The sequence below is a fragment of the Nocardioides sp. GCM10027114 genome, assembly GCF_042659625.1.
Taxonomy (GTDB): domain Bacteria; phylum Actinomycetota; class Actinomycetes; order Propionibacteriales; family Nocardioidaceae; genus Nocardioides.
Map to the genome: position 1 here is coordinate 221,544 of NZ_JBHSSS010000002.1, position 113,109 is coordinate 334,652.

Annotated in this window: 103 protein-coding genes, 1 tRNA gene and 1 riboswitch (2 of these 105 running past the window's edge); of the genes, 41 read left to right on the top strand and 63 right to left on the bottom strand. The window is 72.6% G+C overall.

What is annotated here, in order from left to right:
* Positions 1-6, top strand: the end of a protein-coding gene (locus tag ACFP2E_RS01610) for a DEAD/DEAH box helicase (protein ID WP_378521876.1). The gene continues 2,802 nt to the left of window position 1, outside the view; the window shows 6 of its 2,808 coding nt (coding positions 2,803-2,808); its start codon lies off the left edge, out of view; its stop codon occupies positions 4-6.
* A gap of 24 nt (positions 7-30) precedes the next feature.
* On the opposite strand, the gene ACFP2E_RS01615 is transcribed toward ACFP2E_RS01610, so the two are convergent.
* Positions 31-693 (bottom strand): SDR family oxidoreductase, encoded by a 663-nt coding sequence (locus tag ACFP2E_RS01615; RefSeq protein ID WP_378521877.1) that lies wholly within the window; start codon positions 691-693, stop codon positions 31-33.
* Between the two features lie 47 nt (positions 694-740).
* Positions 741-1,673: a 5'-3' exonuclease H3TH domain-containing protein gene (locus tag ACFP2E_RS01620; protein ID WP_378521878.1), complete on the bottom strand. Its 933-nt coding sequence runs from the start codon at positions 1,671-1,673 to the stop codon at positions 741-743.
* 42 nt (positions 1,674-1,715) lie between these two features.
* On the opposite strand from ACFP2E_RS01620, the gene ACFP2E_RS01625 reads away from it, so the two are divergent.
* From ACFP2E_RS01625 to ACFP2E_RS01635, 3 genes are all read left to right on the top strand, one after another.
* Positions 1,716-2,186, top strand: coding sequence for an Lrp/AsnC family transcriptional regulator (locus ACFP2E_RS01625; RefSeq protein WP_378521879.1), 471 nt, complete (start codon positions 1,716-1,718; stop codon positions 2,184-2,186).
* Between the two features lie 55 nt (positions 2,187-2,241).
* Complete coding sequence (locus tag ACFP2E_RS01630) at positions 2,242-4,599, top strand: neutral/alkaline non-lysosomal ceramidase N-terminal domain-containing protein (RefSeq protein ID WP_378521880.1); 2,358 nt, start codon at positions 2,242-2,244, stop codon at positions 4,597-4,599.
* Between the two features lie 211 nt (positions 4,600-4,810).
* Positions 4,811-5,749, top strand: coding sequence for a hypothetical protein (locus tag ACFP2E_RS01635; RefSeq protein WP_378521881.1), 939 nt, complete (start codon positions 4,811-4,813; stop codon positions 5,747-5,749).
* A 122-nt stretch (positions 5,750-5,871) separates the two neighbouring features.
* Here the strand turns inward: ACFP2E_RS01635 and ACFP2E_RS01640 are convergent, their stop codons facing one another.
* Positions 5,872-7,326 carry a KamA family radical SAM protein gene (locus tag ACFP2E_RS01640; protein ID WP_378521882.1) on the bottom strand — a complete coding sequence of 485 codons (1,455 nt, stop codon included), beginning with the start codon at positions 7,324-7,326 and terminating at the stop codon, positions 5,872-5,874.
* Between the two features lie 169 nt (positions 7,327-7,495).
* Here ACFP2E_RS01640 and ACFP2E_RS01645 point away from each other — a divergent pair, with 169 nt between their 5' ends.
* From ACFP2E_RS01645 to ACFP2E_RS01675, 7 genes are all read left to right on the top strand, one after another.
* Entirely contained in the window at positions 7,496-8,539 is a 1,044-nt protein-coding gene (locus tag ACFP2E_RS01645; RefSeq protein ID WP_378521883.1) for an L-erythro-3,5-diaminohexanoate dehydrogenase, read from the top strand.
* Complete coding sequence (locus tag ACFP2E_RS01650; protein ID WP_378521884.1) at positions 8,536-10,146, top strand: lysine 5,6-aminomutase subunit alpha; 1,611 nt, start codon at positions 8,536-8,538, stop codon at positions 10,144-10,146. The genes ACFP2E_RS01645 and ACFP2E_RS01650 overlap by 4 nt, the downstream gene beginning before the upstream one ends.
* On the top strand, positions 10,143-10,910 hold the full coding sequence (locus ACFP2E_RS01655; protein WP_378521885.1) for an OAM dimerization domain-containing protein: 768 nt from the start codon (positions 10,143-10,145) through the stop codon (positions 10,908-10,910). Before ACFP2E_RS01650 ends, ACFP2E_RS01655 begins: the two co-directional genes overlap by 4 nt.
* Positions 10,910-11,362, top strand: coding sequence for a hotdog domain-containing protein (locus ACFP2E_RS01660; protein ID WP_378521886.1), 453 nt, complete (start codon positions 10,910-10,912; stop codon positions 11,360-11,362). The genes ACFP2E_RS01655 and ACFP2E_RS01660 overlap by 1 nt, the downstream gene beginning before the upstream one ends.
* Before the next feature lie 401 nt (positions 11,363-11,763).
* Entirely contained in the window at positions 11,764-13,371 is a 1,608-nt protein-coding gene (lnt, locus tag ACFP2E_RS01665) for an apolipoprotein N-acyltransferase (RefSeq protein ID WP_378521887.1), read from the top strand.
* Complete coding sequence (locus ACFP2E_RS01670; protein ID WP_378521888.1) at positions 13,368-14,138, top strand: polyprenol monophosphomannose synthase; 771 nt, start codon at positions 13,368-13,370, stop codon at positions 14,136-14,138. The genes lnt and ACFP2E_RS01670 overlap by 4 nt, the downstream gene beginning before the upstream one ends.
* Complete coding sequence (locus ACFP2E_RS01675) at positions 14,135-14,635, top strand: FxsA family protein (RefSeq protein ID WP_378521889.1); 501 nt, start codon at positions 14,135-14,137, stop codon at positions 14,633-14,635. The genes ACFP2E_RS01670 and ACFP2E_RS01675 overlap by 4 nt, the downstream gene beginning before the upstream one ends.
* Positions 14,636-14,638: 3 nt before the next feature.
* On the opposite strand, the gene ACFP2E_RS01680 is transcribed toward ACFP2E_RS01675, so the two are convergent.
* The 3 genes from ACFP2E_RS01680 to ACFP2E_RS01690 all read right to left on the bottom strand — a co-directional run bounded on the left by ACFP2E_RS01680 (position 14,639) and on the right by ACFP2E_RS01690 (position 17,386).
* Positions 14,639-15,022 carry an RNA polymerase-binding protein RbpA gene (locus tag ACFP2E_RS01680; protein ID WP_378521890.1) on the bottom strand — a complete coding sequence of 128 codons (384 nt, stop codon included), beginning with the start codon at positions 15,020-15,022 and terminating at the stop codon, positions 14,639-14,641.
* A gap of 208 nt (positions 15,023-15,230) precedes the next feature.
* Positions 15,231-16,577 (bottom strand): MFS transporter, encoded by a 1,347-nt coding sequence (locus ACFP2E_RS01685; RefSeq protein ID WP_378521891.1) that lies wholly within the window; start codon positions 16,575-16,577, stop codon positions 15,231-15,233.
* Positions 16,574-17,386 (bottom strand): glycerophosphodiester phosphodiesterase, encoded by an 813-nt coding sequence (locus ACFP2E_RS01690; RefSeq protein ID WP_378521892.1) that lies wholly within the window; start codon positions 17,384-17,386, stop codon positions 16,574-16,576. Before ACFP2E_RS01690 ends, ACFP2E_RS01685 begins: the two co-directional genes overlap by 4 nt.
* A 71-nt stretch (positions 17,387-17,457) precedes the next feature.
* Here ACFP2E_RS01690 and ACFP2E_RS01695 point away from each other — a divergent pair, with 71 nt between their 5' ends.
* Positions 17,458-17,718, top strand: coding sequence for a zf-TFIIB domain-containing protein (locus ACFP2E_RS01695; protein ID WP_378521893.1), 261 nt, complete (start codon positions 17,458-17,460; stop codon positions 17,716-17,718).
* Between the two features lies 1 nt (position 17,719).
* Here the strand turns inward: ACFP2E_RS01695 and ACFP2E_RS01700 are convergent, their stop codons facing one another.
* A complete protein-coding gene (locus tag ACFP2E_RS01700) occupies positions 17,720-19,246 on the bottom strand; it encodes a helix-turn-helix domain-containing protein (RefSeq protein ID WP_378521894.1) in 1,527 nt (508 codons plus the stop codon).
* A gap of 113 nt (positions 19,247-19,359) precedes the next feature.
* Here ACFP2E_RS01700 and ACFP2E_RS01705 point away from each other — a divergent pair, with 113 nt between their 5' ends.
* From ACFP2E_RS01705 to ACFP2E_RS01720, 4 genes are all read left to right on the top strand, one after another.
* Positions 19,360-20,376, top strand: a complete 1,017-nt coding sequence (locus tag ACFP2E_RS01705) for a zinc-dependent alcohol dehydrogenase family protein (RefSeq protein WP_378521895.1) — start codon at positions 19,360-19,362, stop codon at positions 20,374-20,376.
* 473 nt (positions 20,377-20,849) lie between these two features.
* Positions 20,850-21,506: a TVP38/TMEM64 family protein gene (locus ACFP2E_RS01710; RefSeq protein ID WP_378521896.1), complete on the top strand. Its 657-nt coding sequence runs from the start codon at positions 20,850-20,852 to the stop codon at positions 21,504-21,506.
* A gap of 54 nt (positions 21,507-21,560) precedes the next feature.
* The gene (locus ACFP2E_RS01715) at positions 21,561-22,028 is read left to right on the top strand and encodes a pyridoxamine 5'-phosphate oxidase family protein (protein WP_378521897.1); all 468 of its coding nucleotides are present in this window, start codon (positions 21,561-21,563) and stop codon (positions 22,026-22,028) included.
* Positions 22,029-22,041: 13 nt separating this feature from the next.
* Complete coding sequence (locus ACFP2E_RS01720; RefSeq protein ID WP_378521898.1) at positions 22,042-24,405, top strand: ATP-binding cassette domain-containing protein; 2,364 nt, start codon at positions 22,042-22,044, stop codon at positions 24,403-24,405.
* On the opposite strand, the gene ACFP2E_RS01725 is transcribed toward ACFP2E_RS01720, so the two are convergent.
* Positions 24,389-24,982 (bottom strand): hypothetical protein, encoded by a 594-nt coding sequence (locus tag ACFP2E_RS01725; protein WP_378521899.1) that lies wholly within the window; start codon positions 24,980-24,982, stop codon positions 24,389-24,391. The genes ACFP2E_RS01720 and ACFP2E_RS01725 overlap by 17 nt on opposite strands.
* Before the next feature lie 41 nt (positions 24,983-25,023).
* Complete coding sequence (locus tag ACFP2E_RS01730; RefSeq protein WP_378521900.1) at positions 25,024-26,058, bottom strand: tyrosine-type recombinase/integrase; 1,035 nt, start codon at positions 26,056-26,058, stop codon at positions 25,024-25,026.
* A gap of 199 nt (positions 26,059-26,257) precedes the next feature.
* Here ACFP2E_RS01730 and ACFP2E_RS01735 point away from each other — a divergent pair, with 199 nt between their 5' ends.
* Entirely contained in the window at positions 26,258-26,470 is a 213-nt protein-coding gene (locus tag ACFP2E_RS01735; protein WP_378521901.1) for a hypothetical protein, read from the top strand.
* A 79-nt stretch (positions 26,471-26,549) separates the two neighbouring features.
* On the opposite strand, the gene ACFP2E_RS01740 is transcribed toward ACFP2E_RS01735, so the two are convergent.
* The gene (locus tag ACFP2E_RS01740; protein ID WP_378521902.1) at positions 26,550-28,250 is read right to left on the bottom strand and encodes a glycerol-3-phosphate dehydrogenase/oxidase; all 1,701 of its coding nucleotides are present in this window, start codon (positions 28,248-28,250) and stop codon (positions 26,550-26,552) included.
* 86 nt (positions 28,251-28,336) lie between these two features.
* Between ACFP2E_RS01740 and ACFP2E_RS01745 the strand changes: the two genes are divergently transcribed.
* The 3 genes from ACFP2E_RS01745 to ACFP2E_RS01755 all read left to right on the top strand — a co-directional run bounded on the left by ACFP2E_RS01745 (position 28,337) and on the right by ACFP2E_RS01755 (position 29,440).
* On the top strand, positions 28,337-28,546 hold the full coding sequence (locus ACFP2E_RS01745; RefSeq protein ID WP_378521903.1) for a hypothetical protein: 210 nt from the start codon (positions 28,337-28,339) through the stop codon (positions 28,544-28,546).
* Positions 28,547-28,664: 118 nt separating this feature from the next.
* Positions 28,665-28,961: a hypothetical protein gene (locus ACFP2E_RS01750; RefSeq protein ID WP_378521904.1), complete on the top strand. Its 297-nt coding sequence runs from the start codon at positions 28,665-28,667 to the stop codon at positions 28,959-28,961.
* Positions 28,958-29,440 (top strand): hypothetical protein, encoded by a 483-nt coding sequence (locus ACFP2E_RS01755; protein ID WP_378521905.1) that lies wholly within the window; start codon positions 28,958-28,960, stop codon positions 29,438-29,440. Before ACFP2E_RS01750 ends, ACFP2E_RS01755 begins: the two co-directional genes overlap by 4 nt.
* Positions 29,441-29,471: 31 nt before the next feature.
* Here the strand turns inward: ACFP2E_RS01755 and ACFP2E_RS01760 are convergent, their stop codons facing one another.
* The 3 genes from ACFP2E_RS01760 to ACFP2E_RS01770 all read right to left on the bottom strand — a co-directional run bounded on the left by ACFP2E_RS01760 (position 29,472) and on the right by ACFP2E_RS01770 (position 31,907).
* Positions 29,472-29,939, bottom strand: a complete 468-nt coding sequence (locus ACFP2E_RS01760; RefSeq protein ID WP_378521906.1) for a GNAT family N-acetyltransferase — start codon at positions 29,937-29,939, stop codon at positions 29,472-29,474.
* 45 nt (positions 29,940-29,984) lie between these two features.
* Positions 29,985-31,376, bottom strand: a complete 1,392-nt coding sequence (locus ACFP2E_RS01765) for an HNH endonuclease (protein WP_378521907.1) — start codon at positions 31,374-31,376, stop codon at positions 29,985-29,987.
* Between the two features lie 87 nt (positions 31,377-31,463).
* Entirely contained in the window at positions 31,464-31,907 is a 444-nt protein-coding gene (locus ACFP2E_RS01770; RefSeq protein WP_378521908.1) for a hypothetical protein, read from the bottom strand.
* A gap of 42 nt (positions 31,908-31,949) precedes the next feature.
* Here ACFP2E_RS01770 and ACFP2E_RS01775 point away from each other — a divergent pair, with 42 nt between their 5' ends.
* Entirely contained in the window at positions 31,950-33,011 is a 1,062-nt protein-coding gene (locus ACFP2E_RS01775) for an alanine racemase (protein WP_378521909.1), read from the top strand.
* A 23-nt stretch (positions 33,012-33,034) separates the two neighbouring features.
* Complete coding sequence (locus ACFP2E_RS01780; protein WP_378521910.1) at positions 33,035-33,718, top strand: peptidylprolyl isomerase; 684 nt, start codon at positions 33,035-33,037, stop codon at positions 33,716-33,718.
* A gap of 55 nt (positions 33,719-33,773) precedes the next feature.
* Here the strand turns inward: ACFP2E_RS01780 and ACFP2E_RS01785 are convergent, their stop codons facing one another.
* The 4 genes from ACFP2E_RS01785 to ACFP2E_RS01800 form a co-directional block, all read right to left on the bottom strand.
* Positions 33,774-34,250 carry an OsmC family protein gene (locus tag ACFP2E_RS01785; protein ID WP_378521911.1) on the bottom strand — a complete coding sequence of 159 codons (477 nt, stop codon included), beginning with the start codon at positions 34,248-34,250 and terminating at the stop codon, positions 33,774-33,776.
* Between the two features lie 78 nt (positions 34,251-34,328).
* The gene (locus ACFP2E_RS01790; protein ID WP_378521912.1) at positions 34,329-34,469 is read right to left on the bottom strand and encodes a hypothetical protein; all 141 of its coding nucleotides are present in this window, start codon (positions 34,467-34,469) and stop codon (positions 34,329-34,331) included.
* A 132-nt stretch (positions 34,470-34,601) separates the two neighbouring features.
* Positions 34,602-36,359, bottom strand: coding sequence for a SpoIVB peptidase S55 domain-containing protein (locus tag ACFP2E_RS01795; RefSeq protein WP_378521913.1), 1,758 nt, complete (start codon positions 36,357-36,359; stop codon positions 34,602-34,604).
* A gap of 208 nt (positions 36,360-36,567) precedes the next feature.
* Positions 36,568-38,319: a SpoIVB peptidase S55 domain-containing protein gene (locus ACFP2E_RS01800; RefSeq protein ID WP_378521914.1), complete on the bottom strand. Its 1,752-nt coding sequence runs from the start codon at positions 38,317-38,319 to the stop codon at positions 36,568-36,570.
* Positions 38,320-38,472: 153 nt separating this feature from the next.
* Here ACFP2E_RS01800 and pepN point away from each other — a divergent pair, with 153 nt between their 5' ends.
* The 5 genes from pepN (at position 38,473) to ACFP2E_RS01825 (ending at position 46,440) form a co-directional block, all read left to right on the top strand.
* A complete protein-coding gene (gene pepN, locus ACFP2E_RS01805) occupies positions 38,473-40,935 on the top strand; it encodes an aminopeptidase N (RefSeq protein WP_378521915.1) in 2,463 nt (820 codons plus the stop codon).
* Entirely contained in the window at positions 40,932-41,783 is an 852-nt protein-coding gene (locus ACFP2E_RS01810) for a formate dehydrogenase accessory sulfurtransferase FdhD (RefSeq protein WP_378521916.1), read from the top strand. Before pepN ends, ACFP2E_RS01810 begins: the two co-directional genes overlap by 4 nt.
* Positions 41,784-41,881: 98 nt before the next feature.
* Entirely contained in the window at positions 41,882-42,172 is a 291-nt protein-coding gene (locus ACFP2E_RS01815) for a Fe-S cluster assembly protein HesB (protein ID WP_378521917.1), read from the top strand.
* Between the two features lie 120 nt (positions 42,173-42,292).
* Positions 42,293-43,438: an exonuclease SbcCD subunit D gene (locus tag ACFP2E_RS01820; RefSeq protein ID WP_378521918.1), complete on the top strand. Its 1,146-nt coding sequence runs from the start codon at positions 42,293-42,295 to the stop codon at positions 43,436-43,438.
* 5 nt (positions 43,439-43,443) lie between these two features.
* Positions 43,444-46,440, top strand: a complete 2,997-nt coding sequence (locus ACFP2E_RS01825) for an AAA family ATPase (RefSeq protein WP_378539252.1) — start codon at positions 43,444-43,446, stop codon at positions 46,438-46,440.
* Between the two features lie 6 nt (positions 46,441-46,446).
* On the opposite strand, the gene ACFP2E_RS01830 is transcribed toward ACFP2E_RS01825, so the two are convergent.
* Positions 46,447-46,917 (bottom strand): hypothetical protein, encoded by a 471-nt coding sequence (locus ACFP2E_RS01830; RefSeq protein ID WP_378521921.1) that lies wholly within the window; start codon positions 46,915-46,917, stop codon positions 46,447-46,449.
* Positions 46,918-47,085: 168 nt separating this feature from the next.
* On the opposite strand from ACFP2E_RS01830, the gene ACFP2E_RS01835 reads away from it, so the two are divergent.
* On the top strand, positions 47,086-48,612 hold the full coding sequence (locus ACFP2E_RS01835) for a TldD/PmbA family protein (protein ID WP_378521922.1): 1,527 nt from the start codon (positions 47,086-47,088) through the stop codon (positions 48,610-48,612).
* Complete coding sequence (locus ACFP2E_RS01840; RefSeq protein WP_378521923.1) at positions 48,612-50,018, top strand: metallopeptidase TldD-related protein; 1,407 nt, start codon at positions 48,612-48,614, stop codon at positions 50,016-50,018. The genes ACFP2E_RS01835 and ACFP2E_RS01840 overlap by 1 nt, the downstream gene beginning before the upstream one ends.
* Positions 50,019-50,034: 16 nt before the next feature.
* Here the strand turns inward: ACFP2E_RS01840 and ACFP2E_RS01845 are convergent, their stop codons facing one another.
* The 14 genes from ACFP2E_RS01845 to ACFP2E_RS01910 all read right to left on the bottom strand — a co-directional run bounded on the left by ACFP2E_RS01845 (position 50,035) and on the right by ACFP2E_RS01910 (position 63,692).
* On the bottom strand, positions 50,035-50,970 hold the full coding sequence (locus ACFP2E_RS01845) for a CHAD domain-containing protein (RefSeq protein WP_378521924.1): 936 nt from the start codon (positions 50,968-50,970) through the stop codon (positions 50,035-50,037).
* Positions 50,960-52,291 carry a serine hydrolase domain-containing protein gene (locus ACFP2E_RS01850; protein WP_378521925.1) on the bottom strand — a complete coding sequence of 444 codons (1,332 nt, stop codon included), beginning with the start codon at positions 52,289-52,291 and terminating at the stop codon, positions 50,960-50,962. The genes ACFP2E_RS01845 and ACFP2E_RS01850 overlap by 11 nt, the downstream gene beginning before the upstream one ends.
* Positions 52,288-55,161, bottom strand: coding sequence for an aminomethyl-transferring glycine dehydrogenase (gcvP, locus tag ACFP2E_RS01855; RefSeq protein ID WP_378521926.1), 2,874 nt, complete (start codon positions 55,159-55,161; stop codon positions 52,288-52,290). Before gcvP ends, ACFP2E_RS01850 begins: the two co-directional genes overlap by 4 nt.
* 82 nt (positions 55,162-55,243) lie before the next feature.
* A riboswitch (glycine riboswitch) is annotated at positions 55,244-55,349 on the bottom strand.
* Between the two features lie 94 nt (positions 55,350-55,443).
* Entirely contained in the window at positions 55,444-56,043 is a 600-nt protein-coding gene (locus ACFP2E_RS01860; RefSeq protein WP_378521927.1) for a MerR family transcriptional regulator, read from the bottom strand.
* Positions 56,044-56,228: 185 nt separating this feature from the next.
* Complete coding sequence (locus tag ACFP2E_RS01865) at positions 56,229-56,678, bottom strand: bifunctional nuclease family protein (protein WP_378521928.1); 450 nt, start codon at positions 56,676-56,678, stop codon at positions 56,229-56,231.
* Between the two features lie 72 nt (positions 56,679-56,750).
* Positions 56,751-57,449 carry a MerR family transcriptional regulator gene (locus ACFP2E_RS01870; RefSeq protein WP_378521929.1) on the bottom strand — a complete coding sequence of 233 codons (699 nt, stop codon included), beginning with the start codon at positions 57,447-57,449 and terminating at the stop codon, positions 56,751-56,753.
* 34 nt (positions 57,450-57,483) lie between these two features.
* On the bottom strand, positions 57,484-57,999 hold the full coding sequence (locus tag ACFP2E_RS01875) for an FHA domain-containing protein (protein ID WP_378521930.1): 516 nt from the start codon (positions 57,997-57,999) through the stop codon (positions 57,484-57,486).
* Between the two features lie 128 nt (positions 58,000-58,127).
* Positions 58,128-58,514, bottom strand: coding sequence for a glycine cleavage system protein GcvH (gene gcvH / locus ACFP2E_RS01880; RefSeq protein WP_378521931.1), 387 nt, complete (start codon positions 58,512-58,514; stop codon positions 58,128-58,130).
* Positions 58,515-58,599: 85 nt separating this feature from the next.
* On the bottom strand, positions 58,600-59,361 hold the full coding sequence (locus tag ACFP2E_RS01885) for a DUF881 domain-containing protein (RefSeq protein ID WP_378521932.1): 762 nt from the start codon (positions 59,359-59,361) through the stop codon (positions 58,600-58,602).
* 4 nt (positions 59,362-59,365) lie between these two features.
* The gene (locus tag ACFP2E_RS01890; RefSeq protein ID WP_378521933.1) at positions 59,366-59,698 is read right to left on the bottom strand and encodes a small basic family protein; all 333 of its coding nucleotides are present in this window, start codon (positions 59,696-59,698) and stop codon (positions 59,366-59,368) included.
* Entirely contained in the window at positions 59,695-60,594 is a 900-nt protein-coding gene (locus ACFP2E_RS01895) for a DUF881 domain-containing protein (RefSeq protein WP_378521934.1), read from the bottom strand. The genes ACFP2E_RS01890 and ACFP2E_RS01895 overlap by 4 nt, the downstream gene beginning before the upstream one ends.
* Positions 60,587-61,225 carry a CDP-alcohol phosphatidyltransferase family protein gene (locus ACFP2E_RS01900; RefSeq protein ID WP_378539254.1) on the bottom strand — a complete coding sequence of 213 codons (639 nt, stop codon included), beginning with the start codon at positions 61,223-61,225 and terminating at the stop codon, positions 60,587-60,589. Before ACFP2E_RS01900 ends, ACFP2E_RS01895 begins: the two co-directional genes overlap by 8 nt.
* Before the next feature lie 53 nt (positions 61,226-61,278).
* Positions 61,279-62,328, bottom strand: coding sequence for a hemolysin family protein (locus tag ACFP2E_RS01905; RefSeq protein WP_378521936.1), 1,050 nt, complete (start codon positions 62,326-62,328; stop codon positions 61,279-61,281).
* Positions 62,325-63,692 (bottom strand): hemolysin family protein, encoded by a 1,368-nt coding sequence (locus tag ACFP2E_RS01910; RefSeq protein ID WP_378521937.1) that lies wholly within the window; start codon positions 63,690-63,692, stop codon positions 62,325-62,327. The genes ACFP2E_RS01905 and ACFP2E_RS01910 overlap by 4 nt, the downstream gene beginning before the upstream one ends.
* Before the next feature lie 258 nt (positions 63,693-63,950).
* On the opposite strand from ACFP2E_RS01910, the gene ACFP2E_RS01915 reads away from it, so the two are divergent.
* The gene (locus tag ACFP2E_RS01915; protein ID WP_378521938.1) at positions 63,951-65,408 is read left to right on the top strand and encodes a DUF1800 domain-containing protein; all 1,458 of its coding nucleotides are present in this window, start codon (positions 63,951-63,953) and stop codon (positions 65,406-65,408) included.
* 4 nt (positions 65,409-65,412) lie between these two features.
* Positions 65,413-66,678, top strand: a complete 1,266-nt coding sequence (locus ACFP2E_RS01920; RefSeq protein WP_378521939.1) for a DUF1501 domain-containing protein — start codon at positions 65,413-65,415, stop codon at positions 66,676-66,678.
* Positions 66,679-66,682: 4 nt separating this feature from the next.
* Here ACFP2E_RS01920 and ACFP2E_RS01925 read toward each other — a convergent pair whose 3' ends face one another.
* From ACFP2E_RS01925 to ACFP2E_RS01935, 3 genes are all read right to left on the bottom strand, one after another.
* Entirely contained in the window at positions 66,683-67,639 is a 957-nt protein-coding gene (locus ACFP2E_RS01925) for a hypothetical protein (protein WP_378521940.1), read from the bottom strand.
* 149 nt (positions 67,640-67,788) lie between these two features.
* Entirely contained in the window at positions 67,789-68,634 is an 846-nt protein-coding gene (locus ACFP2E_RS01930) for a hypothetical protein (protein ID WP_378521941.1), read from the bottom strand.
* A 2-nt stretch (positions 68,635-68,636) separates the two neighbouring features.
* Positions 68,637-68,957: a PepSY domain-containing protein gene (locus tag ACFP2E_RS01935; RefSeq protein WP_378521942.1), complete on the bottom strand. Its 321-nt coding sequence runs from the start codon at positions 68,955-68,957 to the stop codon at positions 68,637-68,639.
* A gap of 128 nt (positions 68,958-69,085) precedes the next feature.
* Between ACFP2E_RS01935 and ACFP2E_RS01940 the strand changes: the two genes are divergently transcribed.
* Together ACFP2E_RS01940 and ACFP2E_RS01945 are read left to right on the top strand one after the other, a co-directional pair.
* Complete coding sequence (locus ACFP2E_RS01940) at positions 69,086-69,766, top strand: response regulator transcription factor (RefSeq protein ID WP_378521943.1); 681 nt, start codon at positions 69,086-69,088, stop codon at positions 69,764-69,766.
* Positions 69,766-71,070, top strand: a complete 1,305-nt coding sequence (locus ACFP2E_RS01945) for an ATP-binding protein (protein ID WP_378522009.1) — start codon at positions 69,766-69,768, stop codon at positions 71,068-71,070. The genes ACFP2E_RS01940 and ACFP2E_RS01945 overlap by 1 nt, the downstream gene beginning before the upstream one ends.
* On the opposite strand, the gene ACFP2E_RS01950 is transcribed toward ACFP2E_RS01945, so the two are convergent.
* The gene (locus tag ACFP2E_RS01950; RefSeq protein ID WP_378521944.1) at positions 71,030-72,508 is read right to left on the bottom strand and encodes a glycosyltransferase; all 1,479 of its coding nucleotides are present in this window, start codon (positions 72,506-72,508) and stop codon (positions 71,030-71,032) included. The two genes, ACFP2E_RS01945 and ACFP2E_RS01950, sit on opposite strands and share 41 nt — an antisense overlap.
* A 149-nt stretch (positions 72,509-72,657) precedes the next feature.
* On the opposite strand from ACFP2E_RS01950, the gene ACFP2E_RS01955 reads away from it, so the two are divergent.
* Positions 72,658-73,563, top strand: a complete 906-nt coding sequence (locus ACFP2E_RS01955) for a patatin-like phospholipase family protein (RefSeq protein WP_378521945.1) — start codon at positions 72,658-72,660, stop codon at positions 73,561-73,563.
* 27 nt (positions 73,564-73,590) lie between these two features.
* Here ACFP2E_RS01955 and ACFP2E_RS01960 read toward each other — a convergent pair whose 3' ends face one another.
* On the bottom strand, positions 73,591-74,013 hold the full coding sequence (locus tag ACFP2E_RS01960; RefSeq protein WP_378521946.1) for a DUF1801 domain-containing protein: 423 nt from the start codon (positions 74,011-74,013) through the stop codon (positions 73,591-73,593).
* Between the two features lie 116 nt (positions 74,014-74,129).
* Between ACFP2E_RS01960 and ACFP2E_RS01965 the strand changes: the two genes are divergently transcribed.
* From ACFP2E_RS01965 to ACFP2E_RS01975, 3 genes are all read left to right on the top strand, one after another.
* Positions 74,130-74,546, top strand: a complete 417-nt coding sequence (locus ACFP2E_RS01965) for a nuclear transport factor 2 family protein (RefSeq protein ID WP_378521947.1) — start codon at positions 74,130-74,132, stop codon at positions 74,544-74,546.
* Between the two features lie 116 nt (positions 74,547-74,662).
* A complete protein-coding gene (locus ACFP2E_RS01970; RefSeq protein WP_378521948.1) occupies positions 74,663-74,812 on the top strand; it encodes a hypothetical protein in 150 nt (49 codons plus the stop codon).
* Positions 74,813-74,854: 42 nt separating this feature from the next.
* Positions 74,855-75,007, top strand: a complete 153-nt coding sequence (locus ACFP2E_RS01975; RefSeq protein WP_378521949.1) for a hypothetical protein — start codon at positions 74,855-74,857, stop codon at positions 75,005-75,007.
* 72 nt (positions 75,008-75,079) lie between these two features.
* Here ACFP2E_RS01975 and ACFP2E_RS01980 read toward each other — a convergent pair whose 3' ends face one another.
* Entirely contained in the window at positions 75,080-76,936 is a 1,857-nt protein-coding gene (locus ACFP2E_RS01980; protein ID WP_378521950.1) for a bifunctional metallophosphatase/5'-nucleotidase, read from the bottom strand.
* Between the two features lie 92 nt (positions 76,937-77,028).
* On the opposite strand from ACFP2E_RS01980, the gene ACFP2E_RS01985 reads away from it, so the two are divergent.
* On the top strand, positions 77,029-77,832 hold the full coding sequence (locus tag ACFP2E_RS01985; protein WP_378521951.1) for a YqjF family protein: 804 nt from the start codon (positions 77,029-77,031) through the stop codon (positions 77,830-77,832).
* An 8-nt stretch (positions 77,833-77,840) separates the two neighbouring features.
* Here the strand turns inward: ACFP2E_RS01985 and ACFP2E_RS01990 are convergent, their stop codons facing one another.
* Together ACFP2E_RS01990 and ACFP2E_RS01995 are read right to left on the bottom strand one after the other, a co-directional pair.
* A complete protein-coding gene (locus ACFP2E_RS01990; protein ID WP_378521952.1) occupies positions 77,841-78,242 on the bottom strand; it encodes a DUF302 domain-containing protein in 402 nt (133 codons plus the stop codon).
* Positions 78,243-78,354: 112 nt separating this feature from the next.
* On the bottom strand, positions 78,355-78,621 hold the full coding sequence (locus ACFP2E_RS01995; protein WP_378521953.1) for a hypothetical protein: 267 nt from the start codon (positions 78,619-78,621) through the stop codon (positions 78,355-78,357).
* Positions 78,622-78,957: 336 nt separating this feature from the next.
* On the opposite strand from ACFP2E_RS01995, the gene ACFP2E_RS02000 reads away from it, so the two are divergent.
* Together ACFP2E_RS02000 and ACFP2E_RS02005 are read left to right on the top strand one after the other, a co-directional pair.
* The gene (locus ACFP2E_RS02000; RefSeq protein WP_378521954.1) at positions 78,958-79,551 is read left to right on the top strand and encodes a hypothetical protein; all 594 of its coding nucleotides are present in this window, start codon (positions 78,958-78,960) and stop codon (positions 79,549-79,551) included.
* A 122-nt stretch (positions 79,552-79,673) separates the two neighbouring features.
* Complete coding sequence (locus ACFP2E_RS02005) at positions 79,674-80,675, top strand: NADP-dependent oxidoreductase (RefSeq protein WP_378521955.1); 1,002 nt, start codon at positions 79,674-79,676, stop codon at positions 80,673-80,675.
* Between the two features lie 37 nt (positions 80,676-80,712).
* Here the strand turns inward: ACFP2E_RS02005 and ACFP2E_RS02010 are convergent, their stop codons facing one another.
* Both ACFP2E_RS02010 and ACFP2E_RS02015 read right to left on the bottom strand, forming a co-directional pair.
* Positions 80,713-82,326 (bottom strand): cation:proton antiporter, encoded by a 1,614-nt coding sequence (locus ACFP2E_RS02010; RefSeq protein WP_378521956.1) that lies wholly within the window; start codon positions 82,324-82,326, stop codon positions 80,713-80,715.
* Between the two features lie 199 nt (positions 82,327-82,525).
* A complete protein-coding gene (locus tag ACFP2E_RS02015) occupies positions 82,526-86,695 on the bottom strand; it encodes a BTAD domain-containing putative transcriptional regulator (protein ID WP_378521957.1) in 4,170 nt (1,389 codons plus the stop codon).
* A 154-nt stretch (positions 86,696-86,849) separates the two neighbouring features.
* On the opposite strand from ACFP2E_RS02015, the gene ACFP2E_RS02020 reads away from it, so the two are divergent.
* The gene (locus ACFP2E_RS02020; RefSeq protein ID WP_378521958.1) at positions 86,850-87,155 is read left to right on the top strand and encodes a hypothetical protein; all 306 of its coding nucleotides are present in this window, start codon (positions 86,850-86,852) and stop codon (positions 87,153-87,155) included.
* Between the two features lie 61 nt (positions 87,156-87,216).
* Here ACFP2E_RS02020 and ACFP2E_RS02025 read toward each other — a convergent pair.
* The 21 genes from ACFP2E_RS02025 to ACFP2E_RS02125 all read right to left on the bottom strand — a co-directional run.
* A tRNA-Pro gene (locus ACFP2E_RS02025) sits at positions 87,217-87,290 on the bottom strand.
* 72 nt (positions 87,291-87,362) lie between these two features.
* Positions 87,363-89,144, bottom strand: coding sequence for an MFS transporter (locus tag ACFP2E_RS02030; protein WP_378521959.1), 1,782 nt, complete (start codon positions 89,142-89,144; stop codon positions 87,363-87,365).
* 102 nt (positions 89,145-89,246) lie between these two features.
* Complete coding sequence (gene der / locus ACFP2E_RS02035) at positions 89,247-90,641, bottom strand: ribosome biogenesis GTPase Der (protein WP_378521960.1); 1,395 nt, start codon at positions 90,639-90,641, stop codon at positions 89,247-89,249.
* Positions 90,638-91,429 (bottom strand): lysophospholipid acyltransferase family protein, encoded by a 792-nt coding sequence (locus tag ACFP2E_RS02040; RefSeq protein ID WP_378521961.1) that lies wholly within the window; start codon positions 91,427-91,429, stop codon positions 90,638-90,640. Before ACFP2E_RS02040 ends, der begins: the two co-directional genes overlap by 4 nt.
* Positions 91,426-92,103, bottom strand: coding sequence for a (d)CMP kinase (gene cmk / locus ACFP2E_RS02045; protein WP_378521962.1), 678 nt, complete (start codon positions 92,101-92,103; stop codon positions 91,426-91,428). Before cmk ends, ACFP2E_RS02040 begins: the two co-directional genes overlap by 4 nt.
* Before the next feature lie 45 nt (positions 92,104-92,148).
* A complete protein-coding gene (locus tag ACFP2E_RS02050; protein ID WP_378522010.1) occupies positions 92,149-93,210 on the bottom strand; it encodes a prephenate dehydrogenase in 1,062 nt (353 codons plus the stop codon).
* A 138-nt stretch (positions 93,211-93,348) separates the two neighbouring features.
* Positions 93,349-94,833 (bottom strand): alanine/glycine:cation symporter family protein, encoded by a 1,485-nt coding sequence (locus tag ACFP2E_RS02055; protein WP_378521963.1) that lies wholly within the window; start codon positions 94,831-94,833, stop codon positions 93,349-93,351.
* Positions 94,833-95,264: a universal stress protein gene (locus ACFP2E_RS02060; protein ID WP_378521964.1), complete on the bottom strand. Its 432-nt coding sequence runs from the start codon at positions 95,262-95,264 to the stop codon at positions 94,833-94,835. The genes ACFP2E_RS02055 and ACFP2E_RS02060 overlap by 1 nt, the downstream gene beginning before the upstream one ends.
* 124 nt (positions 95,265-95,388) lie before the next feature.
* Positions 95,389-96,153, bottom strand: coding sequence for a pseudouridine synthase (locus ACFP2E_RS02065; RefSeq protein ID WP_378521965.1), 765 nt, complete (start codon positions 96,151-96,153; stop codon positions 95,389-95,391).
* Positions 96,150-96,767: an SMC-Scp complex subunit ScpB gene (gene scpB, locus ACFP2E_RS02070; protein ID WP_378522011.1), complete on the bottom strand. Its 618-nt coding sequence runs from the start codon at positions 96,765-96,767 to the stop codon at positions 96,150-96,152. The genes ACFP2E_RS02065 and scpB overlap by 4 nt, the downstream gene beginning before the upstream one ends.
* Positions 96,768-96,826: 59 nt before the next feature.
* Positions 96,827-97,750, bottom strand: coding sequence for a segregation and condensation protein A (locus ACFP2E_RS02075; protein ID WP_378521966.1), 924 nt, complete (start codon positions 97,748-97,750; stop codon positions 96,827-96,829).
* A 2-nt stretch (positions 97,751-97,752) separates the two neighbouring features.
* Positions 97,753-98,106, bottom strand: coding sequence for a hypothetical protein (locus ACFP2E_RS02080; RefSeq protein ID WP_378521967.1), 354 nt, complete (start codon positions 98,104-98,106; stop codon positions 97,753-97,755).
* A gap of 2 nt (positions 98,107-98,108) precedes the next feature.
* The gene (locus tag ACFP2E_RS02085) at positions 98,109-99,161 is read right to left on the bottom strand and encodes a ParA family protein (RefSeq protein WP_378521968.1); all 1,053 of its coding nucleotides are present in this window, start codon (positions 99,159-99,161) and stop codon (positions 98,109-98,111) included.
* 225 nt (positions 99,162-99,386) lie between these two features.
* Complete coding sequence (locus ACFP2E_RS02090; protein WP_378521969.1) at positions 99,387-99,698, bottom strand: GNAT family N-acetyltransferase; 312 nt, start codon at positions 99,696-99,698, stop codon at positions 99,387-99,389.
* Between the two features lie 32 nt (positions 99,699-99,730).
* Positions 99,731-102,106, bottom strand: a complete 2,376-nt coding sequence (locus ACFP2E_RS02095; RefSeq protein ID WP_378521970.1) for a S8 family serine peptidase — start codon at positions 102,104-102,106, stop codon at positions 99,731-99,733.
* Positions 102,103-104,028, bottom strand: a complete 1,926-nt coding sequence (locus ACFP2E_RS02100) for a copper resistance protein CopC (RefSeq protein ID WP_378521971.1) — start codon at positions 104,026-104,028, stop codon at positions 102,103-102,105. Before ACFP2E_RS02100 ends, ACFP2E_RS02095 begins: the two co-directional genes overlap by 4 nt.
* A gap of 11 nt (positions 104,029-104,039) precedes the next feature.
* Positions 104,040-104,465 (bottom strand): hypothetical protein, encoded by a 426-nt coding sequence (locus ACFP2E_RS02105; RefSeq protein ID WP_378521972.1) that lies wholly within the window; start codon positions 104,463-104,465, stop codon positions 104,040-104,042.
* Positions 104,466-104,628: 163 nt separating this feature from the next.
* The gene (locus tag ACFP2E_RS02110) at positions 104,629-107,601 is read right to left on the bottom strand and encodes a multicopper oxidase domain-containing protein (protein WP_378521973.1); all 2,973 of its coding nucleotides are present in this window, start codon (positions 107,599-107,601) and stop codon (positions 104,629-104,631) included.
* 16 nt (positions 107,602-107,617) lie between these two features.
* Positions 107,618-108,910, bottom strand: a complete 1,293-nt coding sequence (locus tag ACFP2E_RS02115) for a multicopper oxidase domain-containing protein (protein WP_378521974.1) — start codon at positions 108,908-108,910, stop codon at positions 107,618-107,620.
* A gap of 1 nt (position 108,911) precedes the next feature.
* A complete protein-coding gene (locus ACFP2E_RS02120) occupies positions 108,912-110,294 on the bottom strand; it encodes a multicopper oxidase domain-containing protein (protein WP_378521975.1) in 1,383 nt (460 codons plus the stop codon).
* Between the two features lie 29 nt (positions 110,295-110,323).
* Positions 110,324-113,109 carry the 3' portion of an IPT/TIG domain-containing protein gene (locus ACFP2E_RS02125; protein WP_378521976.1) on the bottom strand. It continues 1,990 nt past the right edge of the window, so the window shows 2,786 of its 4,776 coding nt (coding positions 1,991-4,776); the start codon falls outside the window, past its right edge; the stop codon is at positions 110,324-110,326.

Sequence of the window (113,109 nt, forward strand, 5' to 3'; positions counted from 1 at the left end):
GACTGAGCTCCCAAGGGGCTCAGGACCAGCTCACGACCGGGCGGCGCGGGCCACCGCGTCGTCGACGGGCAGCTCGCCGGAGACGAGATTCCACTGGTGGCCGACGGAGGCCGGCGCCCCGATCACGGCGGCGACCGCGGCGGCCACGTCCTGCCGCGGCACCTCGGCGCGCGCCACGTCGTCACCGAGCGCGACGTGCCCGCTGCCCGGCTCGTCCGTGAGCCGGCCCGGCCGGAGGATCGTCCAGTCGAGCCCGCTCTCCCGCAGGGCGGCGTCGGCGTCTCGCTTGGCCTCGACGTAGGCCCGCCAGACCGGCTGGGTGTCCTCGGGCAGCGGCTCGTCGACGCCGATCGCCGAGACCTGCACGAAGCGGCTGATCCCCGCGGCGCGGGCTCCCTCGATCGACTTCAGGGCCCCCTCGAGGTCGACGGTGCGCTTGCGCTCGATGTTCCCGTCCGGGCCGCCCCCGGCGGCGAAGACCACGGCGTCGCAGCCCTCGAACGCCGCGGCGAAGTCGTCGACGCCCGCCGCCTCGATGTCGAGCAGCCGGGCCTCCACCCCCTCCGCCTGCAGCGACGCCTGCTGCTCGAGCCGCCGCACCAGCGCGACCGGCGTGTGGCCGGCCTGGCGCAGCAGCGGGTGGAGGTGACGGGCCACCTGTCCGTGGCCCCCGACGACTGCAACGGTGCTCATGGGCGCCACGCTACGGGAGCGGTCAACTGGTCGGCGGGCCTTCCGGGTCAGCGGGGCTCGAGTCCGGCCAGGGTCTCGACGAGCCGCTGCCCGGAGCTCTCGAGCCGGAACTCCTCGGCCAGCGCGGCGAACATGTCGGGGTCGCGCGGGGCGCGGGGGAGGGCGCTGTCGGGGGCGCCGAGGTCGAGGTCGCGGGCGACCGCGACCACCTTGGGAGCGACGGCGAGGTAGTCGGCGGCGGCCCTGACCTTGCCGCGTGGGCCGGGGCCCATGTCCGACTCGGGGTCGTGCGCCGCCGCCACGATGCCGCCGATGTCGCCGAAGCGGCCCAGCAGCGTGGCCGCGGTCTTCTCGCCGACCCCCGGCACGCCGGGCAGACCGTCGGAGGCGTCGCCGCGCAGCGTCGCGAAGTCGGCGTACTGGTGTGGCTCGATGCCGTACTTGTCGCGCACCCAGTCGGCCGTGACGCGCTCGTGGCGCCCCACGCCGCGGGCGATGTAGAGCACGCGCACCTGCGCCTCGTCGTCGACGAGCTGGAAGAGGTCGCGGTCGCCGGTCACGACGTCGACCGGCTTGCCGGCACCGGTCGCGAGGGTCCCGATGACGTCGTCGGCCTCGTAGCCGTCGGCGCCGACCACGCTGATGCCGAGCGCGTCGAGCGCGGCGCGGATGACCGGGACCTGCACCTCGAGCGGGTCCGGCACCTCCTCGACGTCGGGGGTGCCGTCGGGGCGAGGCGCCTCCACGCGGTGGGCCTTGTACGACGGCAGCAGCTCGACACGCCAGCCCGGTCGCCAGTCGTTGTCCCAGCAGCAGACGAGGTGGCTCGGCTGGTACTCGCCGACGAGCCGCGAGATGAAGTCGAGCAGGCCCCGCACGGCGTTGACCGGCGTGCCGTTGGCCGCCTTGATCTCCGGGACGCCGTAGAAGGCCCGGAAGTAGAGCGAGGCGGTGTCGAGCAGCATCAGGCGGTCCGTCACGTCGCGCATCCTGTCACGCCGCCTGACGCTAGGCTGACGCGCGTGACTCAGTCCGAGGTCGAGGGCACCGACCGCCGCATCCTGGAGCTCCTCGCCGCCGACGGGCGGATGTCCTACACCGACCTCGGCAAGGCGACCGGGCTCTCCACCTCCGCGGTCCACCAGCGGGTCAAGCGGCTCGAGCAGCGCGGCCTGATCACCGGCTACGGCGCGACCGTCGACCACGCCCAGATGGGGCTGCCGCTGACGGCGTTCATCTCGATCCGGCCGATCGACCCCTCCCAGGCCGACGACTCCCCGGAGCGGCTGCGCGACATCAGCGAGATCGAGTCCTGCTGGTCGGTGGCGGGGGAGGAGTCCTACATCCTCAAGGTGCGGGTGGCCACCCCGCTCGACCTCGAGGACCTGCTCGCGCGCATCCGCGCCGCCGCCAACGTCGCCACCCGCACCACCATCGTGCTCTCGACGCCTTACGAGAACCGGCCGGTCTCGAGCGCGCCCGCTGACGCCTGACCCGGCGAGGGGCGCTGCGGCGGTAACCGCTCAGGGGAGTCGTCGTTGGGCGGATGTGCGCCCACGAATCGTCGCCGCGCTGGTCGCGGCCGTCCTGCTCGCCACCGGCGTCCTGACCGGCTCCACGCTGCCCGGCGCGCCGTCGGTGACCGCCTCGGCGGCGGCCGACGATCGGCTGCGGGTCGGGGTGGGGCGTGCCGACCTCACCCCGCCCACCGGCTACTTCACGATGGGCAACGTCCGGTCCGACGCGCGAGCGACGGGCCAGCACACGCGGCTGCAGGCGCGCGCCGTGGTCCTCGAGCGGGGTGGGGAGAAGGTCGCTCTGGTGGTCGCCGACCTGTGCTGCGTCGCCGGCGGCCTGCTCACCGAGGCCGCCCGGATGCTCGAGGGCCACGGGATCGACGAGACCCGGATGGTGGTGGCCGCGACCCACACCCACAGCGCGCCGGGGCAGTACTTCCCGTTCGCGGCGTACGACGTGACCTTCCCGAACGTGCCGACCGCGACGCAGTTCAGCGTCCAGCCGGACCCCCAGCTGTACGGCTTCCTGGCGCGGCGGATCGCCGAGGCCGTGGCCCGCGCCGACGACGACCTCGGGCCGGGGGCTGCCGCCTGGGGCCGGACGCAGATCCCGGTCGGGCTGACCGAGAACCGCTCGATCGAGGCCCACCTGGCCAACTACGGCATCGAGCGGGACCTGGCAGAGGGCTCCGCCGCGGAGAGCCCCCGCGGCGCCGGCAGCACCATCGACCCCGACGTCGACGTGCTGCGCGTCGACAAGTGGCTCGACGGGCGGCTCGTGCCGGTGGGCATGTGGTCGACGTTCGCCAACCACGGCACGGTTGTGCTGGGCTCTCGTGCCCACAGCTACAACGGCGACCACTCCGGCGCCGCCATGCTCGCCAGCGAGCAGGCGCTGCGCGAGCTGGGCGACGTCCCGCCGGGCCAGGAGGTCGTCTCGGCCTTTTCCAACGGCGCCGAGGGTGACACGTCCTCCGCGCTGCACCGCTCGGGGCCGGCGGCGGCCGAGTACGTCGGTCGCGTGGAGGCGGCCGCGATCCTGCGGGCGTGGCGCAGCGCCGGGTCGCGGCTGACCACGACGCCGGAGCTCGACGTGCGCTGGACCCGGTTCTGCTTCTGCGGGCAGTCGGTGGGTGGTGGGCGTGTCGACGACAAGGCCGTGCCCGGGCTGCCGCTGCTGACCGGCTCCGACGAGCACCGCGGCCAGCTGCACGAGAACAGCGGCGCCGTCTTCGAGGGCCACCGGCTCCCGGCGGGCGCCGGACCGCAGGGCAACAAGATCCAGCTCGAGCCGCAGGGCGTCCCGATCCCGGTCGGCGCGCCGCTGGCCGTGGTCCGCGTGGGCGACGGCGTCGTCGTGTCGAACCCCGGCGAGGTCACCGTCGAGGTGGGCCGCCGGATCGAGGAGGCGGTCGCGACCGCCCTGGCCGGGAGCGGCGTGGACACGGTCGCGATCTCGGGGCTCGCCAACGAGTACCAAGGCTACTTCACCACGCCGGAGGAGTACGCCTGGCAGGCCTACGAGGGCGGCCAGACCAACTTCGGCACCCACAGCTCGGTGCTGCTGGTGCAGGAGACCGCCCGCCTCGCCCGAACCCTGGCCTCGGGCGAGCCCGCGCCCCCGGCGTACCCCTTCGACCCGACGAACGGGATGGAGCCCGACCACACGCCGTTCCCCGAAGGTGCGGCCGCGGGCGCGCCGGTGTCGCAGCCGGGTGCCACCCGCCGCCTGGACCGCGCGTCGTTCAAGTGGCGCGGCGGGCCGCGCGGGACGGACCGGCCGCTGGACGGTGCGTTCGTGACCGTGGAGCGCCGGACGCCGGGCGGATGGGAGCCCGTCGCCGACGACCTCGGCACCCGGATCGCCTGGTCGGTCGAAGGCGACGAGCAGGTGCCGCTCGGGCCGCGCTACGTCGTCGAGGCGCGGGAGGGCACCTACACCGCCGCCTGGGAGGTGCCACTCGACGCGCCGGCGGGGCGCCACCGCTTCGTGGTGACCGCCAACCGGTACGAGCTGGCCTCAGAGCCGTTCCGTGTCGGCACCGGCCGCATCCTCGCCGCGACGCCGGTCCGCGCCGGCGAGGGTCGGGCCGCGTTCGTGCTGTCCTACCCGGAGGCCGAGCCCTACACGGACCTGACGTGGCGGCCGCAGGTCGCGACCGGCGGCCCTGCAGTCCGCGTCCGGGTCGACGGCCGCCGGGTCACCGTCGCTCCACACTCAGCGGGTGTCTACGTCCTGGCCGCACCCGAGGGCGCCCGGGTGGTGGTCCCGCGCGGCACCGTCGGTGACCCGTACGGCAACACCACCTCCCGGCGTACCCGGTTCGTCGCCGGCTCCGCCATCGCCTCGCAACCCACCGAGCAGTACCCCCTCCTCTCGCCGTGGTGACGGGGGCGTAGTGATCCCCGGATATCCGGGGATCACCTCGCTTCTCGGCCACTGAAGCGCCCGAGAAGCGACGGAAGTGACTGAGCGGTGTGCCTGTCGTGGCCAATGTTGCGCGCCAGATTGCGACCACAGTCCTACCGAGCTGACGGTCAGTCCACAGACGTCGTCATCGAGCGACCGCACGGCCGCCGAAGCCAGCAGGTTGACGCGCATGAGTGAACTGTTGTGCATCGATGTCGTTGGTTCTGTGTTCCTACGCGGTGAAGCGTTGGCGGCCGGCTACTCCGAGCGAGAGATCCAGAGGTTGAGCAGCGACGGGACGTGGCATCGAGTACGCCGTGGTGCCTACGTCGCCGGCGAGATGTGGAGGCGGAGCGATGAGGCTGCCCAGCATGCCCTCCGAGCACGGGCGGTCATCAAGCAGGCTCGGACGGAAGTCGTCCTCTCCCATGTCTCGGCGCTCCCCGAGTACGGCGCGCCGCTGTGGGGGCTGCGCACCGATGTCGTGCATGTGACCCGCACCGATCGGCGTGGGGGTCGGCGGGAGGCGGGGGTGCACCAGCACCTCGGTGTCATCGTGCCGGAGCACGTCACAGAGCGCCGCGGGGTCCTCGTCACCGATGCCACCAGGACCGCCATAGACATCACCACGGTGGCTGGCCCAGAGCCGAGCCTCTGCGTGGTCAACCACCTTCTCCACGAGGGCCTGACCACAATGGAACAGATCGCCGAGCGCTACTCGGACATGGTTCACAACCCGCACACGCTGCGGACCGATCTGGTGATGCGGCTCGCGCAGCCAGCGGTCGAGTCGGTGGCGGAGAGCCGGACCTATTTCCTGTGCTGGCGGCACGGGATCCCGGCTCCCGTGCCGCAGTACGTCGTACGCGACGAGTCGGGCCGCGAGGTGGCGAGGCTCGACTTCGCCTGGCCCGAGCTCGGGGTGTGGCTGGAGTTCGACGGCAAGTCGAAGTACTCCCAGCACCTTCGGCCGGGGGAGACCCCCGCTGACGCGGTCTTCCGCGAGAAGCAGCGGGAGGACCTCGTCCGCGAGCTCACGGGCTGGAGGTGCATCCGGATCACCTGGGCCGACCTCGAGCGCGCCGAGCGGACTGCCACCCGCATCAAGGCAGCGCTCCGGATCGGCTGACGCACCAGGCGTCACGTCAGACACAGTGCCCCAGCACTCGCCCCGCTTCTCGGGCAGTTCAGTGGCCGAGAAGCGGGGCGATCCCCGGATATCCGGGGATCGCTACACGCCGCGCCGCAGCCTCAGTGGGCCTGCAGGGCCGCCATCCGCCGGGAGGCCTCAGCCACCTCGGCGGCCTTGAGGGCCGACTCGTCGAGGTTGCCGTGCTCGGCCCACCACGCCTGGCCCTCGGCGGGGAGGGTGTGGATCGGGTCGTAGTACTCGTAGGTGCGGTGCAGCGCCTCGGGGTCCTCGGCCTCGATGGAGGTGCGGTAGTTCTTCGTCCAGTAGGAGATGCCGCGGACCTCGTCGTAGTCGGCGAGCTGGTGCACCCAGCGCTTGCCGACGAACGGCACGTCGCAGACGATGCGCGGCGTCGCGAAGCCGGGCAGGTAGCCCATGATGTGGTGCTGCAGCCGCTGGGCGTCGGCGACCGAGACCCGCCAGTGCTCCGAGAACGGGATCATGTCGCACATGTAGAAGTAGTAGGGCATGACCTGGGCACCGTCGAGGAGCCGGAAGCACAGGTCGAGCAGCGCCTGCGGGTCGGCGTTGACGCCGTTGAGGAGCACGCCCTGGTTGCGCACGTCGCGCAGGCCGGCGTCGAGCATCGCCTTCGAGGCCTCGGCCACGACCGGAGTGATGGAGTTCGCGTGGTTGGCGTGGGTGTGCATCGCGAGCGAGACGCCGCGCGACCGCGCGATCGAGGCGACCCTGCCGACGCCCTCGACGACGTCGGGCTGCAGCCAGTGCTGGGGGAGGCCGATGAGCGCCTTGGTGGCGAGCCGGATGTCGCGGATGTTCTCGATCTCCAGCAGCTGGGTCAGGAACGCCTCGAGCCGAGGCCACGGCATGTTGGCCACGTCGCCGCCGGAGACCACGACGTCGCGCACCGACGGCGTACGACGCAGGTAGTCGAGCATGTCGCCGAGCCGGTCGTTGGGCTTGCCGGCGAACTTCAGCTTGTCGATGACCGGGGTCGAGTTGCCGACGAGGTCCATGCGGGTGCAGTGGCCGCAGTACTGCGGGCAGGTCGGCAGCAGCTCGGCGAGCACCTTGGTGGGGTAGCGGTGGGTGAGCCCCTCGGCCACCCACATGTCGTGCTCGTGGAGCGAGTCGCGGGTGGCGTGGGGGTGCGACGCCCAGTCGGTACGGCGGTCGGAGAAGACCGGGATCATGTAGTGGCGGACCGGGTCGGCGTAGAACGCCTCGGTCAGCGAGCCGGGCCCGGCGGGTGTGGCGCCCGGCACCATGGTGTTCATCATCTGCGGCGGGACGAGCATCGACATGGTGGCACGCTCGGCCTGGTCGCGCTCCAGGTCGGCGTAGAAGCACTCGTCGAGCAGGTCGCCCATGAGCTCGCGCAGCTGCTTGATGTTCTTGATGCAGTGCGCCCGCTGCCACTGCACCGAGGCCCAGTCCGCGGCGGTGACGTCCTTCCAGCCCGGGAACCGGGTCCAGTCCGGCTCGACGAGCTCCACCCGCTGATAGGGGTAGGGCTGGCCGGTCTCCAGACCGATCGCGGTCTCGATGCTCATGCAGTCTCCCGGGGTCTCGGGCCCGTCGTGCGGGCGTGGTCGCGGGCGGCGCGTCAGTTGTGTGGCGCACGTCTCCTCTGCCAGAGTACGAGGAGAACGTGCGGCACGTCCAATGACTCGCCGTAGGATTTCCTGCCCCGACCCCAATCACACCGGAGGACCGACGGCGATGGCCGCCCCCGACAGCGATCCCACCGGCCTGCACCGGGTGCTCGACGACCCGGCCGTGCTGCCCCAGGCCGCGCAGCGGCTCGACACCCGGCGCGAGCTGTGGCCCGACGAGGTCCGCATCCGCGTGGAGCGCCTCAACCTCGATGCCGCCTCGTTCCGCCAGCTCGAGCGCAAGCACGCCGGCGACGGCGCCGCGGTCCGCGTCGAGGTGCTCGACATCGTGGCCTCGCGCGGCAAGATGCAGAACCCCGAGACCGGCTCCGGCGGCATGCTGATCGGCACCGTCGAGGAGGTGGGGGAGCGCTCGCCGCTCGGCCTACGGGTCGGCGACCGCGTGGCCACGCTCGTCTCGCTCACCCTCACCCCGCTCGTCATCGAGGACGGGCTCGCCCACTGGGACGGCCGCTCCGAGCAGGTGCCCTGCGACGGGTACGCCGTGCTGTTCGGCCGCTCGATCGCCGCGGTGCTGCCCGACGACCTGCCCGCGGACCTCGCGCTCGCCGTGATGGACGTGTGCGGCGCTCCGGCCCTGACCAGCCGCGTCGTCAGCGGGTACGACGCCCCGACCGTCGCCGTGGTCGGCGGGGCCGGCAAGTCCGGCAGCCTGAGCCTGGCCGCCGCCCGTGCCGCCGGCGCCGCCCGCACGATCGGAGTGGTGCCCCACCAGGCGGAGGCCGACCTGCTGCAGGCTGCGGACCTCGCCGACGCGGTGGCCGTGGCCGACGCCCGCGACCCGATCGCGCTCCGTGACGCTGTCGCCGCGGCCGGCGGACCGGCCGACGTGACGGTCGTCTGCGTGGACGTGCCCGGGTGCGAGGGCGGCGCGATCCTCGCCACCGCCGACCGCGGCACTGTCATCTTCTTCTCGATGGCCACGTCGTTCTCCGCCGCCGCGCTCGGCGCAGAGGGCCTCGCCGCCGACGTCACCATGCTCGTCGGCAACGGCTACGTCCCCGGCCACGCCGAGGTCGCGCTCGACCTGCTGCGGAGCAACCCCGGCGTGCGCAAGCTGTTCGAGTCCCGCCTGGAGGGAGAGCGATGAGCCCCGCCCGCACCAGTCCCCGCACCGTCGGCAAGCTCGAGCTCGACCCGGCCAACGTCAAGCGCGCCCGGCAGCTTGCCGGCAAGGTCGGCCGGCCGATCGTCCAGGTCGCCAAGAAGCACACCACCGTCTCGGTGGAGCGGGCGACGCTCCGCCTCGCCGGGCTCGGCGGCGCCGACCCCGAGGGCACGCCCTGGGTCAACCGGCTCGCCGACGTGGTCCGCGCCGACGTCGGCCTCGAGAACGGCGTAGCGCTGCCCGTGTGGGACGCGCTCGTCCGGGGCGAGGCCGACGACCTCGCCACCCTCGCCCAGAAGGCCTCCGCCGGCTCGATCCGGTTCCGGGTCCCCGAGGGCCGCGACGCCACCCGCGCTCGGTCGGCCGCCCGCAAGAGCGTCGGCGCCGGCGTACGCCGGATCGACGCGCGGCGCCGCGAGCGTGAGCGGATGATCGCGAAGGTCGGCGACGCGCCCGCCAAGCCGTGGATCTACCTGATCGTGGCCACCGGTGACATCCACGAGGACATCCCGCAGGCCCAGGCCGCCGCCCGGGAGGGGGCCGACGTCATCGCGGTCATCCGCTCGACCGGCCAGTCGCTGCTGGACTTCGTGCCCGAGGGCGCCACCCGCGAGGGCTTCGCCGGCACCTACGCGACGCAGGAGAACTTCCGGCTGATGCGGGCGGCGCTCGACGAGACCAGCCGCGAGCTGGGCCGCTACGTCCGGCTCACCAACTACGCCTCGGGGCTGTGCATGCCCGAGATCGCGGCGCTGGCCGGCCTCGAGCGGCTCGACATGATGCTCAACGACTCGATGTACGGCATCCTCTTCCGCGACATCAACCCGATCCGCACCTTCGTCGACCAGCGTTTCAGCCGGCAGGTCCACGCCCGCGCCGGGATCATCATCAACACCGGCGAGGACAACTACCTCACCACCGCCGACGCGGTCGAGGCGGCGCACACGGTCACCACGAGCCAGCTCCTCAACGAGTACTTCGCCAAGGAGGCCGGCCTCGAGGACTGGCAGCTCGGCCTGGGCCACGCCTTCGAGATCGACCCGGACGTGCCGGACTCGTTCCGGCTCGAGCTGGCCCACGCCATGCTGGCCCGCGACCTCTTCCCGAAGGCGCCGCTGAAGTGGATGCCGCCCACACGCCACATGACCGGCGACGTCTTCCGCGGCTACCTCCTCGACGGCTTCTTCAACCTCGTCGGCGCGCTGACCGGCCAGGGGATCCTGCTCGTCGGCATGATGACCGAGGCCGTCGTGACGCCGTGGCTCTCCGACCGCGACCTCGCGCTGCAGAACGTCCGCTACGTGATGAACGCCGCCGGCAACCTCCACGAGGACTTCCGGCCCGCTCCGGACGGCTTCATCGAGCGGCGCGCCCGCCAGGTGCTGGGGGAGACGATCGACCTGCTCGAGCAGATCGTCGACCACGAGAACGGCCTCCTCGACGCGATCGCCGACGGCACCTTCGGCCTGATGAAGCGGCCTGCCGACGGCGGTCGCGGCCTCGACGGCGTGGCCCGCAAGTCCCGCGACTACTACAACCCTGCGACCGAGATCCTCGAGGAGCCTGGCGCCACGAAGGGAGCCCGATGAGCGGCCACATCGTTCGCCCGTACGGCGACACCACGGGCGACGGCATGGTGCAGCTGAGCTTCACGCTCCCCCTGTCATCAGTGGGCGCGCACTCCAAGGTGGCCGAGGGCGCCGCCGCCCAGCTGGCCAACAAGATGGGCATGGACCCGGCACTGGTCGTCCACAGCAAGCCGATGGGTCCGGACTTCACCTTCTTCGTGGTGTACGGCCGGGTGAACCACCTCGTCGACACCAGCAAGGTCGAGGTCGTCGAGCGCGACTACCCGCTGCTGACGCCCAAGGAGGTCAACGGTGTCGTCAAGCGGCTGCTGCGGCGCCGCATGGTGGTCGTCGGCGGCTGCATCGGCACCGATGCCCACACCGTGGGCATCGACGCGATCCTCAACATCAAGGGGTTCGCGGGGGAGAAGGGCCTGGAGTACTACCGCGAGCTCAAGGTGGTGAACCTCGGCGCCCAGGTCTCGGTGCCGCAGCTCGTCGACCGGGCGCTGGCGGAGAAGGCCGACGCCGTCCTGGTGTCGCAGGTCGTCACGCAGCGCGACGCGCACCTGCTCAACACCCGCGAGATGTCCGCCGCCTTCCGGGAGGCGTGCCCGCCCGACAAGCGGCCGCTCCTGGTCGTGGGCGGTCCCCGCTTCGACGAGACCATGGCCGACGAGCTCGGCGTCGACCGCGTGTTCTCGCGCGGCACCACCCCGGGCGAGGTGGCCAGCTTCCTCGTCCACCGGGTCCAGCAGCGGATCGAGCGGAAGAGGGCCAGCTGATGACGGGAACAACCCAGGGGACCACCCAGGGGGCGGCCGTCGGCCGCCGCGTCGTGCACCGGCGCTACGTCCCCTACTCCCACGCCCACTACGCCGGAAACCTCGTCGACGGCGCCTACAGCCTCGGCCTGTTCGGCGACGTGGCCACCGAGATGTGCATCCTCACCGACGGCGACGAGGGACTGTTCGCGTCGTACTCCGACGTGCAGTTCCGCGCTCCGGTCCGTGCCGGCGACGTGCTGGAGGTCGCCTGCGAGATCACCCGTGTCGGCAGCCGGTCCCGCACCCTCGACTTCACGGTGCACGTCGTCGCCCGCGGTGCAGCGACCGAGGAGGCTCCGGGAGCGGCCCGGATGCTCGACGAGCCGCTGCTGGCCACCTCGGCGACCGGCACCGTCGTCGTGCCCGACCCGTCCCGCAGCTCGTCAAGCGGCCCGTCCACGGACGGCTGACCGGACCGGACCACCGACGCCGGGCGAGCAACATTTTGCTTTGGAGGTTCGCCGCGGGAACCCGGCGCTGACCTGCAAGAACGCGCATCTGCGCAGGTGGGCGGGGTGTTGACAGTGACCCCGCTCACGTTTCAAGGTCTCCCTTGTCCGTCCGTGCAGATCGTGGCCGGCGGACCGACGTCCGAGTGGCTGTGTCGGGCGGTGGGGCGCCACCACCCACCCGACATTGTTCGCGGAGGTCGGTCCCGCCACCACGAGGGCGGATACGGAAGGGGCCCTGGTTCCCTAGACAACAGCCCGGGCCCGGCAGCCAGTCGGACTCTGGTTGGACCGAAGGATCGGGGGCCCTTCCGTTGCCTGCACGCTGCGGCCCTGATCGCGCCTTGGATACCGTTGCCAGCGTGACCCCCCGCATCCTCGGCGCGCTGCTCGGCGGCGTCGCGTTGTCCCTGGCGTTCGCGCCGGTCGGCGCGGAGTGGGTCATCCCGTTCGCCGTCGCCGCCTTCTTCCTCGCCTGTCACGGCCTGCCGGCGCGCCGCGCGTGGCTGCCCGGCCTGGTGTTCGGCGTCGGCTTCTGCTTCGTCCACATGTTCTGGATGCGGGTCGTCGGCTGGGATGCCTGGGCGCTGCTCAGCGGGCTCGAGGCGAGCTTCTACGGTCTGCTCGGCGCCGTCGTCGGCCGCGTCGGCCGGCTGCGCGCCTGGCCCGTGTACGGCGCCGCCGGCTGGGTGGCCGTCGAGGTGCTGCGCGGCGGCTGGCCGTTCAGCGGCATGCCGTGGGGCCGGCTCTCGTACGCGACCGCCGACACCCCGTGGGAGCGGGCGCTGCCGTACGTCGGCCAGTCCGGCGTCAGCCTGGCGCTCGCGATGCTCGGCGCGGCCCTCGCCTGGGCTGTCCTCGTCGCCCGCCGCTCGGGCGTCACCGGCGTCGGCGGCGGGCTCGTGCCGGCCGGGACGCTCGCCGTCGTGGCGCTCCCGGGGCTGCTGCCCGCGCTGGCGCCGTACGACGTGACGCTGACGGGCGAGGAGCGCACCGTCGCGGTGGTGCAGGGCGACGTCCCCGGCAACGGCGACGACATCCTGCTCGACCACCGCCAGGTGACCCGCAACCACGTCGAGGCCACCACCGAGCTCGCCGACCGGGTGGCCAGCGGCGAGGCCCCCGCTCCTGACTTCGTGCTGTGGCCGGAGAACAGCACCGCGGTCGATCCCTTCGCGGACGGCGACATCAACGCCTCGATCGACGCGGCCGCGTCGGCGATCGGCGTGCCGATCCTCGTCGGGGCGATGGTCGACGCCGGCTCCGAGCACGTCCTCAACCAGGGCATCGTGTGGGACCCGCAGACCGGGGGAGGGGACCGGTACACCAAGCACAACCCCGTCCCGTTCGGCGAGTACATCCCGTGGCGCAGCGTCTTCCGCGACAACTTCGGGCGGCTCGCGCTTATCCCGCGCGACATGGTCAAGGGCACCCGCGTCGAGCCGCTGCAGGTGGCGGGCACCGCCGTCGGCGACGCGATCTGCTTCGACGTGGCCTACGACGCCGGCATCCACGACCAGCTCCGTGCCGGCGCGGAGCTGCTGGTCGTGCAGACCTCGAACGCGATGTTCATCCACACCGCGCAGATCGAGCAGCAGTACGAGATCACCCGGCTGCGCGCCATCGAGACCGGCCGGTACGTGCTGGTCGCCGCGACGAACGGCGTCTCCGGGGTGATCGCGCCCGACGGCAGCGTGGTCGCCGAGGCCGACCCGCGCACCCGCGCCGTGCTGGTCGAGCAGGTCGGGCTTTCCGACGAGCTGACGCCGGCGGTACGGATCGGGCCCTGGCTCGGCCGGCTGTGCGCCGCGCTCGTCGGCGTTGCCCTGCTGGCGACCCTCTTCCCGTATGTTCGGCGCCGGGCGGTCGGGGGGACTGCCGAGAACGCCGTCGGTACGGCGGCCGGCGGGGATCCCGTGTCGCCGGCCCGGACCCCCGCCGAGACGCGCATGGAGACGAGGACCCGATGACCACCGACAGCCACCGCTCCGAGCCGCTGGGCCGGGTGGTGATGGTGATCCCCACCTACAACGAGGCCGAGAACCTCGAGTGGATCGTCGGCCGCCTCCGCGCGGCCGTGCCGCACGTGGACGTGCTGGTCGTCGATGACGGCTCGCCCGACGGCACCGGTGCCATCGCCGACCGCCTGGCTGCCGCCGACCCGCAGGTGCGGGTCGTGCACCGGACCGAGAAGGTCGGCCTGGGCGCGGCGTACCTCCACGGGTTCGCGGTCGCGCTCGAGGCGGGCTACGACGTCGTGGGGGAGATGGATGCCGACGGGTCCCACCAGCCCGAGCAGCTGCCCGCCCTGCTGGCGGCGCTCGCCGACGCCGACCTGGTCGTGGGGTCGCGCTGGGTCCCGGGCGGCTCCATCGTCAACTGGCCCCGACGCCGGGAGGCGCTGTCGCGCGGCGGCAACCTCTACGTGCGGCTGCTGCTCGGCATCGACGTCCGCGACGCCACGTCGGGCTACCGGCTCTTCCGTCGGCACACCCTCGAGAAGATCGAGCTCGCCACGGTCCGGTCCGCCGGATACGTCTTCCAGACCGACCTGGTCACCCGCACGCTGCAGGCCGGCCTGACGGTCCGTGAGGTGCCGATCGAGTTCGTCGAGCGGGTCCGGGGCGACTCCAAGATGAGCGGCTCGGTGGCGCTCGAGTCGCTGCGCCGGATCACCGCCTGGGGGCTCCGGGAGCGCCGCCGCCAGCTCCGTCGCCGTTGGGGGCGGGGCCGATGAGGACGCGCGGCCTGCTGCGGGTCCTGCTGGTCGCCCTGTTCGTCGGGGTGCCGCTCGCCGAGGTGTACGTCCTGGTGCAGGTCGGCCAGGTGATCGGCGCGTGGTGGACGATCCTGCTGCTCATCCTCTTCAGCGTCCTCGGCGCCTGGCTCGTACGCCGCGAGGGCAGCCGGGCCTGGCGGGAGCTGACCGCGGCGCTGCAGGCGGGCCGGATGCCTGCCCGCGAGCTCGCCGACGGCGTGCTCGTGCTGATCGGCGGCACGCTGCTGCTCACGCCGGGCTTCCTCACCGACGCGGTGGGGGCGCTGCTGGTGCTGCCCCTGACGCGCCCCGTGGCGCGCAGGATGCTCACCCGGGTGCTGAGCCGGCGGTTGCAGGTCTTCCCCGGTGGCCTGCCCACGGACGCACGACGCCCCGGACCTGGATCCGGGGGATCCGTGGTCCGGGGCGAGGTCGTCGACGAGCCGGAGCGGCCCGACGAGCCCACGACGGGCTGAGGGTCAGCTGACCTTCTTCTTCTTGCCGGCGCCGCGGTGCAGGTGCGCCGGGCCGATCTCGCCTCCGCGCAGCAGCTCGAGGCGCTCCTTCAGGATGTCCTCGAGCTCCTTCTCGGACCGCCGCTCGAGCAGCATGTCCCAGTGGGTGCGCGCAGGCTTCTCGTTCTTGGCCTCCGGCTGGATGCCGGCGACGCTCAGCGCCTCGCTCCCGCAACGCTGGCACTCCCAGGTCGCGGGGATGTCGGCCTCGACCGACATCGTGATCTCGAACTCGTGACCCTGAGGGCAGCGGTAACCCACCTGCTGCCGTGCGGCGAACTCGATGCCGCGCTCGTCCTCGAAGCTCTGACCGCCGAGCCGGGCTCCACGAAGTGTGCGCTCCGCCATGAGCCACCTCCCAAATGACTGTTGTTCTTCCCCCGATGTGACACAGGTGAGACGTGCTGGACCGGGAAGTCCCGGCCTTGGGGTGCTCCTGGGGAACATACCCAGCCCCTTGACGCTCAATCACATCAACGGTAGTGGGCACGGCAGGATTCCGGAAATCCCCCGAAGAGGCGCACGTCACCCCTCTGGACGGGCCACGCCGACCGGCTCAGATGACGGCGGGCATCTCGTTCCCGGCCTCGCGAATGCCGCGGGCCGTGTCGACCCGCAGCAGGAGCAGGCCACCGATCACGAAGAAGACCACGAGGGCGAAGATCGCCGGGCGGTAGGAGTCGGTGAGGGTGAACACGATGCCGAACAGCAGCGCGCCGAACCACGAGGTCCCGCGCTCCATCGCGTGGTAGAAGCTGAAGTACTCCGCCTCCTTGCCCTTCGGGATGAAGAGCGAGAAGTACGAGCGGGCCAGCGCCTGGGTGCCGCCGAGGACGATGCCGATGCCGAACCCGAGGGCGAGGAACGGGAGCACCTCCTTCGACGGGAGCACCAGTGCCACCGTGACGATGACGCTCCAGATGACCAGACCGCCGAGGATGGTCCGCTTGGCGCCGAACCGCGCGGCGAGCCGGCCGAAGAGCAGGGCGCCGCCGAAGGCGACGAACTGCACCATCAGGATCGTGATGATGAGGATGTCCTGGCTGAAGCCGAGCTCCTCGGAGCCGTAGACCGAGGACTGGCTGATCACGGTCTGGATGCCGTCGTTGAAGAACAGGTAGGCGACGAGGAACGTCAGCGCGGTGGGGTAGTTGCGCAGCTCCTTCAGGGTCACCCACAGCTGGCCGAAGCTCTGCCGGACGGCGTTGCCGGGCACCCGCTCCACGTCGGCCGGCGGGTGGTTGCGCAGCCGCACGAACGGGATCACCGTGAACGCCGCCCACCAGACGGCGGCCGAGAGCATGCTCCAGCGCGCCGCCTCGCCCTGCTCCATGCCGAACGGCAGCAGCGTCACGAGGGCGAGGTTGGCGGCGAGCAGCAGTCCGCCGCCGAGGTAGCCCCACGCCCAGCCGCGCGAGGAGACCCGGTCGCGCTCCTCCTCGGTGGAGATGAGCGGCAGGATCGAGTCGTTCACGACGGTGGACGCGCCCAGGCACAGGTTGGCGCCGACGAGCGCCACCGCCCCGAGCTCCCAGTTGTCGCCCCGGGTGAGGAACAGCAGCGACGCGAACAGCGAGCCGGTCCAGGCGAAGCCGGCCAGCCACTGCTTCTTGTGCTCGGTGCGGTCCATGTAGGCGCCCAGCGGCGGCAGCACCAGCGCGGAGAAGATCGTCGAGAAGGTCACGAGGAACGCCGGCAGCGCCCCCGGGTTGACCGACAGCCCCAGCAGGCTCACCCGGTCGTCCACGGCGGCCTCGCGGGCGATGGCGATCAGGTAGGGCCCGACGAGGACGGTGCTGATGGTGGTGACGTAGGCGCTGTTGGCCCAGTCGTACCAGTACCAGGCCTTCTGCTCGCGGGCGCGGTCGAGCGGCGTGAGGCCGGCGACGCCGGTCGAGGTCATGCGTGCTCCCTCCACTGCCCGCGCTGCACGAGCACCGCCTTGAGTATGTCGGTCCGGTCCGTCATCACGCCGTCGACACCACGGTCGAGCAGGGCGTGCATCTCCTCGGCGGTGTCGATCGTCCACACGTGGACGTGCTTGCCGGCCGCGTGCGCCCGGCGCAGCAGGCCGTCGGTGACGAGCGTCAGGCCGCGCCGCCGCGGGGGGAGCTGGAGCGCCGCCACGCGGCCGCCCGTGAGCCGGTCGGCGAGCCGGCCGCTCGGGCAGAACCGCCACACCGCCACCTCGACCGGGTGGGCCGAGGTGGCGACCCGGCCGGCCGTGAGTCGCCGGAAGTCGCGCAGCCGGCGGGGTGAGAACGAGCCCACCAGCACCCGGTCCCACGCCTCCCGCCGGGCGACGAAGTCGGCGAGCAGCGCCACCGCCGCGTCCGCCTTGAGATCGATGTTGAAGCGGGCGTCGGGGAACTCGTCGAAGAGCTGCGCCAGGGTGGGCACCCGCTCGCGGCCTCCCACCAGGGCCAGGGCCACCTGCGCCGCCGTCATGCCCGCGATCTCGCCGCGGTGGTCGCTGACCCGGTCGAGCACGGCGTCGTGGAAGGCCAGCAGCACCCCGTCACTGGTCGCGTGGACGTCGGTCTCGAGGTAGTCGTAGCCGAGCTCGGCGGCGTGCCGGAAGGCCGCCAGCGTGTTCTCCAGGCCCTCGACGTCGGGGTGGTAGGCGCCGCCGCGGTGCGCGAAAGCGAGGACGGCGCCCGGGTGGTCCAGCACCGTGTCGAGGTAGGCGATCCCGGTGGCTGGAGACGTCACGCGAGCAGTATCCACCGACACCCCCGTAGCGGCGGTCGGCGGCGCGGCCACCGGAGCGGTACGGTCGAGCCATGGAACCCATGACGTGTCCCCGCTGCGGTGCCGAGATGGTGAGCAGGGCCCTCGGAGCCGCGGAGGTCCACCAGTGCCCCGAAGGTCACGGCGTGTTCCTGGAGCGGGCCGACCTCGGCTCCCTGATCGAGTCCGAGACCGACTGGCACCAGACCTCGAGCCAGCACACCGCGCCCATGCCGAGGATCACCCCCGACATGCAGGCGCCGCCGACGTCGCGCAAGCCCGCCCGGGCCTGGGTGGAGACGCTGTTCTCCTGACTCAGATGTCCCGGAAGGTCTCGATGCTCGCGCCGAGGGTGTTGAGGCGCTCTGCCAGGTCCTCGTAGCCGCGGTGGATGACGTATGTCGTCCGCAGCACCGAGGTGCCCTTCGAGGCCAGCATCGCCAGCAGGATCACGACCGCCGGCCGCAGTGCCGGCGGGCAGATCACCTCTGCACCCGACCAGTGGGTCGGGCCCTCGATCATCACCCGGTGCGGGTCGAGCAGCTTGACCTGGGCGCCGAGCTTGGTGAGCTCGGTGAGGTAGATCGCGCGGTTCTCGTACACCCAGTCGTGCAGCAGCGTCTGCCCCTCGGCCACCGCGCCGATGACCGCGAAGAACGGCAGGTTGTCGATGTTGAGGCCCGGGAAGGGCATCGGGTGCACCTTGTCGAGGGGGGCGTGCAGCTCGCTCGGCATCGTGGTCAGGTCGACGAGGCGGGTGCGGCCGTTGCGGGCGACGTACTCCTCGGAGCGGGTGTACTCGAAGCCCATCTCCTCCAGCAGCGCGAGCTCGATCTCGAGGAACTCGATCGGCACCCGCTTGATGGTGATCGACGACGAGGTGACGATGGCCGCCGCGAGCAGCGACATCGCCTCGATCGGGTCCTCGCTCGGGGCGTAGTCGACGTCGACGTCGATCGCGGCCCTGCCGGTGACGGTCAGCGTGGTGGTGCCGATGCCCTCGACCTCGACCCCGAGCTTCTGCAGGAAGAAGCAGAGGTCCTGGACCATGTAGTTGGACGAGGCGTTTCTGATGACGGTCGTGCCCGGGTGGAGGGCGGCCGCCATGAGGGCGTTCTCGGTGACCGTGTCGCCGCGCTCGGTGAGCACGATCGGCCGGCCGGGGGTGATCGCCCGGTTGACGTTGGCGTGGTAGCTGCCCTCGGTCGCCTTGACCTCGAGGCCGAAGGGCCGCAGCGCCGACATGTGCGGCTCGACGGTGCGGGTGCCGAGGTTGCAGCCGCCGGCGTAGGGCAGCTCGAACGAGTCGGAGCGGTGCAGCAGCGGGCCGAGGAACATGATGACCGAGCGGGTGCGCCGGGCGGCGGCCTCGTCGATGTTGTCGAGGCGGAGCTCGGCCGGCGGCACGATCTCGAGGTCGTTGTCCGCGTTGAGCCAGCGGGTCTCGACGCCGAGGGAGTTGAGCACCTCGAGGAGGCGGTTTACCTCCTCGATGCGGGCGACCTTGCGCAGCGTCGTGCGCCCGCGGTTGAGCAGCGAGGCGCACAGCAGCGCGACACCGGCGTTCTTGGAGGTCTTGACGTCGATCGAGCCCGACAGCGTGGTGGGGCCCGTCACGCGCAGGTGGGTGGGTCCGCCGCCGAGCGCGACGAACTCCGAGTCCAGCGCCTCGCCGATGCGGGCGAGCATCTCCAGCGAGAGGTTCTGGTGGCCCTTCTCGATGCGGTTGATCGCGCTCTGGCTCGTCGAGAGCAGCTCGGCGAGCTGCTGCTGCGTGAGACCGCGGTGCTTGCGCGCGTCGCGGATGAGGTTCCCGATCCGGCCCTTGTAGTCCTCGGTCATGCGCAGCAAGGTATCTCAGATATGAGATAGCGCAACATCGGCGCACCGGGTCCCGGACCGGGCCCGCGGCTTCGACGGGGTGGGGGAGTTGACCCGCCTGACAGGATGCCCGCATGCGCGCGACGACGATCCACGCCCCCGGCGACATCCGGCTCTCCGAGGTTCCCGACCCCACCATCACGGCCCCCACGGACGCCATCGTCAAGGTGGTGGCGGGCTGCATCTGCGGCTCCGACCTGTGGCCGTACCGCGGCGAGAACGACGTCGACGCCGGCGCCACCATCGGGCACGAGTGCGTCGGCGTGATCGAGGAGGTCGGCGCCGAGGTGACGTCGTTCCGGCCGGGCGACTTCGTGGTCGTCCCGTTCGACCACTGCGACAACACCTGCGCCCACTGCCGCGCCGGCATGCACGCAGCCTGCGACAACCTCGGCTTCACCTCCAGCGGCCAGGCGGAGTACTCCCTCGTCACGCAGGCGGAGGGCAGCCTGGTGAAGACCGACGGCATGCCCGACGAGTCGCTGATCCCCTCGCTGCTCACGCTCTCCGACGTCATGGCCACCGGCTGGCACGCCGCGGTCGCGGCCGGCGTGAGGCAGGGCGGCACCGCCGTCGTCGTCGGCGACGGCGCGGTCGGCCTGTGCGGCGTGCTGGCCGCCGCCACCATGGGCGCGGAGAAGGTCATCGCGATGTCGCGCCACGAGCCGCGGCAGGAGATCGCCCGCACGTTCGGGGCGACGCACGTCGTCGCCGAGCGCGGCGACGAGGGCGCCCAGGCCGTGCTCGAGATCACGGGCGGCGTCGGGGGCGACGCGGTGCTCGAGTGCGTCGGCACCGACGGCGCGATGCAGCAGGCCTTCGCGGTCGCGCGCCCCGGCTCGACGGTCGGCTTCGTCGGCGTGCCCCACGGCGTGGAGCTGCCGATCCGGCGGATGTTCCAGAGGAACGTCGGCCTCGCCGGCGGGATGGCGCCGGTGCGTGCCTACCTGCCCACGCTGCTCGACCTGGTCCTCGACGGCAGCATCAACCCCGGGCTGGTGTTCGACGCGACCCTGCCGCTGGACGAGGTGGCCGAGGGCTACCGCGCCATGGACGAGCGCCGCGCGATCAAGGTGCTGCTGCAGCCCTGATCCCTCAGGCGATCATCCCGGGCATGCCGTGCGGCCGGCAGTCACACTCATCGCCACAGGCCAGGAAGGTGTGGGGAGCGTGACCGCACTGCGGGCAGGGCATGTCGTGCGACAGCAGCTGTGCGGTCGGTTCGACGGTGTCCCACATGACGCTTCCTCCTCTCGGGCCTGGCGACGTCCCCCACGGACGTGTGTCTTGTCCTTCGCCGCGACCACCGAGAGCCCCCATGGCCCCCGACTTGCGCGTCATCTTGATTGAAGGTTGAAACGCCGCGCGGGAAGTCGTCGGCGGTTCGCCCCAACATCCCCCAAATTGGTCACGCGCAACTCCGGCGGACATGGCACGCGCGGGCCGGGCGGGTGGTCCGATCGTGGGACCGGAGGTCCCGCCCGGGAATGCCGGGCGCCATCCATCGGGTTCCGCGCGACGAACCACCTGAAGACCCCACGCCCCGACAGCAGGAGCACGACGGATGCCGACTCCCTCTCGACGACGTGCCGCGCTGCGGCTGGCCGTGCTGGTGGCCCTGCTCGTCGCCGCGGTCGGGGTGCAGCAGACCCTGGGACTGCCGAGCCAGGCGGAGCTCCGCGGCCTCCTCGACGGGCTCGGGGCGTGGGCGGTGCCGGCGTACGTGCTGGCCTACGTCGCGGTGTGCCTGCTACCGGTCGGACCGACGGCGGTGCTGACGATCGCCGGGGGCGCGCTCCTCGGCTTCGCGGTCGCCCTGCCCGCCACGCTGCTCGGTGCGGTGCTGGGAGCACTCGTGGCCTTCGCCGTCGCACGGGGCCTCGGCCGCGAGGCGGTGCGCCGCGTGAGCGGGGCCCGGGTGCGGGCCCTCGACGAGCGGGTCCGCCGCCACGGCCTCGGTGCGGTGCTGCTGGCGCGACTCGTGCCGCTGGTGCCCTTCAGCACGGCCAACTTCGCGTTCGGGCTCACCGGGATCAGCGCCCGCAGCTACCTCGCGGGCACCGCGGTCGGGATCGTCCCCGGCACTGCGGTGTACGTCGCGGTCGGCGCGTTCGGCGCGGACCCGACCTCGTGGCCGTTCTGGGCCGCGATCGCCGGCCTCGTGGCGCTCACCGCCGCCGGGATCTGGCGCAACCGGAGGACGGCGAGCGCAGCCCCCTGAGCCCGGTCACGATCGGAGAAGCCACCGGGGTCGCGCGACGCTAGCGTGGCGGCCATGGACACCACTCGGGGTGACGCCCCGCCGCGGTCGCGTGAGCAGCGCAAGGCCGACGCCCTCGCCGCGCTGACCACGCCGGCCGTCGACGTCTGGGTCGCGACCGCCTCGACGGGCGGACGGCCGCACCTCGTGCCGCTGTCGCTGGCCTGGGTGGACCAGCGGGCGGTGATCGCGGTCGAGGCGACGTCGGTCACCGGGCGGAACATCGTCGCGACCGGCGCGGCGCGGCTGGCCGTCGGGCCCACGCGTGATGTGGTGATGCTCGACGTGGTCCTGGAACGGGCGGTCGACGTCGCCGAGGACGCCGGGCTCGGCACGGCGTACGCCGGCCAGGCCGACTGGGACCCGCGCAGCTCCCGGGGGTTCGTCTTCATGGTGCTGCGCCCGGTCCGGGTGCAGGCCTGGCGCGAGGTCGACGAGATCGCCGGACGCACCCTGATGCGCGACGGCACGTGGCTGGTCTGAGAGAGGCAGGACGATGAGCACCCACCCGGCGGACAGCCACGACCTGATCCGGGTGCAGGGCGCCCGCGTCAACAACCTCAAGGACGTCAGCGTCGAGCTGCCCAAGCGCCGGCTGACGGTGTTCACCGGGGTCTCCGGGTCCGGGAAGAGCTCGCTGGTGTTCAGCACGATCGCCGCCGAGTCGCAGCGGATGATCAACGAGACCTACAGCGCCTTCGTGCAGGGCTTCATGCCGACGCTCGCGCGGCCCGAGGTCGACGTGCTCGAGGGGCTGACCACCGCGATCGTCGTCGACCAGGAGCGGATGGGCGCGAACCCCCGCTCGACGGTCGGCACCGCCACCGACGCCAACGCGATGCTGCGCATCCTCTTCAGCCGGCTCGGGAAGCCGCACGTCGGGCCGCCGACGGCGTTCTCGTTCAACGTGCCGACCCGTCGTGCCGGCGGGGTGATGAGCACCGAGAAGGGCGGCCGTGTCGAGAAGACGGTCGTCAAGGACGCGGTCTACCTCGGCGGCATGTGCCCGCGCTGCGAGGGCATGGGCAACGTGTCCGACTTCGACCTGACGGCGCTGTACGACGAGACGAAGTCGTTGTCCGAGGGCGCGCTCACGGTGCCGGGCTACAGCATGGACGGCTGGTACGGCCGGATCTTCCGCGGCGCCGGGCTCCCGATGGACAAGCCGGTCGGCAGGTACACCAAGAAGGAGCTCGACAAGCTCCTGCACGGCAAGCCCCAGAAGATCAACGTCGACGGCGTCAACCTGACGTTCGAGGGGCTCATCCCCAAGATCCAGAAGTCGATCCTGTCCAAGGACGTGGAGGCGATGCAGCCGCACGTGCGGCGGTTCGTCGAGCGCGCGATCACGTTCACGACGTGCCCCGACTGCGAGGGCACCCGGCTGACGCGCGAGGCGCTGGCCTCGAAGGTGGGTGGCCGCAACATCGCCGAGGTCTGCGCGATGCAGATCAGCGACCTCGCCGACTGGGTGCGCGACCTCGACGAGCCGACGGTGGCGCCGCTGCTCGGCGGGATCCGCCACCTGCTCGACTCCTTCGTCGAGATCGGGCTCGGCTACCTCTCGCTCGACCGGCCGGCCGGGACGCTGTCCGGGGGAGAGGCGCAACGGACCAAGATGATCCGCCACCTCGGCTCGGCGCTGACCGACGTCACCTACGTCTTCGACGAGCCCACCATCGGCCTGCACCCCCACGACATCGAGCGGATGAACGACCTGCTGGTCCGGCTGCGCGACAAGGGCAACACGGTGCTGGTCGTGGAGCACAAGCCGGAGACCATCGCCATCGCCGACCACGTCGTCGACCTCGGGCCCGGCGCCGGCTCCGACGGCGGCACGATCTGCTTCGAGGGCTCGATCGACGGGCTGCGGGGGAGCGGCACCGTCACCGGGCGGCACCTCGACGACCGGGCCCGGCTCAAGGAGACGGTGCGCACGCCGTCCGCCGCGATGGAGGTCCGCGGGGCGTCGCTCCACAACCTGCAGGACGTCGACGTCGACGTTCCGCTCGGCGTGCTGTGCGTGGTCACCGGCGTCGCCGGCTCCGGCAAGAGCTCGCTCGTCCACGGGTCCGTAGCCGGACGGGACGGCGTCGTGGTCATCGACCAGGCCGCCATCAAGGGCTCGCGCCGCAGCAACCCCGCGACGTACACCGGGCTGCTCGAGCCGGTCCGCAAGGCGTTCGCCAAGGCGAACGGCGTGAAGCCGGCGCTGTTCAGCTCCAACTCCGAGGGCGCCTGCCCGACCTGCAACGGCGCGGGCGTGATCTTCACCGAGCTCGGGATCATGGAGACCGTCGAGTCGCCGTGCGAGGAGTGCGAGGGGCGCCGGTTCCAGGCGGCGGTGCTGGAGCACACCCTCGGCGGCCGCAACATCGCCGAGGTGCTGGCGATGTCGGTGGCCGAGGCCGAGGAGTTCTTCCGTGACGGCGAGGCGCGGGTCCCCGCCGCCCACAAGGTCCTCGACCGTCTCGCAGACGTCGGGCTGGGCTACCTCACGCTGGGCCAACCGCTGACGACGCTGTCCGGCGGCGAGCGGCAGCGGCTCAAGCTCGCCAACCAGATGGGGGAGAAGGGCGAGGTCTACGTCCTCGACGAGCCGACCACCGGCCTCCACCTGGCCGACGTCGAGCAGCTGCTCGGCCTGCTGGACCGGCTGGTCGACGGCGGGAGGTCGGTGATCGTCATCGAGCACCACCAGGCCGTGATGGCCCACGCGGACTGGCTGATCGACCTCGGACCGGGCGCCGGCCACGACGGCGGCCGCGTGGTCTTCGAGGGCACCCCGGCCGACCTGGTCGCCGCCCGGTCGACCCTCACCGGGCAGCACCTCGCGGAGTACGTCAGCCCGGCCAGGTGACATGCGGGACGAGCTCGCTGGCCACCCGGACCTGCAGCTCGGCCAGGATCGAGACCTCGAGCCCGGGTACGTCGACCAGCACGGGCTCGGCGGTGCTGCGCGCCAGGTGCACCGCGCACTCCGCGACCACGGCCGCCCACAGCACGCTGGTCCGCGGGGCGGGGACCGGGTCGAGGGAAGAGACCAGGGCGTCGACGGGCGCGAGATCCAGCCGTCGGCCGGCCGGCGTCGGCACCGACCCGTGCCGGACCCAGACGACCATGCCCTCGCCGGTGGCCGACCCCGGTTCCGGCGCGGAGGAGAGGGGTTGCGTCGACGGTCCGATCCGTGGAGGGGTCCGCTGCCGGCTCCCTGCCAGCTGGAGCCTTGCCTCGCTCTGCACGATGGGCGCGAAAGACCCCAGCCCGTGGGCGACGAAGTAGCCATCGGGCCCGTGCGCCGCGATCCGGCTCAACGGCCCGGACAACCGGATCCCGCGGCCGTCGTCCTGCAGCTCGGTGAAGAGGCTGCGGGCTGCCGGGAAGAGCCGACGCAGGCTGCCGAGCAGCTGCCCGCTGACCACGGGTGTCAGGAGCACGTTGGCCGTGGGCGGTGCGACCTTGATGTCTGCGGTCGAACCTACTGGCTCGCCGCCTCGTCGTCGGGAGCCTCGGCCAGCAGGTCGTAGACGGGGGAGCGGGCCGCTGCCGCGCGGACCCCGGCGGCGGTCGAGGCGAGGTACCCCTGGGAGGTGGCCAGCGACCGGTGCCCGAGGAAGTCCATCAGCTCGACGGCGGTGGCGCCGCGCTCGACGAGCCGGGTCGCCGCGGTGTGGCGCAGCGCGTGGACCAGGGCGCCGCGGGCGCGGGCGGCGTTGACGCCGGCGTCTCGGTAGACGAGCTCGACGAGGTACTGCAGCGCGCCGGTGCGCATCCGCTGGCCGGTGCGGTCGACGAAGAGCGGGTCGTTGGGGCGCCACCACGCCCAGGGGTCGTTCTCGTCCTCGACGCCGCGCTGGCGGGCGGTGCCGGGGAACCGGTCGCGACGCGAGTCGAGGTAGGTCCCGAGGATGCCGAGCAGCAGCGGCTCGACAGGGATCGACCGCTCGGCGTCGCCCTTGCCGAGCACCCGGATCCGCTCGTTGCCGGGGGTCCGGGTGACGTCACCGACGTCGGTCGCCAGGAGCTCGGCGGAGCGGACGCCCGTCACGAGACCGGTGAGCACGACGGCCGCGTCGAGCTCCGGCCACGGCTGGCGGCGTCGTACCGACGCGTCGGTGAGCGTGCGGACGATCCGGGCGGCGTCGTCCTCGGCGAAGGGCTTCGGGAGTCGCTGCGGAGACCGTGGCTTGGCCACGCCGGGCATGGGCGAGCCGGAGATCAGCTCCTCGGACACGAGGTGCTCGAAGAAGCCGCTCCACGTGGAGTGGCAGCGCCGGACGCTGGCCGCGGCGCGCCCCTGCGACCAGGTCCCGAAGGCGTGGCGCAGCACCGGGAGGGTGAGGTCGCCGAGGCACAGGTCGTCCACGGGCCGGCCGAGGCGTTCGGAGGCGGCGCGGAGGATCGCGGCGAGGTCGCGCTGGTAGGCCGCCCGGGTGTGCGGGGAGTCCTTGCGGGGCGCCCTCGCGAGGAACCAGCCGTCGATCGCTTCGCTGACCAGCACGTTGCTCTTCACGGGCCGCGACCGTAGTGGTCGCCACCCCCAGAGCCCGGGCTCCGCTGGGCGGGATCACACCGTTGTCGTTTGCCGCATAATCGTCGGTATCCAGCAGATATGGAGGCACGTCCGTCGACCTGCCACGTCGGGGACCGGCTGCGTGGTTGACTCCGGGCATGATCCTGGGCGCTGACGACCGGTCGGACTGGACGACCGCATGACGTACTACGTGTGCAACATGGACGACGTGCGCAAACGGGCCGCCGACTACGACGACGATCGGGACTGCCTGGAGGTCGTCCTGAACCAGCTCGAGGACGAAGGCATGTTCCTCAAGCACGTCGTGCCGCAGTACCAGCAGTGGAACGGCTCCGGCGAGCCGGTCGGGATGGCCGAGACGCTGTTCGTGTTCCATCGACCGACGGTCTGAGCGGCTGTCGAGGCGGTTCTGCAGCCCCCTCTCGGCCATCTGGCTAGATCGCCGATAACTGACATTATGTCAGTCTGCGTCAGGAACCCGCTCCCCGCACGTCGGGAGCCCCCAGCCGGGCCGCGTCGGCGGTGCGGTCGTCGGGCTGCTGCTGCGACTCGCGCTCGGCAGCAACCCTCGCCCGGTAGTGCTCGATCTCGAGCTTCACGGTCTCCGTGTCCCAGCCCAGCACCGGCGCCACCAGGTCGGCGACCTCCTCCGAGGCCGCCAGGCCGCGGTCCTCGGTCTCGATGGAGATGCGGGTACGCCGCGTGAGGATGTCGTCGAGGTGCAGCGCCCCCTCGGCCAGGGCGGCGTACACCGCCTCGACCCGCAGGTAGGAGTCCGCGCCCGGGAGCGGCTCCCCCAGCGTCGGGTCCTCGTCGACCAGCGAGAGCACCTCGTGGACGAGTGAGCCGTAGCGGCGCAGCAGGTGCTCGATGCGGGCGACATGGAGGCCACTGTCCTCGGCCAGCCGCTCGCGGCTGTTCCACAGCGCCTCGAAGCCGTCGGCTCCCAGCAGCGGAACCCGCTCGGTGCACGACCTCGGCACGCGGTCCGGCAGGCCGTGCACCACCGCGTCGACGGCGTCCTTCGCCATCACGCGGTACGTCGTGTACTTGCCGCCCGCGATCAGGGTCAGACCGGCGACCGGGGTCACCACGGCGTGCTCGCGGGAGAGCTGGCTGGTTGCGTCCGACTCCCCCGACAGCAACGGCCTCAGGCCGGCGTACACGCCGACGACGTCGTCGTGCGTGAGTGGTTGGGCGAGCAGCCGGTTGGCGTGCTCGAGCAGGTAGTCGATGTCGTGTTGGCTGGCTGCCGGGTGGGCCTTGTCGAGGTCCCAGTCGGTGTCGGTGGTGCCGATGATCCAGTGCTGCTCCCACGGGATGATGAACAGCACGCTGGTCGCGGTGCGCGCGATGATGCCGGTCCGGGCGTGGATGCGGTCGCGCGGCACGAGGATGTGGACGCCCTTGGACGCGCGCACGCGAAGCTGGCCGCGGCCGCCGACGAGCTCCTGCAGGTCGTCGGTCCACACCCCGGCGGCGTTGATGGTCTGCCGGGCCCGGATCTCGTGCTCGACGCCGGACTCCAGGTCGCGCACCCGGGCGCCGACCACCCGGTCCCCCTCGCGCAGGAAGCCGGTGACGCGGGCGCTGCTCGCGCACAGCGCGCCGTAGTGCGCGGCCGTCCGCGCCAGCATCATCGTGTGCCGAGCGTCGTCGATCTGGCCGTCGTAGTACTGGATCGCGCCCACCAGGGCGTCCTTGCGCAGCGACGGGAACTTCCGCAGCGCCTGCCGACGCGTCAGGTGGCGGTGGGTCGGCACGCCCTTGCGCCCACCCATCGTGTCGTAGAGCAGGACGCCGCTGCCGACGTAGAACCGCTCCCAGACGCGGTGCTGCAGCGGGTAGAGGAACGGGATCGGACGCGCGAGGTGCGGCGCCAGATGGTGCAGGATCAGCGACCGCTCCTTGAGCGCCTCGCGGACGAGGCCGAAGTCGAGCTGCTCGAGGTAGCGCAGTCCCCCGTGCACCAGCTTGCTGGAGCGGCTGGACGTGCCAGACGCGTAGTCGCGTGCCTCGACGAGCCCCACGCTCAGGCCGCGGGTGACGGCGTCGAGCGCCGCTCCCCCGCCGACGACACCTCCGCCCACGACGAGCACGTCGAGCTCGGTCTTGCTCATGGCGGCGAGGGCAGCGCTGCGGCTGCCCGGGTCGAGCCTGGTAGGCAGCATCCGGTCCACTCCTCACGTCGTACGCCTGCGAGCGAAACGCTACTGACTCACCGGTTGCCCGGACAGCCCTTGGGTACTCCGTGAACATGACCACAGAACGAGTCCAGGCAATCCAGGCCGTCGTCGACCGCGTCTCCTCCTGGCAGGACGGCGCCCCCGAGGGCACGGTCGAGTCCGAGCTCCGCAAGGGCTTCGCCGAGGCCGGCGTGGAGGTGCCCGACGACGAGGTGGTGCGCCTCGCCGACGCGATCCAGTCCGAGCACGGCACGGTCGACGCCGCTGCCGTGCTGGGCTGAGCCTTGCCGGGCTGACTAACGTCTCTGACGTGTCCGACCGTTCCCCTTCGCGTTCGCTGCGTCCTACCGGCTCCCGGCGCTGCTGTTCGGGATCACGCCACTCACGGCCTGGCTGGAGGTGGACGACGACGAGCTGCGCGCCCGGTTCGGGCCGTGGACGCTGCGCACACCGCGCAGCAACGTCGCCGGTGGCACGGAGACCGGTGGCTTCGCCTGGCTCAAGACGGTGGGCCCGGCCCACCTGTCGCTCACCGACCACGGCGTCACCTTCGCGACCAACGGCGACCATGCCGTGTGCCTCACCTTCCACGACCCCGTGCGGGTCCTCGACCCGACCGGGCGGCTGCGTCACCCCGGCGCGACGCTGACGGTCGCCGACCCGCCCGCCGTACTGCGAGCCCTGGAGCTGTCATGACCGACCAGTCCGTCCGCCAGTCCACCGACCAGCCGCTGCCCGAGCACACCCGCCCCGACGGCGTCGACGACACCACGGTCGAGGCGCTCGGGAAGATCTCCGAGGCGCTCGAGGCGGTGGAGCAGGCGCGCGGGTTCCTCTACGGCTTCCACCGGCTCTGCGGCACCGCAGACCTGACCCTCGGCGAGGGCGTCGACATGCTGCGCGAGGCCGGCCACACGGATCTGGCCGACCGTTTCCAGGAGGAGCTCATCGGGCGCAACATCCTCGAGGGGCGCTGGAGCTTCCAGGTCGTCGAGGAGTACGACGACGTCTACTACTCCGTCTTCAAGGACCTCGAGCGGGAGGCGCGCGACGCTCTGGTGCAGGGGCGCCGGCACCTCTTCGAGGCCGAGATGAAGGAGGACCGCCGCACCCACGGCGACCCGGCCCACACGGCGGTCCCCCGCGACGACGGCCCCCAGGGCGTCCGCGACTGACGCACGGTGCCGCCTCACCGGAACGTCCCACTCAGCCTGTAGGCGCCTCGAAGTGAAGTAGGCGGCGTGCCAGGTCGCCACCCCAGTCGATGGGCGTCTCCCCGATCTGGCGCCAACCAAGGCGACGGTAGAGGGCCACGGCCTTGGCGCAGTTGTCGGCAACGTCCAGGCTCAGCTGAGCCCCGCGCTGAGCCGTCCAATCGCTCGCCTGGATGACAAGAGCCCTCCCAACGCCGCTCCCCACCGCAACGGGCGATACGAAGAGACGTTCGAGCGTCAGATCGGACGTGCTCAGGTTGCCGCGCACGAGGCAGACGTGGCCGATGATCTCGTCGTCCCTGGCCACCACCCACGCAGCCGCCATGTTGGCCGGCGTCAGCCAGGTACCGGGATCGTCGGGCCAGTTGACGGGGTAACGCTGCTCGACATGCACCTGGGCGAGCAGAGCAGCGCACTCGTGGAGATCGCCATCCCGCCGTTCCCTGATCACCCACGTCACTGGTTCATCCAAGCGCAGTCCGAGCGATTCGCGCGGGCGCCAGGATCAGGCGGCGAGAGCCAACTTCTTCCAGGAGATCCGGAGGTGGCCCCATTCGGTGGTCGAGTAGGGAGCGCTAGCGAGCGTGTCGAGACCGGGCAGCGGTGGCGCATGGGACTGGTGCTGGTGGCCGGTGGGGGTGGTGACCTCGATCCGGTGTGGTTCGCCGGGCCTGCTGCGTGGTCGGGCGCGCCAGCCGGGTGCTTCCTTGGCGTGGTTGCAGGCCTCGCACCGTCCGGTCAGGTTGCTCTCGGTGGTCTTTCCGTCGGCGTGGACCGGGGTGGTGTGGTCGGTGTGCCGGATCGGTGCGTCGCACCAGGGGGTGCGGCAGGTGCCGCCGTCGCGGAGCCGGACCAGCTGCGCGAGCCCGGGGGGCACCTTGCGCTGGCGGGAGTCCATGGCGACCAGTGCGCCTGACTCGGGGTGGGTGAACAGCCTGCGCAGCCACGCACCCGTACCGGCGCTGCACGCGTCAGCGATGAGGTCGCGGGCCCAGGCGGCGGGGACGGGTCCGTAACCGTCGACGTGGGCCGGGGTGGGGTCGCCGTCGAAGAGGCTGGTGTCGGTGATGACGAGGTTGACCGCGACCGGCACCTCGTCGGCCTCGGCCTGTCCGGTGAGCCGTTCGACGAGGGTGTCGGCCATGACCTGTCCGCGCCCCCGCTCGTCACCGGACGCACGGGCTCCGTCGGCGGCCCGGGTGAGAGCGGCGAACGCGGCGACGCCCTGCTCGACCGGCAGCAGCGCGGTCAGCCAGGTCATCGTGTCGGGCGCCGGACGCAGCGACACTCGGCGCTCGTTCTGGGCCTTGGCGCGGCGGCGGACCACGGCCTCCTGGTCGAGCTTGATCGCGAGCTTCTGCGCCGCGGCGACGATCGCGCGGTCGCCGAGGCCGTCGAGGGTGGCGGGGTCGGCGCACAGCGCCGAGTCGACGTACTGCCTGTGCTCCCGGCTCAGGCAGGCGGTCTCCCGGGCGAGCAGGGTCGCCCGCCACTCCGAGAGGTCGCCCGCGGTCAGTCGGGCCAGGGTGTGGGGCATCTCGGTCACGAGCACCTTGGCGAGGCCGAGGTGCTGCGCGCCCCGGTTGGGCGACTCTCTCCGCGCCAGTCCGACCTGGGCGGCCATCCCGACCCCGACCCGGCGGGCCGGCAGCCCGGCCGCCTCCTGCTCTGCGCGCTGGGAGGCGTCGAGGTCGGCGGTGAGCTTGGCCTGGGCGGCTGCGGCGGCGGCCTTGAGTCGCTCGAGCTCGGTGATCAGGTCGACCCGCTCGGCGTCGCTGATCAGGTCGCGGGCCACCTCGGCCAGCTGGCCGGTCCACTCGGAGACTTGATCGGCGGGCAGCGCGACGGCGGTGGCCTGGCCGGCCCCGCTGCCGTGAGCACTTCCCCCGTCGAACATGTGTTCGATTCTACGTGAGGGCGCCGACCCCCACAAGGGGTGCCCGGGGATCTGTGGAAACCGGATAACGGTGCCGGGACTGCCTCATCAGGGACGGCCGACGACGGGGAACGCCGCCTCGATGGCCGCGGCCTGCACCAGCCAGTCCTGGAGGTAAGTCTGGTCGAGCCCCGGCAACGAGAACGCCAGGCGATTGCCCGTGCCCGGCTGGTCCGTCACCTCGCCGGCCACGCTCAGGCTGCCGTTCGCCTCGCACGTGATCGTGAGGTCGACCCAGTCCTCCATGCTCTGGAGGACCGCCGAGCCGAAGAGGTTGTCGTCGATGAACCGGAGGCCGTCCGCGAGCCGGTGGATCTCGTCGGTCCGGAGGTCAGCTCGGACGTCGGCCAGGAAGCCGCCGGCACGGACGTGGATCGTCGACCTGACCCAGTTGCCGTCCCAGTAGTCCGAGGAGCTGGGGTACGCGCGCTGGAGCACCCGGATGGCGACATGGTCGCCTCGGGCAGGGCCGATGGTCAGGGTGCTCTCCATGACCGGGGATCCTGTCAGGCCGACACGGCGTACCGTGACGCCATGCTGGTGGACCCGCCGACGCCGTACCTGAGCGTCGACCTCCCGCGACTGCGCCAGAACATCCGCCGCGTGGCGGAGCAGGCGTCCCGGACCGGTGTCCGGCTGCGGCCCCACGTGAAGACCCACAAGTGCGTCGAGATCGCGCGCCTCCAGCTCGACGCCGGGGCTGTCGGCATCACGGTCGCGACCGTCAACGAGGCGGAGGCCTTCGCCCGGGAAGGGTTCGACGACATCTTCATCGCCTACCCGCTGTGGGTCGACGACGTGACGGGTGCGCGGCTGCGCGACGTCCTGACCGCCACCACGCTGACGATCGGCATCGACTCGGTCGAGGGCGCGGCTGCCGCGGGCCGCCTGCTGGGGGCGCACGGCGTCAGGGTGCTCGTCGAGGTCGACAGCGGGCACGGCCGGTCCGGCGTCCCGCCCGAGGAGGCGGGCATCCTCGCCCAGAAGGCCGCACGCGCGGGCCTCGACGTGCGCGGCGTCTTCACCTTCCCCGGCCACAGCTACGCCGCAGGCGGCACCTCGAGCGCAGCCGAGGACGAGGGTCGCTGCCTGGCCGTGGCGGCCGACGCGCTGCGGTCCGAGGGGATCGAGCCGGAGGTCGTGAGCGGCGGCTCGACGCCCAGCCTCGCCGACTCGGCGACCGACGTGCTGACCGAGATGCGGCCGGGGGTCTACGTGTTCGGCGACGCCCAGCAGTGGGAGCTCGGCACCATGGCGCCGGAGCAGATCGCGCTCACCTGCCGCAGCACCGTCGTCAGCCACGCCGGCGGTCGCCTCGTCCTCGACGCCGGCAGCAAGGCCCTGGGCGCCGACCGGGCGCCGTACGCCACCGGCTTCGGCCGGCTCCCGGCTCACCCGGACGCCCGGATCGTGCTGCTGTCCGAGCACCACGCGGTTGCCGACCTGGGCGGCACTCCCCTGCCGCCGATCGGCAGCAGGGTCGACGTGGTCCCCAACCACGTGTGCAACGCCGTCAACCTGAGCGACCGGCTGCTCGTGGAGGAGGCCGGCGAGCTGCGCAGCTGGCCGGTCGTCGCCCGGGGGCCGGGCGGCTGAGCCTTCCCCCTACGATCGGCGCCATGCCTACGCTCCGTCACCACGGTCCTGCCCTCGCCGCAACCCTCCTCGCCCTCGGCGGCCTCGCCGCCTGCAGCGACGACGGCGGCTCCACCGCCGAGGACCCGGCCACCGGGAGCACCGACGCCGGCACCGGCGTCTCCTGCGAGTACCCCGCCGGCGGCGCCGCCGCCAAGGAGGTCGAGCCGCCCCCGACGGAGGCCACCGTCAGCGGCGAGGTGCCGATGACGCTGAGCACCAGTGCGGGCGACATCAGCGCGACGCTCACGGCCGACGGGACGCCGTGCACCGTCAACTCGTTCGTCTCGCTCGCCGAGCAGGGCTACTTCGACGCCAGCCAGTGCCACCGCCTCACGACCGCCGGCATCTTCGTCCTCCAGTGCGGCGACCCGACGGCCAGCGGCATGGGCGGCCCGGGCTACTCGTTCCCCGACGAGCTGAGCGGCGAGGAGACCTACGGCGCCGGCACGCTCGCCATGGCCAACGCGGGTCCCGACACCAACGGGTCGCAGTTCTTCATCGTGTACGACGAGAGCCAGCTGCCGCCGGCCTACACGGTCTTCGGCACGATCGACGAGGCGAGCCTCGAGGTGGTCCGGGACATCGCGGCGAAGGGCGCCCAGGGCGGCGCGCCCGACGGCCCGCCGAAGGAGACCGTGGAGATCGAGTCGGTCGAGGTCGGCTGACCCCGACCGCCCGTCAACGCTCGAGCGACGGTCTCCACCGCCTCGTCCACGGCCATCAGTCGCCCTCGGGGCTCTGTCCCTCGCGCTCGGAGACGTCGACGTACTCGACCGGCTCCCCCAGTGCGACGGTCCGGCTGACGGTGCAGAGCCGGTCCCGGGTCTGGGCCATGGCGCGCGGCAGCGCCTCGCGCGCCTTGTCGCCGTCGGGGCCCTCCGGGAAGGCGACGTCGAAGGTCACCAGCAGGTCGACGAGGTGGTTGCCCTTCTCGTCACGGACCTTGTGGCCCTGGGCGCCGACGACGAGGCGCTCGGCCTGCGCGCGCTTGCCCGTGATCAGGTCGACGTCGATGGCGCTGCAGCCCGCGAGCGCCGTGAGCAGCAGCTCGACGGGCGTGAAGTCGGCGTCGTCGCCGCTCACGCGGATCACCCCGCCGCGCGGGTTCGTCGCCTCGTAGCCGCCGTCCTCGAGTCGCCGCAGCTCGATGCGGCGCAGGGTGGACGGGTCGGTGCGGGCGGTCGACAGGTCGGGCATGGCGCCAGCCTGCCAGACCGCCCCCGTCCGTCCGCGACTGCTGCTGCCGGGCCGCTGCAGGGCCGCTGCCGGGTGCGGTCAGCGAGTGCGGCGCCGCTCGCGGCGGCTGCGGCGCTCGATCTGCCGGGCGATCTCCACGCTGCGCAGCAGGGCCAGGTCCTGGTCCGTGTACGCGCGTCCCTCGACGATCCCCCGGGCGAGGTGAAGCTGCGTGGTCATGGTGGCGCGGTCCTTTCGGCCCGTTGGGCGGGCAGTCGAATGTGTCATGGGCCAACTCCCTTGTCGGCCCTTACATCGTAGGAGCGCCGCGCTCAGAAGTAAGGATCACCGCCGGGGTGATCCCTGACACCCCTAGCGCAGGACGACCGGCACCCGCTTCCGTCCGTTGACAACCTTCTCGGTCGGCTCGCTGACCTCGCGGCTCACCTTCGGCCGGCGGCCGAAGAACGTCGTGAGCGACGCCTGCACCGCGTCGTTGCGCACCGCCCTCGCGAGCCGGCGCTCGACGGCCTCGAGGGTCCTGGCCCCCCAGATGCTGCTGAACACCGAGCCGCCCCCGGCCACCTCGAGCACCGCCTCGAACGCCCGCCGCTGCGGGACGTCGACGGAGACGCGGACCGTCGTCGTGACGTCGTTCGCCCGGTCGTGCAGCACGGCCCGCAGGCGCAGCACGCCACCGGGCCGGCTGACCGCCGGGCTGCTGCGGTCGAGGTCGACCCAGGCCCCGCGACGGCGCTGCTGCACCCCGACGACCCGCCACTTCGACGGGTCGTCGACGACCTCGGCCCCGATGGTGACGTCGTCGAGGGTGATGCCCGGGATCCGGCTGAGGACCCAGACGAGATCGGCGACCTCCCAGGGCACCTCGAACGCGATGTCGTCCCGGGAGGCGAAACGATCGGTCATGGCGAGGGCGAACGGCGTGCCGCGGGACTCACCGGTGATCTGCCAGGACATCAGCTCCGACCCTTGGGTGATGCCGTCGAGCACCCGGTCGTGGTTGACCAGCTGCTGGATGAACGTGACGAACGCCAGTGCCTGGGGCGTGGAGACCTCGGAAGATCCGCTGCGCTGTCGGCCCTTGCCCACAAAGGTGAGGTCGGAGGTCACGGTGGTGGCGCGGGGAAGCGCGCCGAAGGTGCCGGTGACCCCGGCCAGGCGGTCATCGGTGATGGTGCCGACCGGCGCTCCCGGGTTCGCGACCTTGAAGGGCGCTCCCAGGGACTCCGGCTGCACGAACAGCGCGTCGGCGGGGTGCAGCGTCAGAGTCGTGTCGCCCAGGAACGTGGCCGGGTGGCCGAAGCCCACGACCTCGCCCCGGCACACGCTGGTGGCAGTGCCGACCCCGCCCAGCGTGATGTCGCCGTACGAGAGGGCCACGGCGAGGTTGCCGCCGGCCACGATCGTGTCGGGACCGGGACCCGAGCCGGGTGATGCGGGAGCACCTGAGGCCGCGACGCGACGCATCACCCAGCGGTGGTCCTCGCGCTGCTTGCGTGCCTGCGCGAGCCGCTCGGCGCGGACACCGGAGACGCGCAGCGGGATCCGGAGCTGGCGGAACTCGCCAGCGGCCCGCACGCTGACGCCGGTGCGTCTGGCGAGCATGCGCGCGGTCCGGTCGTCGACCTCGACGCGGACCGGGGCCGCCTTGGGGGTGAGGTAGTCGTCCATCTCCTCGAACGGCGTGATGCCCGCGATCGGGCTCGGGCCCCACGAGAGGCCGTAGGCCACCGCCCCCAGCAGCCGTCCGTCCTCGGCGTACACCGGCGACCCGGACATGCCCTGCCAGATCCCGCCCGCCTTCTGGATGGCCGGCGAGTCGAGCTCCGCCATGATCATGTCGAGGTCCGGCGCAATGCCGTCCTCGAGCACCCCGAGCACCGTCCCGCTGAACGGCTCCGGCGTCGTCCCCCGCTCCACCGTGAGCCCGTGCACCACCTGGTCCCGGGCGACCTCGGCCACCGGGAACGGCACCGCGCAGTCCTCCGCCGGGCCGGCCGAGACGGCCGGTCCCACCAGGGTGGCCGAGACTCCCCCGGCCGCCGTCACCGACAGCGCAACGGCGACGGAGACCCGTCGCCGCGCGCCCATGCGTACCCGCTTCGTCATGGTGCGACCTCTCAATCCGAGCGCCGGGGTCGCGCGCTGCTCCGACGCCCCCGACTGACGTCGTTTCCAGCAGGGTCACCCGCGTCGGCCTCCCGGGACGCACCTGGACAGGAAGTTGCCGGGAATTGGTGAGGCGCCCGGGCCCGGGAACGGCAACGGCGGCGGGGTGGCTCCACCCCGCCGCCGTCAGGTCAGCCGACCAGGAACGTCAGCGCACGATCAGCTCGATGCGCTTCCGGCCGGTCACCACCTTCTCGGTCGGCTCGCTGGCCGCCTTGCTCGTCGTGCTGCGCCGACCGCCGTACACGCTCACCTGTGCGGCCACGGCGTCGTTGCGGACGGTGTTCTCGGTGAACTTCTGCACGTCGGCGACGGAGTCGGCGCTCCACAGACCGCTGCTCCAGAAGGAGCCACCGCCGTACACCATGAGGCTGGCGCCGCGCGCCCGCTTGTCCGGCACCTCCACCGAGACGGGGACCATGATGGGCTCGGTCCCGGTGGCCTCGAGCACCGCACGCAGGTTGAGCGTGCCGCCGGCCCGGCCGAAGGCGGGGTTGCGACGGTTGACCTCGGTCCAGGTGCCGCGCTGCTTCTGCTCGACCCGGACGACCTTGAAGGTGGACGGGTCGTCGGTGACGGAGGCCTCCATGCTGATGTCGTCGAGCGTCACGCCGGGGACCCGGCTGAGGACCCAGGCGGCGTCGGCCACGTCCCACGGCGCCTCGAACGCGATGTCCCAGCGCGACGCGTAGCGGTCGGTCATGCCGACCGTGAACGGCGTGCCGTTGTCGGTGCCGGAGATCTGCCACGCGAGCAGCTCCGTGCCCTGCACCGAGCCGTCGAGCACCCGGTCGTGGTTGGCGAGCTGCTGGTAGAACGTCGCAGCCGCCGACGCCTCGGGCGTCGAGACCTCGGTCGTGCCCGTCCGCTGGCGCCCGTTGACCAGGAAGGTCAGGTCGTGGGTGATCGTGGCGCTGGCCGGGAGCGCACCGAAGGCGCCGGTGACGCCGGTCAGCCGGTCGTCGGTGATGGTGCCGACCGGCGCGCCCAGGTTGGCGACCTTGAAGGGCGCGCCCAAGGACTCCGGCTGCACGAACAGGGCGTCCGCGGGGTGCAGCGTCATCGACGCGTCGCCCAGGAACGCCGCGGGGTGGCCGAAGCCGACGACCTCACCCTGGCAGACGCTGGTCGCGGTGCCGACGCCACCCATGGTGATGTCGCCGTGGGAGTGCGCGACGGCGAGGTTGCCGCCGGCGACCACGGTCTCGGGGCCGGGGCCCTCACCGGCAGCCTTCGCCGCACCCATCGACGCGGTCTGCCTCGGGATGTACCGGTGCTCCTTGCGCATCTCCCGGGCCTTCTGGAGACGGCTGGCGTGGATGCCGGAGACACCGAACGGCAGCCGCAGCTGGCGGAACTCGCCCGCCTGCTCCCGGCTGACGTCGGACTGCCGCGAGATCGAGCGGGCGGTGCCCGGGTCGACCTTGATCCGGCCGGGTGCCGGCGCGGTCAGGTAGTCGTCCATGTGCTCGAACGGCGTGATGCCCGCGATCGGGCTGGGGCCCCACGAGAGGCCGTAGGCGACGGCACCGATGAGGCGGCCGTCCTCGGCGTAGACCGGCGAGCCGGACATGCCCTGCCAGATGCCGCCGGCCTTCTGGATCGCGGGCGAGTCGAGCTCGGCCATGATCATGTCGATGTCCGGCGCGATGCCGTCCTCGAGCACCCCGAGCACCGTGCCGTTGAACGGCTCCGGGGTCGTCCCCCGCTCCACCGTGCTGCCGGTGACCGTCTGGTTCTTGGTGACCTCGGCCACCGGGAACGGCACCGCGCAGTCCCCCACCGGGTCGGCCGAGCTGGCCGGCCCCACGGTGGCTGCCGAGACTCCCCCGACCACTGCCACCGACAGCGCGACGGCGACGGTGACCCGTCCCTGCGCGCGCGCCTTCATGCGCTTCATTGCGTGCGACCTCTCATCCGAGCGTCGGGTGCACGACTTGCCCCCGATCCATCCGTACGACGCGTCCGGACCCGTGTTCGGTTGCCGGACGGAGAAAGAAGTTCGTCGTCGGTGCGCGAAATGTAAGCCACGCCGGTGACCTAGGGTGAGCCGGTGAGCACCGACACACCGTTCCGCAGCCTCGGCCACGCCGAGGCGCGGGCACGCTTCGACCTGCTGGTCGTCGACCACTACGACGTCCGGCTCGACCTCGCCTCCGACCCCGGGCGTTTCCGGTCGGTCACGACCATCAGCCTCACGTCGCGGGGCGGGGACACCTTCCTCGACCTCAAGCCCGAGCGCGTCAACAGCATCTCGCTGGACGGTTCGCCCGTGGACCCCGGACTGCTGGACCGCGGCCGGCTCCCGCTCCGCCTCACCGAGGGGCCCCACGAGCTGGTGGTCGACGCGGTGATGCGGTTCCGCAACGACGGCGAGGGGCTCCACCGCAGCGTCGACCCGGCCGACGGCCTCCACTACGTCTACGGCATGTCGTTCATGGACGCCGCCCCGAGCGTCTTCGCCTGCTTCGACCAGCCCGACCTCAAGGCGCCGTACACCTTCCACGTCACGGCCCCCACCGACTGGACCGTCCTGGGCAACGCGGCCGGCCGCGAGGTCGAGCCCGGCACCTGGGAGCTGGAGCGGACCCAGCCGCTCTCGACGTACTTCGTCACCCTCGTGGCCGGCCCCTACCACCTGATCCACGACGAGCACGACGGGATCCCGCTGGGCCTGAGCGCGCGGCAGAGCCTCGCCCGCGACCTCGAGGCCGACGCCGACGAGCTCTTCACGATGACCAAGCAGTGCTTCGACGAGTTCCACCGGCTCTTCGGCATCCGCTACCCGTTCGGGAGCTACCACCAGGCGTTCGTCCCGGAGTTCAACGCCGGCGCCATGGAGAACCCGGGCCTGGTCACCTTCCGCGACCCGTTGGTCTTCTCGAGCCGCGTCACGCGGGGCATGCGCATCCAGCGCGCCACGACGGTGGCCCACGAGATGGCCCACCAGTGGTTCGGCAACATCGTCACGCCGAAGTGGTGGGACGACCTGTGGCTCAACGAGTCCTTCGCCGAGTACATGGGCAACCGGGTCACCGCCGATGTCACCGAGTACGACGACGCGTGGACCCACAACGCGTATGCCCGCCGGCAGTGGGGCCTCGTCGCCGACCAGCGCCCGAGCACCCATCCCGTCGCGGGAAACGGCGCCACCGATGCGTCCAGTGCGCTGCAGGACTTCGACGGGATCTCCTACGCCAAGGGCTCGAGCGTCCTCAAGCAGCTCAACGCCGCTCTCGGTGACGAGGTCTTCCTCGGCGGGGTGGTCGACCACCTGACCCGGCACCGCTTCGGCAACGCGACCATGCACGACCTGGTGGCCAGCTGGGAGCGGGCGGGCGCCGGGGACCTGTCCTCGTTCACGTCCAGCTGGCTGCGGACCGCGGGCCCCGACACCCTCGTCCTCGACCGGGAGGCCGGAGTGGTGCGTCGTACGCCGCCCGCGGACCATCCCGCGGACCGGCACCACACCTTCCGGGTGGCGACGGCGGTCGACGGCAAGTGGGAGGTCACCAGCCTCACCGTCGACGAGCCCGAGACGCCGTTCGACGCGGCGCGGTCTCCCGTCGTCCTCGACCCCTTCGAGGACACCTGGGCGCTGGTGCAGCCCGACCCGCTCACCCTGGCCGCCCTGCAGGACCTGCTGCCCCGGACCGACGACGCGCTGCTGCGCGCCGGTATCTGGAACAGCGTGCGCAGCGGGTTCCACAACGCAGCCGTCTCCCCCGCCGACGTGCTCGACCTCTACGAGGCGGGGCTGGGCATCGAGGACAGCGACGACGCGCTCTTCTACACCGCGCCGTGGCTGCTGACGAAGGTCTCCGCGCTCTCGGCCGACCCCGCGGCGGCCCACGCCCGCCTGCACGCCGCCGCGGTCGCCAAGACCGTGGCTGCGCCGGCCGGCTCGACGCTGCAGCTCGCCGCCTTCCAGCTCGCCGCCTCGAGCGCCCACGACCCGGCGGTGCTCCGCGGCTGGCTGGCCGGCGCCGGACTCCCCGAGGGGCTGTCCCTCGACCTCGACCTGCGGTGGCGGATCCTCGTCCAGCTGGCCTCGCTCGGCGAGACCGACCGCGAGGAGCTGCAGGCGGCGCTGGATGCCGAGCCGACGAACCGGTCGCGGGTCGAGCACAGCCGGGCGGTCGCCTCGCTGCCCGACGCGGACGCCAAGGCGTGGGCCTGGGCCCGCTTCACCGGCGACGTCGACGTGCCCAACTACGAGCTCGAGGCCGCCGGCCAGGGCATGTGGCGTCCCGGCCAGGAGCACCTCACCGACCCGTACGTCGCGCGCTACTTCGCCGACCTGCCCGGCACCGTCGACCGGCGGGCCGGCTGGCTGCTGGCCGACGCGGCGGAGGCGTTCTTCCCCATCACGTCGCTGAGGGACGACACCCTCGCCCGCGCCCGCGCGCTGGTCGCGGCCCCGGGTCTCGAGGCGTCGCTGCGCCGCAAGGTGGTGGACCTGGCCGACGAGCTCGAGCGGCGGCTGGCCGTGCGGAAGGCGTTCGGGGCGTCATGACCCCCGACCGCCCGCGTCGTCCCGGCCCGGTCGTCCGGGTGCGGGTGCAGGAGCACACCGCGGACGACGTGCGGCGGCGGGAGGACCGGGTGGCCACCGAGGAGCCGCTGGAAATCAGGCTCGCCTGGCCCGGCGAGCCGGCTCGCCGGGTGTGGGTCACCATGCGCACGCCCGGGCACGACTTCGAGCTCGCGGCCGGGTGGCTGCGGCACGAGGGCATCCTCGGGGGGATCGTGGGTGCTGCCGGCGGGCTGCGGTCCGTCGTGTACTGCACCGACGCCGACCTCGCGCCCGAGCAGGAGTACAACGTCGTCACGGTGACCCTCGACGGTCCGCCCCTGCGCGACCCCGGTCACCGCCACGACGCCACCTCCAGCGGGTCCTCCGCGTGCGGGGTCTGCGGCAAGGACAGCCTCGACGAGGCCCTCGCGCTCACGCCCGGACGCCACTGGGGCGGCGACCCGCTCGAGCCCGCGGTGGCGCGGACGCTGCCCCACCTGCTGCGCGCCGAGCAGTCGGTGTTCGCCAGGACCGGCGGGGTGCACGCCGCCGGACTGGCGACCGCCTCGGGCGAGCTGCTCGTGGTGCGGGAGGACGTCGGCCGGCACAACGCGGTCGACAAGGTGACCGGGGCGCGGCTGCTGGCCGGCCTCCCGCCCGCCGAGGCCTGCCTCGTGGTGAGCGGCCGGGCCGGCTTCGAGCTGGTGCAGAAGGCCGTCGCAGCCGGCGTCGGTGCCCTGGTCGCCGTCGGCGCGCCCACCAGCCTGGCGGTGCGGCTGGCCCGGGAGTCCGGGCTCACCCTGTACGGCTTCGTCGACGCGGGCCGGTGCGTGCGGTACGCCGGCTGAGGACCGGAACGGTGCCCGCTGGGCGACCCGCGCGTTTGTGTCACGCGCCGATGTGCGACACGGTGGGTCGGTACTGCACACGATCGGAAGAGAGCCTCATGCTCACCCTCACCGACAACGCCAGCACGATCATCAGCGACATCGCGACGCAGCTCCCCGACACCGCGGGCCTGCGCATCACGTCGGAGGGCGGCGAGCAGCCGGCGTTCGGCGTGGCCCCCGCCGCGGCCGCCGAGCCCGGTGACCAGGTCGTCGAGCAGGGCGGGGCGACCGTCTTCCTCGACGGCGACGCGGCCGCGCAGCTGGACGACAAGGTCCTCGACGCGGCCGTCGACGAGACCGGAAACGTCCAGTTCGCCATCGGTCTGCAGGGCGGCCAGCAGGGCTGACCCCGCGAGCACGATCCCGGGGGCTGGTCCCAGGAGGCTGAGACCGGCCTCACGGTGCGGGCTGCGCACGGGACGGCGTGGGTCCGCCGCCCTGTCGGCGGCGGCGCCTACCGTCGTCCCGTGCGCATCCTCCACACCTCCGACTGGCACCTCGGCCGGTCGTTCCACCGGGAGGGCATGCTCGACCACCAGGCGACGTACGTCGACCACCTGCTCGACGTGGTCGAGCGCGAGCGGGTCGATCTCGTCGTCGTCGCCGGAGACGTCTACGACCGGGCCCTCCCGCCCGTCGACGCCGTCCGCCTGGCCGACGAGGCGTTCGCCCGGCTCGCCGCCAGCCGCGCCCGCGTCGTGGTGACCAGCGGCAACCACGACTCCGCGCAGCGGCTCGGGTTCGGCTCTCGCGTCATGGACGCCGCAGGGCTCCACCTCCGCACCGACCCCGCCGCGGTCGGCACCCCCGTCGTCCTCGGCGACGCCCACGGCCCGGTCGCGGTCTACGGACTCCCCTACCTCGACCCCAGTGCGCTGCTCGAGCCGTGGCGGCTCCCGGGCCGCTCCCACGAGGCGGCCCTCACCGAGGCCATGGGCCGGGTGCGTGCCGACCTCGCCGGCCGGCCGTGCGGGACCCGCTCCGTCGTCCTCGCCCACGCCTTCGTGGCCGGTGCGGCGCCCAGCGACTCCGAGCGCGACATCAGCGTCGGTGGGGTCTCCCGGGTCCCCACCACCGTCTTCGACGGCGTCTCCTACACCGCGCTCGGCCACCTCCACGGCCGGCACGTCCTCACCGACCGGATCCGCTACAGCGGCTCGCCCCTCGCTTACTCCTTCTCCGAGTCCGGCCACGTCAAGGGCAGCTGGCTGGTCGACCTCGACGGCGCCGGTGCGGTCGCCGCCGAGCTCGTCGAGGCGCCGGTGCCGCGCCCGCTGGCGCGCCTCCGCGGCTCCCTCGAGGAGCTCCTGGCAGATCCCGCTCTCGCCTGCCACGAGGGTTCGTGGGTGGAGGCGACCCTCACCGACGCGGTCCGCCCGCTGCAGGCCATGGAGCGGTTGCGCCGCCGGTTCCCCCACGCGCTGGTGCTGGCGTTCGCGCCGACGTCCGGCGCGACCTCGGAGACCCCGGTGGCGCGCACGGCCGGCCGCAGCGCCCACGACGTGACGCTCGACTTCGTCCGGGAGCTGCGCGGCACCGCCGCCAGCGACGACGAGGCCGCCCTCCTCCTCACCGCCTGCGACTCGTGCGGCGACGACGACGGGGAGGGCTGACGAGGATGCGGCTCCACCACCTCGAGATCACCGCGTTCGGCCCGTTCGCCGAGACCGTCCGGGTCGACTTCGACGCCCTCTCCGACGCCGGCCTGTTCCTGTTGACGGGCCCTACGGGTGCCGGCAAGACGAGCGTCCTCGACGCCGTCTGCTTCGCGCTCTACGGCGAGGTCCCCGGCGACCGGCAGGCCGCCCGCCGGCTGCGTTGCGACCAGGCGGCCGCCGGCGTCGCCCCCCGCGTCGTGCTCGACGTGACGCTCACCGGCCGCCGCTTCCGCCTCGACCGCTCCCCCGCCTGGGAGCGGCCCAAGAAGCGCGGCACCGGCACCACCGCGCAGCAGGCGAGCGTCCGCCTGCTGGAGCGCGTCGACGGCGAGTGGGTCCCGCTCTCCCAACGCCTCGACGAGACCGGCCAGATGGTGAGCCGGCTGGTCGGGCTCACCATGACCCAGTTCTGCCAGGTGGCGCTGCTGCCTCAGGGGCGGTTCCAGGCCTTCCTGCGGGCGCGCTCGGAGGACCGTCAGCGGCTGCTGCAGCAGCTCTTCCGCACCGCCCGGTTCGAAGCGGTCGAGCGGTGGCTCCGGGACCGCCGGCGCGAGCTGCGCCAGGCCTCCGCCGCCCACCACGACGAGGTGGCCGACCTCGTCAGCCGGACCAGCGAGGCGGCGAGCGTCGCGCTGCCGGAAGGGTGGGACGTCACCGACCTCGCCGCCCCGGCCGACAAGGGCGAGCTGGCCGCCTGGTCCGCGCAGCAGCTCGGCACGGCCGAGGAGGCAGTCGCCACCGGCGCGATCCGGGTGGAGCGCGCGGTGGAGCAGGAGGCCGCTGCTCGCTCGGCCCTCGACGCCGGCCGCGAGGTCGCGCGCCTGCAGGCCGCCCGGCAGCAGGCGCTGGCGGAGCAGGCGCGGCTGCGCGAGCGGGAGCCCTCCCACAGCGACGACCGGCGCCGCCTCGCCGACGCCCGCCGCGCCGCCGGCGTGCTGCCGGTCCACGCCCAGGCCACCGACCTGGCCGACGCCGCCGTGCGCGCGGCCGAGCGCCGGGGGTCCCTCGTCGCCTCGGTCGCGGCCCACGGGCAGGCCGACCCGGCGGACCTCGACACCGCGGCGCTCGAGGCCATGGAGGCCGGGCTTCGCGACCGCGCCGCTGCCGCCCGGGCGCTGGCCCCGCGGGAGGCCACTCTGGCAGACCTCGAGCGACGGATCCCGGCCACGGAGCGCGACATCGAGGCCCGGGAGACCGAGCTCGCCGACGTCGACGCCCAGCTGACCGCGCTGCCCGCGCGCCGGCAACGCCTCCACGAGGAGCTCGCCGAGGCGCGACAGGCGGGTGACCTCCTGCCGACCGCGGTGCGGCACGTCGCGACGCTGCGTGACCGGGGCCGTGCCGCCGAGGAGGCGGCCGCGCTCGAGGCCGAGCTCGGGACGGCGCGCGCCGGGCTGACCTCGACCGTGGAGACGCTCCTCGACGTGAAGGAGACCTGGCTCCAGGTCCAGCAGCAGCGGCTCGAGGGCATGGCCGCCGAGCTCGCCGGCGGGCTGGCGGTCGGGGCCGACTGCCCGGTCTGCGGCTCCCACGACCACCCCCGCCCCGCGACGGCTCAGCCGGGCGCCCCCGACGCCGCAGCCGAGAAGGCCGCACGCCGCCGGGTCGACGACGCCGAGGCGATGCGCCTGCTCCACGAGGAGCGGGTCCGCGACCTCCAGGCCCGCATCGCCGGTGCCCGCGAGCGCGCGGCCGGCGAGGGCGACCCCGCGGCGGAGCTCCCGGTGGCCGGGGCCGAGGTCACCCGGCTCGAGGAGCTCCATGCACGGGCCGAGGGGCTGGCCGAGGAGCTCGGGCAGGTCGAGGGAGCCTTGGAGCGGCTCGGCACGTGTCGTGACGGCCTGCTCGCCGGACTCGCCGCCGCCCGGGCTCAGGCCGAGTCGCTCCGACGGGAGTCGGTGGCGATCTCCGCCGAGCTCGAGGCCGCCCTCGCCGACAGCGACGCCGTGACGCTCACCGACCTCGCCGCCGACCTCGACATCCTCGCCACCGGCTGCCGGGCCGCCCTGCTGGCCGAGGCCGAGGCCACGCGCGCTGCCGCCGCAGCGTCCGAGGCCTCGGAGCGGCTGGCCGCAGCCCTGGCTGCCGCGGGCTTCGAGTCGGTCGAGTCGCTGCTCGAGGCGGCCCTCGACGAGAGGGCCGTCGCCGCCCTCGAGACCCGCATCCGCGACCACGAGCAGGCGGTGGCGCGCGTCGTCGGCGTCCTCGAGGCCCCCGACGTCCGCACCGTCGAGGACGCCGAACCGCCCGACCTCGAGGCCCTCGCCGCGGACCACGAGCGGGCCGCCGAGGCACTGGCGGAGGCGTCGGCCGCGGCGAGCCTGGCGCGCGCCCGGGCCAGCCGTCTCGCGTCCCTGGCCGCCGACCTGCGCGACGCCCTCGAGCGGTGGGGCCCGGTGCGCCACGACCTGGTCACCGCGACCCACCTCGCGGCGCTCACCGACGGCTCCTCCGCCGACAACCGCCTGCGGATGCGCCTCTCGGCCTACGTCCTGGCCTGGCGGCTGAGCCAGGTGGTGGCGGCCGCCAACGTCCGCCTCGCCGGGATGACCGGTCAGCGCTACACCCTCGAGCACACCGGCCGCCGCGGTACCGGGGAGACCCGCGGCGGCCTGAGCCTGCTGGTGCGTGACGAGTGGTCGGGCGAGGCCCGCGACCCCGCCACCCTCTCGGGGGGCGAGACCTTCGTGGTCTCCCTCGCGCTCGCCCTCGGCCTCGCCGACGTCGTCGCCCACGAGGCGGGCGGCGCCGACCTCGACACGCTCTTCGTCGACGAGGGCTTCGGGTCGCTCGACGCCGAGACCCTCGACGACGTCATGGACACCCTGGACTCCCTGCGCGACGGCGGCCGTGTCGTCGGCGTCGTGAGCCACGTGGCCGAGATGCGGGACCGGATCCCGGTCCAGCTGCGGGTCAGCAAGGCCCGCGCCGGCTCACGGCTCGCCGTCAGCAGGTAGGTCCGCTCAGTTGAGCGGGCAGCCCAGGTTGTTGTCCGCGTCGAGCCGGGTCGCGAGCGCCAGCATCGTCGCCCGGTTGCCCGTGTTGATCGCGTCCCGCACCGTCGGCACGAGCGGCGGACGGCCGTCCAGGCCCCAGTCGGTGCGCCGCCACGGGAAGCCGAGTCCCTCGTGGGCGGCGTTCAGGTAGGCCGCGGTCGCGGCGCGGGCGAGGATGGTCTCCGCGCCGGCGACACCGGGTCCGCCGCCACCCTGGAGCGTGTCGAGCAGGGTCTTCCCGCCCAGCGACGTCCCGGCCGTGCCGAACTTGGCCGAGAAGAGCGCGTCGGGGTACGCCTCCTGCCAGTTGTCGGTGTGGTTCTTCCAGTAGCCCGGGGTGCATCCCTCCCGGCCGATGTTCACCGCCGATGCCGGGGCCACCGCGGCCCCGAGCGACGCGATCAGTCCGAGCACCATGGCGACGACGAGACGCCTCATGCCATTACCTCCACGAACGAGATGTCCGGGGGACCATCCCCCGTTCGACGCTAGGACTGACCCGGACGGATTAGTCCGGACGGAAGCCGGTTTCGCCCGAACTGGGGACCCATGACCTCCGGCCGGGCGCCCGGGGACCGGTGCCGCCGGTCCGATAGGTTCGCGGCCATGAGCGCCCCGGGACTCGACCCGACCTTCACCGCACTCCCCTTCCGCAGCCTCGGCGACGCAGCGCTCGCCCGGGCCCGCGAGCTCGGCGCGAGCCACGCCGACTTCCGCTTCGAGCGGGTGCGCTACCAGCACCTCGGGGTCCGTGACGGCGTCCTGCAGTCCGCGAGCGACAGCGAGGACCTCGGCTTCGCCGTCCGCGTGATCCACCGCGGCGCCTGGGGCTTCGCCGCCGGCGTGCTGCTCACCACCGACGAGGCGGTCCGCGTCGCCGAGCGGGCCATCCAGGTGGCGCTGGTCGCGGCCGAGATGACCAGCGAGCCGGTGGAGCTCGCACCCGAGCCGGTCCACGCCGACGCCGTCTGGGTCTCGTCGTACGAGGTGAACCCGCTCGAGGTCGCCACCGCGGAGAAGGCCGCCCTGCTGGTCGACTGGACCGAGCGGCTGCGCCGGGGCGCCGCGGTCGACCACGCCACCGCGGACCTGCAGCAGGTGCAGGAGAACAAGTACTACGCCGACCTCACCGGGACGCGCACCACCCAGCAGCGGATCCGGATGCAGCCGGGCTTCGAGGCGTTCGGGACCGGCGCCGACACGATCGACTCGATGGCCTCGATCGCCGCGCCCGTCGGCCGCGGCTGGGAGTACCTCACCGATGGCTCCTACGACTGGGACGCCGAGCTGGCGGAGGTCCCCGAGCTGCTGGCCGAGAAGCTGAAGGCCCCCAGCGTCGAGGCGGGCAGCTACGACCTCGTCATCCACCCCTCCAACCTGTGGCTGACCATCCACGAGTCGATCGGCCACGCGACCGAGCTCGACCGCGCGCTGGGCTACGAGGCGAACTACGCCGGCACGTCGTTCGCGACGTACGACAAGCTCGGCACCCTGCAGTACGGCTCGCCGGTCATGAACGTCACCGGCGACCGCACGGTCGAGCACGGGCTGGCCACGATCGGCTACGACGACGAGGGCGTGCAGACCCAGCAGTGGGACATCGTCCGCGACGGCGTCCTCGTCGGCTACCAGCTCGACCGCGCCATGGCCCGCGCGAAGCCCGAGCTCAGCCCCGACACCCCGGGGGGCCGCTCCAACGGGTGCGCGTACGCCGACTCCCCGGGCCACATCCCCATCCAGCGGATGGCCAACGTGTCGCTGCAGCCCGCACCGGACGGCCCCTCCACCGAGGAACTGGTCTCCCGGGTCGAGCGCGGCATCTACGTCGTCGGCGACAAGTCGTGGTCGATCGACATGCAGCGCTTCAACTTCCAGTTCACCGGGCAGCGCTTCTACCGGATCAGCAACGGCGAGCTGGTCGGCCAGCTCCGGGACGTGGCGTACCAGGCGACCACGACCGAGTTCTGGAACTCGCTGGAGGCGGTGGGCGGCCCCGACACCTGGGTGCTGCACGGTGCGTTCAACTGCGGCAAGGCCCAGCCGGGCCAGGTCGCCGCCGTCAGCCACGGCTGCCCGACCTCCCTGTTCCGCGACGTCCGCATCCTCAACACCACCGACGAGGCAGGCCACTGATGACCACCGCAGAGATCACCACGGCCACGCCGCAGTCGCTCGTCGAGCAGGCGCTCGTCACCTCGACGGCCGACGACTGCATCGCGATCGTCCGCGACTACTCCGGCGCCAACCTGCGCTGGGCCAACAACACGCTGACCACCAACGGCGTCATGCACAGGGTGGACGTCACGATCGTCTCGTTCATCAACGGTGCCGACGGCGTCGGCACGGGCTCGGTGTCGGGCAGCGCCACGACGGCCGCCCAGGTGGCCGAGCTGGTCCACGCCGCCGACGCCGCGGCGCGCGCGGCGTCGCCGGCCGAGGACGCGAACCCCCTGGTCGAGGGGACGGCTGCCCTCGACTGGGACGAGCCCCCGGTGCGTACCGACGTCCACGTCTACGACACCTTCGCCCCCGCCCTGGGTGAGGCCTTCGGCCGCGCCCGCGGCGCCGGCCGGGTGCTCTACGGCTTCGTCAACCACGAGCTGACCACGACGTACGTCGGCTCCACGACCGGCCTGCGCCTACGGCACGTGCAGCCCACCGGCCACTACGGGTGCACGGGGAAGACCGCCGACCTGACCCAGAGCGCGTGGGTCGGCGGCGCGACCCGCGACTTCACCGACGTCGACGCCCTCGCCATGGACGAGACCCTCGCCCAGCGGCTGTCGTGGGGCAGCCGCCGCGTGGACCTGCCCGCGGGGCGCTACGACACGATCCTGCCCCCGAGCGCCGTGGCAGACCTGATGATCGACGCCTACTGGTACGCCGGCGCCCGGGTGGCCCACGAGGGACAGTCGGTCTACAGCAGCCGCGGCGGCGGAACCCGCATCGGCGAGCAGATCGCGCGCGAGGGCGTCCGGCTGTTCTCGGACCCCGCCCACCCGGGCCTGGAGTGCGAGCCCTTCGTCGTGGCCAGCGCCTCGTCCAACGAGTCGTCGGTCTTCGACAACGGCCTCGGCCTGGCGAGCACGGACTGGCTCCGCGACGGCCGGCTGACCTCGCTCCTGCAGACCCGGCACACGGCGCGGATGACCGAGCAGCCGGTCACCCCCGCGATCGACAACCTGGTGCTCGAGGTGGACGGCGCCTCCGGGTCGATCGACGACCTGGTCGCCGGTGTCGAGCGCGGCCTGCTGCTGACCTGCCTGTGGTACATCCGGGCGGTCGACGTGCAGACGCTGCTGCTGACCGGGCTGACGCGCGACGGCGTCTACCTCGTGGAGAACGGCGAGATCACGGGGTCGGTGAACAACTTCCGGTGGAACGAGTCGCCCGTCGACCTGCTCCGCCGTTTCACCCACGCGACGTCCACCGAGCCCGCCTTCAGCCGCGAGTGGGGCGACGACTACTTCTCGCGGACCGCGATGCCGGCGCTGCGAGTCCCCGACTTCAACATGTCCAGCGTCTCGCAGGCGCTGTAGGCGGCCGGCCGGTCCCTCAGCCGAGGAAGCGGCGGTGGCGCTTGTCGGAGACCTCGGTCCACAGCTCCTCGAGAGCGGCGTCGAGGTCGGCGGTCCGGCGCAGCTCGACGGCCCGGAGCGCGCCCCAGGGCGCCGAGCTCTCCCCCGCGGCGTCCGCCTGGTCCGCCAGTCGCCGGACGTGCTGCAGCGACGTGACCGCGTCCTGCCGCTCGCCGAGGTGGGTCGTGAGCCGCTTGGCGGCGACGACGAGCGACTCGGCCTCGTCCCCCCACAGCGGGACGAGGCTCTCAGCGGCGTAGCGCAGCCGCTTCGCGTCCTTGCGCACCTCGTGGATCGCCGCGTCGTGGGCCCCCTCGTCGGTGCCGGCGCCCGCACCGTCGCCGGCGGCAGGGACCGCCGCGAGCGCCCGCCGCAGCCGCTTCCAGTCGCGCCTGACGAGGCGCGGCAGGACGTCCTCCGCCGGCGATGACGCCTTACCGGCGAACGGCGGCTCGGCCACGAGCCGGTCGAGGGCGGCGACGAGGTCGGTGAAGCGTGCCGAGGTGAGCGCCTCGTCGGCCTCGACCCCCGCCTCGCGCGCCTGACCGGTGAGGGTCTCCTCCAGCCGGCGCCGCGCCTCGGCGTCCGCCCGGGCCGACGCCTCGACCGCGGGCTCCTCGTCCAGGAGCGCCGTGAGCCGCAGCCGCACCACCTCGGTGTCGCGGGCCGGTGCGAGGGCCCGCCCGAGCCAGCGCAGCTCGTCGCGCAGCGGGTCGGTCACCTGCCGGTCCAGCAGCGGACGGAAGGTTCCCAGCGCCGACCGCAGGCGGCGGCTGGCCACGCGCGTGCGGTGGACGCCCTCGGGGTCCCCGGTGAGCGCCTGGGCCGCCCGCGTGTGGAGCTCCGCGACCTGCTCAGCGAGCCGGGTCCGGAGCACCAGGGCCCCCGACGCCCGGGGCCCGTCAGCGTCCACGGTCCCGTTCCGTCCCGGGCCCGTGGGGGTGGCCGCCGGGGATCTCGACACCGGGGTCGTAGGGCGTCCTCGTGTAGACGAACGTCGCGCACTCGAGGTGGCTGACGCCGCCGTCCACGGTGCGGTGGATCCGCAGAGTCTCGCCGCGGTGGTAGCCGGCCGTCCCGACGATCCGGTCGTCCCGCACGACGAACACGTCCTCGCGGTGACCGCCGCCGAGGGCGCGCAGCTCGAGCGCCTCGTTGTGCCACCGCAGCTCGAGGGCGGTGTTGCCCCAGAACCAGAGCCCCGGCAGGCCGGCCACGGCGTCCGGGACGCCGACGGTCGGGCACCAGGGCTCGCGGGCCTCGAGGTCGGGCAGCGGACCGCCGCCCAGCAGCAGGCCGGGGACCTCGTCGGTGACCAGGCCCGTCGTGGCGTTGGCCAGTGCGACGACGCCGTCCCCCGTCGCCGGGTCGACGAAGCAGCTGGCGAGGAAGCCCGGCATCGAGCCCGTGTGACCGGCCAGCCGACGTCCCTCCCACGACAGCAGGCGGAGGCCGAGGCCGTAGTCCTCGGCGGGGGCGGCCGGGCGCTGGGCCTCGCGCATGGTCGCGGCGTCGAGCACGTCGGGATGGCCGGCCGCAAGGAAGCGCGCCCAGCGCGCCAGGTCCGCGACCGTGCTCCAGGCCTGGCCGGCGGGGGCCATGGCGCCGGTGTCCTGGTGCGGCTCGCGGGTCAGCTCGCCGGTGAAGTGCCGGACGCTGTACCCCTGTGTGTGCGGCGCCCGGGCGTCGTACGACGTGCGGGTCATGCCGAGCGGCCGCAGCACCTCGTCGGTGACGACCTGCCACCACCAGGCCCCGCGCACCCGCGCCACGACCTCGCCCAGCAGGGCGTAGCCGAGGTTGCTGTAGTGGTGGTACTCCCCCGCTGCGGCCACCGTGCCGGACGCGTCGTTGGCCGCGACCAGGCTCGTCACGTCGATGCCGGCCGACCGCTCCCACCACGGACCCACCGGCTCGCTCTGCATCCCGGAGGTGTGGGCGAGCAGCGACCGCAGCGTCGCCGCGGCGTAGCCCGACTCGGGCACGAAGCGGCCCAGCTCGTCGTCCAGCGACAGCAGCCCGGCGTCACGCAGCCGCAGCACCGCCACGGCGACGAACGTCTTGGTGATCGAGCCGATGCGGTACTGGACGTCCGCCGGGTCGCCGGCGGGCACCTCGCCGGCACCCCCGACCCACATCAGGTCGCCGCCGTCGAGCACGGCCGCGACGACCGACGGCAACCTGCCCCGGGCCTGGAGCAGGTCGAGGCAGGCCTGCCGACGGTCGTCGCTCACGCCTCGTCGAACGCCTCGGGCGGCGGGCAGGCGCAGACCAGGTTGCGGTCGCCGTACGCCTGGTCGATGCGCGCCACGGGCGGCCAGTACTTGTCGGGGTCGATCCCGGTCGGGAAGACGCCGAGCTCGCGCGGGTAGGCACGGTCCCACTCGCCGACCATCGCCCGGGCGGTGTGCGGGGCGCCGCGCAGCGGCGAGGACTCCGGCGTCCACTCCCCCGCCACGACCCGGTCGATCTCGCCGCGGATCGCGATCATGGCGTCGCAGAACCGGTCGATCTCCGCGAGGTCCTCCGACTCGGTCGGCTCGACCATGAGCGTGCCCGCGACCGGGAACGACATGGTCGGCGCGTGGAAGCCGTAGTCGATGAGTCGCTTCGCGACGTCGTCGACGGTCACCCCGCTCTCCTTGGTGAGGCCGCGCAGGTCGAGGATGCACTCGTGCGCCACCATGCCGCCGTGGCCCCGGTAGAGCACCGGGAAGTACGGCTGCAGCCGGGTCGCGACGTAGTTGGCCGCGAGCACGGCGACACTGGTGGCACGCGCCAGGCCGGCGGCGCCCATCAGGCGGATGTAGGCCCACGAGATCGGCAGGACGCCGGCCGAGCCGTACGGCGCCGCGCTGATCGGCCCGATGCCCTCCCGCTTCTCCAGCTCGGGGTGCATGCCGTGCGAGGGCAGGAACGGCGCGAGGTGCTCGCGCACCGCGACCGGGCCGACGCCGGGGCCGCCACCGCCGTGCGGGATGCAGAAGGTCTTGTGGAGGTTGAGGTGGGAGACGTCGCCGCCGAACTCGCCGGGCCTGGCGTGGCCGAGGAGCGCGTTGAGGTTGGCGCCGTCGACGTACACCTGCCCGCCGTGCTCGTGCACCACCTTGCAGAGCTCGGTGATGCCGTCCTCGTAGGCGCCGTGGGTCGACGGGTAGGTGACCATGATGGCGGCCAGGGCGTCGCTGTGGGCCTCGCACTGGGCGCGCAGGTCGTCGAGGTCGACGGAGCCGTCGTCGGCGGCCTTGACCACGACGACGCGCATCCCCGCCATCACGGCGGACGCGGCATTGGTGCCGTGGGCCGAGGACGGGATCAGGCACACGTCGCGGGCACCCTGGCCCCGCGCCTGGTGGTAGCCGCGGATCGCGAGCAGTCCGGCCAGCTCGCCCTGAGAGCCGGCGTTCGGCTGGATGGAGACCTTGTCGTAGCCGGTCACCTCGGCCAGCCACGCCTCGAGCTGCTCGACGAGGCGGCGGTAGCCCGTGGCGTCCTCGGCCGGCGCGAAGGGGTGGAGGTCGGTGAAGCCGGGCAGCGAGACCGGCTCCATCTCCGTGGTGGCGTTGAGCTTCATGGTGCAGGACCCGAGCGGGATCATGCCCCGGTCGAGGGCGTAGTCGCGGGCGGACAGGCGCCGCAGGTAGCGCAGCATCGCCGTCTCGCTGTGGTGGGTCGAGAACACCTCGTGGGTGAGGTACGGCGTGGTGCGGCGCAGCGCCTCCGGCAGCGCGTCGGCAGCGGCCTGGTCGAGGGCGGTGAGGTCGGCACCGGAGACGCCGAACGCCTCGAGCACGCGGGTGAGCGTGTCCTGGGTCGTGCACTCGGAGGTGGAGACGCCGACCCGGTCGGCGTCGACGAGCCGCAGGTGGATGCCTCGCTCGCGGGCGGCGGCCACGACCCCGGCGGCGCGGCCGGGGACACGCGCGACCACGGTGTCGAAGAACTCCTCCGCCTCGAGCGCGATCCCCGCATCGGCGAGGGCCGCCGCCAGTACGGCGGCGTAGCGGTGGGTCCGGGTCGCGATCGCGCGCAGGCCCTCCGGACCGTGGTAGACGGCGTACATCGACGCGACCACAGCGAGCAGCACCTGGGCGGTGCAGATGTTCGACGTGGCCTTGTCGCGGCGGATGTGCTGCTCCCGGGTCTGCAGCGCCAGCCGGTAGGCCGGACGCCCCTCGGCGTCGACGGAGACGCCGACGAGCCGGCCGGGCAGGTGCCGCTCGAGGCCCGAGGAGACCGCCATGTAGCCGGCGTGCGGGCCGCCGTAGAAGAGCGGGACGCCGAACCGCTGGGTGGAGCCGACGACGACGTCGGCACCCATGGCGCCGGGCGCCTCGAGGAGGGTGAGCGCCAGCAGGTCGGCGGCCACGACGGCGAGGGCGCCGCGCTCGTGGGCGGCGTCGATGAGGGGGCGCGGGTCGGGGACGCGGCCGGAGGCGCCGGGGTACTGCACGAGGACGCCGCACAGCGGCCCCTCCGGCAGCCCGTCGGAGAGGTCGGCCACGACGACGTCGATGTCCATGGCGGCGGCGCGGGTGCGGACCACCTCGATGGTCTGCGGCAGCGCGTCTGCGTCGAGCACGATGGGTCCCTCGGCCCTGCGGTTGCCGCGCCGGACCAGCGTCATGGCCTCGGCAACCGCGGTGCCCTCGTCGAGCAGCGACGCGTTGGCGGTCGGGAGCCCGGTGAGGTCGCCCACGACGGTCTGGAAGTTGATGAGCGCCTCGAGCCGGCCCTGCGAGATCTCAGGCTGGTACGGGGTGTAGGCGGTGTACCAGCTGGGGTCCTCGAGCACGTTGCGGCGGATCACCGGCGGGGTGATGGTCCCGTGGTAGCCGAGACCGATCATCGCGTCGGCCGGCCGGTTCTCGCCGGCGATCGCCCGGAGCTCGCGGGCGACCGCGGTCTCGGTGGCAGGGTCGGGGAGGTCGAGGTCGGCCGTCTGCCGGATCCCCTGCGGGACGGCGGCGGCCATCAGGTCGTCGAGGGAGCTGTGGCCGACGACCTCCAGCATCCTGTCGATGTCGGCGGGCCGCAGGCCGATGTGCCGCTCGGTGAAGGGCAGGACGGCGTCGAGCTCGGACAGGGTGGGGTGGTCCGACACGGGTGGCTCCTCAGATCGGGTCGATCAGGTCGCCTCCCCCTCTGTCACCCAGCGGGCCGTCGCCCGAGTGCTCCAGAGTTGCCTGGCCCGCGCGGTCCTGGCGCCTGAGAGGTTCCGGGGAGGGGTTGCCCCTTCGGCGCTCCGCTCCCGGCCGGGTGGCCGGGCGAAGACTCTCCCGCGCGGGATCGTCAGCGCCGTCAATCTACCACCGGGCTCACGGAGGGAAGGCACACGAACGGCCCGCCACCTCGCGGGTGGCGGGCCGTTCGTCGACGGAGTGGGTCAGCCGATGCGGCGTGCGGCGCGGCGGGCGGCGAGCTCGTCGCCCGCGGCCGGCTCCTCGGACGGCTCGGTGCGCTCGCTGGGCAGGTCGGCGAGGGTGCCCTCGATCTCGCGCCAGACACCGCCGATCGCGATGCCGAAGACGCCCTGGCCGCCCTGCAGCAGGTCGATGACCTCGTCGTTGCTGGTGCACTCGTAGACCGAGACGCCGTCGCTCATCAGCGTCACGCGGGTCAGGTCGTCGGTGCCGCGCTCGCGCAGGTGGTTGACCGCGGTCCGGATCTGCTGCAGCGAGATGCCGGCGTCCAGGAGCCGCTTGATGACCTTGAGGAGGAGGATGTCGCGGAAGGAGTAGAGCCGCTGCGAGCCGGAGCCACTGGCCCCGCGGACCGTGGGCTCCACCAGGCCGGTGCGGGCCCAGTAGTCGAGCTGCCGGTAGGTGATCCCGGCCGCGTTGCAGGCCGTCGGGCCGCGGTAGCCGGCGTCGCTCGGCAGGGGCGAGACGTCGTCGGTGAAGAGCAGTCCCTGCTCCTCAGCCTCACGGGCTGCCTCGGCGGACTCGCCGAAGGCGCTGTCCCGTTCGTTCTCGTTGGTGCCCACTCGATCCTCCGTCGATCTACTCCGTTGCGCGTAACCCCTGGGGGAAGGGCCGTCGTGCCGCGGAGGCGACCACAACGGTGGAGTTACAACAGAGACACTTCACGGTAGGACTCCGTGCGGGGGTGGTCAACGAGGTCGGCGGCGTGTCGAAACCCTCAACCTCAACTTGACGGTGAGAGCTCACGTCAGTGCGCGTCGAAGTCTTCCGGGGTGACCTGGTCGAGGAACTCGCGGAACTTCTCGACCTCGTCCTCCTGCTCGGCGGGGACCGCGAGGCCGGCCTCGTCGAGGACCTCGTCGGAGCACACGATCCGGGAGCCGGTCCGCAGCGCCAGGGCGATCGAGTCGGAGGGCCGGGCGCTGACCTCCGCGCCGGAGGCCAGGACCAGGGTCGCGAAGAACACGCCGTCCTTGACCTCGGTGATGCGCACCTCGGTGAGCTCGTTGCCGGTGGCCGCGAGCACGTCCTTCATCAGGTCGTGCGTCAGCGGTCTGGGCGGAACCACGCCCTGCTGCGCGAAGGCGATCGCCGTCGCCTCGACCGCACCGATCCAGATCGGCAGGTACCGGTCGCCGGACACCTCGCGAAGCAGCACGATCGGCTGGTTCGAGGGCATCTCGACCCTGACTCCCATGACATCGACCTCGCGCACACCCTCACAGTACTCCCGGGGCAAGAGCGGTCAGCAAGGGCGATGCGTCCCTGGTCAGGACGACTTGAGGCCCACCTTGACGAGAGTTGCGTGGAGGCGCACGGACAGCGCGGCGATCTCGCTCACGGCCTCCTCGGCGCGGGCCTTGGCCGCCGCGTCCCTCCCCCGCTTGTGCGGCGACACGACCTGCTCCACGAGGCCCACCTCGCGGTCGGCGGCCGTCTTGAAGGCACGCAGGTGTCGCGGCTCGAGCCCGAAGTCGGCCAGCTCGCGCGCGGTCCGGGCGATCACGAGGGCGTCGGTGTCGTAGTGGCCGGTGCCGGGCCGCGCCACGATGAGGCCGTACTGCTCGAGCTGGTCGAGCAGCTCCTCGGAGATGTCCGCGATCTTGACGAGCTCGCGGCGCGAGAGTCGCAGGTTGTCCTTGCGGGTGAAGGACTCGGCGCTCGGCAGCCCGTCGGCCGCCAGCGCGACCTTGGGCACGGTCGGCACGACGGCCTCGATCGGCGGCGGCTCGAGGCCGCGGTCGATGGCGTCGAGGTGCTCGCCGATGACCTTCAACGGGAGGTAGTGGTCGCGCTGCATCCGGAGGATGTAGCGCAGCCGCTCCACGTCCTCGGCGGCGAACTTCCGGTAGCCGGCGGGCGTGCGCTCCGGCTTGATGAGGCCCTTGTCCTCCAGGAACCGGATCTTGGGGATGGTCACCCCCGGGAAGTCCGGGCGCAGCTGGTCGAGGACCTGACCGATGTTCATCCTCCCCCGGGACGACGCCGATGCAGAGTGCACGTCAGCCGCTCGCGTGTCCCGAGAAGAAGACCAGGCGGTACTTGCCGATCTGGACCTCGTCGCCGTCCTTGAGCTGCACCCGGTCGATGCGGTCGCGGTTCACGTAGGTGCCGTTGAGGCTGCCGACGTCGGTGACCGTGAAGTCCTCTCCCGACCGGTGGAACTCGGCGTGGCGCCGGGACACCGTCACGTCGTCCAGGAAGATCTCACTGTCCGGGTGGCGGCCCGCGTTGACCTGGTCGGCGTCCAGCAGGAACCGGTTGCCGGCTCCAGGGCCGCGCTGGACGACGAGCAGCGCGTGGCCCGCGGGCAGCGCGTCGACGGCCGCGGCGTCCACCGGGCTGAGCTGGCGGTCGGAGGTGTCACGCTCCGAGGCGGCCCCGAAGGTGATGGTGGCGGTGGACTCCTGGGACGCGTCGGCCGACGGGGAGTCGGCGGTCACCAGGCGCGTGCCGCACTGCGCGCAGAAGCGCGCGTCGTCAGGGTTCTGCCTGCCACAGGCTGTGCAGAACGGCATGGGCTTCCTCCGGGTAGCGGGTGGTCGTCGACGGCCCAACCCTCACCGCTGGGCTGAGGGTGACGGTTGGCCCTGAACCTATCAGTCCGGACCAGCCCGGGGACACGGACCGGGAAGACCGGAGGGGCTCAGCCGTCGAGGGTGGCCTGGTAGGCGGAGGCGTCGAGCAGGCCGTCGACAGCCGCACCGTCGGAGGGCACGATCTCGAAGAGCCAGCCCTCGCCGTAGGGGTCGTCGTTGACGAGCTCGGGCGTGGTGTCGAGCGCCATGTTGCGGGCCACGACCTCGCCCGCGACCGGGGCGTAGACGTCACTGACGGACTTGGTCGACTCGAGCTCGCCGCAGGCGCCGCCGGCCTCCACCGTCTCCCCCACCTCGGGCAGGGAGACGTAGACGATGTCACCCAGGGCGTCCTGCGCGTAGTGGGTGATCCCGATCCGCACCGAGCCGTCGTGATCGCCGGGGCTGCGCACCCACTCGTGCTCCGCGGTGTACTTCAGGTCGTCGGGGTACAAGGCGTCTCCTCGCGTCGGCCGGTGGTGCTGCTGGGTCCTGGGTGGGTACTGGATGGGTACTGGGTGGATGCAGGCTACTGCCTGGCTACTGGCTCGTGTCGGGCTGGGCGAACTGCGTCTCCCCGAGCTCGCGCACCGCCTCGATGTCGATGCTCTGGAACTCGACGACCTCCACCACCGCGCCGTCGTCCTCGAGCTGGTCGAGGGGGCCCGACGGGAAGGTCAGGCCGCCCACGAGGGTGCCCGGGGCGCCGATCACGTCCACGACGTACGGCGGGGTCAGCAGCGTGCCGTCGACGAGAAGACCGCCGACGCCGTCCTCGAAGCTCGTCTGCGCGACGACCCGCACCTCGCCGTTGAGCTGGATCGCCTCGGCGCCCGAGGAGCGCAGCGCCTGGACCATGTCGAGCACCGAGTCGATGTCGGCGGGCCCGTCGACCTCCTCGATCGTGACCCGGATGCCGGGCCCGGTGACCGGCACCGTGCCGGCCAGGATCTCGAGGGTGTCGGCCCGCTCCCGTGCCTGTGCGAGCGCAGCCTGCCGCTGGCTGGTGGTCGAGAGCAGCTCCTCTCGGGTGCGCTCGAGCCGGCTGATCTCGGCCTGGGCCCGCTGCGAGGTCGCCGCGAGGCCGTTGAGGACGTCGATCATGTCCTGCTCGCGGTAGCCGGCGTAGGTGTCGTCGACGTCGAACGAGCGCATCTGGGTCACCGCGGCGAAGCCCACCACCGCCAGCAGCACCGCGACCACGACCTGGGCGCGCGAGGGCCGCAGCAGCGCGTCGGTGAGTCGCTGCCGCCCGGACGGGGTGGTGTCCGGCGACGATCGGTCGTGGAGGGGTTCGCTCATGATTTCACGCGTGGAAGAGGTGGCGCCGGATGGCGGCGACGTTGGAGAAGATCCGGATCCCGAGGACCACGATGACACCCGTGGACAACTGGCCGCCGACGCCGAGCCGGTCGCCGAGGTAGACGATGGCCGCCGCGATCACGACGTTGCTGACGAACGAGACCACGAAGACCTTGTCGTCGAAGATCCCGTCGAGGTAGGCGCGCAGGCCACCGAACACGGCGTCGAGGGCCGCGACGACGGCGATCGGGAGGTAGGGCTCGAGGCCGAGCGGGACGTCCGGCTGCAGGAACAGGCCCAGCAGGATCCCGATGAGCAGGCCGAGTGCGGCGATCACGGCGCACCGTCTCCCTTCTCCATGCCCGGGGGCTCGGAGGTCGCGTTGCGGACGTACTGCAGCCGTGGCCCGCGTGCCGCGGGCAGCGACAGCTCGTCGACGTTCTGGCGCGACAGCACGAAGCCCAGGTCGGCGGCGAGGTCGAAGAAGCGCAGCCCGTGGGTGGTGTCGAGCAGGTTCGCCTGGAGGGTGCCGGGGTCGCCGATGGCGGTGACGGCGTACGGCGGGTTCACCGGCCGGTTGTTGACCTCGATGGCGAGCCCGGCGTTGCGGATCGCCGAGAGCGCGGTGAGCCGCTGGGTGTTGATGGCGACCGCCTCCGCGCCGGCCTCCCAGAGGGCGTTGACGAGCATCGCGAGGTCCTTGGCGAAGACCAGCTGGGTCTCGTCGCCCTGCGGCGCGTCGTCGACGGTGATCCGGACGCCGGACCCGGTGACCGCGACGTACCCGGTGCGGGTCTCGAGCCGCCGCTGCCGGCTGAGCTGGGCCTGCTGGTCGGCGGTGACCGCGGCGAGCTCCGACTCGAGCTGGATCGTGGCGTCCTGCAGGTCGGCGATCCGGGCCTGCTGGGCGGCGACGGCCTCGCGCTCGGCCGTGACCCGGGCGACGAGCGTGGCGCGGCTGGCGTCGGTGATCTCGGCGTTGCGGGAGGTCTGCACGGCGGCGACGGTGACCAGGACGCCGAAGGTCGCGACCACGGCCGCGGCGGTGAGCTGGCGACGCGGACCGGACCGCTGCGACTCGCCCCCGGCCGCCACCGGGTCACCGGCCGCGGCCTTGCGGCGCGCGACCTCGTGGTAGTCCGCGTCGAGGGAGCCCTCCGTGATCCGTGTCAGTAGCGGCGTCGTGACATGGGCGGGCAGCGGGCCCGACCGGCCCTGCCACTCCTCAGCCATCGGGGCTCACCGCGCGACGCTCGGTGTCGGCGAGCAGCTTCTTGACCTGCCACGCGTAGAGGACACCTGCCCACCAGTAGAGGCCCAGGCCCCAGATCGCGAAGGCCCAGCCGAACACGTCGGCCAGCGTGGGGATCACGCCCTCGCCGTCACCGAGCAGCAGGAGCGGGAAGGCGTAGAGCAGGTTGAAGGTGGCGGCCTTGCCGAGGAAGTGGACGGGCAGCGCGCTGTAACCGCGGGTGCGCAGGAACGGCACCAGGCCCCACAGCAGCAGGTCGCGCAGCGGCAGCAGGATCGCCACCCACCACGGGATCACGTCGCGCAGCGCGAGGCCGATGACCACGGCGAGGATGTAGAGCCGGTCCGCCACCGGGTCGAGGATCTGGCCGAGCGCCGAGGTCTGCCCCAGCCGCCGAGCCAGCCACCCGTCGAGGTAGTCGGTGACGCCGGAGACCGCCAGCAGCAGCAGCGCCCAGCCGTCGGCCTCGGGCCCCAGCACCAGCCACAGGAACAGCGGCACGCCCGCGAGCCTCGCGAAGCTCAGCAGGTTCGGCACGGTCCACACGCGCCTGTCGCGCGTTACCTCGTCCGCCACGTGTGCTGCCTGCAATTCCTTCTCTCCGGGGGGCATGCCGAGGCCACCCTATCCGCCGTACGACGGCACTTCCGGCACCGACGTACCGGTCAGGCGGGTTCCTCTTGGTGGGCGGCGTCGCGGATCTCGCCGACCAGCTCCTCGATGACGTCCTCGAGGGTCGCGAGGCCGAGCAGCGCGCCGTCGGCGTCGACCACGCGGGCGAGGTGCGCACCGCGCCGCTGGAGCTTCTCGAGCGCCTCGTGGAGCACGTCGGTGACCAGCACCGGCGCGAAGGGACGGAACCACTTGTCGTCGATGACCCGCTCGCGGCGGGCGTCGTCGGTCTCGAGCACGTCCTTGATGTGGAGGTAGCCCAGCAGCTCGCCGTCCTCGCCCTCGACGGGGAAGCGGCTGAAGCCGGTGGCGGCGCACATGGCCTCGACGTCGGAGACGGTCGAGCCCCGGCGCACCGTGGTCAGCTTCTCGCGGGCCAGCATCACGGTCTCGACCGTCTTCTCCGTGAACCCGAGGGCGCCCGAGAGCCGGTCGTACTCCTCGTCCTCGAGCAGGCCCTCGCCCCGCGACTCCTCGACCATGGCGGCGACCTCCTCGCGGGTGAACGTGGAGGAGACCTCGTCCTTGGGCTCGACACGCATCGCCCGCAGGGTGGCGTTCGCGACCGCGTTGAGGACGACGATGACCGGCCGGAGCACGGTGACGATGGCCATCATCGGCGGGCCGAGCAGCAGCGCCGCGCGCTCGGGCCCGGCGATGGCGATGTTCTTGGGCACCATCTCGCCGATCACGACGTGCAGGTAGACAACGATCGAGAGCGCGACGACCAGCGCCACCGGGTGGAGCAGCGCGTCGGGGACACCGAGCGCGTGGAAACCGGGCTCCAGCAGGTGGGCGACCGCGGGCTCGCCCACGGCGCCGAGGCCGAGCGAGCAGACCGTGATGCCGAACTGGGCGCCGGCCATGACCAGGCTGACGTTCTCCATGGCGCCCAGGGTGGTGCGCGCCATCCGGGAGCCGGCCTGGGCGCGGGGCTCGATCTGGCTGCGGCGCGCGGAGATCAGCGCGAACTCGGCGCCGACGAAGAACGCGTTGGCGGCGAGCAGGCCGATGGCCAGCATGATCGCGGCGGAGTCGCTCACGACGACTCACCTCCGTTCCCGGCAGCGGCGGCGCCGTCGAGCAGCCGGAGGCTGACCCGGTCGATGCGGCGGCCGTCCATGTGCAGCACGGTGAGCACCGCCAGCTGCTCCCGCTTCTCCTCGGGGTCGGACTCGTCCGGCACGGGAACCTCGGCGACCTCGCCGTGCTGCGGGATGCGGCCGAGCACCTGCATCACCAGCCCGCCGATGGTGTCGTAGTCCTCGTGGTCGGGCAGCCGGATGCCGGTCAGGTCCTCGACCTCGTCGGGGCGCAGCAGGCCGGACAGCGACCAGCTGCCGTCGCGTCGCTGGCGGGCGCGGGCGCCGAGGCGGTCGTGCTCGTCGGCGATGTCGCCGACGATCTCCTCGACGACGTCCTCCAGCGTGACGATGCCGGCGTGGCCGCCGTACTCGTCGAGGACCACCGCCATCTGGAACCCGTCCTCGCGCAGGATCGCGAGCAGCGGGTCGAGCCGCAGCGAGTCGGGGACCACGATCGGCTTGGCCATGATGTGCTTCAGGCGGGTGGTCGCCCGCTCGGGCACCGACAACGCCACCGCGTGCTTGACGTGGACGGTGCCGACGACCGTGTCGTCGTCGTCGAGGACCGGGAACCGGGAGTGACCGGTCTGGCGGGCCAGCTCGATGACCGCGCTCGCGCGGTCGCTCGCCTCGAGGGTCTGGGTGCGCACGCGGGGCGTCATGATCTCCCCCGCCGTGCGGGTGCCGAACTCCACCGAGCGCTCCATGAGCTCCGCGGTCTCGACGTCGAGCGTGCCGAGGTCGGCCGACCGCTGCACCAGCGAGGCCAGCTCGGTGGAGCTGCGGGCCGAGCGGAGCTCCTCCTGCGGCTCGATGCCGAGGCGGCGGACGATGGCGTTCGCAGAGCCGTTCAGCATCCGGATCGGTCCGGCGTTGATGGCGGTGAAGCCCCGCTGGAACCACTGCGTCGCACGCGCTGTCTCCAGCGGCAGCGCGATCGCGAGGTTCTTCGGGACGAGCTCGCCGAAGATCATCGTCAGCGCGGTGCTCAGGCTCAGCGCGATCGTGATGGCCACCGGGTGCACGGCGCCCTCCGGCACGCCCGCCTCGGCGAGCGGACCGTCGATGAGCTGGGCGATCGCGGGCTCGGCGAGGAAACCGATCGCCAGGTTGGTCACGGTGATCCCGACCTGGGCACCCGACAGCTGGGTCGAGAGGGACCTGAGCGCCGACTGGACGCCCGCAGCACGGGCGTCGCCCTCGGCGGCGGCCTGGTCGACCTTCGCCCGGTCGACGGTCACGAAGGCGAACTCAGCGGCCACGAACAGGCCACACGCGACGACCAGCAGCAGCGACACGGAGAGGAGGATCAGCTCGGTCATCGGGGACCGCCGCGGTGCGGCAGGGACGTCGTCAGCGACGTCGACAGGCAGGGGCGACTTTGATGGTCGTCCATCGTCGGAGCCTCGGCTCCTTCTTGCTCGGCAACAGTGCGAGTGCACTCTACCGAGTGGGCCCCGGTGCAAGCACGTCCTGGTCGCGCCATTCCGCGGACGCGGGCCCGGTCCCCCACCTACCGTGGTGGCCACGTCCGCGTCGGCCGACTCGGGAGTCGCGGGACGCGGACCCTGGAGTGCACGATGGGCAAGAGGCGACGCCCGCCCCTGCTGTCAGCGCGTGACCGGCACCTCGTCGGCCGCTTCTCGTACGGCGTCACCCCCTCGCTGGCCAAGCAAGTACGCCGTGCCGGCGGCGCGGAGGCGTGGTTCGACGCCCAGCTCGCGCCGGCGTCGATCACCGATCGCAAGGCCGACGGGCTCGAGGAGTGGTGGACCGGCCTCGGGCTCGACGCGCTCGAGCTGTGGCAGCGCCACGTGGACCAGGTCGAGGGCGGCTGGGAGGTGATGGCCGACTACGCGCGCTGGTGCCTGATGCGGCGGATCACCTCGAGGCGCCAGGTCCTCGAGGTGATGACGGAGTTCTGGGAGAACCACTTCAACGTCCCGGTCGACGGCAGCGCCACGTTCGTCTGGCGCACCGACTACGGCCGGCAGATCCGCAAGCACGCCCTCGGCAGCCTCGAGGACCTGCTGGCCGCGACCGTCCTCCACCCGGCGATGCTGATCTACCTCAACAACGCCCTCTCGCGCGCCGACAAGGGCCGCATCCCCAACGAGAACCTCGGCCGCGAGCTCCTGGAGCTCCACACCGTCGGCAGACGCGCCGGCTACACCGAGGACGAGGTCAAGGACTCCGCCCGCATCCTCACTGGCTGGGCGGTCGACCAGTGGAACACCTGGGCACCGTCGTACCGCCCGGAGTGGCACTGGACCGGGCCGGTGAGCGTCCTCGGCTTCAGCGACGCCAACGCCGCCCCGGACGGCCAGCAGGTGACCCGCCGCTACCTGCGCCACCTGGCGCACCACCCCGACACGGCTTACCGGATCGCGCGGAAGCTGTGCGTGAAGTTCATCGGGGACGCCCCCTCGGAGGGCCTCGTGCAGCGGCTGGCCGGCGTCTACCTCTCCCACAAGACCGAGATCCGTCCCGTGCTGCGGGCGCTGGTCCGCACCGACGAGTTCCGGGTCTCCCGCGGCGCCAAGCTGCGCGACCCCTGCGAGGACCTCGTCGCGACCTACCGGCTGCTGGGCGCCAAGGCCCGCCGTCCCACCTCCGAGCAGTCCGCCGCCAACGCGATGCTGTGGCAGGCGTCATCGCTGGGCACCCGCCCCTTCGGGTGGCCCCGGCCCGACGGCCAGCCCCTCGACAACGACTCGTGGTCCTCCCCCGCCCGGATGCTCGGGTCGATGCAGGTGCACTACGCGATGGCGGGCGGCTGGTGGCCCACGGTCGACGTCAGGCACCGCAGCCCCCGGGGGTGGACGGGCCGACTCCCGGTGCGCTTCGGGACCCTCGTGGACTCGATGTCGCACCGGATCCTGCACCGGCCGGCGAGCCCCGCGCTCCTCGACGCGTGCTGCACGGCCGTCGACTGCACCCCCTCGGAGCGGATCACCGAGGAGCACGCCCTCGTGCGCTGGCAGTTCCCGCGCCTGCTGACCGTCTTCCTCGACTGCCCCGACTTCTACGAGCGGTGACGTGATGACCTCCGAGACCACCTCCTGCTGTCCCGAGTTCGCGGCGCTGAGCCGACGGGGCTTCCTCACGGGCGCCGCCGCCGTGGTCGGCGCCACCACCGTCGTCGGCTCCGCCGTCATCTCGGCCTCGGCCGGCGCCGCCCTCGCCTCGACCGGTTCGCGGGCCGTTCTCGTGGTGCTGTCGCTGCGCGGCGCCGCCGACGGGCTCTCGCTGGTGGTGCCGCACGGCGACCCGGCGTACGCCGTCGCGCGCGGCAGCATCGCCGTCCCGACCGAGCGACTGCTCGGCCGCGACGACATGTTCGGGCTGCACCCGTCGATGGCCCCGCTGATGCCGCTGTGGACCTCGGGCCGGCTCGCCGCGGTCCACGCGACCGGCCTGCCCGTCCCCAACCGCTCGCACTTCGCGGCCATGGAGGAGGTCGAGGACGCCGACCCGGGGTCCAGCGCGCGGGTCGGCTGGCTCAACCGGTTGATCGGGCTCGACGGCGACGACTCCCCGCTGCAGGGGTTCAACCTCAGCGGCGGCGTGCCGCCGACCTCCCTCTACGGCCCGGAGCCCGTCATGGCGGCCGAGGACCTCGAGTCGGCCCGGATCGCCGGCGACGACAAGTGGGACACCGAGGGACGCCGGCTGGCCTCGCTGCACCGGCTCTGGGACGGGGAGCAGACGTCGATGGGGCGCGCCATGCGGGCCGCGTTCGGTGCGGTCGAGGACCTCGCTCCCGCCCTCGCCACCCCCGCGGACGCGCCGTACCCCAACACCGACCTGGGTCGGGCGATGCGCGAGGTCGCGCGCCTGATCCGGGGCAACGTCGGCACCCGGGTCATCACGGTCGACCAGGGCGACTGGGACCACCACACCGGCGTCGGCACGGTCGAGTCCGGGCGGATGAAGCGGAACACCGAGGACCTGGCCAACGCGGTCGCGGCGTTCTTCGACGACCTCGGCCCGCTGGCCGAGCCCGACCAGGCCAACGTCACCCTGGTGACGATCAGCGAGTTCGGCCGCCGGGTCAAGGTCAACGGCAGCGGCGGCCTCGACCACGGCTGGGGCAACGTGATGCTGCTCGCCGGGGCGGGCGTGGTGGGCCAGCGCTACTACGGCAGCTGGCCCGGGCTGCAGGACGACCTCAACGCCGACCTCACGGTCACCACCGACTACCGGTCGGTGCTGGCCGAGGTCGCCGCGAAGCGGTTCGGCGCCAGCGTCGCCCAGGTCTTCCCCGGCTTCAGCCCGGAGACCGTCGGCGCGATGCGCGTCGGCTGAGGGGTCAGCCGCCCGGGGTCCGGTCGACGAGCATGCGCAGCCGGGTCAGCGTCGGCCCGTCCTCGCCCGGCACGTGGCCGTTGACCGCGCGGCAGGCCCAGCCCAGCCGCATCGCCACCTCGGCCTCGCGCGCGAGGTCGCGCACCTCGACGTCGTACCGCTCGGCGAACGGCGCGAGGTAGGTCTCGACGTACGGGGCGAGGTCCTCGGAGCGCTCCACGTCGTCGAGGCCCCAGCCGACGTTGCCCTCGAGGGTGACCGCGAGCGTGAAGAAGGGGTGCGAGACGCAGGCGTCGCCCCAGTCCATGATCAGGTGCCGACCGTCGCGCACGAACACCTGCGCGTCGTGCAGGTCGTCGTGCTGGATCGTCTCGGGAACGCGGGAGGACGCCAGCTCGTCGGCCAGGTCCCGGACGAGCGACGACGACTCCCGGAAGCGTCGCTCGGCACCGATGTCGTCCACCAGCACGTCGTAGCGGTCGGGCAGCGTCGCGAGCCGCATGTCCGGCACGCCGACCTCCAGCAGCTCCGGGACCGCGTCCGCGGCGGCGACCTGGACCTGGGCGCACAAGGTCAGCACGTCGTGCCAGCGGCAGAGGCTGCGCTCGCGCGGCACCACCTGCCGCAGGCTCTCCCCCGCGTCCGGCATGAGCATCCAGCCGCGCGCCGGATCGTGCGCGAGAAGGGGCGGCACCGCGGCCGGGCACAGCCGCGACAGCAGGTCGACGACCGCGGCTTCGTGCCGCAGTGCCTCCTCGTTGGCCTTGAACCAGACCGACCCGTCAGCGACGGGGACCCGGATCACGGTCGACCACGGGCGGACGTGGACCTGGTCGACGGGTCCGGTCCTGGCCAGGCCGTGCCGGTCCAGCTGCCCGTCGACCCACCGCTGCGCCGCCCCGAGGAACCCGGTGTCGCGCCACCGGTCCCCGTTCACGTCCCCGCGCAACTCCCTGGTCACGCGGGAAGGCTAGGCACACGCCCCCTCGGCCGCCACCGGGTTTCCCGTGCCGTCCCCGGTCAGGGCGTCCGCGAGCCGCGCAACTGCTGCGTCCGCGGTCAGCACGAGCACCTCCTCCGGTTCGGGGCCCCGCCCACACCGATCACGGCTCAGTCGTAGGCCTCGCCGAGGGGCGCGGTGCCGGCAGCGGCCGCCACCTCCGGCGTCACCGTGGTCAGCTCGGTCAGCTCCTCGCGTCCCAGCCCACCGGACAGCCCGAGCGTCAGGACGGGTCCCACACCCGGCGCGTAGAACTTGTACTCGAGCACGTCGGGCTCGATGGTGATGGTGTCCCGCGTGACCAGCACGTCGTCGTAGTGGCCGGCGACGACGTCGACCATCTCCCCGAGCGAGACGATCCCGCCGTTGTCCTCGGCCTCGCCTGCGTAGTACTCCTGGCGGTAGGCGAGGCCGTCCACCGGCTCGGCCGGCATGATCACGCCGGGCAGCGCTCCGTCCACCCCGGCCTCGAACGATCCTCCGCGGGTCGTGATCTCGCCGTCCTCGAACTCTGCGGTGTCCTCGCCGAGGTACCAGACGTTGCCCGCCGAGTCCTGGGCGTACCAGTCGATGGTGTCCTCGACGAGGTTCCCGTCCTCGCGGACGGAGTCACGCACGACACGAGCCGTGACGCCGTTGGCGATCTCCCGGGTCTCGCTCGACACCGTGACGATCACCTCGAGCTCGGCGCCGTCCTCGTCCACCTCCCGGTACACCCACCGGGTCCCCGGGGTCATCGGCCAGAACTCGTTGTCGATGTCGGCGGTGAAGTCGCTCGGGTCGAGGTCCACTGACTCGCTGCCCTGCGGCAGCGCCGGCCCGTTCCTGGCCGGCGTGGTCGCGACGGTGCTCCCTGTCTCGTCGGCGCCTCCTCCGCAGCCACCCGCCAGCAGCACCGCCAGCGGCAGGCCGACGACCGCGGCGGCGAGCCGCCGGGAGGGCACGCGGATGGCCACCACTACCCCTGGTCACCCTCGTCGTCGGCCTCGCTGCCGACGACCTGGAAGCTCTCGTCGAGCTGGACGTCGACCTGGCTGCCGTCGTCCAGCGTCACCTCGACCTCGTACATGCTCTCCTCGTCGCCGACCTCGGTCTCCGTGACCGTGCCGCCGCCCGTCTCCTCGAGCGCGGCCTCGGTGGCCTTCTCGAGGGCCTCGCCCTGGATCGGGCGGTCCGAGGCGTCGTCGTCCCCGGTGGCCACGGCAGCGGTCGCGCCCGCCGCGCCGACGACCCCGAGCACCGTCCCCGCCAGCACCAGTCGCTTTGTCCGCTTCTGCATCGTCCTTGCTCCTCTCGGCCTGTTCGGCAGCTCTCGCGACGACGCTAGGAGGCCCAGATGAGGGATCGATGAGCGCACGAAACGCCAGACGCTCATCGGGATCTCATCTACGCCCCTAGCCTGAAGGTGTGCGGATCCTGGTGGTCGAGGACGAGCCCAAGATGGCCGGCCTGCTGCGACGCGGGCTGCAGGAGCACGGCCACGTGGCCGAGGTCGCCGCCACGGGGGACGACGCCCTGGCCCTGGCCGGGGGCGGGGAGTACGACGCGGTCCTCCTCGACGTCGGGCTCCCGGACACCGACGGCTTCGAGGTGTGCCGCCGGTTGCGCGCGGCCCGTGTCTGGACGCCGGTGCTGATGCTGACCGCGCGGACCGCGGTGGCCGACCGGATCGAGGGGCTCGACTCCGGCGCGGACGACTACCTGGGCAAGCCCTTCGACCTCGAGGAGCTCTTCGCCCGACTGCGGGCACTGGTCCGTCGCGGCCCGGTGGCACGGCCCACGGTCCTCGAGGTCGGCGACCTGGTCATGGACCCCGCCGCACGTCGGGTGTGGCGCGCAGGGACCGAGGTGGAGCTGTCGGCGAAGGAGCACCAGCTGCTGGAGGCGTTCATGCGTCGGCCCGGCCAGGTCCTGAGCCGTGAGCAGCTGCTCGACCGCGCCTGGGACGTCGCCTACGAGAACCGGTCCAACGTGGTGGACGTGTACGTGCGGCAGCTCAGGGAGAAGATCGACCGTCCCTTCGGCCTCTCCTCGCTGGAGACCGTGCGGGGCCTGGGGTACCGCCTCGTCCGAGGGGCCGGACCGTGATGGGCAGGCTGCCGCTGCGGATCCGTGTCGCCGCGGGCTTCGCGGTCTCCTCGGCAGCCGTCCTGGTCGCACTGGGGGTCTTCGTGCACGTGCGGGTGGACGCCTCCCTGGACGCCCAGACCCGCGAGGCGCTGACGGCGCGGCTGGACACGCTCGCTCCGCTCCCGCTCGAGGACCAGGTGGCCGCCGTCGAGCGGCTGGGCGGCGGTGCCTTCGGGCAGGTGCTCTCCGGCGACGGCCGGGTGCTCGGGTTCTCCCCCGGCCTCGAGGCCCTCCCCACCCCGTTGCCGACGGCCGACGAGGATGACGCGGTCCTCGACACGACCGTGAGGCTGCGCGGCGAGAGCGAGCCGGAGGCAGCGGTGGTGGTCGTCCGCCGCGTCGGGGACCGGGTACTGGTCCTCGGTTCCTCCAGCGAGGCCACGGAAGACGCCCTGGACGGGCTGCTCACCCAGCTGGCGGTCGGCATCCCGCTCGCCGTCCTCCTCAGCACCGGGGTCGGCTACGTCCTCGCGGGCGCGGCGCTCCGGCCGATGGAGCGGATGCGGCGGCGGGCGGCGACGCTCTCGGCCATCCGGCCCGGCGACCGGTTGCCGCTGCCGGACGCGGAGGACGAGGTACGCCGTCTCGGCCTCACGCTGAACGAGATGCTCGACCGCCTCGAGGCCACGTGGGAGCGCGAACGGCGGTTCCACGCCGAGGCCGGCCACGAGCTGCGCACGCCGCTGGCCCTGCTGCGCACCGAGCTCGACCTCGCGCTGTCGCGCCCGCGCAGCCACGAGGAGCTGCTCGCGGCCGTCCGCTCGGCCAGCGAGGAGGTGGACCGCCTCCACCGGCTGGCCGAGGACCTGCTCACCCGCTCGCGCCGCGGGGCCGGCACGGCCGGCGCCACCGAGGTGGAGGTGAGCGGCCTGCTGGCGTCCGTGCAGGAGCGGTTCGCCGGGGCGGCCGCCGAGGCGGGCCGTCGGGTCGTGGTCGAGGGGCGGCCCGAGGGCCGGGTGGACGGCGACGGGCCCGCGCTCGACCGGGCCGTGACCAACCTGGTCGACAACGCCCTGCGCCACGGCAGCGGCACCGTGCGCCTCTCCGCCCACGTGACCGACGACGACGTCGTCCTGGTGGTGGCCGACGACGGCCGCGCCGACGGGCACGGGACGACCGGGCAGGGGCTGGGCCTGGCGATTGCACGCGAGGTGGCACGCAGCCACGGGGGCTCGCTCGACGTCGACCTGTCCGACGGCTCCGGGGACACCGGCAGCACCGTCACTCTCCGGCTGCCGCGTCGCCCTCCTCTGCCCCGATGAGGTGCTCGAAGAGACTGGCGTACTGGCGCAGGTGGCGGTCGCCGAGGTAGTCGCTGTGCACCCGGTCGTACGCGCCGTCGCCCAACCGGGCGCGCAGCAAGTCGTCGCGCAGCAGCAGCCGCAGCTTGGCCGCGAACTCGTCGAGGTCGGCCGGGTCGTCGAGCAGCAGGCCGTCGCGGCCGTCCTCGATCTGGTCGGGGATGCCGCCGACCCGGCTGGCGAGGAGCGCCCGCCGCTTCCACATGGCCTCGGCCACCGTGAGGCCGAAGCCCTCCTGGAGGCTCTTCTGCACCACCACGTCGGCGCGGCGCTGGATCGCATTGACCAGTACGGCGTTCTCGTCGACGTCGTCGAGCGGGAGGCTGGCCAGGTGGATCCGCTCGCGCACCGGCTCGGGCAGCCGGGCCCGCTGCTCGCGGCACTGGGTGAGAACCTCCGCCCCCTCGGGGTCGTCGGAGACGCCGGAGGTCTCGGGCCCGACCAGCAGCAGGTGGGCCGTGGCGAGGGCGGTGTCCTTGTCGTCCTCCGACAGGCCGGTCACCGCCCGCACGAAGCCCACCATGACGCCCGGCATGTCCTTGAGCCGGTCCCAGCGGCTGACCTGGACCACCAGCGGGACGTCGTGAGGCGGCCCCGGCCCGTCCAGCGTGACGGTGTCGTGGCGGCGGCGGATCGTGCCGGTGGTCCCGTCCCGCCGGGGGAAGGACACCGGCTCGGTGATCTCCGCACCGGTCACGAGCCCGGCCGCGGCGAGCAGCTCGGTCACCTCGTGGCGGGTCAGCTCGACGTTCTTGGCGGAGAACGGGTCGATGGAGGGCGGGATGACGAAGAGCCGGGAGGGGTCGATCCAGCCGGGCGCGTAGGAACGGCGGGAGAAGACGAACGCCGCGGCGGGGTCGACGTACTCGCGCAGGAAGGCCCAGGCCTGCTCGGTGTACTCGTCGGTGTCGTCGCGACCCACGTGGCAGCGCCAGACCACGTGGGCCCCGAGCCGCACCAGGTCGGCGGCCATGCCGGCCGTCTGCGGGTCGTGCAGCAGCACGAGGTCCCCGGGCCGCACCAACGGCGCCAGCTCGTCGAGGTTCTCGCGCAGCACCGCCTGGTAGTGCTCGTGCTCCGCGGCCCCCAGCGGTCCACCGTCGCCGGCGACACCGTGGAGCATGTTGTGCAGGCGCTTGGTGAGCGTGAAGAAGGCCGGGTCGCCGTCGAGCACCAGCCAGCGGTTGGCCACCCCCGCCCCCGATCCGTAGGCCAGGAGCCACGCGAGCATCTCGGCGACCCCGCCCCCGCGAGCGGTCGCGTTGACGTGCCAGATGACCCGGTCGGCGAAGGCGGCCCGGGCGAAGCGGGCGGCCTCGGCGAGCACCGCCGACCGCTGCGGACCGATCACCTGCTCCAACCGGTCGAGGCGCACCGGCTCGACGCGCACTTCCTCCATGCACGAATCGTCCCTCGCCGGACCCCGGGTACCGGACATCTGGTCCAGACCAGGGACTCGGCAGGTTTCCGCCGCGCCCTGCCGGGAACACGTCCTGACGATTCGTTCGTCGGGGGATCGACGCACCGGATCCACCCTGGAGGTAGAGCATGTCCCGCCGTCTCGTCAGCCACTCCGAGGCCGGCCCGCGCAACATCGTCGTCCTGTCGGGCGGCGGGTCGCGAGGAGCCGGCCAGGTCGGGATGCTGCGGGCGCTTCGGGACGCCGGCGTGACGCCGGACCTCCTCGTGGGCGGCTCGGTCGGCGCCATCAACGCCTGCTTCGTCGGCTCCCACCCCGGCCCGGACGGCCTCGACCAGCTCGCCGACATCTGGCTCGACATGAGCGAGGAGACGCTGTGCGGCCGCCGCCGCGGCGTGGTCCTCAACGTGGCACGGAGGCGGCCCTACCTGTTCTCTGCCGACCGGCTGCGCCGGCTCGTGTCCGAGTGGGTGCCGACCTACCACCTCGAGAACCTCCAGATTCCGGTGCGCATCGCCACGACAGACATCACGACGGGCCGTCCGGTGCACCACGACCACGGCTACATCCCCGACCTGATCGCCGCCTCTGCCGCCCTGCCCGCGATCTTCCCGCCGGTCGTGCTGAACGGCCCGACGGGTCCCACGACCCACGTCGACGCCGGCGTCGCGGAGAACGTCCCGCTCTCCGGCGCCGTGGACGTCGTCCGCCCCGGCGACCGGGTGTGGGTGCTCGACGTGACCCGCGCGCCCTCGACCCACCGGACGCTGCGCAACCCCTTGGACGTCCTCATCGCCTCGCTGTCCGCATCGGTGCGCAACCGCGAGGCCCCGGCACTGCCGGAGGGCACCGAGCTGATCCGCTGCAAGCTGGACGAGGACTACGACTGCGGTCCCGTCTTCGACTTCTCCCACAGCCCCACCCTGATGCGGCTGGGCGAGCAGGCCGTGACCGCAGCCCTCGAGGCCCGGGTGGGCACCCCGGTCGCGACCGGTGAGGTCGGCACGGCCGCGGCGAAGGTGCTCGCAGCCTGAACCGCCGGGATCGACCGGTGCCGGCCCTCAGCCGTCGGCGTGGTTCTGCTCCCAGGAGCGGCGGACCAGCTGCTCGAAGACGCCGCCGTCGAGCTCGTCGAACCGCTTCACGTAGACGCAGCCCTTCCCCGTCGTGTGCGGGCCGAGGCGCTGGAGCAGGTCCTGGTTGCTGTCGTAGTAGGTCAGGCCGTAGAGCGTCAGCGACGCCTTCCTCGGGGAGAGCCCCACGGCGAACCACTCGTGCTGCTTGCCGTCGGCGGTCGTGTAGGGCTGGCGCCCGAAGCCGATGATCGACGACCCCCACATCACCGGATCGGCGCCGGTGACCCGACGCATCACGGCCAGCGCCGACTCCGCGTCCGCCCTGCGCCGCGCGTCGGGCACCGCGTCGAGGAACGCCTCGACGTCGCTGTCGTTCGGAGTCGTCTTGCGGGTGTCCCGGTCGGCCATGTGCCCAGTCTGCCTCCGGCCCGCCCCCTGCGGCACGGGCCAGCCCGGACGGTCCATTCCCCCGCGCGGTCCCCGGCGGGACGATGCGGAGAGGGTGGGGTCGCGAGGAGGACGGTATGCACGCATCGACGGCCGCGGTGGAGACGTGGCGCAGGTTCTGTGACGGAGTGACGCACAAACAGGTCGCGGAGTTCGACGACATCGTCTCGGAGCGGGCCCACCTGGTCATCGGGACGGCGCCGGGCGAGCACGTCACGGATCGGGCCGCGATGCGGTTCGGCTTCGAGACCGAGGGCATCGCGCTGCGGAGCCGTTCACCCGAGGGCTGGGAGGAGGGCCCGGTGGCCTGGGTCGTCGACGAGCCGCGCTTCGACTTCCCCGACGGCTCCGGAGTGGACTGCCGGACCACCGCCGTCCTCCTGGCCGAGGCCGGGCGCTGGCGCATCGTGCACGCCCACTTCTCCGTCGGCGTCCCCGACGACGAGGTCGCCGCGCTGCAGGCGCGGTGGGCAGGTGCCGCCAGCGGTCAGTGACCCGTCCCCGGGTCCGGCCGGAGGGACGATGGTCCCCCGGCGACGGCCTTCCGCACCTGCCGACGCGGGGCGCGCCGGCGCAGGCTGGGGGCGACCCCCACGGAGGAAGGTGTGCCATGCCGCCGACGGACCAGACCGCGGAATGCCCCGACTGCCACGCTCTCGTGGCGGACCTCGACGCCCACAAGCGGTGGCACTCCCGGCTCGTCGCCAGCCTTGCCCACGCCGTGGAGGACGAGCTGCACCGCAGCCCGCAGTCCCGCTGAGTCCCCGGCGGGGCGACAGCCACGGAAAGGGAGGAGCTCCCGATGGACGCAACCCAGATGTACTCCGGCGGCGGCCACAGCGGAGGCTGGTGGGCGGTCTACCTGACCATCGAGGCGATCGCCGTGTTCGGCCTGATGGCGCTGCTCATCATCGGCGTCCACCTGGCCTACCGGCCGTCGCGTCACCACCACTGACCCCGCGGGACGGCGACGGGCCCCCGTCCACGAGGGACGAGGGCCCGCCGGAGGTGCCGTGCGGCTGCCGGGTCAGGGCTGCTGCGAGATCCGGTCGGTCGGGGTGGCCGCCACCGGGTCGTTCGCCAGCAGGTAGGCCCGGAGCGAGTCGATGTCCAGGCCGCCGACCAGACGGTTGGTGCCCGCCTTGAAGCCGGCGAAGCTGTCCCCGCCGTCGGCGATGAAGTTGTTCGCCACGACGCGGTACGTCGTGCCGTCCTCCAGCGGGACCATGGCGGTCGAGGCATCACCGTCGTGGTCGACCATGACGTCACCGACGATCGCGTCAGCGCCGGCCAGCACGGCCTCCGACAGGTCCCAGGTGTAGCTCAGGCCCGAGACCTGCAGGATCTTCCGGCTGGCCTCGTTGCTGCCGTTCCACTGCTCGTTGAGGATCGTCCTGATCTGGGCGCCCGTCAGGTCCATCGACACCACGAAGTTGTTGAACGGCTGCACCGAGAACGCCGCGCCGTAGGTCACGTCGCCCGCGCCGTTCTCCACCAGGTCGGCACGGATGCCGCCGGGGTTCATCAGCGCGATCACCGGGGCCTGGCCGCCCGCGGTCACCACGGTGTCGTCGGCCTTCTGGGCGTCGGCGATCAGGTTGCCGAGCGCCGAGTCGCCACCGTTGGCGTCCGCCGTACGCGTGATCGAGTCGCCGGCGGTGCCGGCCGGGGCGATGTGGCCGATGACCTCGTTCGCGATCGGCTCGACCAGCGTCTTGTACTGGTCGATGAGCGCCAGCAGGCCCTTGGCGGCCGGCTCGCTCTCGCCGTTCTCGACGATCATGTTCTCCGCGAAGGCGGCCGGGCGCACGACGTCGCGGGTGTCGGGGTCGATGAGGAAGTGCAGCTTGCTCACCATCCGGCCGAACGAGGCGGCGCTCGTCAGCAGGCGCGGCTGGCCCTTCGGGTCCGGGATCACGCAGTTGTAGGGCTGGTGGGTGTGGCCCGAGACGATCGCGTCGATCTGCGGCTTGAGCTGCTCGGCGATGGCCAGCGCCGGACCGGACACACCGGTGCAGTCGTTGTACGCCGACGAGTCGGTCGGGCTGACGCCCTCGTGCAGGAGCACGAAGATCGACCTCACGCCCCGCTTGCGCAGCTCGGGGACCAGCGCGTTGGCCGTCTCGACCTCGTCGGTGAAGTCGATGCCCTCGATGCCGGACTGGCTGACGATCTTGTCCGTGCCCTCGAGGGTCATGCCGATGAAGCCGACCTTGATCCCGCGGACCTTCATGATCTTCGTGGCCGGGAAGACGGTGTCGCGCTTGCGGGCGCTGGCGTCCTCCCACTTCACGTTGGCGCCGAGGTACTGGAACTCGGCGCCGTGGAAGTCCTTGCCACCCGGGCAGGAGTCCTGGCCGTTGGCGCCGTCGCCGTCGTCGAGGCAGCCGCCCCGCTGCATCCGGCGCAGCTCCCTCCAGCCCTCGTCGAACTCGTGGTTGCCGACCGAGGCGACCTGGAGGCCGATCTTGTTCATCGCCTCGATGGTCGGCTCGTCGTGGAACGCCGCCGAGAGCAGCGGCGAGGCACCGATCAGGTCACCGGCGGCGACGGTGATCGGGCGCGCGCCCGCGGCACGCGACTTGGCGCGCTCCTCCTTGAGGAGCGAGGCGAGGTAGGCGACGCCGCCGGCCGGGGTGTTGTTGATGCGGCCGCTGGAGCTCGTCGAGGGGATGACCTCGAGGTTGCCGTGGAAGTCGTTGAGCGCGAGCAGGTCGAGCTTGACGTAGTCCTTCTTCTTCGCTGCGAGCGAGGTGTAGACCTTCTCGCTGCTGCGCTCGTCCGCCTGGGCGGCCAGGGCGGTCGGCAGGGTGCTGGCCCCGAGTGCCAGCGCGGCCAGCGCGGCCACCGAGATGGCGCCGGCGCGGCGATGCCTGAGTTGCATGCGTGCTCCCTCTGGAGTTTGTTGGACAGCGCAACATAACCCCGGCGCGGTGCCCGCCGGACGGATTTCCGCCGCGTCGTCACACTGGAGGGGTGTCCGACCGCCACCAGCAACCGCCGGCGGAGCCCGTCACCGAGACGGCTCCGCCGCTGACGTCACGAGTGCTCATGTCGCAGGACTGGCGCGACCTCGCCTACCTCCACTGGGCCATCGACCCGGCGCAGGTCGCCGACCGGATGCCACCCGGCGTGCGGCCCGACGTCCACGACGGCCGCACCTACGTCGGCCTCGTGCCGTTCACGATGGTCGGCGCCGGGCTGGGCCACGGGCCGGGAGTGCCGTGGCTCGGCACGTTCCTCGAGACCAACGTGAGGCTCTACTCCGTGGACCGCACAGGCCGGCGGGGCGTGGTCTTCCTCAGCCTCGACAGCGACCGGCTGGTCGTCGTGGCGGCAGCCCGCTTCGCGTTCGGCACGCCGTACCGCTGGGCCCGGATGCGGCACCTCGTCGACCGGGCACCGGGCCCCTCCCCCGTCGGCGACGTCCACACCTGGACCGCCACCCTGCGCGACCGCACCGCCCGTGCCCGCGGCGCGACGAGCCTGGTGAGGCTGCGGGTCGGCGAGCCGCGGGAGGCGACGCCGCTCGACCGGTTTCTCTCCGCGCGCTGGGGGCTCCACACGGAGGTGTTCGGACGCACCCGCTACATCCCCAACGAGCACCCCGCGTGGCCGCTGCACGCCGCCGAGGTCCTCGACCTCGACGACCAGCTGGTCACCTCGGCCGGGTTCGGCGACCTCGCGGCCCGCCCGCCGGACCACGTGGCCTTCAGCCCCGGGGTGCACACCCGGTTCGGCCTGCCGGTGGATGCGCGCCGGCCCCGGCCCTCGGGCTGATCCGCTCCTCAGCGAGCTCCGTCCAGCGCCGCGAACGCCGACTCGATCCGCTCCCTGGCGTCGTCGGCGACCTTGTGCAGGGCGTCGTTGTCGGCGAGCCCCGTCATCGCCTTGGGGTCGAACGCCTCCACCAGGGTCCTGCTGTCGTCCAGCGAGCGGACGACCACGTTGCACGGCAGGACTGCAGCGATGGACGGCTCCGCCTGGATCGCCTCGTAGGCCAGCGGGGGTCGGCAGGCGCCCAGGATCACCTGCGGCGCGACCTCGACGTCGAGCTTCTCCTTGAGCTTGGCCGCCAGGTCGATCTCGGTCAGGATCCCGAACCCCTGGTCCTCGAGCGCGGCGCGCACCGCCGCGACAGTGTCGTCGTACGTCAGGTCCAGCGTCGTGGTCATGGTGTACCCGCTCATCGGCTGCTCCTCCTCGAGGTGGGTGGCGTGCCGGCACGTCCGCCGAGCCGGCACGAGATCACGACACCCACTGCCCGAAATCGCGGCCGGTCAATCCCTCAACGTTCGTCCCTCAGATGCCGGGCGACGGGGGCGGTGCCCCGGTGTCCGCCTGGTCCTTGGCCTCCCGGCCGCTCGCGTAGGCCTCCTCGAGGATCCTCCGCGCGACGTCGCGGCCCCCGGGCCCGAAGGCCAGCGCCAGGGCCAGCGCGAGGGCGCCGACGGTGGCGGCGAAGGCGATGCGCACGATCTCGGGCGCGATCTGCAGCGGCTCGAGGATCATGAACATGGCGATGACGTTCGGCACGCAGCCGAGCACCCGGTCCATGAACGCGGTCACTGCAGGGATCTCCAGCGCGGCCACGGCGGCGACCAGGAAGAAAACGAAGACCAGCCAGTAGACGACCCGGCCAACGGTCTTCGCGGGACTGGCGGGCAGGACCCGCGCGACGTACCTGCCGGCATCCGACTCGCGGAGCCGGTCGATCCCGACCTACTCCGGCACCTTGTTGACGATCCTCGCCCACCACGGTGTCGAGTGCGTCCTGGAAGCTGTCCGTGAGCTCCACGACCCGTCCCCTTCCGGTCCGCCCCGGCCCTCGACCGCCCAGCTCGTCACCAGACCGTCACATCACCGCGACCCCGGGCGTCCCTGACCTGTAGCAGACTGCGAGGCATGCTGGTCCGACACTGCGCCGCCGCGCTGCTCCTCGCCGTGACGGCCGGCTGCGGCATCGGTGGCGGGACCGAGGTGGCGGACCCCGCCGCAGCCACTGGCACCACGCCGGCCCCGAGCGGGGAGCCGTCGGCCACCGCACCGGCCGAGACGCCGACCGGGGCCTCCGAGGAGCCCACCGCCACCGAACCCCCGAAGCCGAAGCCGTCCAGGACGCGCAAGCCGCCGAAGCCGGGTACCCGGATCGTCGTTTCGGACAGCCAGTTCGGCCCCATGCTCTTCGACGCGACAGGACAGGCGATCTACCTCTTCGACATCGAGCGCACCTCGCGGTCCCGCTGCTACGGCGAGTGCGCCGTGGCCTGGCCGCCCGTGCTCACCCAGGGCAAGCCGGTGGCGGGGCGCGGTGTCGACGGCTCGCTGCTCGGGACCACGAAGCGAACCGACGGCACCATCCAGGTCACCTACAACGACCACCCCCTCTACTTCTACGCCCACGAGGGCAAGCGCGAGGTGCGGTGCCACGACGTCTTCCTCAACGGCGGCGACTGGTACGTCGTGCAGCCGTCCGGCGACGCTGCGCCGCCGGGGTGAGGCAGGCCGCCGCCGCGAGTGTTGCCCATGTCTCGGAAGAGGAGAACGTCCCGGGGCGTTCCACCCCACGTGCCCGGGTGAGCCCGGGCGCTCCTGACCCCGAGCTCTCGAGGAGAAGAACCTTGTCGAACCCCCGCGAAGTCCGCCTCGTCTCCCGCCCCGTCGGGTGGCCGACCCACGACGACTTCGAGCTCGCCGAGAGCACGGTCCCGGAGCTCGCCGACGGGCAGGTCCGGGTCCGCAACGAGTTCATGTCCGTCGACCCGTACATGCGCGGCCGGATGAACGACGCCAAGTCCTACGCCGAGCCGTTCGCGCTGGGCGAGGCCATGACCGGCGGAGCCGTCGGCGTGGTCGAGGAGTCGCGGGCCGCGGGCGTCTCAGTGGGCGACCACCTGCTCCACTTCCAGGGCTGGCGCGAGGTGGCGGTCGTCGACGCCTCCTCGGCCCGCAAGGTCGACACGTCCCTTGCCCCGGCCTCGAAGTACCTCGGGGTGCTCGGCATGACCGGGCTGACGGCGTACGCCGGGCTGGTGCGCATCGCCTCGTTGAAGCCCGGTGACGTCGTGTTCGTCTCCGGAGCGGCCGGCGCGGTTGGCAGCGTCGCCGGACAGGTCGCGAAGGCGCTGGGTGCCTCCCGCGTCATCGGTAGCGCCGGCTCCGCGGAGAAGGTGGCCTACCTGCGCGACGAGCTGGGCTTCGACGCCGCCTTCAACTACAAGGACGACCCGGTCCGCGAGCAGCTCGCGGAGGCCGCGCCCGACGGCATCGACGTCTACTTCGACAACGTGGGCGGCGACCACCTCGAGGCCGCGCTCGGCGCGCTGCGGCTGAACGGCCGCGTCGCGATCTGCGGCGCCATCTCGGTCTACAACGACACCGAGCCCGCGCCCGGGCCGCGCAACCTCGCCAGGCTCATCCAGACCCGAGGCCGCATGGAGGGCTTCCTCGTCGGCGACCACTACGACCTCGCGTCGGAGTACGCCCGGCAGGCCGCCGGCTGGCTCGCCGACGGCTCGCTGCGTGACCGCGAGACCGTGGTCGACGGCCTCGAGAACGCCGTCGACGCCTTCCTCGGCCTCCTGCGGGGCGACAACACCGGGAAGATGGTCGTCAGCCTCTGACCTCAGCCATCAGGTCGGCCTGGTCGCGAGCCGCCCCCTACGCGTCCGGTGACGCTTCCGGCTCCCCACCACCACGCTGCCTGCTCGCTCGCTCGGCTGCGCCGTCCGCCAGCGCCGTGCCCGCGCCGTCGTAGAGCCCGACGACGGCGTGGACGCGCTCGCGGAGCTCGGCAGCCTCGTCGTCGTACTGCGCGATGGCAGCGATGGTGCCGGCGAACTCACTGGCCTCGAGCTGCCTCAGGGCGGCGAGGTTGCTGCCGTGGAAGGGCATCGCGAGCACGGCGATGTCCACCTCACCGGCCTGGGTGATCCGGTGCCACAGATCGGTGTCGGTGGCGTCCCCCTCGATCACGTCGAGGCCCTGCGCGCGGAGCTGGGCAGCGCGCTCCTCCCGGCTCTCGATGCCGACGACGTGCAGTCCGTAGGTGTCGATGAGCTGGTGGTAGACCGCCTGCCCGACCCGACCCATACCCATGACGACCGCGTCCGCGTGCCCCACGTCGATCGGACGGTCGTCGGGGTGCAGCCGCTGAACGTCCTGCGTCGGCATCCGCCGCTCGGCGAAGGCCGCCAGCCGGCCGGTTCGGCCGTTGATGAGGACCGAGAGGAGGAAGCTCATGGCGACCGCGCTGCCGACGACGGCCAGCCAGTCCTCGGAGACGAAGCCGGCGGAGGCACCGACGACGATCACGATCAGGCCGAACTCGGAGTAGTTGGCGAGCACGCTGCCGGTCAGGACCGACGTGCGGTGCCTCATGCCCTGCCACCACAACAACGCTACGAACCCGAGGGACTTGAGGGGGATCAGGACGAGAAGCAGCGCCGCCAGCAGCAGGTCGGCGCTCGAGGGGAGCCCCGTGAACCCGATCGAGAGGAAGAAGCCGACCAGGAGCAGCTCCTTGATCGAGAACAGGGCCTTGGACAGCTCGTCGGCACGCGGCTCCCCGGCGAGCAGGAGACCGATGAGCAGGGCGCCCAGGTCCCCCTTCAGCCCCACGGCCTCGAAGAGCGCGTAGCCGGGGGCCAACGCCAGGGCGACCCCGAGCAGCGGCATCAGCTCGTCGTGCCCGACCTGGCGCAGCATCCGTCGCATCAGCCAGGCGGCCGGCAGCAGCAGGACCAGCAGAAACGCCCATGGGCTCGGGGGCGACGCCTTGGCGACGGTGAGGAAGGCGACTGCGGCGATGTCCTGGATCACCAGGATTCCGACCGCCGTCCGTCCGTAGCGCGACCTCGCAGAGCTCTGGTCCTCCAGGACGGTCACGACCAGCACGGTGCTCGAGAAGGCCAGGGCGAAGCCGATGACGAGCAGGGCATGCCAGTCCTGTCCGCCGAGCAGGCCGATCCCGACCACCGCCAGCACGGCCAGATAGGCGAGGCCGAGTGCCGTGGTGACGCCCATGTGGACGAGCGCGGTCAGCCACACCTCGCGGCGCGCCAGAACCCGCGCGTCCAGCTTGAGGCCGATCCCGAACAGGAGCAGCGCCACGCCGAGGTCGGCGAGCGTGTCGAGCTCCGGCGGCTCGGGGACCCCCGCGCCGTGCAGGGCGAACCCCGCCACCAGGAACCCCACCAGGGGCGGCAGTCGCACGGCCGTGGCAGCGAGACCGGCCACCAGCGCCGCGAGCAGGATCAGGCTGAGGTCGGTCATCGCGGCAGCCGGTAGGACCTGTGGGAGACGACGTGGTGGCACTCCGTCGACGTCACCATGGCCTCGCTCCCGTCCAACGCGTGGCTTCTGACGAACGGCATGCCCTGATGCTGGCACGACCTGCCCGCTGCGCGCCTCCACCAGGCCCTGCTCCACCGGGGCACCCGTGATCCACGGAAACGACGAACTGACCCACCTTTCAGGTCGTGCACCCTCGACCATGCAGGTAGGTCGCGCACTCGGCTGCGGTGAGGCCCCGTCGGACCTTGCCGGCGGCGATCTGCCGCAGCTCCTCCACGTCGAGCGTCCAGACCCGGGCGAGCGTCTCGAACCTCGAGGTGGTGACGAGGTGGCGCCCATCGGGCGAGAAGGCGATCGAGTACACCTCGTAGGGCAAGGGCGGGAGCTCCAGGATCTGGCTGCCCTGTGTCGGGTCCCAGACGATGATCTGGCCGTCGATTCCTGCGGTGGCGATCCGGCTGCCGTCGGGGCTCCAGGCGAGGTCCGCGACGCCGGCGGGGCTGCCTTCGAGCTCGGCCAGCACCTCTGCGGACTCGGCGTCGACGATGATCGAGACCACCGAAGCGGCGGCGATGGCCACCTTCGTGCCGTCCGGCGAGAACTTGGGCGCGAAGCGTTCTCCCTCCGCCAGCACGGTGGTGGTGCCTGTCTCCCACTCCCAGCTCACCGTGTTCCGGTCGTACACCGGTCGATCGGTCGGGCCGCTCGCCACGACGACCGTGCGGCCGTCCGGACTGAAAGCTGGGTCGAAGTACCCGCGTCCATCCTTCAGCCGGGCCAGGACCTCGCCGAAACGCGTGCGGACGGTCAGCTCCTCGTCGCCGCCCACTGCCACGAGCTGCCCGTCCGCGCTGAAGGCCGGCGTCGACTGCCAGGTGCCGCGGCCCGTGGAGAAGAGGTGCTCACCGCTGGCGACGTCCCAGACGGTCACACCGAGATCGGTGGCACCGGTCCCGGCCGTCGACCCGTCCGCGCTGACGGCCAGGCCCTGGGGTGGGGGCGCTCCGTCGGGAGCCCGTAGGTCGGTCGGCTTCTCGAGGTGGGCGATCAGGGCACCGTCGTCGTCCGTGACTCGCAGCGACTCGTCCACGTCGTGGAGGTAGAGGCGACCGCGGGAGTCGAAGGCGGCCCCGGCAGCACCCGGGGGCCCAGCAGGCAGGTTCGCCACCTCGGCGTCGCCGTGCAGCCCGACGTCCCAGACCGTGGCCGCGGTGACGGGGAAGTTGCCGGACAGCAGGCGCTGCCCGTCCGGTGAGAACGCAAGACGCCACACACCGCCCTCGGTCGAGGCACCACTCATCACCATGGACGTCGAGGCGGCGTCCTCGGTGAGCTCATGGACGCGGACCTTGCCGTCCCAGCCCCCGGCGGCCACGCGCGCGGAGTCCGGGGCCCAGGCGATACCGCGCACCCCGGCGCTGGACTCGGCGATGACGTGACGTGGCGCCCCCGTGTCCGCGTCGACGATGCGCACCGTCCCGTCATCGCTGCTCGTGGCGATCCACCGGCCGTCCGGGCTGTAGGCGACCTCTGAGAGATTCGCGACGTGGCCCCGCAGATGGAAGCGGATCCGGCCGGAGCGAACATCGACGACGCGAGCCCGCACGGGGTCCGCGGTCGCGACGGCCAGCGAGGCACCATCGGGGCTCAACGATGTGTCGAACGGGCCGCCGGGGATCTTGATCGTGCGCGTGGTGCGTGGTTTCCACGCGTCGTCGAGGGTGGCGACGCGCACGACACCTTCATCGAACCAGGCCGCGGCAAGACGCGTCGGACCAGTGGTGGAGAAGGACGGACCCCAGACCTGGCCGTCACCCAGGACCTCGGCGAGGAGGTGGTGGTCATCGGGGTCCCAGGCGCGCAGGTCGCCGTCGTCCCCCGCGGTGGCCACCACGTCGCCGGGGCCGAAGGCGACATCGTTGACGTCGATGTCGTGCCCCTCGAACCGCGCAACGGGCTCCCCGGTCACGGCGTCTCTCAGGTCGACGAGCCCGGTCTCCTCCGGCCCCTCGGTCGCGATCAGATCCCCATTCCCGCTCCACGCGACCGCTCCACCGCCGTCCTCGGTCACATAGACGATGCGGGAGGCCCGGACGGCGCCGTGCAGAGCCTCGACCGCTTCTCGCTCCACGTGCCCCGCGCGCGCGAGCTCGGGCGAGGATGCCTCGAGCGCCAGGAGCGCGGCCAGCTCCGGATCGTCGACACGCGCGGCCCGGGATGCCGCCGCAAGCTCGCGCACGACCGCGAGCCTGGCCTGGTCGTCGGCGCGACTGGCTTGGTCGTCAGCCCGTCTGCTCTCGCGGACGGCCAGACCTCCGGCGACGAGGGCCAGGACGAGGACCGCGACCACACCGGCCAGCAGACCCCGGAGCCGGCGGTTGATCTGCGCCTGCTCGCGCACGCGCTCCTCGGCCGTGCGGGACTCCTCGCGAGCTCGGGCCACGGAGGCGTCGAGGAACTGGACTTCGGTGTCGGTGAGGTGGACGTGTGTGGCCTGCCGCCACTCCATCGCCCGAGCCAGCCGCGCGCCACGGTAGAGCTCGCTGTCGGGGCGGCCCATGCCCTGCCATGCGTCGGCGGCCACGGTCAGGTGACGCAGGATCAGCTGCCCCTCGCTGTCGGCGTCCAGCCAGCCACGCAGCCGCGGCCAGGCCCGCGCCAGCGACTCGTGGGCCAGGGCGAGGATCTCGCCGTCGGAGGTGAGCAGCCGCGCGGCCACCAGCGTCTCGACGACCTGCTCGTGCGCCGGGTCCGGGGCGGCGGCCCGCCGCGGCACGGGGCTGCGGGACGGCTCGCCCGTCCCCACCGAGACCACCAGGCGTAGCAGCAGGTCGCGAGCGGTCCCCTGCTCCTCGGGGGTCAGCCCCACGAAGACGTCCTCGGCGGTCTGCGCGACCGCGCCCTGGATGCCCCCGGAAGAGCGGTATCCCTCGACGGTGAGCGTGCCACCCTCTCGTCGTTCCCAGGTCTGGGCCAGCGCGTGGGACAGCAGCGGGAGCGCGCCCGGTTCATCGGCGACCTCGTGGACCAGGATGTCGACCAGTCCGGCCTCCACCAGCAGCCCCGCCTGGCGGGCCGGCCCCTCGACCGCGCTGCGCAGGTCGTCCTCGTCCATCGCGCCCAACAGGTACAGGCCACGCTCCAGCAGCCGCGACAACGGCTTGTGTGCCGAGAGCAGACCCAACCGGTCGGCCCGCAGCGCCAGCACCGTCCCCTGACCGGCATCGGCGCGCGCGGCCAGCGCGTCGAAGAACGCCTCACGCTCGGTGAGGTCCGTGCAGACGGTCACCGCCTCCTCGAGCTGGTCGACCACGAGCACCGAGTCGGCTCGCAGACCCTTGACGTCGGCGAGCGCGGCCATCGGGTGCGGCCCCGGCGTGATCGTGGCCAGGGCTCGCCCGTCGCGGCGCAGCGAGGCCGCGACCCCGGCTCGCACCAGCGATGACTTGCCGCTGCCCGAGGGGCCCACCACCGCCACGATGCCCTGCCGGTCCAGGATCTGCCGACACGTGTCGACCTCGGCGTCGCGCCCGAAGTACTCCTCACTGTCGTCGACGTCGTAGAACAGCAAGCCCCTGTACGGACAGGCCGTCGAGGCCCTGGCCCGTTCCGGGCGCGGCAGCAGATCCGGGTCCTGCCGCAGGATCGCCGCCTCCAGGGCCGCCAGATCCGGACCGGGGTCCAGTCCCAGCTCACCGGTCAGCACCGCACGCGCCCGCTGCAGGGTGGCCAAGGACTCCGCCTGCCGCCCCGCCTGGTACTGCGCCCGGGCCAGCAACGCCCACCGAGACTCCCGGAATGGTTGCTCGGCCACGAGACGGCCTGCCTCGGTCAGCACCTCGCGCCACGCCCCCGCCGCCAGCGACGCCTCGACCCCGAGCTCCTCGGCGTCACGACGCATCTCTTCCCATCGTCGCGCCGCGTCCTCGGCCGGCGCCCAGCCGTCCAGGTCGGCCAGAGCCGCTCCGCGCCACAGCCCCAACGCCTGGCCGACGGTGTAGCGGGCACGCTCGGGCTCCCGCAGCGACAGCAGCTCCCTGCCCCGGCGCACCTGCCGCTCGAACTGGAACGCGTCGACCGCGTCCTCGGAAACGTCCAGCACGTAGCCCTGCCGCGTGGTGCGGATCGCCTCGCTGCCCAACACCTTCCGGATCCGCACCACACACCCCTGCACCACCTTCGACCACGTCGCCGGCGGTTCCTCACCCCACAACGCGTCGGCCAGCCGATCCGCACTGACCACCTCGCGTGGCGTCATCGCCAGGGCCGCCAGCACGACCCGGTCGCGAGGGGTCAACGACCCCCTGTCCCCGTCGACCGCCACCGGCCCCAGGACGTTCACGACCATCCCTTCACGGTTTCGCGGACCGCGGGAGGCGTCAACACCGCCGTTACCCGGCCGTCACCGCCTGAGGCGTGGCCGACACCGTCCTCCGGCATACCTGGAAGCAACTCAGCGACCAGGCACCCGAGCTGGTCCACCGCAAGAGACGGAGAAGACCATGAACCGTCACACCCATCGCAAGTTCACCACCCCCAGCGTCACCCTCGTCGGCATCGCGCTCGTGGTCGCGCTGACCGTCACCCCGCTCGCCGGCGCCGGCGCGGACGGCCCGCTCGATGACTCGTACGACGACCTGTACGGACGGTGCATGAGTGGCGCCCCGCGCACCGCCGACGGCCACGAAGGATGGAGCATGAGCTGCCACCGCAAGGCCGCCGACCAGATGAGACTCAGGGACTGCTTCGAGAACGGGCCCCGGACCGCCGACGCCCGCGATGCCTGGGCCATCCGCTGCGGCGAATGAGCCGCGGAGACCGAAACCGCCTCCGACCTGCAGATTCGCAGGTCAGAGGCGGTCTTTTCGGTCGGGCTGACAGGATTTGAACCTGCGACCCCTTGACCCCCAGTCAAGTGCGCTACCAAGCTGCGCCACAGCCCGATGGCCTTCCGTGGAAGGCCGCGTGAACACTATCGCAGCCTGGCCCCGGAGTCGGAATCGGGTCGCGCCTCGCTACAGCCCCAAGGTCGTGGGGCGGACGTGACGGGTCTCCGCATCCCGGAACACCACGAGGGCCACGAGGCCGGCGATCACGCAGCACACCGCGGCGCCGAGGAAGATCGTCTGCACCTGGGTCAGCCCGGCGTCCCGCAGCAGGGCGGTGTACTCCGCGCACCTGCTGGCCCCGTCCGCGCAGACCTCGCGGGGGCCGGGCAGGCCCCGCTGGGCCGCGTAGAGCCGCGACAGCCCGACGGCCGTCAGCACGCTGATGCCCACGAGCTTGCCGACCGTGCGGGCGGCGACCAGCAGCCCGCTGGCCACTCCGTGCACGGCGTCGTCGCTCGCCGCCAGCAGGGCCGCGTTGACCGGAGCCATCGCCAGCCCGATCCCGGCGCCGGCGGCGAACAGCGGCACCGTGGCCACCGGGCTCTCGAGCGCGGTCACGCCCCACGTGGACATCCAGGCGAACCCGCCGCCCGCCAGCGCCATGCCGAGGGCGGTGACGCCTCCCGCCGCGAACCGCCGGGTCAGCCACCCACCCAGGAACGCACCGACGGGCAGCCCGATCAGGAAGCGGACGAGCACCAGGGCCGCGGTCAGCTGCGTCTCCCCCCGCAGCACGAGCCGCGCGCAGACGGGGATGTCGACCAGCGCTGCGATCAGGCCGGCCCCCACGAAGAAGCTCACGACCAGCGCCCCCCATGCGGGCGTCGCCGAGAGCGTGCCGACCGGCAGCAGCGGATGGGGCACCGACCGGCTCCGGCGCCAGAAGGCGGTCAGCGCCAGCGCGCTCGCCACGAGCAACCACGGACCGCCCGGGGCCAGTACCCCCTCACGGGCGTCGGCCGTGCCGAACGCCAGGATGACCCCGCCGAGTCCGACCGTGAGGAGCGACGCCCCCAGCACGTCGACCTGCGCCAGCACCCGGCCCCACGCACGCAGGTCGAGCAGCGGGTCCCGGGCCCACACACAGCGTGCGACCAGCAGCAGCACCGCGACCGCCGCGGCGAGCGCCAGCGGCGAGGTCCAGCGGCCTCCGCCGACCAGCGGCGTGAAGGCGGCCCCGAGCAGCAGGTCCTCGCGCAACCGTCCCGGCTGGCGCATGACCAGCAGGACGGCAGCCACCGCGACCACGGCCAGCGACCAGCCGAGCCAGTCGGGGCGGCCGAGTGACGGGACCGGGTGCCCCTCGGTCCGCGCCCGGTGCCGCAGCAACGCAGCCAGCGCCAGCCCGGCAGCGAGGTTGATGAGGAAGATGTCGCGCCAGGACCCGACCGCCAGGACGGCCGCCCCGTAGAGCGGACCCACCACGTTGCCGAACTCCTGGACCGCGCCGACGACCCCCAGCGGGATCCCCCGGTCACGGGGCGGATAGAGGTCCGCGACCAGGGCCAGGGTGGCGGGCAGCAGGCCTCCGGCGCCGAGGCCCTGCAGCACGCGACCGGTCACCACGAACGTCAGGTCGTAGGCAGCCGCAGTCACCAGTGAGCCCAGCGAGAAGAGCACCAGCGAGCCGACCAGTACCGGGATGCGACCCCGCAGGTCGGAGAGCCGCCCCGCCAGCGGCAGCACCGCGACGTACCCGAGCAGGAACCCGGAGATGATCGGGGCTCCCCGCTGCAGGTCCTCCCCCGACAGCCCCGATGCCGCCATCATCTCCGGCAGCGCGAGCACCACGACGTAGGTGTCGGCCGCCGCGAACGCCACCGCGAGCGCAGCCAGCCCGAGCAGCAGCTTCGTGCCGCCGGCGCCCGGGCGGCGGCGACGGCTGCTGACCCAGGCCGGGACTGCCATGGGTCGATCCCACCGTGCCCCGAAGCCCGTCGACACGGGCCAAGGTCGGCAGCACCGGGCCGGTCAGCCCCCGGCTCGTCTCGTGGCTGCCTGGGGTGCCGGCTAGCGCTTGCGCTTCTCCCGCGGCCGCTGCTGGATCACGATCGGCGTGCCCACGAAGCCGAACTCCTCGCGCAGCCGGCGCTCGACGAAGCGCAGGTACGACGCCTCGAGCTTGCCGCTGGTGAAGAGTACGAACGTGGGCGGCGAGGTCGACGGCTGGGTGCCGAACAGGATCTTCGGCTGCTTCCCGCCACGCACCGGGTGGGGGTGCTCGGCGACGAGACGGCCGAGGAAGGAGTTCAGCGCGCCGGTCGGCACGCGGGTCTCCCAGCCCTCCAGCGCCTTGTCGAGCGCCGGCACCAGCCGGTCGACGTGCCAGCCGGTGCGGGCGGTGATGTTGATCCGTGGTGCCCACTGCACCTGGACCAGCTCCCGCTCGACCTCGCGCTCGAGGTAGTAGCGGCGCTCCTCGTCGACGAGGTCCCACTTGTTGAAGGCGATGACGAGGGCACGGCCCGCCTCCCGGATCGTCTGGAGGATCCGGATGTCCTGCTCGGAGATCGACAGGTCCGCGTCGACGACCAGAACGGCCACCTCCGCGCGGTCGATCGCGGTCGACGTCCGCAGCGAGGCGTAGTACTCGTGGCCCGACGCCTCCTTGACCCGTTTGCGGATGCCGGCGGTGTCGATGAAGCGCCACGTGCGGCCGCCGAGCTCGACGAGCTCGTCGACCGGGTCCACGGTGGTGCCGGCGACGTTGTCGACGACGACCCGGTCCTCGCCGGCCAGCTTGTTGAGCAGCGAGGACTTGCCGACGTTCGGCTTGCCGACGATCGCCACCCGGCGCGGGCCGCCGACCTCGCCGAGCCGCTCCGGCGGTGGCTCCGGCAGCGCCGCGAGCACCGCGTCCAGCATGTCGCCCGAGCCCCGGCCGTGCAGCGCGGAGACCGGGAACGGCTCGCCCAGCCCGAGGTTCCACAGGCCGTAGGCCTCCGCCTCGGTGCGCATGTCGTCGACCTTGTTGGCCGCGAGGACGACCGGCTTCTTGGAGCGGCGCAGGATCTTCACGACGGCCTCGTCGGCGTCGGTGATGCCGACCGTCGCGTCGACCACGAACAGCACCGCGTCGGCGAGCCCGACGGCGATCTCGGCCTGGGCCGCGATCCGCTCCGCCAGCCCGCGGGCGTCGGGGTCCCAGCCACCGGTGTCGACGACGGTGAAGGCGCGGCCGTTCCAGGTCGCGTCGTAGGAGACCCGGTCCCGGGTGACACCCGGCACGTCCTCGACGACGGCCTCGCGGCGGCCGATGATGCGGTTGACCAGCGTCGACTTGCCGACGTTCGGCCGGCCGACGACGGCGAGGACCGGCACGGGGCCGGACAGGTGCTCGTTCTCGTCGTCGACGGCGTCGTAGTCGTCGGGGCCGGTCAGGGGCTCGGGGTGCCCGTCGTTCATGGTGCTCCTTGCTCGGTGACGCCGGTGGCGGGGTCGGGTTCGACCTCCGTGGCGGGAAGTGGACCGGGCAGGCTGCGGCCGGTGGTGGCCAGCGCCTGCTCCAGATGGGTCCTCAGGTGCTCCCGCAACAACAGCGAGGCACGGTCGAGTTGTTCCCGGGTGCGGGGCCAGGGCACCGGCTCCAGCACCTCGGGTGGTCCGAAGACCAGGTCGATGCGGCTGCCGCGGGCCGGCCACTCGTCGGTGTGCCCGCCGGGACGGCGGGTCCCCAGCATCGCGACGGGGACCACCGGCGCGCCGGTGACCATGCCGAAGTACGCCGCGCCGCGGTGGAAGCGCTCGACGTCGCCGCCGCCGCGCCGCCCCTCGGGGAAGATCCCGATGGTGCGCCCCTCGCGCAGCACCCGCAGGCAGGTCTTCACCGCGCGAGGGTCGGGGTTGAACCGGTCCAGCGGCACCTGGCCGCTGAAGTGGAGGAAGCGGCCCATCCCGCCGCTGAACATCTCCACCTTGGTCAGCGAGTGCACCGGACGCGGCGCGAAGATCGTGAGGATCGGACCGTCGGCGATGCCGATGTGGTTGGAGGCGAAGATCACGGGACCGGTGCCGGGCACGTGCTCGGCACCGTGGACCTCGACCTCCCACCGCTGACGGAGTACCCGGCGCGCGAGCGGCCGCAGCGGCTCCAGCAGGAACCGCGGCGGGTGCGGCGCGGTGTCGCTGCGCGGGGGCGCCGCGTGGTGCAGCCCAGGGGCGGGTGGCGGGGCGGGTGGCGGGGCGGGGGTCACGCGGACTCCCCCACCGCCTCGACCAGCGCCACGACCTGGTCGATCACCTCGTCGAGGGTGTACGCCGTGGTGTCGATGTGTGCGGCCCCGTCGGCCATGACGAGCGGGGCGGTGGTCCGGCCCGAGTCGATCTTGTCGCGCGCCAGCAGCGACTGCTGGGTGGCGGCGACGTCGGTGCCGCCCTCCTCGGCGGCACGCCGCAGCGCCCGCGCCTCGGGGTCCGCGGTCAGGTAGACCTTGACCGCGGCGTCCGGGGCCACGACCGAGCCGATGTCGCGGCCCTCGACCACGATCCCGCCGGCGTCGATGACGCTGCGCTGCAGCTCGAGGAGCCGCTGCCGGACCGCAGGCACGGCGCTGACCGGCGAGACCGCACCGTTCACCTCGTCGGTGCGGATCGCGAGGCCGACGTCGGTGCCGTCGACGATGATCGACGGGCCGGTCGGGTCGGTGCCCGAGAGGATCTCGGGCTCGTCCACCCGCGCCGCGACCGCGTCGGCGTCGTGGACGTCGACCCCCTGCCGCAGCATCCACCACGTCATCGCGCGGAACATCGCCCCCGTGTCGAGGTAGCGCAGCCCGAGCCGGACCGCCACCCCGCGCGACGTGCTGGACTTGCCCGAGCCGGACGGGCCGTCGACGGCGACGACGATGTCCTCGGGGATGCGGCTCACGGGTGACCTGCCTTCTGGTGCTGCGTACAACGGGCAGGCCGCAGCCTACCGGTGGGTCACCCAGCCGCGGGACTCCAGCGAGGCGAGCAGGTGCTCGGCCCGCGACTCCGCGACCAGGAGCTCGACGAGCCCGACCGGTCGGCCGGGGTCGTGGTCGATGTGGACGTCCTCGATGTTGACGTCGCTTTCCCCCGCGTCGGCGAACAGCCGCGCGAGCTCGCCCGGGTGGTCGGGGACGCTGACGTAGACCGACCGCGTGGGCGCCAGCGGCCCGCCGTGCTTGCCGGGGATGGCGCGGGTGCCGGCGACGCCCCGCTCGAGCAGCCGCCCGAGCTCGTCGCGCCCACCGGTCCGCACGGCGTCGATCATCGCCTCGAGCTCGCCCCGGACCTCCTCCAGCAGGGCGGCGACCGCCTCGGCGTTGGCGCCGACGATCTGCTGCCACATGGCCGGGTCGCTGGCGGCCACGCGGGTGACGTCGCGAACACCCTGCCCGGCGAGGGTGAGGTGCTCGGCCGGGGCCTCCGCCAGCCGGCTCGCCACCAGCGCCGCGAGCAGGTGGGGCAGGTGCGAGATCCGGGCGACCGCCTCGTCGTGGTCTCGCGGGGTCAGCCTGACGGCCACCGCGCCGCACAGCCCGGCCAGCTCCTCCACCAGCGCGACCGCCTCCTCGGAGGAGCCCTCGTGGGGGGTCACTGCCCAGGGCCGGCCGTCGAAGAGGTTGGCGCTGGCCGCGAGCGGCCCGGAGCGCTCGCTGCCCGCCATCGGGTGCCCCCCGGCGTACCGGCCTGCCAGGTCGGGTGCGTTCGCTACAACAGCGCGGTGCGGCAGCTCCTTGACCGAGCCGACGTCGGTCACGACGGCGTCGCCGTCCCTCAGCGCAGCCAGGACGGCCTCGGCGAGGTGGTCCGGCGGCACCGCCACCACGACGAGCTGCGGCCGGTCGGAGTACACACGGGCGCGGCCGGCGCCCAGGCCGCTGGCGGTCCGGACGTGCTCGGGCGAGATGTCGCTGAGCAGCACCTCGAGGCCGGCACGCCGGCATGCCAGGGCGACGGACGTGCCGAGCAGCCCGGTCCCGACGACCTCGACAGGCCCGGTCAGCATCCCCACGGCCACTCCTCGGTTCGGCTCGGTCGGCAGACAGATCGGCGGGTCGGCCGCCTCACCGGCAGCCGACCCGCCAACCCTAGAGCCCGCAGGGCCAGGTCATTCGAGCAGTGTCACTCGAGCCTCACTCGAGCGTCACTTGACCCGGGCGAACTCCCCGGTCCGCACCCTCTCCTTGTGACCCCGGATCTCGTTGCGGACCACGCGGGCCAGGATGTAGAGACCGGCCACGTTGGCGATCGACATCATGAAGATCATCGCGTCGGAGAAGCCGATGACCGGCTCCAGCGACAGCGAGGCGCCGATGATGACGAACAGGCAGAAGATCACCTTGAAGACCAGCTCCGCGGTGGCGCTGTCGCCGAACAGGTAGCCGGTGGCCTTCATGCCGTAGTACGACCACGAGATCATCGTCGAGAAGGCGAAGAGGATCACGGCGACGGCCAGCACGTTGGGGAACCACGGCAGCACCGACTCGAACGCGCGCGAGGTCAGCCCCACGCCGCCGAGCTCGGACGCGTCCGGGTCGTCCCACGCGCCGGTGATGACGATCGCCAGGGCGGTCATCGTGCAGATGATGATCGTGTCGATGAGCGGCTCGAGCAGTGCGACATGGCCCTCGGTCGCGGGCTCGTTCGTCTTCACCGCCGAGTGCGCGATCGACGCCGACCCGATACCGGCCTCGTTGGAGAACGCGGCGCGCTGGAAGCCGACCATCAGCACGCCGAGGAAGCCGCCGCCGATGCTCTCGGGGCTGAAGGCGCCGGTGACGATGTCCCCGAAGGCGCCGGGCACCTGGTCGAAGCTGACGAAGATGATGATGAGGCACGCGAGGACGTAGATGGCCGCCATGAACGGCACGACCTTCTCGGTGACCCGGGCGATGCTCTTGATCCCGCCGATGATCACGGCGGCCACGATCACCGCGAAGGCGAGCCCGATGACCCAGTTGAGGCCGGCGAAGGGGCTGTCCTCGCCGCCGGTCACGCCGACGATCTGCGCGGTGGCCTGGTTGGCCTGGAACATGTTGCCGCCGCCGAGCGAGCCGCCGATGCAGCAGATGGCGAAGAACGCAGCGAGGAACCGGCCGAGCCCCTGGCTGCCGGTGACCCGGGAGACGCCGTCGCGCAGGTAGTACATGGGGCCGCCGGACACCGAGCCGTCGGCGTGCTCGTGGCGGTACTTCACGCCCAGCGTGCACTCGGCCATCTTGGCCGCCATGCCGAAGAAGCCGGCGACGATCATCCAGAAGGTCGCCCCGGGGCCGCCGATGGAGATCGCGACGGCCACGCCGGCGATGTTGCCGAGGCCGACCGTGCCCGAGACCGCTGTGGCCAGCGCCTGGAAGTGCGACACCTCGCCGGCGTCCTCGGGCCTGGAGTAGCGGCCGCGCACGAGATTGACGGCGTGCTTGAGGCCGTTGACCTGCGGCAGGCCGAGCCAGACGGTGAAGAAGATCGCGCCGGCGATCAGCCAGAGCACGATCAGGGAGACGTCGGCCCCGTTGATGTTCACGGAGTAGAAGACGACGCTGACGATCCAGTCGGAGATGGGGCCGAAGTAGTCGCTGATGGTCTCGTCGATGCTCGCCATCGGGAGCAGGCTCAGCAGGGCGCTCATCACGGCACCACCGTCACCGGGACGGGCGCGTGCAGCACCATCTGCGAGGGCAGGCTGCCGAAGAAGGCGCGCCGCATCCGGCTGTCACCGGTCCTCCCGAGCACGATGTGCTCGCTCCCCCGTTCCTGGACCATGGCGATGAGCGTGTCGACGGGGTCGCCGTGGCGCACGACGGTGTCGACATCCACGCCGGTCTCCCGCGCCAGCGCGGCCAGCGGCTCGATGATCTGCTCCGTGGCGGCCTTGAGCTCGGCCTCCCGTCGCTCGTGACGGTGCTCGTTCTCGTCGGGGGTGTTGAAGGAGTACGGGGACCACGGGATGACGTGGACGATCACCACACTGCGGTGAAGCTGCTGGGCGCGCAGGGTGGCGAACTCCACCGCCCGTCTTGAGTGTTCACTTCGGTCGACGCCGACCAGGATCTCTGACACGGGCCACCTCACTGGGGGGACGGGGACACGTCGATCCCGAGCCTAGAGCCTTGACGTGACCTGCGTCACGTGCAGCCCGTCCGGTTACCGGACACGGCGTACGACTGGCGGGACGGGCGAGACCCTACAGCTTCGCGACGTCGAGCAGCTCGCCCAGCTCGTCGAGCGTCAGGTCGCGTAGCTCGCCGCTCCTGAGCCCGCCGAGCTGCACGGGCCCGATCGCGGTCCGCGTCAGGCGCAGCACGGGGTGCCCCACGTGGTCGAGCAGGCGCCGCACGATCCGGTTGCGGCCCTCGTGGATCACGAGCTCGACGATCGTCCGGCCGGGTCCGTGGGTGACGATCCGCGCGGTGGACACCGCGACCGGTCCGTCCTCCAGGGTGACGCCCTCCTGCAGCCGACCGAGGGTGGCCCGGATGACGTCTCCCTCGACCTCGGCGACGTACGTCTTGTCCACCTCGTACGACGGGTGCGCCATGCGGTGGGCGAAGTCGCCGTCGTTGGTGAGCAGGATGAGGCCGGAGGTGTCGGTGTCCAGCCGGCCCACGTGGAAGAGCCGCTCGGGGCGGTCTGCCACGAGGTCCTGCAAGGTGCGGCGCCCTTCCGGGTCCGACATCGTCGAGACCACCCCGCGGGGCTTGTTCAGGACCAGGTAGACGTGCGGCGAGATGCCCGGGAGCCGCTTGCCGTCCACGCGGACGACCGCGGTGCGGGGGTCGATCTTGGTGCCGAGACGGGTGACGACCTCGCCGTCCACCGTGACCAGCCCGTCGAGCATCAGCTCCTCGCACTTGCGTCGCGAGGCGACGCCGGACTGGGCGAGGTACTTCTGGAGCCGGACCAGGCCCTCGTCGTCGGCGCCGGGGACGGAGCCGGGTACGTCGCTCACTCGCCGCCCTCGCCCTGCTCGGAGGCCTGCTCCGGGGCCTGCTCCGGGGCCTGCTCAGGAGTCTGCTCAGGAGTCTGCTCAGGAGTCTGCGCGGCAGCTGCGGCAGCCACCTGGGCGAGCTCGTCCTCCATGTCGGCCATGTCGGGCAGGTAGGGCGCGAGCTCGGGCAGCTCGTCGAGGGAGGTGACGCCGATGCGCTCGAGGAAGTAGCCGGTGGTCCGGTAGAGGTGGGCGCCCGACGACTCGTCGGTCCCACACTCCTCGACGAGACCCCGGGTCAGCAGCGTGCGCATGACGCCGTCGACGTTGACGCCGCGAATGGCCGACACCCGCGCCCGCGAGACGGGCTGCTTGTAGGCGACCACCGCGAGGGTCTCCAGCGCGGCCTGCGTCAGCCGCGCCTGCTGGCCCTCGAGCACGAACTGCTCCACGACCGGCGCGTAGGCCTCGCGGGTGTAGAACCGCCAGCCGCCGGCGACGTTGCGCAGCTCGAAGCCCCGGTCCTGCTCGGTGTACTCGGCGGCCAGGGCCTCCAGCGCGGCCGCCACCTCGTCACTGGGGTGGCCCACGGCCGATGCCATGGTGGCGACGTCCATCGGCTGGTCCGCCACCATCAGCAGCGCCTCCAGGGACGGGCGCAGCGCCGCGACCGGGACGGCCAGCGTCTCCTCGCTCACGTGTCCTCTTCCTGCTCCGGGTTGTCCTGCTCCGGGTTGTCCTGCTCCGGGTTGTCCTGCTCCGGGTCCGACGCGGGCGCCTCGGCCGGCGCCCCCTCGAACTCGTCGATCTCGAACTCGTCCTCGTCGCTGCCGGTCCAGCGGACCGTCAGCTCCCCGAGCGGGCTGACCTGGTCGAAGGCCACGGCCCCCTCGCGGAACAGCTCCAGCAGGGAGAGGAAGCGCGCCACCGTCGTCAGCGTGTCGGGCGAGTCGCGGCACAGAGCGCGGAAGGTCAGTGTGCCTCCCCGGCGCAGCCGCTCCATCACCAGGGTCGCCTGCTCGCGGACGCTCACCTTGGCGGCGTGGATGTGCTGCAGGCTCACCTCGAGGACCGGCTTGGGCTCCATCGCCTTCGCCGCGAGCGCCGCGAACTGCTCGAGGCCGATCCCGATCAGCACCTCCGGCAGCAGCGTGGCGAAGCGCTCCTCGAGCCCGACCGCGCGCGGGTGCCGTCGAGACTCCCCGTCGAGCCGCTGCTCGAGAACCGCGGCGACCTGCTTGAACGCCTTGTACTGCAGCAGCCGCGCGAACAGCAGGTCGCGCGCCTCGAGCAGGGCGAGGTCCTCCTCGTCCTCCACGTCGCCCTGCGGCAGCAGCCGGGCCGCCTTGAGGTCGAGCAGGGTCGAGGCGACGAGCAGGAACGACGTCGTCTGCTCGAGGTCCCAGCTCGGGCCCGCCGCCTTGACGTGGGCGATGAACTCGTCGGTGACCTTGGACAGCGCGACCTCGGTGATGTCGAGCTTGTGCTTGGCGATGAGGTTGAGCAGCAGGTCGAAGGGGCCCTCGAAGTTGTCGAGGCGCACCGCGAAGCCGCCGGCGGCGGCCGCCTGGGCCTCGGCGCCGGCAGCAGTGTCGGCGGGCGCCTCGGCCTCGGTCACGCTCACTCCTCGGACAGGCGCCGGACGAGCACGCTGTCGTCGCCGTTGGCCTCGTAGTCGGCCAGCACCAGCGCCACGGCCTCTCGCACGAGGCGGCCACGGTCGACCGCGAGGCCGTGGGTACGACGCAGCGAGAGTCGCGCGTGCTCGAGGTCGAGCAGCTCCTCGGACGTGATGTAGACAGTCATCTTCTCGTCGTGGCGGACCCGGCCGCTGGGGCGCTTCTTCGCGGACGCCCCGGCACCGCGCGTCTCCGCAACGGGCTCGGCTGCGGGGGTCGGCTGGTCGGGCACGGCCCGGACGCGCGCCTGGTCGCTCTCCGCGGTCCTGCGGAACAGGTCGTCCGCGGCCGGCATGCTCACCCGTCGAGGCACCGTGCCAGCACCTCCTTGGCGAGCTGCCGATAGGCGTCGGCGCCGGTGGAGCTCGAGGCGTACGTCGTGATCGGCTCGCCCGCGACGGTCGAGTCGGAGAACTTCACGGTGCGGCGGATGACCGTGTGGAAGACCAGGTCGCCCCACGCCTGCACCAGCCGCTCCATGACCTCGCGGCCGTGCAGCGTGCGGCCGTCGTACATCGTGCCGAGCACGCCGTCGATCTCGAGCTTGGGGTTGAGCCGCTCGCGAACCTTGTCGATCGTGGTCTTGAGCAGCGCCACGCCACGCAGCGCGAAGTACTCGCACTCGAGGGGCACGATCACGCCGTCGGACGCGGTGAGCGCGTTGACCGTCAGCAGGCCCAGCGATGGCTGGCAGTCGATGAGGATGACGTCGTACTGGTCGATCGCCGGCTTCAGCACGCGCTGGAGCGTCTGCTCGCGGGCAACCTCGTGCACGAGCTGCACCTCGGCGGCCGACAGGTCGATGTTGGAGGGCAGCAGGTCCATCCCGGGCACCCCGGACGGCACCACGACGTCCTCGAGGTCGACGTCGCGCTCCATGAGCAGGTTGTAGACCGTCAGCTCCATGTCGTGCGGGTTGAGCCCGAGGCCCACCGACAGCGAGCCCTGCGGGTCGAAGTCGACGAGCAGGACCTTGCGGCCGTACTCCGCCAGCGACGCGCCGAGGTTGATGGTCGTCGTGGTCTTGCCGACGCCACCCTTCTGGTTGCACATCGAGATGACGCGGGCGCTGCCGTGCTCGCTGACCGGTCGCGGCTCGGGCAGCTCGGGGAACGGGCGGCCGGTCGGGCCCAGGGCGGGACCGGCGTCGGTCAGCGTGGCACTGCCACCCCCGCTTCCGCTGCCGGTGTCGATCGGGGCCGCGTCACGCTCGAACGGGATGGCTTCGCTCACGAGTCCTTCGTTTCCGGGGGAAGAGGGTGCGACCGGCGGCCGCACCAGTGGCGGCATCTCCTGGGCGCTGCTGCCGGCCTGGCCTGCCACTCCCGGGAAGAACCCGCCACCGCTCATGCGCCGCACCTCGCTCTTTGTCGACTCGGCGACTTGTGTCCGAGCCCGCGGGCGACCTTAGACCGCCCGTCGGAGTGCGAACAACACGAACGCCGAAAACCCCGGTCTGCACGGGAAATCTGTGCACTACCTGTGTAACCCACCCCGGTCCCGTGCACAGGGAGGACGCGCCCTGTGCACTGAGTTGTGGATTCCGGGGGGCGCCCGGTCCGGACCGGGCGCCGCTCAGTCCCGGGCGGTGCTGGCGGGCTGCCCGTAGACCAGCGGCCGGTACTCCTCGTGGGAGCCGATCCAGCCCTTCACGAAGGGGCACAGCGGCAGCACCTGGCGGGTGCCGGCCTCCCTGACGTCGTCGAGCGCGAACCGCACGATCGCGGAGCCGACGCCCATCCCCTCGCACTCGTCGGCGACCTCGGTGTGGGTGAAGACGACGAGCCGGTCGGTCAGCTGGTACTCCGCGAAACCCACCTCGGTGCCGTCGAGCCTGGCGACGTAGCGGTGCCGGTCGGACTCGTGGGTCACGGAGATGTCGGACATGAGCGCGATCGTACGGGGCGCGGCGGAGGTGCTCACCCGAGGTCGAAGGCGTCGATGTCCTGCCCGTCACTGGTGAGCCCGAGCGCGGTCCCGTCGAACAGCACGGCCCAGGCCCCGTCTGCGCACGCGACCACGTCCTCGTCCTGCACGGCCAGCCCGCCGGGCAGCGCCGTGCTCGCGTTGTTGAACGACACCGCGACACTGCCGCCCTCCCCCATGTCGAGACCGTCGACGTCGGCGCCCCGGCGGACGCCGTGGAGCGAGGCGTCCCACACCCGGGAGAAGGCCTGCCCGTCCCAGCGGTACACGTCGGCGTCGTCCGGCGTACCGCCCACGTCCGGGAGCGTGACGGGCCCCAGCGTCGAGAAGTAGAGGTCGGTGCCCACCACCGACACGGCGTCGAGGTCGTGCCCGCTGCTCGTCAGGCCCAACGAGGTCCCGTCGAACCACACCGACCAGGCCCTGCCGTCCCACAGCACGACGTCCTCGTCCTGCACCCGACCCGGGCCGGGGAGACGGACGTCGCCCTGGAACGACACGACGAAGCGCCCGCGCCCCAGCCGTGAGAAGCCGTCGACATCCGCACCGGACGGCAACCCGTAGGGCGCGTCGGAGACGTCGACGGTGCGGGAGAACGCGACCCCGTCCCAGGCGTACACATCGGCGTCGTCGGGACTGCCTGGTATGCCGGGCAGGGCGACGGAGCCGAGGGTGGAGAGCTCGAGCACGGGTGGGGGTGGCGGAGGTGGCGGAGGAGGAAGGACGGTCAGCTCGACCGTTGCCTCGTGGACGAGCACCCCCGACTCCCCCCGGACCGTCACCGGGTGGGTTCCGGGGGCGGTGCCGGCCGAGGTGGTCACGGTCAGCACGCCGGCGCCTGCGCCGCCGGTGACCACCGTCGGCGCGACGGACGCGACCATGCCGGCGGGTGCGGCGGTCGTGAGCGCGACGTCACCGGTGAAGCCGCCGCCCGGCACGACGTCGACGTCGAACGTCGCGGCGTCGCCAGCGGTGACCGAGGCAGTCGCCGGCGACGCGGTGACGGTGAAGTCGGGTTGCGGCGCCACGGCCGCCTCATAGGCGGCGAGCGCGTCGACGCGCCCGGCCCCATAGGTGTTGTCCGGCCCGACCGGCCCCAGGTCGACGGCCGAGGACAGCAGCCGGTCCCGCTGGACCGCCGCGCCGAGGCCCGGCCTCGACGAGAGCAGCAGCGCCAGGGTGCCGGCCACGTGGGGCGCGGCGATGGAGGTGCCGGAGACAACCTGGTAGAGGCCGTAGCGGTCCGCGGTCAGCACGTCCTGGCCCGGCGCGACCAGGTCGGGGTAGGGGCCGGTGCGGCCACCGCAGGTCGCCGGACCACGGCTGCTGTCGGCGCGGACGCTCCCGGCCGTCGTCAGCGAGCCGACCGCGAGGGACTCGGGGTAGTTGGCGGGGCTGACGCCGGTGCCGGCTCCCGGGCCGAAGTTGCCGGCCGCGAACACCGGCAGGATGCCGGCGGCCCCGAGCGCCTGCACGTCCGGCTGGAAGGTCAGGTCGCAACCGGGTGCGGTCCCGATCACCCACGAGCCGTTGACGACGTTCGGCGCGTCAGGCGTCGTCGGGTCCCCGTCGGGGTCGAGGAGCCACTGGAAGGCCTGGTGCACAGCCGTGACCGTGGAGGCTCCTCTGTCGTCGAATACGCGCGCCGCGATCCAGCGGGCGCCGGGCGCCACCCCGATCGACGTGCCACCCGCGTCCGCTCCCACGAGGGTGCCGAGGGTCGCCGTCCCGTGACCGGTCAGGTCCACGGGGGCGGCCGGGTGCTCGCCGTAGGGGTCGAACCAGCTGTGGGCCCCGCCGCGCCACCGGCCGGCAAGGTCGGGGTGGGTGACGTCGGCCCCGCTGTCCAGGGTCGCGACCACGGCGTTCCCGCCGGTCTCTCCCAGGTCCCACACGGCGGGCGCCCGCACGCCCGCCACGTTGGGCTCGGCCGGCGCGTACGCCGGCGACAGGACCACCGCGTCGGGCACGACGTCCACCACGTCCGCGCGGGCCGCGATCGCGTCGATGACCTCCGGGGTGGCGGTGACGGACACCGCGTCGGTGACCCAGAGCGGCTCGTACTCGGTGACCCTCCCCTGCGCGGCCCACGTGTCGAGACGGGTGGTGAGGGCCTGCTGACCCGTGTCGGCGGCATCCTGCAGGGCGGTGACCACCGCGCGCAGCCGGCGTCGCCTCGTGGGGGCGTCGATCGCGTCGAGGTCGGCCTGCTGCCGCAGCGAGACGACCACCGTGGTCGTCTCCCCGCGGGCGGGCGCCGTCCTGACGGCGGCCGCGTCGACGGGTGCAGCAGCGGCGTTCCCCCACCCGGTCGCGACCACCGGCAGGACGACCGCGGTCGCCAGCATCCGGCGCCGTCGTGGCCTCATGAAGTCCCCACCTCCTGCGGCGCAGGTCTCGTGCCCGTGGAGTCCTCGGCCTGCCGCGGCACGGTTCTGGCGAGCTCCCGCCCGCGACCGCGACGGGCTGCGAGCCGCAGCCAGGCCCCGACAAGGCACAGGAGCACCGCCACCAGCGCCGCACCCCCGGTGGCGACCAGCTCGAGCATCGTGGGCCGGTCCGGAGCCCGGGCGGCGACGTCCCAGTCGACCTGGGCGACGGCGTCCGCAGACTCGCCGCGGCGGGTAAGCGACACCCACGCCGCCCACCTGCCGGGGGCCAGCGCCGGCACCGCACCTTCGAACCGGCCCGTCTCGACCTGCCGCAGGTCGGCGGCGACCGTGACGTCGTCCGCGCCCACCAGCAGCACCCGCGCGCCGGTGACCGGACCCGGCTGCGGCCGGACGACCGGGCTGCTGCGGACCAGCACCCGACTCGCGTCCGGTCCGGCGGGCACCACCTCGAAGGTCACGAACAGCCCGTCCACCGTGGCGGTCCGGGGCGGCGCACCCGGACCCGGACCGGCCTCCTCCCGGGCACTCGGGACCGAGGTCATCAGGGCGGCGAGGAGGACCGCCGCTCCGAGCACGAGGAGCTCGACGAGGACACGGCGCCGGAGCGCGGCAGCGGCATCCCCGGCGGCCGGTCCACGCAGGGGTGCCGGGAGCCGCGCGGCGAGCGCCGGGTTGACGAGCAGGGTCGTGCCGGCCGCCACGAGCAGCACGGCCACGAGCGCCGCTGCCTTGCCGGCGGCCGCGGCGCCGTACACCGTGCTGACCATAGCCTCGAGGGCCGGGACCTGTCGGCCAGCGAGGTAGAGCCCCGAGGCCAGCACCAGCCCCGCCGAGACGGCTGCGACCGGGCTGAAGGCGCGCCAGGAGCCACGCAGCAGCTCACGACCGGCACCGGGGTGGTGGCGCATCGCAGGCAGCAGGCACACGGCGAGGACGAGCAGGCCCCCGGCCCACACGGCAGCAGCCACGACGTGGACCAGGGTGAGCGCGGTGGCCACCGTGACCCCGCGCGTCAGGTCTGCGGCGTGGCTGACGGTGGCGTCGGACCACGCCACCGCCACCAGCGCCAGGCCGGCGACCACCCGAACCCGCTGCCGAGCCCGCTGTCGGGACCGCCGAAGCCCCACCGCCAGGGCGACGCCGGCCACGGCGACGCCCGTGCCGTGGAGCAGCCACAGGCGCCCCCACTCGGTGCCGGTCAGCGCCGACACCACGGCGCGGACCCAGGCCAGGGCCCCAGCGCCCTCGCGAGGGGTGCGCTGGAACGCCGCGACGGTGGCGGCAGCCACCCCCACGGCGCAGGCCAGCACACCGATCCCGAGAGCCCGGCGGGTTGCCGTGGGCACCACCGGGACCGCGCGCTGCAGGACCCGGCCCGTGACGGCCACGGCTCCCAGCGCCGTCATGAGGGCACCGAGGTCGAGCAGGCGCACGACCACGACGAGCCAGCCCGGCCACCCGCCCGCATGACCACCGGGGGCCGCGAGACCGGGACCGGTTCCGGGTCGGACGCCGGCCCCGAAGGTCAGCGACCCGCGGCTGGAGTGCCCGTCCTCGCGAGAGAGCACCTGCCACTCGAGGACGTAGAGGCCGCGCGGCAGCGGCTCGGCCTCCAGCCGGACGAAGCCTGCCGTGCCGTCGTCGGTCTCCGAGACCGAGACCGGGACCGCCTCACCGTCGATCGTGCGCACCGCGAAGTCGCTGGCTGCGGGGACCACGTCCTCGGCGAACCACAGGCTCAGCTCGCTTCGCCCCACCGCCACCAGGCCACCGTCCGGCGGGTCCGAGCGGACCAGCTCGCTGTGCGCGTGGGCGGGTCCGGCGACCAGCACGAGCATCCCCAGCAGACCCACCACGGCCGTCGCTCCGAGGATCGCCGTCCGCCGGACCGGTCCCACGACGCGTCGCCTCAGCCCTGGACCTGGACGTGCTCGAGCCGCGAGTCGCCGATGACGACCGTGACGAGCGAGCCGGCGTGGAGCGCGTTCCTGGCATTGGCCAGGAGGAAGAAGTACTGACCGCCGAGCCGCAGCTCGTCACGGTGGTGGGGCGGCGCCGCCATCATCAGCGTCTCCCCCGTCTCCTCCACCACCAGTACCGGACGGGTCTCCTGGTCGCCGTGCATCACCTCGTCCGCCCGGTCGGGATCGGTGACCTGCATCCGCAGCTCGACCAGTCCTCCGGCCGCGGTGACGGCGACGAGGTTCAGGTCGACCCCGTGCCGGGCGGCCATCTCCGCCCGGGTGACGGCGGTCGTGCCGTCGCGGACGTCCGCGGGACGCTCGCTCCACGGCGACCAGGCCAGCACCAGCACGAGGAAGGCCGCCAGGGTCACCGCTGCGGGGCTGACCCGCCGTCGACGTCGGGGGTGTGGGGGCCGTGGACCGACGCCGACGGGGGCCGTCCCCTGAACCCCGGCCGACGCACTGTCGAGGACCGGGGTGGGCACTGGGTGGGACACCGGGCGGCCCACGGCGTTTGCCGCCCGGGTCGTGTCGTCACTGGACATCGAAGGCATCCACGTCGAGGGCCGCTGTCGTGAGCCCGTGGGCCGTCCCGTCGAAGGCCACCGTGCGGGTCGCGCCGTTGATGAAGACGACGTCCTCGTCCTGGACCGCCCCCACGCCGGCCACCGTGGTGTTGTCCGCGAACGAGAGGTAGAAGTGCGTCGCGTCCACCCGGTCGTAGCCGTCGACGTTCGCTGCGGCCGGAACGCCGTTGGCCGTGGCGTCCCACACCCTGGAGAACGCCGCCCCGCTCCAGCTGTAGATGTCGGCGTTGTCCGCCGCACCTCCCACGCCTGGCGGGTTGACGTTCCCGAGGGTTGAGAAGTAGAGCGTCCCGGCCACCACGCTGAAGGCGTCGATGTCCTGGCCCGCGGCCGTGAGGCCGTGCGCCGTGCCGTCGAACCAGACTGTCCAGCTGCCCGCGTCCCAGAGCACGACGTCCTCGTCCTGCACCACCCCGAGGCCGGGCAGGTTGGTGTTCGCCGCGAACGAGACCTCGAAGTGGGTCGCGTCCACCTGGTTGAAGCCGTCGACGTTCGCCGAGAGCGGCACGTTGTACGGCGCGGCGCTCAGGTCGAGCACACGGGAGTAGGCGGTGCCGCTCCAGCGGTAGAGGTCCGCGTTGTCGGCCGCCCCGGCGATCCCCGGCGGGTTGGCGTTGCCCGCGGTCGAGAAGATCAGCGGGACCCGCACCTGCAGGGTCGTGGTGGCGACCGTGCTCCAGTTGCCCGCACCGTCCTTCGCGCGTGCCCGCAGCTGGTGGTCGCCGTCGCCGAGGCCGCTCACGTCCACGGTCGCGCTCAGGTCGTACACCGGGCCGGTCCCGGTGACCGTCATCGGGGTGCCGTTGCCGACGCCCGGGTCGGCGCCGATCCACCACTCGGCCCGGGTGATGCCCGTGCTGGTGGCGGACGGGCCCGAGGGGTCGGTGGCCGTCCCCGTCAGCGTGACCGTCGCGGCCCCCAGGGTCGGGTTCGGCGAGGCGGCCAGCCCCGAGATCGTGGGACGGGTCTTGTCGACGACGAGGGTCGTGGTGGCCATGGTCCCCCAGTTGCCGGCCGCGTCACGGGCGTGCACCGAGATCGTGTGCGACCCGTTCGCCAGTGAGACGACGGTGGCGAGCGGGATGTCGGCGTACCCGCCCTCGGTGGTGTCGTTGAAGACGCCGTCGCTCGAGGCCAGCGGGATGCCGGACCCGTTGGCTCCCACCGTGTCGATGAACGCCTCGGCCTTCGTCACCGGGCTGTTGACCCCTCCGGAGACCGGGTCGGTCATGGTGGTGGCGATCACCCGGACCGCCGGCACCGACGAGCTGTAGGGCAGCGTCCCGTTGTTGGGGGTCGGCTCCACGCTCACGCCGGAGACGTTCGGGGCGGTCTCGTCCACTGTCAGGTTGACTGTGGCGGAGAGCGCGTCGCCCCAGTTGCCGTCGGCGTCCTGCGCGTGCAGGTAGACGACGTGCGTGCCCTCCGTGAGGCCGTCCAGCGTGCCGGGCGGGATGGTCCCGTCGATGCTCGCGATGCTGGCACCGGCCGGGCTCACGTTCATGGCGTCACCCGAGCCGTCCGCGCCCACGGTGTCGATGAAGTACTCCGCCGCAGCGATGGCCGAGTTGCCGGAGGCGGTGTCGTCGGCGGTCGCCGACACGGCCACGGCCAGGCTGTTCGCCCCGTTGACGAGGTTGGGGGTGAGCGACGGGCTCTTGACCGTCGGTCCGCCGGTGTCGGCCCCGGTGACGAGGACGGAGGTGAGGGGCCCCCAGTTCCCCGCCGCGTCCTGGCCGCGCAGGTAGAGCACGTGGTCGCCGGACGGCACCGTCACGTCTGCGGTGACCGCCTCGGTCGCACTGTCGAAGGCCCCGTCCTGGGCGTCCATGGCGGTGCCGGTGCCGGCGCCCCCCGGAGCGTCGAGGAAGTACTCCGCGGCCTGCACGTCGGAACCGCCGTGGCCCTGGCCGTCGTCGACCGTCGCTGTGAGGGTCCCGGCGGCCGCCGTCGCACCGCTCGTGACGGGCCCGGTGGCGTCGCCGGGGCTCGCCACGCCCGGGACCTCGAGCGTCGTGAGCATGCCGCCGACACCGCCGGTGTTGCTGTTGTGAAGGCCGAGGCCCGCGTCGTAGACCGTCAGGTCGACGTCGACGGAAGCGGCGTCCGGGACGGTCACCAGGGCGTCGAGCGTCTGGCCGGGACCGATGGTCTCGGCCACGTAGCTGCGCGGGTCCCGGTAGGCGGCGCCGTCCACCGCCACGACGGTCTGCCGGGCTCCCAGCACCGCCATCGAGTGGTGGTTCATGCCCGCGTTGACGTAGCGCAGCAGCTGTGTGGTGCCAGCGGGCGCCGCGATCGGTGCGGTGTCGGGGTAGGCAGCGCCGTTGATCGTGAAGTAGCGGGGGGCGAACTTCCGCATGTCGAAGGCGCCCGGGTCGGCCGCGTTGCTGAGCGCCGGGTCGATCTCACCCAGGAGCAGCACGTGGTCGTCGTCGTACGCCGGGGACGCCGGCTCCACGACGAGCGCGCCGTAGAGGCCCAGAGCGGGCTGGTACTCGGCGCCGGGGATCGGCGCCGCCTCGTAGAGGTAGGTGCCGGGCTCCCCGGCGGTGAAGGTGTAGACCGCCTGCGTGCCGTCCGCGATGCCGGTCAGGTCCGGGACCATCTCCTGTCCCTGCACGAGCAGGCCGGTGGGGGCACCGACCTCGTTGTGCAGGGTGATGGTCACGTCGTCGCCGGCCGCGACCCTCAGGGTGGGCCCGCCCGGGGCTCCGGCGGGGCCGTTGCTGTCGCGGTAGGACCAGACAGTCACGGCCTGGCCGCCGGGCATGGTGGCGCTGCCGGTGACCGCCCAGAGGTCGAAGCCCACCGCCGCCGCGTGGGCCGGCGTGGCGACCAGGCCGAGCCCGGCGGCGGCCAGGGCCACCGCTGCGGTCAGCGTGATCCGGGAAGGGCGCTGCCAGGAGTGGGTGCGCATCGGGTGCCCGCCTTTCTCATCCGCAGTTGTTGGGCTCGGGCGGGTCGATCCGCATGTAGGTGATCGGACCGGTCATCGTGGCCCCCCAGGAGGTGATCTGGTACAGCGCGTGGTTGTGCGAGATGATGTAGAACTCGCCGCACTGGTTGAGGGTCGCCGTCCCCGGGGGCAGCGTCTGCTGCGTCCCGAGGTAGGGGCTCCCGCTGTAGAAGGTGCCGATCACGGAGTTCGCGAGGCTCGGCACGGTCACCGGGACCGGGTTCGACGGGCTGTAGTCCTCGGGGTCGTACCACTTGAAGAGGACGTCCCAGGTCTGGCCGGGTCCGATGTTGATGGCGAACTTCTCGAACGACAGGTCCTCGCCGCCGTCGCTCGCCGTCGGGTGGCCGTCACGGCCGATGACCAGCCCGTTGTTGCCGTGCGGGTGGAACGGGTAGTCCTCGGTCCCGACGCTGAGGTAGCGCGCGAGTCCCGGCTCAGGGTGGGTCGCAGCGTCGAACTCGTGGATCTGCGCCAGCGCGCCGTAGGGCTGCGTCGGCAGCCACGAGGCGCCGTTGTCGGCCAGGCTGTCGGGGAAGCCGCGACCGTTGATCAGCCAGTAGCGCGCCCGGTAGTTGTTGATGTTGAAGTTCCTGCCCAGCTCCACGGCACGGTGCTGGTAGGGGTCGATCTCCGACAGCAGGACGAGGAACTCCTCGTCCTGCGTGAACTGGCTGTCCGCCCGGTCGTAGGCGTGGTCGGCACCGAGTGCCGGCCGCACCACGAGGGCTCCGAACAGCCCCATGCGCACCTGCGTCTCGGGGTTGGTCCCGGACTCGTAGAGGAACGTGCCCGGCTGGTCCGCCACGAAGCTGTAGGTGATGGTGCCGCCGTCCGGGTCCGCCGAGTCGGTCAGCGAGGTGATGCGTCCGCCGCCGTTGCGCTCGGGGCGAGCGGGCAGCCCGTCGGCCAGCACGTCGTGCTGTCCCGGGAAGTCGACGGAGACCGGCACCTGCAGGGTGTTGTGCAGGATGACGGTGACGGTGTCGCCCTCGTCCACGCAGAGCACCGGCCCGGGGTGCTGGAAGCCGTTGAAGCCGCTCGAGTAGCCCCACATGAAGGCGGTGTTGCCGTCGGGGAGGCTGATGTAGCCGGTCCGAGTCGTCAGGTCGAAGACCCGCGCGCCGGTCCCGGCGGCAGTGCCCTGGTCGCACACCAGGCCCACCGACGGTGGCGGGTCCGCCGCCGTCGCGTCGCCTGGGCGGGTCAGCAGCGAGGTCAGGGCCGCAAGAGCGGCCATCAGCAGCACCAGCAGGACGCGCCTGGACATGTCACAGCCCCCAGTGGTTCGGGTACGGCTGGTCCGCGAGGGACCCGGTCGGGTACACGTGGATCTCGGTGGTCTGCCCGCCATAGCCGCCCGCGAGGTTCGCCGACCTGACGTAGCTGCGGTTGTAGAGCAGGTAGGTGTCGTGGCCGCCCGCTCCGCCCTGGTAGGGCGGTGCGGTGAACAGGACGTCGTAGCTCTCCCCCGGCCCGATGTTGAGCGTGCTGGTCACGTACGACGTGTCGGTGCCGTCCCTCCCCCGCATGGGCGTGGCGTCCCGGCCCACGACGGTCATCGGGAGCCCGGTGGTCGTCATCGCCGCCTCGCGGAAGCCGAGGTTGGAGAACCGGAGGGCGACGCGCTCCCCGGCCTGGCAGGTCACGAGCGACGAGTTCGGCTGGTACTGGAGCTCGGGGTGGCCGGGTGGCGCGACGAGGTCGCCGGATGCGTCGTGCTCCGGGTTGAAGGGGTCGATCGAGCCGTTGGGTGCCAGGGTCGCGGGGTGGACCCGGCCGTTGAGCAGCGAGAAATCGGGGCGGTAGTCGCTCCACTCGGGCAGCTGGATGTGGGCGTCCGCCCAGTGGGCCTCGGCCCAGATCTCGGAGAGGAACATCGCGAACTCGCGGTCGAAGCCGGTCGAGCCGTCCCCGTCGTTGTAGAGGTACCTGCCGCTCGGGTAGAGCGTGGTGTTCCCGTCCTGGAGCGGGCGGACGAAGACGATGCCCGTCATGCCCATCTGCACGTGCTCCACGTCCTCGACGTGGCAGTGGTACATGTACGTGCCGGGGTCACGGGGCCGGTACACGTAGGTGAACTCGCGACCGGCCGGCACCGACACCGAGCCGCTCGGCTCTCCGTCGAAGAAAGGGATCACGTTGCGGAAGCCGTGCCAGTGGATCGTGTGCGCGTCGAACAGGTCGGGCCGCAGCGCCAGGCCGAGGTTCGTCAGGGTCACCTTGAAGTCGCGGGGGCTGGCCGGGTCGTACTGCGGCACCCAGAACAGCGGCGCCGAGTGCTGGGCCTTGTTCTTCTGCGCCAGCCGCTGGGTCTGCGTCATGCCGGTGAGGTTGCGGAAGCCGAAGACGTAGGTCGTCAAGGGGGCCGGTGCCAGCACGTCGGGGTGGAACGGTGCGATCGCCGGGGTGGGTGGCAGGTGGATCCAGCCGTCGGTCCCGCCCCAGTAGAGGTCGGCAGCCTCGCCGGCAGCGGACCGGGCCTCCTCGGGGGCGAGCCACCCGCCCGTCCAGGCGATGGCCCCGGCGGCGAAAGCGGCGCCGCCGGACAGCTGCAGGAAGCGACGTCGGTCGACCGCCGCCGCGGCGAGGGGCGCGCTTCGTCGAACCGGGTGGTGCGGTCCCCGGTCCTGACCGGGTGTCGGGTACCTCATGGCGTGTCCGCTCCTTCCGCGACGTGCGCTCACGGGATGTCGAAGGCGTCGATGTCCTGGGCGTCGGCCGTCAGCCCGGCCGCGGTCCCGTCGAAGTAGACCGACCAGGTCGTTCCGCTGCGGTGGACGACGTCCTCGTCCTGCACCGGTCCGAGGCCCGCGACGGCCGTGCTGGCCGGGCTGAACGAGAGGTAGAGGTCGTCGGCCGCGACCCGGATCAGCCCGTCCACGTTGGTGGCGCCCGGGAGCCCGTTGGCCGTTGCGTCCCACACCCGGGCGAAGGCCGTGCCGTTCCAGCTGTAGACGTCTGCGTTGTCGGCCGTGCCGCCCACACCCGGCGGGTTCGCGTTCCCGGTGGTCGAGAAGTACAGCACCGGACCGTCGACGCTGATCGCGTCGAGGTCGAGGGCGCTCGTGGTCAGGCCCCGCGCGGTGCCGTCGAAGTACAGCTCCCAGGCGCCGTCGTTCCAGAGCACGACGTCCTCGTCCTGCACCGCCCCCAGGCCGGGGACTCCGATGTTGCTGGTGAAGGACGCGTAGAAGTGCGTGGCGTCGACCCGGGAGAACCCGTCCATGTTGGCAGTCAGCGGCAGGTTGTACGGCGCACCGGTCACGTCCACGTCACGGCCGAACGACGTGCCGTCCCACCGGTAGACGTCGGCGTTGTCCGCGGTCCCCGTCACGCCTGGCGGGTTGGTGTTGCCCGTCGTGGAGAAGAACAGCTCGCCCGTTGCCGGCGGGGGCGGTGTCGTTGATGGCGGGGTCGCACTGTCGGCGAACGAGAACGCGTCGACGTCCTGGCTGTCGGCCGTCAGTCCCGCGGCGGTGCCGTCGAACTCCACCGCCCAGCCGCCGGCCGTGCGATGGACGACGTCCTCGTCCTGCACCGCCCCGAAGCCCGCGACCGCGGTGACCGACGGGCTGAAGGACAGGTACATGTCGTCGGTCGAGACCAGCACCAGCCCGTCCACGTTCGTGGCGCCCGGTAGTCCGTTCGCCGTGGCGTCCCACACCCGCGCGAACGAGGCGCCGTTCCAGCTGTAGACGTCCGCGTTGTCGGCCGTGCCGCCCACACCCGGCGGGTTCGCGTTCCCGGTGGTCGAGAAGTAGAGGACCGGGTCGTCGATGCTGATCGCGTCGACGTCCTGGGCGCTGGAGGTGAGCCCCGCGGCAGTGCCGTCGAAGTAGGGCTGCCAGGCGCCGTCGTTCCAGTAGACGACGTCCTCGTCCTGGACCGCACCCAGGCCCGGCACCGTGGTGTCGGCGCTGAACGAGGCGTAGAAGTGCGTCGCGTCGACCCGCGCGAACCCGTCGAGGTTGGCGGCCAGCGGCAGGTTGTACGGCGCTGCGGTGACGTCGACCTCGCGACTGAAGGACGTGCCGTCCCACCGGTAGACGTCGGCGTTGTCCGGCGTGCCCGTCACGCCCGGCGGGTTGGTGTTGCCCGTCGTGGAGAAGTAGAGGTCTGCCGTCCCGGGCGGCGGCGGCTCTGTTCCGCCCACCTCGTCGGAGCCGGCGTCGTAGCCGCCCAACGCGGGGCGCGCCTCGTCGTCGATGTCCGTCGCCGGTGCGGCCACCGCACCGCTCGAGGCGGCTCCGAGGTTGCAGGCGGGCGAGGCCGGGCATCCGGACAGGTGGTAGTCGCCCATCGCTCCGGCCGGCTCCTGCAGCGCCACCAGCGTGGCGTCGACGAACGCGGGGTTCTGCCGCCAGGTCGCGAAGGACACCGTGAGGTCGTAGGTACTGACCACCGCAGGGTTCTGCGAGCTGTTGGTCCCGCTGGTCGTGTACGGGTGGGACGCGGGGTCCTGCTGGACGATGGAGCTGGTCGGCGCCAGATCGCCGGTGTCGTCGGAGACACCGAGGTCCCACCGGTCGACGGGGCTCGCGTCACCAGGGGCGCCGATGCCCGTCACGGCGGTGCCCGCCCGGGTGCCGGCACGGTTGTCCCAGAAGACGTTGTTGAACAGCGTCGGGTTGCTGAAGCTGGGGGCACTCGCGGGCAGCGTCGCCTGGAGCTGGTCGCTGTTGCTCGTCGTGGAGAGTCCCGCCGGGAGCGGCCGGCCGTCGGAGGTCACCGCGGTCGCCGTCGTCAGGTTCTTCATGATCGTGTTGTTGACGATCCGGACGTTCGGGGCGTCGTTGAGCGCGATCCCGCCGCCCTCGTGCGTGGAGACGTTGTTGACGATCGTGTTGTTCACGACGCTCATCACGTCGGTACCACCCGATCCTCCGGCCATGAGGAACCGGAGGCCGCCGCCGTCGTCGTTGGCGAGGTTGGCCTGGATCTGGTTCGCCTCGATCACGACGGGGCCGCTGCCGGGCGAGAGCTGGTCCGGGTCGGCAGGGAGCTGGCCGGCGACCATGATGCCGCCACCCTCGTCGTTGGACTCGTTGAAGTAGATCCGGTTGTGGTGGATGTGCCCGTCGGGGCTGCGCCCGTAGACCGAGACACCACCGCCGTACTCCATCGAGAAGTTGCCGCAGATGTCGTTGCGGGCGATCTCGTAGCCGTCGGCGCCCGCGAAGATGCCGATCGCGCCGGCGAGGTTCGTCCCCGAGTTGGCCACGATCCGGTTGTCCGCGATCAGCACGTCCTCGTTGTGCTGGTCGGTGTCGGGGGCCGCCAGGTCGGGGGTCCCGATGCGGATGGAGCCGTAGCCGGCGGAGTTGTTCTCGACGACGTTGTTGGTGATCCGCAGGTGCCGTGCGTAGGCGTTGGCGAAGATCGCGCCGCCCTGGGTCACGATCCCCGGTGGCAGCCCCGTCGGGCCCCCGGTCAGGTCGTTGATGTTGCCGGGGAATCCCCGCTGGT

Excerpts from the sequence above, each read along its gene's own strand:
- ACFP2E_RS01615 (WP_378521877.1), bottom strand. The coding sequence starts at position 693 with ATGAGCACCGTTGCAGTCGTCGGGGGCCACGGACAGGTGGCCCGTCAC.
- ACFP2E_RS01635 (WP_378521881.1), top strand. The coding sequence starts at position 4,811 with ATGAGTGAACTGTTGTGCATCGATGTCGTTGGTTCTGTGTTCCTACGC.
- ACFP2E_RS01640 (WP_378521882.1), bottom strand. The coding sequence starts at position 7,326 with ATGAGCATCGAGACCGCGATCGGTCTGGAGACCGGCCAGCCCTACCCC.
- ACFP2E_RS01645 (WP_378521883.1), top strand. The coding sequence starts at position 7,496 with ATGGCCGCCCCCGACAGCGATCCCACCGGCCTGCACCGGGTGCTCGAC.
- ACFP2E_RS01650 (WP_378521884.1), top strand. The coding sequence starts at position 8,536 with ATGAGCCCCGCCCGCACCAGTCCCCGCACCGTCGGCAAGCTCGAGCTC.
- ACFP2E_RS01655 (WP_378521885.1), top strand. The coding sequence starts at position 10,143 with ATGAGCGGCCACATCGTTCGCCCGTACGGCGACACCACGGGCGACGGC.
- ACFP2E_RS01660 (WP_378521886.1), top strand. The coding sequence starts at position 10,910 with ATGACGGGAACAACCCAGGGGACCACCCAGGGGGCGGCCGTCGGCCGC.
- ACFP2E_RS01670 (WP_378521888.1), top strand. The coding sequence starts at position 13,368 with ATGACCACCGACAGCCACCGCTCCGAGCCGCTGGGCCGGGTGGTGATG.
- ACFP2E_RS01675 (WP_378521889.1), top strand. The coding sequence starts at position 14,135 with ATGAGGACGCGCGGCCTGCTGCGGGTCCTGCTGGTCGCCCTGTTCGTC.
- ACFP2E_RS01680 (WP_378521890.1), bottom strand. The coding sequence starts at position 15,022 with ATGGCGGAGCGCACACTTCGTGGAGCCCGGCTCGGCGGTCAGAGCTTC.
- ACFP2E_RS01685 (WP_378521891.1), bottom strand. The coding sequence starts at position 16,577 with ATGACCTCGACCGGCGTCGCCGGCCTCACGCCGCTCGACCGCGCCCGC.
- ACFP2E_RS01695 (WP_378521893.1), top strand. The coding sequence starts at position 17,458 with ATGGAACCCATGACGTGTCCCCGCTGCGGTGCCGAGATGGTGAGCAGG.
- ACFP2E_RS01700 (WP_378521894.1), bottom strand. The coding sequence starts at position 19,246 with ATGACCGAGGACTACAAGGGCCGGATCGGGAACCTCATCCGCGACGCG.
- ACFP2E_RS01705 (WP_378521895.1), top strand. The coding sequence starts at position 19,360 with ATGCGCGCGACGACGATCCACGCCCCCGGCGACATCCGGCTCTCCGAG.
- ACFP2E_RS01710 (WP_378521896.1), top strand. The coding sequence starts at position 20,850 with ATGCCGACTCCCTCTCGACGACGTGCCGCGCTGCGGCTGGCCGTGCTG.
- ACFP2E_RS01715 (WP_378521897.1), top strand. The coding sequence starts at position 21,561 with ATGGACACCACTCGGGGTGACGCCCCGCCGCGGTCGCGTGAGCAGCGC.
- ACFP2E_RS01720 (WP_378521898.1), top strand. The coding sequence starts at position 22,042 with ATGAGCACCCACCCGGCGGACAGCCACGACCTGATCCGGGTGCAGGGC.
- ACFP2E_RS01735 (WP_378521901.1), top strand. The coding sequence starts at position 26,258 with ATGACGTACTACGTGTGCAACATGGACGACGTGCGCAAACGGGCCGCC.
- ACFP2E_RS01740 (WP_378521902.1), bottom strand. The coding sequence starts at position 28,250 with ATGCTGCCTACCAGGCTCGACCCGGGCAGCCGCAGCGCTGCCCTCGCC.
- ACFP2E_RS01745 (WP_378521903.1), top strand. The coding sequence starts at position 28,337 with ATGACCACAGAACGAGTCCAGGCAATCCAGGCCGTCGTCGACCGCGTC.
- ACFP2E_RS01755 (WP_378521905.1), top strand. The coding sequence starts at position 28,958 with ATGACCGACCAGTCCGTCCGCCAGTCCACCGACCAGCCGCTGCCCGAG.
- ACFP2E_RS01765 (WP_378521907.1), bottom strand. The coding sequence starts at position 31,376 with ATGTTCGACGGGGGAAGTGCTCACGGCAGCGGGGCCGGCCAGGCCACC.
- ACFP2E_RS01770 (WP_378521908.1), bottom strand. The coding sequence starts at position 31,907 with ATGGAGAGCACCCTGACCATCGGCCCTGCCCGAGGCGACCATGTCGCC.
- ACFP2E_RS01775 (WP_378521909.1), top strand. The coding sequence starts at position 31,950 with ATGCTGGTGGACCCGCCGACGCCGTACCTGAGCGTCGACCTCCCGCGA.
- ACFP2E_RS01780 (WP_378521910.1), top strand. The coding sequence starts at position 33,035 with ATGCCTACGCTCCGTCACCACGGTCCTGCCCTCGCCGCAACCCTCCTC.
- ACFP2E_RS01785 (WP_378521911.1), bottom strand. The coding sequence starts at position 34,250 with ATGCCCGACCTGTCGACCGCCCGCACCGACCCGTCCACCCTGCGCCGC.
- ACFP2E_RS01790 (WP_378521912.1), bottom strand. The coding sequence starts at position 34,469 with ATGACCACGCAGCTTCACCTCGCCCGGGGGATCGTCGAGGGACGCGCG.
- ACFP2E_RS01795 (WP_378521913.1), bottom strand. The coding sequence starts at position 36,359 with ATGACGAAGCGGGTACGCATGGGCGCGCGGCGACGGGTCTCCGTCGCC.
- ACFP2E_RS01800 (WP_378521914.1), bottom strand. The coding sequence starts at position 38,319 with ATGAAGCGCATGAAGGCGCGCGCGCAGGGACGGGTCACCGTCGCCGTC.
- ACFP2E_RS01810 (WP_378521916.1), top strand. The coding sequence starts at position 40,932 with ATGACCCCCGACCGCCCGCGTCGTCCCGGCCCGGTCGTCCGGGTGCGG.
- ACFP2E_RS01815 (WP_378521917.1), top strand. The coding sequence starts at position 41,882 with ATGCTCACCCTCACCGACAACGCCAGCACGATCATCAGCGACATCGCG.
- ACFP2E_RS01825 (WP_378539252.1), top strand. The coding sequence starts at position 43,444 with ATGCGGCTCCACCACCTCGAGATCACCGCGTTCGGCCCGTTCGCCGAG.
- ACFP2E_RS01830 (WP_378521921.1), bottom strand. The coding sequence starts at position 46,917 with ATGAGGCGTCTCGTCGTCGCCATGGTGCTCGGACTGATCGCGTCGCTC.
- ACFP2E_RS01835 (WP_378521922.1), top strand. The coding sequence starts at position 47,086 with ATGAGCGCCCCGGGACTCGACCCGACCTTCACCGCACTCCCCTTCCGC.
- ACFP2E_RS01840 (WP_378521923.1), top strand. The coding sequence starts at position 48,612 with ATGACCACCGCAGAGATCACCACGGCCACGCCGCAGTCGCTCGTCGAG.
- ACFP2E_RS01865 (WP_378521928.1), bottom strand. The coding sequence starts at position 56,678 with ATGGGAGTCAGGGTCGAGATGCCCTCGAACCAGCCGATCGTGCTGCTT.
- ACFP2E_RS01870 (WP_378521929.1), bottom strand. The coding sequence starts at position 57,449 with ATGAACATCGGTCAGGTCCTCGACCAGCTGCGCCCGGACTTCCCGGGG.
- ACFP2E_RS01875 (WP_378521930.1), bottom strand. The coding sequence starts at position 57,999 with ATGCCGTTCTGCACAGCCTGTGGCAGGCAGAACCCTGACGACGCGCGC.
- ACFP2E_RS01885 (WP_378521932.1), bottom strand. The coding sequence starts at position 59,361 with ATGAGCGAACCCCTCCACGACCGATCGTCGCCGGACACCACCCCGTCC.
- ACFP2E_RS01895 (WP_378521934.1), bottom strand. The coding sequence starts at position 60,594 with ATGGCTGAGGAGTGGCAGGGCCGGTCGGGCCCGCTGCCCGCCCATGTC.
- ACFP2E_RS01900 (WP_378539254.1), bottom strand. The coding sequence starts at position 61,225 with ATGCCCCCCGGAGAGAAGGAATTGCAGGCAGCACACGTGGCGGACGAG.
- ACFP2E_RS01910 (WP_378521937.1), bottom strand. The coding sequence starts at position 63,692 with ATGACCGAGCTGATCCTCCTCTCCGTGTCGCTGCTGCTGGTCGTCGCG.
- ACFP2E_RS01915 (WP_378521938.1), top strand. The coding sequence starts at position 63,951 with ATGGGCAAGAGGCGACGCCCGCCCCTGCTGTCAGCGCGTGACCGGCAC.
- ACFP2E_RS01920 (WP_378521939.1), top strand. The coding sequence starts at position 65,413 with ATGACCTCCGAGACCACCTCCTGCTGTCCCGAGTTCGCGGCGCTGAGC.
- ACFP2E_RS01935 (WP_378521942.1), bottom strand. The coding sequence starts at position 68,957 with ATGCAGAAGCGGACAAAGCGACTGGTGCTGGCGGGGACGGTGCTCGGG.
- ACFP2E_RS01945 (WP_378522009.1), top strand. The coding sequence starts at position 69,766 with ATGGGCAGGCTGCCGCTGCGGATCCGTGTCGCCGCGGGCTTCGCGGTC.
- ACFP2E_RS01950 (WP_378521944.1), bottom strand. The coding sequence starts at position 72,508 with ATGGAGGAAGTGCGCGTCGAGCCGGTGCGCCTCGACCGGTTGGAGCAG.
- ACFP2E_RS01955 (WP_378521945.1), top strand. The coding sequence starts at position 72,658 with ATGTCCCGCCGTCTCGTCAGCCACTCCGAGGCCGGCCCGCGCAACATC.
- ACFP2E_RS01960 (WP_378521946.1), bottom strand. The coding sequence starts at position 74,013 with ATGGCCGACCGGGACACCCGCAAGACGACTCCGAACGACAGCGACGTC.
- ACFP2E_RS01965 (WP_378521947.1), top strand. The coding sequence starts at position 74,130 with ATGCACGCATCGACGGCCGCGGTGGAGACGTGGCGCAGGTTCTGTGAC.
- ACFP2E_RS01970 (WP_378521948.1), top strand. The coding sequence starts at position 74,663 with ATGCCGCCGACGGACCAGACCGCGGAATGCCCCGACTGCCACGCTCTC.
- ACFP2E_RS01975 (WP_378521949.1), top strand. The coding sequence starts at position 74,855 with ATGGACGCAACCCAGATGTACTCCGGCGGCGGCCACAGCGGAGGCTGG.
- ACFP2E_RS01980 (WP_378521950.1), bottom strand. The coding sequence starts at position 76,936 with ATGCAACTCAGGCATCGCCGCGCCGGCGCCATCTCGGTGGCCGCGCTG.
- ACFP2E_RS01990 (WP_378521952.1), bottom strand. The coding sequence starts at position 78,242 with ATGAGCGGGTACACCATGACCACGACGCTGGACCTGACGTACGACGAC.
- ACFP2E_RS02000 (WP_378521954.1), top strand. The coding sequence starts at position 78,958 with ATGCTGGTCCGACACTGCGCCGCCGCGCTGCTCCTCGCCGTGACGGCC.
- ACFP2E_RS02010 (WP_378521956.1), bottom strand. The coding sequence starts at position 82,326 with ATGACCGACCTCAGCCTGATCCTGCTCGCGGCGCTGGTGGCCGGTCTC.
- ACFP2E_RS02015 (WP_378521957.1), bottom strand. The coding sequence starts at position 86,695 with ATGGTCGTGAACGTCCTGGGGCCGGTGGCGGTCGACGGGGACAGGGGG.
- ACFP2E_RS02020 (WP_378521958.1), top strand. The coding sequence starts at position 86,850 with ATGAACCGTCACACCCATCGCAAGTTCACCACCCCCAGCGTCACCCTC.
- ACFP2E_RS02030 (WP_378521959.1), bottom strand. The coding sequence starts at position 89,144 with ATGGCAGTCCCGGCCTGGGTCAGCAGCCGTCGCCGCCGCCCGGGCGCC.
- der (WP_378521960.1), bottom strand. The coding sequence starts at position 90,641 with ATGAACGACGGGCACCCCGAGCCCCTGACCGGCCCCGACGACTACGAC.
- ACFP2E_RS02050 (WP_378522010.1), bottom strand. The coding sequence starts at position 93,210 with ATGCTGACCGGGCCTGTCGAGGTCGTCGGGACCGGGCTGCTCGGCACG.
- ACFP2E_RS02055 (WP_378521963.1), bottom strand. The coding sequence starts at position 94,833 with ATGAGCGCCCTGCTGAGCCTGCTCCCGATGGCGAGCATCGACGAGACC.
- scpB (WP_378522011.1), bottom strand. The coding sequence starts at position 96,767 with ATGGTGGCGGACCAGCCGATGGACGTCGCCACCATGGCATCGGCCGTG.
- ACFP2E_RS02080 (WP_378521967.1), bottom strand. The coding sequence starts at position 98,106 with ATGCCGGCCGCGGACGACCTGTTCCGCAGGACCGCGGAGAGCGACCAG.
- ACFP2E_RS02085 (WP_378521968.1), bottom strand. The coding sequence starts at position 99,161 with ATGAGCGGTGGCGGGTTCTTCCCGGGAGTGGCAGGCCAGGCCGGCAGC.
- ACFP2E_RS02090 (WP_378521969.1), bottom strand. The coding sequence starts at position 99,698 with ATGTCCGACATCTCCGTGACCCACGAGTCCGACCGGCACCGCTACGTC.
- ACFP2E_RS02095 (WP_378521970.1), bottom strand. The coding sequence starts at position 102,106 with ATGAGGCCACGACGGCGCCGGATGCTGGCGACCGCGGTCGTCCTGCCG.
- ACFP2E_RS02110 (WP_378521973.1), bottom strand. The coding sequence starts at position 107,601 with ATGCGCACCCACTCCTGGCAGCGCCCTTCCCGGATCACGCTGACCGCA.
- ACFP2E_RS02115 (WP_378521974.1), bottom strand. The coding sequence starts at position 108,910 with ATGTCCAGGCGCGTCCTGCTGGTGCTGCTGATGGCCGCTCTTGCGGCC.
- ACFP2E_RS02120 (WP_378521975.1), bottom strand. The coding sequence starts at position 110,294 with ATGAGGTACCCGACACCCGGTCAGGACCGGGGACCGCACCACCCGGTT.